Source organism: Blastopirellula marina, from assembly GCF_002967765.1.
Taxonomy (GTDB): Bacteria; Planctomycetota; Planctomycetia; order Pirellulales; family Pirellulaceae; genus Bremerella; species Bremerella marina_A.
Map to the genome: position 1 here is coordinate 57,672 of NZ_PUHY01000013.1, position 115,343 is coordinate 173,014.

92 protein-coding genes and 1 tRNA gene (2 of these 93 cut by a window edge) are annotated in these 115,343 nt (G+C 53.5%); 44 read left to right on the forward strand and 49 right to left on the reverse strand.

The genetic code is table 11. From position 1 onward, the window contains the following. From C5Y83_RS22270 to C5Y83_RS22285, 4 genes are all read right to left on the reverse strand, one after another. A protein-coding gene (locus tag C5Y83_RS22270; protein WP_158262463.1) for a PmoA family protein crosses the window boundary here: on the reverse strand, window positions 1–806 show its 5' portion. Its footprint begins 133 nt before the window's first position; the window shows 806 of its 939 coding nt (coding positions 1–806); it begins with the start codon at window positions 804–806; its stop codon lies beyond the left edge, outside the window. Between the two features lie 117 nt (window positions 807–923). Then, window positions 924–1,688, reverse strand: coding sequence for a hypothetical protein (locus C5Y83_RS22275; RefSeq protein WP_146117876.1), 765 nt, complete (start codon window positions 1,686–1,688; stop codon window positions 924–926). 92 nt (window positions 1,689–1,780) lie between these two features. Beyond that, entirely contained in the window at window positions 1,781–2,803 is a 1,023-nt protein-coding gene (locus C5Y83_RS22280) for an endonuclease V (RefSeq protein ID WP_105332010.1), read from the reverse strand. 19 nt (window positions 2,804–2,822) lie between these two features. Further along, window positions 2,823–3,242 (reverse strand): VanZ family protein, encoded by a 420-nt coding sequence (locus C5Y83_RS22285; protein ID WP_105332011.1) that lies wholly within the window; start codon window positions 3,240–3,242, stop codon window positions 2,823–2,825. 217 nt (window positions 3,243–3,459) lie between these two features. Here C5Y83_RS22285 and C5Y83_RS22290 point away from each other — a divergent pair, with 217 nt between their 5' ends. From C5Y83_RS22290 to C5Y83_RS22300, 3 genes are all read left to right on the forward strand, one after another. Next, window positions 3,460–4,416: an NAD-dependent epimerase/dehydratase family protein gene (locus tag C5Y83_RS22290; RefSeq protein WP_105332012.1), complete on the forward strand. Its 957-nt coding sequence runs from the start codon at window positions 3,460–3,462 to the stop codon at window positions 4,414–4,416. 79 nt (window positions 4,417–4,495) lie between these two features. After that, window positions 4,496–5,140, forward strand: coding sequence for a DUF1080 domain-containing protein (locus C5Y83_RS22295; RefSeq protein WP_105332013.1), 645 nt, complete (start codon window positions 4,496–4,498; stop codon window positions 5,138–5,140). 62 nt (window positions 5,141–5,202) lie between these two features. Beyond that, entirely contained in the window at window positions 5,203–6,066 is an 864-nt protein-coding gene (locus C5Y83_RS22300) for an SMI1/KNR4 family protein (RefSeq protein WP_146117877.1), read from the forward strand. Between the two features lie 39 nt (window positions 6,067–6,105). On the opposite strand, the gene C5Y83_RS22305 is transcribed toward C5Y83_RS22300, so the two are convergent. Beyond that, window positions 6,106–7,641 (reverse strand): YifB family Mg chelatase-like AAA ATPase, encoded by a 1,536-nt coding sequence (locus C5Y83_RS22305; RefSeq protein WP_105332015.1) that lies wholly within the window; start codon window positions 7,639–7,641, stop codon window positions 6,106–6,108. Window positions 7,642–7,890: 249 nt separating this feature from the next. Here C5Y83_RS22305 and C5Y83_RS22310 point away from each other — a divergent pair, with 249 nt between their 5' ends. Then, the gene (locus C5Y83_RS22310) at window positions 7,891–9,372 is read left to right on the forward strand and encodes a hypothetical protein (RefSeq protein WP_105332016.1); all 1,482 of its coding nucleotides are present in this window, start codon (window positions 7,891–7,893) and stop codon (window positions 9,370–9,372) included. On the opposite strand, the gene C5Y83_RS22315 is transcribed toward C5Y83_RS22310, so the two are convergent. Continuing rightward, window positions 9,358–10,668 carry a DUF1501 domain-containing protein gene (locus C5Y83_RS22315; RefSeq protein WP_233207323.1) on the reverse strand — a complete coding sequence of 437 codons (1,311 nt, stop codon included), beginning with the start codon at window positions 10,666–10,668 and terminating at the stop codon, window positions 9,358–9,360. The genes C5Y83_RS22310 and C5Y83_RS22315 overlap by 15 nt on opposite strands. Before the next feature lie 16 nt (window positions 10,669–10,684). After that, entirely contained in the window at window positions 10,685–12,319 is a 1,635-nt protein-coding gene (locus C5Y83_RS22320) for a DUF1553 domain-containing protein (RefSeq protein ID WP_105332017.1), read from the reverse strand. A 211-nt stretch (window positions 12,320–12,530) separates the two neighbouring features. On the opposite strand from C5Y83_RS22320, the gene C5Y83_RS22325 reads away from it, so the two are divergent. From C5Y83_RS22325 to C5Y83_RS22335, 3 genes are all read left to right on the forward strand, one after another. Then, entirely contained in the window at window positions 12,531–13,766 is a 1,236-nt protein-coding gene (locus C5Y83_RS22325; protein ID WP_105332018.1) for a DUF4013 domain-containing protein, read from the forward strand. 147 nt (window positions 13,767–13,913) lie between these two features. Continuing rightward, complete coding sequence (locus tag C5Y83_RS22330) at window positions 13,914–15,236, forward strand: S41 family peptidase (RefSeq protein ID WP_105332019.1); 1,323 nt, start codon at window positions 13,914–13,916, stop codon at window positions 15,234–15,236. 225 nt (window positions 15,237–15,461) lie between these two features. Then, the gene (locus C5Y83_RS22335; protein ID WP_105332020.1) at window positions 15,462–15,644 is read left to right on the forward strand and encodes a hypothetical protein; all 183 of its coding nucleotides are present in this window, start codon (window positions 15,462–15,464) and stop codon (window positions 15,642–15,644) included. Window positions 15,645–15,698: 54 nt separating this feature from the next. Here C5Y83_RS22335 and C5Y83_RS22340 read toward each other — a convergent pair whose 3' ends face one another. Beyond that, the gene (locus C5Y83_RS22340) at window positions 15,699–16,640 is read right to left on the reverse strand and encodes a histone deacetylase (RefSeq protein WP_105332021.1); all 942 of its coding nucleotides are present in this window, start codon (window positions 16,638–16,640) and stop codon (window positions 15,699–15,701) included. A 227-nt stretch (window positions 16,641–16,867) separates the two neighbouring features. Between C5Y83_RS22340 and C5Y83_RS22345 the strand changes: the two genes are divergently transcribed. From C5Y83_RS22345 to C5Y83_RS22385, 9 genes are all read left to right on the forward strand, one after another. Beyond that, window positions 16,868–18,787 carry a hypothetical protein gene (locus C5Y83_RS22345; protein ID WP_105332022.1) on the forward strand — a complete coding sequence of 640 codons (1,920 nt, stop codon included), beginning with the start codon at window positions 16,868–16,870 and terminating at the stop codon, window positions 18,785–18,787. Window positions 18,788–18,853: 66 nt separating this feature from the next. Further along, window positions 18,854–21,109 (forward strand): HEAT repeat domain-containing protein, encoded by a 2,256-nt coding sequence (locus tag C5Y83_RS22350; RefSeq protein WP_105332023.1) that lies wholly within the window; start codon window positions 18,854–18,856, stop codon window positions 21,107–21,109. Window positions 21,110–21,218: 109 nt separating this feature from the next. Beyond that, complete coding sequence (locus C5Y83_RS22355; protein WP_233207324.1) at window positions 21,219–23,429, forward strand: 3-hydroxyacyl-CoA dehydrogenase NAD-binding domain-containing protein; 2,211 nt, start codon at window positions 21,219–21,221, stop codon at window positions 23,427–23,429. 74 nt (window positions 23,430–23,503) lie between these two features. Continuing rightward, the gene (gene fadA, locus C5Y83_RS22360; RefSeq protein ID WP_105332024.1) at window positions 23,504–24,664 is read left to right on the forward strand and encodes an acetyl-CoA C-acyltransferase FadA; all 1,161 of its coding nucleotides are present in this window, start codon (window positions 23,504–23,506) and stop codon (window positions 24,662–24,664) included. A 17-nt stretch (window positions 24,665–24,681) separates the two neighbouring features. Continuing rightward, on the forward strand, window positions 24,682–26,385 hold the full coding sequence (locus tag C5Y83_RS22365; RefSeq protein WP_105332025.1) for an AMP-dependent synthetase/ligase: 1,704 nt from the start codon (window positions 24,682–24,684) through the stop codon (window positions 26,383–26,385). 154 nt (window positions 26,386–26,539) lie between these two features. After that, window positions 26,540–28,474 (forward strand): acyl-CoA dehydrogenase family protein, encoded by a 1,935-nt coding sequence (locus C5Y83_RS22370; protein WP_105332026.1) that lies wholly within the window; start codon window positions 26,540–26,542, stop codon window positions 28,472–28,474. Between the two features lie 35 nt (window positions 28,475–28,509). Next, entirely contained in the window at window positions 28,510–29,196 is a 687-nt protein-coding gene (gene ispD / locus C5Y83_RS22375; RefSeq protein WP_105332027.1) for a 2-C-methyl-D-erythritol 4-phosphate cytidylyltransferase, read from the forward strand. A gap of 105 nt (window positions 29,197–29,301) precedes the next feature. Continuing rightward, the gene (gene tyrS / locus C5Y83_RS22380) at window positions 29,302–30,594 is read left to right on the forward strand and encodes a tyrosine--tRNA ligase (RefSeq protein ID WP_105332028.1); all 1,293 of its coding nucleotides are present in this window, start codon (window positions 29,302–29,304) and stop codon (window positions 30,592–30,594) included. 115 nt (window positions 30,595–30,709) lie between these two features. Next, window positions 30,710–31,468, forward strand: coding sequence for a hypothetical protein (locus C5Y83_RS22385; RefSeq protein ID WP_146117878.1), 759 nt, complete (start codon window positions 30,710–30,712; stop codon window positions 31,466–31,468). On the opposite strand, the gene C5Y83_RS22390 is transcribed toward C5Y83_RS22385, so the two are convergent. The 3 genes from C5Y83_RS22390 to C5Y83_RS22400 form a co-directional block, all read right to left on the reverse strand. Further along, window positions 31,417–31,788: a DNA polymerase ligase N-terminal domain-containing protein gene (locus C5Y83_RS22390; RefSeq protein WP_105332030.1), complete on the reverse strand. Its 372-nt coding sequence runs from the start codon at window positions 31,786–31,788 to the stop codon at window positions 31,417–31,419. The two genes, C5Y83_RS22385 and C5Y83_RS22390, sit on opposite strands and share 52 nt — an antisense overlap. A 4-nt stretch (window positions 31,789–31,792) precedes the next feature. Next, window positions 31,793–34,324 (reverse strand): DUF11 domain-containing protein, encoded by a 2,532-nt coding sequence (locus C5Y83_RS22395; RefSeq protein ID WP_105332031.1) that lies wholly within the window; start codon window positions 34,322–34,324, stop codon window positions 31,793–31,795. 200 nt (window positions 34,325–34,524) lie between these two features. Continuing rightward, on the reverse strand, window positions 34,525–35,346 hold the full coding sequence (locus C5Y83_RS22400) for a hypothetical protein (RefSeq protein ID WP_146117879.1): 822 nt from the start codon (window positions 35,344–35,346) through the stop codon (window positions 34,525–34,527). Between the two features lie 420 nt (window positions 35,347–35,766). On the opposite strand from C5Y83_RS22400, the gene C5Y83_RS22405 reads away from it, so the two are divergent. Together C5Y83_RS22405 and C5Y83_RS22410 are read left to right on the forward strand one after the other, a co-directional pair. Beyond that, window positions 35,767–37,656, forward strand: a complete 1,890-nt coding sequence (locus C5Y83_RS22405) for a hypothetical protein (protein WP_105332033.1) — start codon at window positions 35,767–35,769, stop codon at window positions 37,654–37,656. Between the two features lie 151 nt (window positions 37,657–37,807). Then, window positions 37,808–38,284, forward strand: a complete 477-nt coding sequence (locus C5Y83_RS22410) for a hypothetical protein (RefSeq protein ID WP_105332034.1) — start codon at window positions 37,808–37,810, stop codon at window positions 38,282–38,284. A 37-nt stretch (window positions 38,285–38,321) separates the two neighbouring features. Here C5Y83_RS22410 and C5Y83_RS22415 read toward each other — a convergent pair whose 3' ends face one another. After that, window positions 38,322–38,861, reverse strand: coding sequence for a hypothetical protein (locus C5Y83_RS22415; RefSeq protein ID WP_105332035.1), 540 nt, complete (start codon window positions 38,859–38,861; stop codon window positions 38,322–38,324). 18 nt (window positions 38,862–38,879) lie between these two features. Beyond that, complete coding sequence (locus tag C5Y83_RS22420; RefSeq protein ID WP_105332036.1) at window positions 38,880–40,214, reverse strand: dihydroorotase; 1,335 nt, start codon at window positions 40,212–40,214, stop codon at window positions 38,880–38,882. Window positions 40,215–40,687: 473 nt separating this feature from the next. Here C5Y83_RS22420 and ccsA point away from each other — a divergent pair, with 473 nt between their 5' ends. Then, window positions 40,688–41,587, forward strand: coding sequence for a cytochrome c biogenesis protein CcsA (gene ccsA, locus C5Y83_RS22425; RefSeq protein ID WP_105332037.1), 900 nt, complete (start codon window positions 40,688–40,690; stop codon window positions 41,585–41,587). Beyond that, the gene (gene hemA / locus C5Y83_RS22430) at window positions 41,584–42,858 is read left to right on the forward strand and encodes a glutamyl-tRNA reductase (RefSeq protein WP_105332038.1); all 1,275 of its coding nucleotides are present in this window, start codon (window positions 41,584–41,586) and stop codon (window positions 42,856–42,858) included. Before ccsA ends, hemA begins: the two co-directional genes overlap by 4 nt. Before the next feature lie 53 nt (window positions 42,859–42,911). On the opposite strand, the gene C5Y83_RS22435 is transcribed toward hemA, so the two are convergent. From C5Y83_RS22435 to C5Y83_RS22450, 4 genes are all read right to left on the reverse strand, one after another. Next, the gene (locus C5Y83_RS22435; RefSeq protein ID WP_105332039.1) at window positions 42,912–43,985 is read right to left on the reverse strand and encodes a DUF932 domain-containing protein; all 1,074 of its coding nucleotides are present in this window, start codon (window positions 43,983–43,985) and stop codon (window positions 42,912–42,914) included. A gap of 79 nt (window positions 43,986–44,064) precedes the next feature. After that, window positions 44,065–45,279, reverse strand: a complete 1,215-nt coding sequence (locus C5Y83_RS22440; RefSeq protein ID WP_233207325.1) for a DEAD/DEAH box helicase — start codon at window positions 45,277–45,279, stop codon at window positions 44,065–44,067. A gap of 197 nt (window positions 45,280–45,476) precedes the next feature. After that, entirely contained in the window at window positions 45,477–45,899 is a 423-nt protein-coding gene (locus tag C5Y83_RS22445; protein WP_233207326.1) for a YraN family protein, read from the reverse strand. Then, window positions 45,896–47,494, reverse strand: a complete 1,599-nt coding sequence (locus C5Y83_RS22450) for an amidase (protein WP_105332040.1) — start codon at window positions 47,492–47,494, stop codon at window positions 45,896–45,898. Before C5Y83_RS22450 ends, C5Y83_RS22445 begins: the two co-directional genes overlap by 4 nt. A 90-nt stretch (window positions 47,495–47,584) precedes the next feature. On the opposite strand from C5Y83_RS22450, the gene C5Y83_RS22455 reads away from it, so the two are divergent. Continuing rightward, window positions 47,585–48,178, forward strand: coding sequence for a DUF6940 family protein (locus C5Y83_RS22455; protein ID WP_105332041.1), 594 nt, complete (start codon window positions 47,585–47,587; stop codon window positions 48,176–48,178). A 12-nt stretch (window positions 48,179–48,190) separates the two neighbouring features. Here the strand turns inward: C5Y83_RS22455 and C5Y83_RS22460 are convergent, their stop codons facing one another. The 5 genes from C5Y83_RS22460 to ehuB are packed head-to-tail and all read right to left on the reverse strand — an operon-like array spanning window position 48,191 to window position 51,849. Continuing rightward, a complete protein-coding gene (locus C5Y83_RS22460) occupies window positions 48,191–48,817 on the reverse strand; it encodes a MarC family protein (protein WP_105332042.1) in 627 nt (208 codons plus the stop codon). Between the two features lie 17 nt (window positions 48,818–48,834). Continuing rightward, window positions 48,835–49,614: an ectoine/hydroxyectoine ABC transporter ATP-binding protein EhuA gene (gene ehuA, locus C5Y83_RS22465; RefSeq protein ID WP_105332043.1), complete on the reverse strand. Its 780-nt coding sequence runs from the start codon at window positions 49,612–49,614 to the stop codon at window positions 48,835–48,837. Next, window positions 49,611–50,270 carry an ectoine/hydroxyectoine ABC transporter permease subunit EhuD gene (gene ehuD / locus C5Y83_RS22470; protein WP_105332044.1) on the reverse strand — a complete coding sequence of 220 codons (660 nt, stop codon included), beginning with the start codon at window positions 50,268–50,270 and terminating at the stop codon, window positions 49,611–49,613. The genes ehuA and ehuD overlap by 4 nt, the downstream gene beginning before the upstream one ends. A 2-nt stretch (window positions 50,271–50,272) precedes the next feature. Next, on the reverse strand, window positions 50,273–50,947 hold the full coding sequence (ehuC, locus tag C5Y83_RS22475) for an ectoine/hydroxyectoine ABC transporter permease subunit EhuC (RefSeq protein WP_233207327.1): 675 nt from the start codon (window positions 50,945–50,947) through the stop codon (window positions 50,273–50,275). Then, on the reverse strand, window positions 50,944–51,849 hold the full coding sequence (gene ehuB, locus C5Y83_RS22480) for an ectoine/hydroxyectoine ABC transporter substrate-binding protein EhuB (protein WP_105332045.1): 906 nt from the start codon (window positions 51,847–51,849) through the stop codon (window positions 50,944–50,946). Before ehuB ends, ehuC begins: the two co-directional genes overlap by 4 nt. Window positions 51,850–52,092: 243 nt before the next feature. Between ehuB and ectA the strand changes: the two genes are divergently transcribed. From ectA to thpD, 4 genes are all read left to right on the forward strand, one after another. Next, window positions 52,093–52,581: a diaminobutyrate acetyltransferase gene (gene ectA / locus C5Y83_RS22485; RefSeq protein WP_105332046.1), complete on the forward strand. Its 489-nt coding sequence runs from the start codon at window positions 52,093–52,095 to the stop codon at window positions 52,579–52,581. A 2-nt stretch (window positions 52,582–52,583) separates the two neighbouring features. Beyond that, window positions 52,584–53,861, forward strand: coding sequence for a diaminobutyrate--2-oxoglutarate transaminase (gene ectB / locus C5Y83_RS22490; protein WP_105332047.1), 1,278 nt, complete (start codon window positions 52,584–52,586; stop codon window positions 53,859–53,861). 170 nt (window positions 53,862–54,031) lie between these two features. Further along, window positions 54,032–54,415 (forward strand): ectoine synthase, encoded by a 384-nt coding sequence (locus C5Y83_RS22495; RefSeq protein WP_105332048.1) that lies wholly within the window; start codon window positions 54,032–54,034, stop codon window positions 54,413–54,415. A gap of 166 nt (window positions 54,416–54,581) precedes the next feature. Beyond that, window positions 54,582–55,463, forward strand: a complete 882-nt coding sequence (gene thpD, locus C5Y83_RS22500; RefSeq protein ID WP_105332049.1) for an ectoine hydroxylase — start codon at window positions 54,582–54,584, stop codon at window positions 55,461–55,463. On the opposite strand, the gene C5Y83_RS22505 is transcribed toward thpD, so the two are convergent. Beyond that, window positions 55,464–55,973, reverse strand: coding sequence for a MarR family winged helix-turn-helix transcriptional regulator (locus tag C5Y83_RS22505; protein WP_105332050.1), 510 nt, complete (start codon window positions 55,971–55,973; stop codon window positions 55,464–55,466). Window positions 55,974–56,249: 276 nt separating this feature from the next. Between C5Y83_RS22505 and C5Y83_RS22510 the strand changes: the two genes are divergently transcribed. The 3 genes from C5Y83_RS22510 (at window position 56,250) to C5Y83_RS22520 (ending at window position 61,524) form a co-directional block, all read left to right on the forward strand. Next, the gene (locus tag C5Y83_RS22510; RefSeq protein ID WP_105332051.1) at window positions 56,250–56,837 is read left to right on the forward strand and encodes a TetR/AcrR family transcriptional regulator; all 588 of its coding nucleotides are present in this window, start codon (window positions 56,250–56,252) and stop codon (window positions 56,835–56,837) included. A gap of 73 nt (window positions 56,838–56,910) precedes the next feature. Beyond that, window positions 56,911–58,080 carry an efflux RND transporter periplasmic adaptor subunit gene (locus C5Y83_RS22515; protein ID WP_105332052.1) on the forward strand — a complete coding sequence of 390 codons (1,170 nt, stop codon included), beginning with the start codon at window positions 56,911–56,913 and terminating at the stop codon, window positions 58,078–58,080. Window positions 58,081–58,149: 69 nt separating this feature from the next. Further along, window positions 58,150–61,524: an efflux RND transporter permease subunit gene (locus C5Y83_RS22520; RefSeq protein WP_105332053.1), complete on the forward strand. Its 3,375-nt coding sequence runs from the start codon at window positions 58,150–58,152 to the stop codon at window positions 61,522–61,524. A 77-nt stretch (window positions 61,525–61,601) separates the two neighbouring features. On the opposite strand, the gene C5Y83_RS22525 is transcribed toward C5Y83_RS22520, so the two are convergent. Genes C5Y83_RS22525 through C5Y83_RS22535 form a run of 3 tightly spaced genes read right to left on the reverse strand, consistent with a single transcriptional unit; the run spans window position 61,602 to window position 63,941 of the window. Then, window positions 61,602–62,177, reverse strand: a complete 576-nt coding sequence (locus C5Y83_RS22525) for a DJ-1/PfpI family protein (protein ID WP_105332054.1) — start codon at window positions 62,175–62,177, stop codon at window positions 61,602–61,604. Window positions 62,178–62,223: 46 nt separating this feature from the next. Next, on the reverse strand, window positions 62,224–62,421 hold the full coding sequence (locus C5Y83_RS22530; protein ID WP_233207328.1) for a CPXCG motif-containing cysteine-rich protein: 198 nt from the start codon (window positions 62,419–62,421) through the stop codon (window positions 62,224–62,226). Between the two features lie 26 nt (window positions 62,422–62,447). Further along, a complete protein-coding gene (locus C5Y83_RS22535) occupies window positions 62,448–63,941 on the reverse strand; it encodes a TIGR04222 domain-containing membrane protein (RefSeq protein WP_105332055.1) in 1,494 nt (497 codons plus the stop codon). A 209-nt stretch (window positions 63,942–64,150) separates the two neighbouring features. Here C5Y83_RS22535 and C5Y83_RS22540 point away from each other — a divergent pair, with 209 nt between their 5' ends. After that, window positions 64,151–65,587, forward strand: a complete 1,437-nt coding sequence (locus C5Y83_RS22540; protein ID WP_158262464.1) for an alkaline phosphatase D family protein — start codon at window positions 64,151–64,153, stop codon at window positions 65,585–65,587. A 47-nt stretch (window positions 65,588–65,634) separates the two neighbouring features. After that, complete coding sequence (locus C5Y83_RS22545; RefSeq protein WP_105332057.1) at window positions 65,635–65,988, forward strand: VOC family protein; 354 nt, start codon at window positions 65,635–65,637, stop codon at window positions 65,986–65,988. A gap of 8 nt (window positions 65,989–65,996) precedes the next feature. On the opposite strand, the gene C5Y83_RS22550 is transcribed toward C5Y83_RS22545, so the two are convergent. Continuing rightward, window positions 65,997–66,608, reverse strand: a complete 612-nt coding sequence (locus C5Y83_RS22550; RefSeq protein ID WP_233207329.1) for a thioredoxin family protein — start codon at window positions 66,606–66,608, stop codon at window positions 65,997–65,999. A 259-nt stretch (window positions 66,609–66,867) separates the two neighbouring features. Here C5Y83_RS22550 and C5Y83_RS22555 point away from each other — a divergent pair, with 259 nt between their 5' ends. From C5Y83_RS22555 to C5Y83_RS22565, 3 genes are read left to right on the forward strand one after another with little or no spacing between them, the layout of a single operon-like run. Further along, window positions 66,868–68,052 (forward strand): sensor histidine kinase, encoded by a 1,185-nt coding sequence (locus C5Y83_RS22555; protein WP_105332058.1) that lies wholly within the window; start codon window positions 66,868–66,870, stop codon window positions 68,050–68,052. After that, window positions 68,049–68,480: a response regulator gene (locus C5Y83_RS22560; RefSeq protein WP_105332059.1), complete on the forward strand. Its 432-nt coding sequence runs from the start codon at window positions 68,049–68,051 to the stop codon at window positions 68,478–68,480. The genes C5Y83_RS22555 and C5Y83_RS22560 overlap by 4 nt, the downstream gene beginning before the upstream one ends. Before the next feature lie 14 nt (window positions 68,481–68,494). Then, window positions 68,495–69,532 (forward strand): response regulator, encoded by a 1,038-nt coding sequence (locus tag C5Y83_RS22565; RefSeq protein ID WP_105332060.1) that lies wholly within the window; start codon window positions 68,495–68,497, stop codon window positions 69,530–69,532. A 23-nt stretch (window positions 69,533–69,555) separates the two neighbouring features. On the opposite strand, the gene C5Y83_RS22570 is transcribed toward C5Y83_RS22565, so the two are convergent. From C5Y83_RS22570 to dxr, 6 genes are all read right to left on the reverse strand, one after another. Beyond that, window positions 69,556–70,257: a class I SAM-dependent methyltransferase gene (locus C5Y83_RS22570; RefSeq protein ID WP_105332061.1), complete on the reverse strand. Its 702-nt coding sequence runs from the start codon at window positions 70,255–70,257 to the stop codon at window positions 69,556–69,558. A gap of 34 nt (window positions 70,258–70,291) precedes the next feature. After that, on the reverse strand, window positions 70,292–71,185 hold the full coding sequence (locus tag C5Y83_RS22575; protein WP_105332062.1) for an LpxI family protein: 894 nt from the start codon (window positions 71,183–71,185) through the stop codon (window positions 70,292–70,294). A gap of 12 nt (window positions 71,186–71,197) precedes the next feature. After that, window positions 71,198–72,265 (reverse strand): UDP-3-O-(3-hydroxymyristoyl)glucosamine N-acyltransferase, encoded by a 1,068-nt coding sequence (gene lpxD, locus C5Y83_RS22580; RefSeq protein ID WP_105332063.1) that lies wholly within the window; start codon window positions 72,263–72,265, stop codon window positions 71,198–71,200. 93 nt (window positions 72,266–72,358) lie between these two features. Then, the gene (locus tag C5Y83_RS22585; protein WP_158262465.1) at window positions 72,359–73,060 is read right to left on the reverse strand and encodes an HAD-IA family hydrolase; all 702 of its coding nucleotides are present in this window, start codon (window positions 73,058–73,060) and stop codon (window positions 72,359–72,361) included. A 40-nt stretch (window positions 73,061–73,100) separates the two neighbouring features. After that, a complete protein-coding gene (locus tag C5Y83_RS22590) occupies window positions 73,101–75,176 on the reverse strand; it encodes a site-2 protease family protein (RefSeq protein WP_146117881.1) in 2,076 nt (691 codons plus the stop codon). Beyond that, on the reverse strand, window positions 75,161–76,378 hold the full coding sequence (dxr, locus tag C5Y83_RS22595; protein ID WP_105332066.1) for a 1-deoxy-D-xylulose-5-phosphate reductoisomerase: 1,218 nt from the start codon (window positions 76,376–76,378) through the stop codon (window positions 75,161–75,163). The genes C5Y83_RS22590 and dxr overlap by 16 nt, the downstream gene beginning before the upstream one ends. A gap of 225 nt (window positions 76,379–76,603) precedes the next feature. On the opposite strand from dxr, the gene cmk reads away from it, so the two are divergent. The 3 genes from cmk (at window position 76,604) to C5Y83_RS22610 (ending at window position 80,033) form a co-directional block, all read left to right on the forward strand. Further along, window positions 76,604–77,257, forward strand: coding sequence for a (d)CMP kinase (cmk, locus tag C5Y83_RS22600; protein ID WP_105332067.1), 654 nt, complete (start codon window positions 76,604–76,606; stop codon window positions 77,255–77,257). Then, window positions 77,250–77,951 (forward strand): lysophospholipid acyltransferase family protein, encoded by a 702-nt coding sequence (locus C5Y83_RS22605; RefSeq protein ID WP_105332068.1) that lies wholly within the window; start codon window positions 77,250–77,252, stop codon window positions 77,949–77,951. Before cmk ends, C5Y83_RS22605 begins: the two co-directional genes overlap by 8 nt. 276 nt (window positions 77,952–78,227) lie before the next feature. Next, a complete protein-coding gene (locus tag C5Y83_RS22610) occupies window positions 78,228–80,033 on the forward strand; it encodes a 30S ribosomal protein S1 (protein ID WP_105332069.1) in 1,806 nt (601 codons plus the stop codon). An 87-nt stretch (window positions 80,034–80,120) separates the two neighbouring features. Here C5Y83_RS22610 and C5Y83_RS22615 read toward each other — a convergent pair whose 3' ends face one another. The 4 genes from C5Y83_RS22615 to C5Y83_RS22630 form a co-directional block, all read right to left on the reverse strand. Next, entirely contained in the window at window positions 80,121–80,846 is a 726-nt protein-coding gene (locus tag C5Y83_RS22615) for a hypothetical protein (protein WP_146117882.1), read from the reverse strand. A 122-nt stretch (window positions 80,847–80,968) separates the two neighbouring features. Next, on the reverse strand, window positions 80,969–81,421 hold the full coding sequence (locus C5Y83_RS22620) for a hypothetical protein (RefSeq protein ID WP_146117883.1): 453 nt from the start codon (window positions 81,419–81,421) through the stop codon (window positions 80,969–80,971). A gap of 75 nt (window positions 81,422–81,496) precedes the next feature. Beyond that, the gene (locus tag C5Y83_RS22625) at window positions 81,497–81,775 is read right to left on the reverse strand and encodes a hypothetical protein (RefSeq protein WP_105332072.1); all 279 of its coding nucleotides are present in this window, start codon (window positions 81,773–81,775) and stop codon (window positions 81,497–81,499) included. Between the two features lie 36 nt (window positions 81,776–81,811). Beyond that, window positions 81,812–83,764 carry a vWA domain-containing protein gene (locus C5Y83_RS22630; protein ID WP_114304702.1) on the reverse strand — a complete coding sequence of 651 codons (1,953 nt, stop codon included), beginning with the start codon at window positions 83,762–83,764 and terminating at the stop codon, window positions 81,812–81,814. 331 nt (window positions 83,765–84,095) lie between these two features. Between C5Y83_RS22630 and C5Y83_RS22635 the strand changes: the two genes are divergently transcribed. Together C5Y83_RS22635 and C5Y83_RS22640 are read left to right on the forward strand one after the other, a co-directional pair. Then, on the forward strand, window positions 84,096–85,103 hold the full coding sequence (locus C5Y83_RS22635; protein ID WP_105332074.1) for an SMP-30/gluconolactonase/LRE family protein: 1,008 nt from the start codon (window positions 84,096–84,098) through the stop codon (window positions 85,101–85,103). 119 nt (window positions 85,104–85,222) lie between these two features. Beyond that, window positions 85,223–86,107 (forward strand): RAD55 family ATPase, encoded by an 885-nt coding sequence (locus C5Y83_RS22640; protein ID WP_105332075.1) that lies wholly within the window; start codon window positions 85,223–85,225, stop codon window positions 86,105–86,107. An 11-nt stretch (window positions 86,108–86,118) separates the two neighbouring features. Here C5Y83_RS22640 and C5Y83_RS22645 read toward each other — a convergent pair whose 3' ends face one another. Together C5Y83_RS22645 and C5Y83_RS22650 are read right to left on the reverse strand one after the other, a co-directional pair. After that, a complete protein-coding gene (locus tag C5Y83_RS22645) occupies window positions 86,119–86,616 on the reverse strand; it encodes a hypothetical protein (protein WP_105332076.1) in 498 nt (165 codons plus the stop codon). Next, the gene (locus C5Y83_RS22650; protein ID WP_105332077.1) at window positions 86,616–86,954 is read right to left on the reverse strand and encodes a tetratricopeptide repeat protein; all 339 of its coding nucleotides are present in this window, start codon (window positions 86,952–86,954) and stop codon (window positions 86,616–86,618) included. Before C5Y83_RS22650 ends, C5Y83_RS22645 begins: the two co-directional genes overlap by 1 nt. 303 nt (window positions 86,955–87,257) lie before the next feature. Here C5Y83_RS22650 and lpxA point away from each other — a divergent pair, with 303 nt between their 5' ends. Then, window positions 87,258–88,127 (forward strand): acyl-ACP--UDP-N-acetylglucosamine O-acyltransferase, encoded by an 870-nt coding sequence (gene lpxA, locus C5Y83_RS22655; RefSeq protein WP_158262466.1) that lies wholly within the window; start codon window positions 87,258–87,260, stop codon window positions 88,125–88,127. A 171-nt stretch (window positions 88,128–88,298) separates the two neighbouring features. Here lpxA and C5Y83_RS22660 read toward each other — a convergent pair whose 3' ends face one another. The 3 genes from C5Y83_RS22660 to C5Y83_RS22670 all read right to left on the reverse strand — a co-directional run bounded on the left by C5Y83_RS22660 (window position 88,299) and on the right by C5Y83_RS22670 (window position 91,623). Then, the gene (locus tag C5Y83_RS22660; protein ID WP_105332079.1) at window positions 88,299–88,703 is read right to left on the reverse strand and encodes a carboxypeptidase-like regulatory domain-containing protein; all 405 of its coding nucleotides are present in this window, start codon (window positions 88,701–88,703) and stop codon (window positions 88,299–88,301) included. 114 nt (window positions 88,704–88,817) lie between these two features. Then, the gene (locus C5Y83_RS22665; RefSeq protein ID WP_105332080.1) at window positions 88,818–89,744 is read right to left on the reverse strand and encodes a DUF1559 domain-containing protein; all 927 of its coding nucleotides are present in this window, start codon (window positions 89,742–89,744) and stop codon (window positions 88,818–88,820) included. A 301-nt stretch (window positions 89,745–90,045) separates the two neighbouring features. Continuing rightward, window positions 90,046–91,623, reverse strand: coding sequence for a hypothetical protein (locus C5Y83_RS22670; protein ID WP_105332081.1), 1,578 nt, complete (start codon window positions 91,621–91,623; stop codon window positions 90,046–90,048). 376 nt (window positions 91,624–91,999) lie between these two features. Here C5Y83_RS22670 and C5Y83_RS22675 point away from each other — a divergent pair, with 376 nt between their 5' ends. Both C5Y83_RS22675 and C5Y83_RS22680 read left to right on the forward strand, forming a co-directional pair. After that, window positions 92,000–92,440 (forward strand): BLUF domain-containing protein, encoded by a 441-nt coding sequence (locus tag C5Y83_RS22675; RefSeq protein ID WP_158262467.1) that lies wholly within the window; start codon window positions 92,000–92,002, stop codon window positions 92,438–92,440. Window positions 92,441–92,581: 141 nt separating this feature from the next. Further along, window positions 92,582–92,666 (forward strand) — tRNA-Leu (locus C5Y83_RS22680). Window positions 92,667–92,877: 211 nt separating this feature from the next. Here C5Y83_RS22680 and C5Y83_RS22685 read toward each other — a convergent pair. Then, window positions 92,878–95,364 (reverse strand): c-type cytochrome, encoded by a 2,487-nt coding sequence (locus C5Y83_RS22685; RefSeq protein ID WP_158262468.1) that lies wholly within the window; start codon window positions 95,362–95,364, stop codon window positions 92,878–92,880. A gap of 200 nt (window positions 95,365–95,564) precedes the next feature. After that, complete coding sequence (locus C5Y83_RS22690) at window positions 95,565–96,857, reverse strand: PQQ-binding-like beta-propeller repeat protein (protein ID WP_105332084.1); 1,293 nt, start codon at window positions 96,855–96,857, stop codon at window positions 95,565–95,567. Window positions 96,858–97,142: 285 nt separating this feature from the next. Here C5Y83_RS22690 and C5Y83_RS22695 point away from each other — a divergent pair, with 285 nt between their 5' ends. Continuing rightward, the gene (locus tag C5Y83_RS22695) at window positions 97,143–97,961 is read left to right on the forward strand and encodes a DUF4339 domain-containing protein (protein WP_158262469.1); all 819 of its coding nucleotides are present in this window, start codon (window positions 97,143–97,145) and stop codon (window positions 97,959–97,961) included. Window positions 97,962–98,285: 324 nt separating this feature from the next. Further along, the gene (locus tag C5Y83_RS22700) at window positions 98,286–101,849 is read left to right on the forward strand and encodes a PVC-type heme-binding CxxCH protein (protein ID WP_105332086.1); all 3,564 of its coding nucleotides are present in this window, start codon (window positions 98,286–98,288) and stop codon (window positions 101,847–101,849) included. Between the two features lie 19 nt (window positions 101,850–101,868). On the opposite strand, the gene C5Y83_RS22705 is transcribed toward C5Y83_RS22700, so the two are convergent. The 5 genes from C5Y83_RS22705 to mfd all read right to left on the reverse strand — a co-directional run bounded on the left by C5Y83_RS22705 (window position 101,869) and on the right by mfd (window position 115,037). After that, window positions 101,869–107,085 (reverse strand): SdrD B-like domain-containing protein, encoded by a 5,217-nt coding sequence (locus C5Y83_RS22705; RefSeq protein WP_105332087.1) that lies wholly within the window; start codon window positions 107,083–107,085, stop codon window positions 101,869–101,871. A 51-nt stretch (window positions 107,086–107,136) separates the two neighbouring features. After that, window positions 107,137–108,165 carry a WD40 repeat domain-containing protein gene (locus C5Y83_RS22710; RefSeq protein WP_105332088.1) on the reverse strand — a complete coding sequence of 343 codons (1,029 nt, stop codon included), beginning with the start codon at window positions 108,163–108,165 and terminating at the stop codon, window positions 107,137–107,139. Window positions 108,166–108,428: 263 nt separating this feature from the next. Then, complete coding sequence (locus tag C5Y83_RS22715) at window positions 108,429–109,715, reverse strand: citrate synthase (RefSeq protein WP_105332089.1); 1,287 nt, start codon at window positions 109,713–109,715, stop codon at window positions 108,429–108,431. 346 nt (window positions 109,716–110,061) lie between these two features. Further along, window positions 110,062–111,720 carry a peptidyl-prolyl cis-trans isomerase gene (locus C5Y83_RS22720; RefSeq protein ID WP_105332090.1) on the reverse strand — a complete coding sequence of 553 codons (1,659 nt, stop codon included), beginning with the start codon at window positions 111,718–111,720 and terminating at the stop codon, window positions 110,062–110,064. 74 nt (window positions 111,721–111,794) lie between these two features. After that, complete coding sequence (mfd, locus tag C5Y83_RS22725; RefSeq protein ID WP_105332091.1) at window positions 111,795–115,037, reverse strand: transcription-repair coupling factor; 3,243 nt, start codon at window positions 115,035–115,037, stop codon at window positions 111,795–111,797. 98 nt (window positions 115,038–115,135) lie between these two features. Between mfd and C5Y83_RS22730 the strand changes: the two genes are divergently transcribed. After that, window positions 115,136–115,343, forward strand: the 5' portion of a protein-coding gene (locus C5Y83_RS22730; RefSeq protein ID WP_105332092.1) for a hypothetical protein. It continues 464 nt past the right edge of the window; 208 of the gene's 672 nt are visible here — the first part of the coding sequence; its start codon is at window positions 115,136–115,138; the stop codon falls past the right edge of the window.

The following is a 115,343-nucleotide window of genomic DNA, read 5'->3' on the forward strand; positions in this document are numbered from 1 at the left end:
TTGTCCTTGCCCACGAAATCATGCACACCGAACGGATTCGCGGCGAAGAGACCGTACGTACGAACGTGCCAGTAGGTTGGGTAACCGTAGCTCGATGGGTGATTCAAGATGGCAACGCCGACCGTCTTATCCTTCACGGGGCCGTAGTAGTCGACCCAGGCCGAGGCTTTGCCCCACGCGTCCTTGTTTTTAACGCCCTTGTCGTTGACGATCGTTCCCCCCATCTTGGCATCGACCTTCATCGTTCCCGCAAGACGCATTCCGAAAGTCCCTTCTTTGGTGTCGCCGAAGGTAACTGGTTCATCCCCTGCCATGACGGTGACATCGTAGTCGATGTATTGGCGACCTTCGTCCTGACCGAATGTCAGCGAGCGACGATCACGACAGACAACGTTCCCTTCAGGATCTTCCCAGCGATTGACCGCCACGATCTGAGCAGTTTCACCGTCGGTGACCTTCTCAAATTTCTCGTGGATGATCTTGCCACCCTCTTTCTCGCTCTCCAGCCAGAAGTCGGTTCCGTTGACTTTGCCGTGCGTGAACCAAACCGAGCGATGGTGAATATGATCGTTCTTCTCGTGGTCGCCCAGCGATTCGATTGGATAGCGTCGAGTTAACGGAAGCCCGTCTGGCCCCAGCAGTGGGTACAGAATTGGCTTGGTCCCGCTCTTGGTCAAATAACGGGTGAGCAGCTTCCCGTCGAAATGAACCGTTAGGCCATCGTCATCCTCGACGATTTCGTACGTCTGAGCGACGCACGTGGATGCGAAAGCCGTTACAAGCAAAAGGGTTAACGTCCGGATCATGCGAGGCATATCCTTGATTACAGGTGGGATGCTAAAAGAGTGGAACAACGAGGTGTGTTCCATCCTACCTGAGGAAAATGCTCAAATCCAGCAAGCTATATTGCGGCAGACAATCGTTTATTTCTGGGCAAACGCCGGCGTAACGAACTCCTCGAAGGAAACCGACTTCGACTTCTTTAGGTCGTTCTCGATTGATTTCACCAGTTGGCTGGCTTTCGGGTCAGGCTTCCATTGAAACTCATGGGTCGTGCGAGCAGAAACGTTCTTCGCCGGATTAGCATTGCGAACCGTCTTACGGATTTCGCGTGGGACGGCCCCCTTCGATCGCATTTCGTTGTTGAGATCGATTCGCGCTTGCGGCAAACCACCGATCCCGGTCACGAAGTTTAGTTGAGCCGACCAATCACAGAAACGCGCATACACATCGGCCAACGTTTGCTGATCAATTACATCCAATTCGGCCGTGTAGGTGATCGGGCCCCCTTGCATGGTCAGCACCTTCATCTTGGCATCGTAGTCAGTGTTGAATTTCGGGTCTCGTAAGAAATTCCACACCGGATCGTCCGGGAAATCCCCCTTGGTCTTGAAGAAGGCTGAATACTGCAAGACATCCTGCGTCCGCATGGTCACTTTCACTTGTCGCTGCGGATCGAGCAGCGTGACCAATCCCGCTTGATAGTCGATCACCGTGACTTGGCGAGGTGCCGTCGTGACGACGTCGTAAACTTTCTCTCCCTGAAAAACTGTTTCCAAAGTAATCGCGGGATTCGGATTGTTTCCATCGAACACACGTGTGGTTACTTGAAAATCAGTCGCGTGACACAACGAGGTTAACGATACCGAAGTAGCCAGGATGGCGGTGGCGAGAAAGGAAATTTTCACGGTTCGATCAGCTCGACGATTGAGGTTCAAGGAGAAAGGAACATCGGTCGTCGGGAACCATACCCCAGTGGCCGCTTGCAAGTCCAGACGAATCAAAGCGTGCTAGCAATTCGCCGGCTTTCGCGGTCAGCATGGTAGATCGGCTCAGGACTGCGATGCCCGGCGAAGCAGCGATCGACAATACTTTGCATCGCCTCCTCAAGCACACCAAACCCTACCGAAACGTAAAGCGGATTCTTGGTCTTGGCATGAGGAAGAATTGTATATCCCAGCACGTTATCTGCGTCGTTCTTGCTCGCTACGATCGGCTCCCACTGTCCTACGTTAAGGTGCTCGCAAAGGATGGTGCCGCAAAGCTGGTTCTTTGCAATTCCGATCGTGGGTATGCCGACAAGGGCCCCCAGCATCGTAGCAATTCCCATTCGCCGTGGATGAAGTTTCCCGTTGCCATCGACAAGTAAGACATCAGGCAATTGGTCATTGGCCTGCATTTGGACGAGCAATTCGAGATAGACCGGAAGCTCTCGAAACGCGAGGTAGCCTGAAATATACGGAAAATTGACAGGCATCGTCTGAACAAAATGCTGCTTTAGTTGCTTACCATCCGATCCGAAGCAACTGCATACAGCGACGGCAGTATCTTCCTTGTAAGAAACATCAAGTCCGCCAATTGATTGCAGTCGATCGAGCTGAAATCTCTTTTCGTCGGGCAAAGGAAAGTCTTTCTGCCACGATTTAAGCGAAACTAACGGCTTTATTCCAGCTGGCAATTGCCAGCGAAAACGATTGAGATCAACTCGGCCATTTTGGACCAACGTTCCTTCACCAAGGAGAAGCTGAGCCTTTTCCGTGACGTTTCCATTATGGAAGAGCCCGACTTCACCGGTCGAGCGAACCACACGATGGGAAAAATCGGCCAGCGGTCCCTCTGGCTGCAAGAGATAGGTTGCTACCCAGCGGCTAGCAACAGTGTCCCCCAGTTCTTTGGCGAGATCGCCATAGGTAACCACCTGACCAGACGGAATACTGCGTACGAGTCGGGCCAGATCGGCCGGTAGGTCAGGAATCCGCTGACGAAGCGAATCGGCAACCGTGCGTAAGTCCGGAATTGCCATCCCTGCGATTCCTGCGTGTTTAAGATGGCTCGCTCGGTAGCAGCCAGTGCTCAACGCTCAGACGACGAGCCCAGGTAAGTACACCAATTCCGAGAGTCGCTCCGAAAGCATCTGCCAAGAGATCGGCAGGATCACACGATCGCCCCGCGACCAAGGTTTGCGTTAACTCGTCGAAGGCTCCCCAAGCGATCAGCGCTAACCAAACCGCAGCCACTAAGGAAAGGGACCAGCGAAACTTCAAACTGCCAAATACTAGCAAGGCCGACATCGCCAGTACGCCGTAAATGGTGATATGTACGAACTTATCGAAGTGAGGAATCAACTGGTTGCTTTGCGACATGATCCGATGCGGAATCGGCCAATGCGTCCCCAAAAACGCAAGCAGAGATAGCCCAATGAGCAGGCCCAGGGAAAGTTTTGGCGAGATTCGTGGGAGCATATTCGGTTCCGAAAATGGTCGTACGGCAGATTGACGGCCAAATGTTCCGAGTGATTCCAGGCCGGGCTCGTGAAATATTGCTTCCAGACTAATCCATGTCGAGAATCCTCACAAGCGAGGTGTATCTTGCAGCAAAATCGGGATGCTAGTATCGTTTGTAACGATTATTCCGACCCCGTAAAACCGCGATTTACGACGCGAAGGCAAGTGTTTTCCTATGGCCATCCTGATCACCGGCGGCGCCGGATTCATTGGCAGTCACCTGACGCAAATCCTGCTTGAGCAATCGACCGAGCAGTTAGTCAGCCTCGACAACTTCAACGACTACTACGATCCGGCCCTCAAGCGGGAGAACGTCAAGCCTGTCGCAAACGAATCTCGTGTGACCTTGATCGAAGGAGACTTCTGCGATGGCGAAGCGATGAAGCGTCTGTTCGACGAGCACGCGATTGATCAAGTCGTTCACCTCGGAGCTTACGCAGGCGTTCGAATCAGCGTTCAAGAGCCTCACAAATACCAGCATGCTAATGTCGGCGGAACGCTAAGCCTCTTGGAAGCGGCCCGGCATCATCCGGTCAAACGCTTCTTGTTAGCTTCGTCATCCACTGTGTACGGCAAGGGAGCCGGCATCCCCTTCGATGAGGATGCTCCACTGGGTATTCCCGCCAGCCCGTACGGTGCAACGAAACGAGCCGCGGAATTGCTTTGTTTGACGTACCATCAATTGCACGGGGTTCCCACAGCCTGCCTTCGTCCATTCAGTGTTTATGGACCACGGCTACGTCCCGACCTAGCGCTCACCATCTTTGCGAAGGCCGTTCACGAAGGAACACCGATACCTCTGTTCGGCGACGGAAGCATCCGTCGTGACTTCACGCATGTTAGTGATATCTGCCAAGGCTTCATTTCCGCGTTAACAGCTGAGGGTGTCGTCGGCCAAGAGATTAACATCGGTCATAGCGATCCGATCGAAATGCGTCGGCTGATTGAACTACTCGAGAAATCGTTCGACAAGAAGGCCGTTATCAACTATCTCCCAGAACGCCCAGAGGACCTGCCGGTCACTTACGCAAAACTTAACAAAGCCGAGAAACTGCTTGGCTACTCCCCAAAAGTCCTGATCGAGGATGGCATACAGGAGTACGTCGACTGGTTCCGCACCTGGCACGGCTAATGGATTTGGCGCTTTCGGCTTGGTAGGCTCTTAAGTAGAAGAGTTCGCCACCATCAAAATCCGAGAGTGATCCACAGCCATGCGAAATTGCGTCTCCTTAACCGGTTTGTTTCTGGTCGGTTTTCTGCTCCTTCCCTCGCTGGCGGATGAAGCGAAGGAACAAGCCAAGGCAAAGTCGCTGTTCAACGGCAAGTCGCTCGAGCACTTCGAGGTCCCGCAGTTCGGCGGCGACGGTGAGGTCGTTGTCAAGGATGGCGTGATCTCGATGGGACAAGGGGTGATGCTGACCGGCATCACCTACAAGAAGGACGACCTGCCAAAAACAAACTATGAACTGACTTGGGAAGCCAAACGCACCATGGGGATCGACTTCTTCGCCGCCGCTACGTTTCCGGTCGGTGATAGTTACTGCAGCTTCATTCCCGGTGGCTGGGGAGGTGCGGTCGTCGGCCTGAGCAACATCGATGGAGAGGACGCCTCCTCAAACGAAACCACCAAGTATCTCGCTTTCAAAGATGATCAGTGGTACCAGTTCAAACTCCGCGTAACCCCGAAGAAAATAGAAGCCTGGATCGATGGCAAGCAACTCGTCGATGCCAACATCGAAGGCAAAAAGATCTCAACTCGAAACGAAGTCGATCTATCACATCCTTTGGGATTCGCAGCCTGGCAAAGTGCGGCGGAGATTCGCAAGATTGAACTGCGAGAACTTAAAGCCAAATAAGGCTATTGCGACAAGCCGTTAGACGGCTAGTTTACATCTCCTTCTCAGCTTGATGGTATTCTATGGCAGAGAGAAAACGTCCCAAGTGGCCATCCACTAAGTTCTTGAGACGCCGCAAAACAGAGAACGACGATCAACAGCCGTATCTCGGTTTTGGTTGGGAATTAGATTACTTCGAGTTCTTACAGAAACGGGATGGTGGCATTCCCCAACTAGACGCGTTCCCCATCCATTACGAAGGACGGAAGCGTGCGGCGCGAGTCCGAAGTTTTTATGGTCGACAAGCTCTCTGCAACTCCGTGGTCGTCCATTGGGATTCTCTTCCTCGTGGATGCTTACCCATTGGCGACGTTGAGATCGATGGTGACGACTTTGATAGTCCAACACTCTTAACGTTTCGTTGGGGAGAACACTTCAACAAAATTTTCTTTTGGGATAACCCACACGATATCGGTCCACTGGATCCGGAAGATCCATCGCGTCTGATTCGTGTCGCCAACTCGCTTCCGAACTTCCTTCGATCTCTTAAGAATTATGACGAGTTGTACTACCGTACGTTCATTGAACTGAACACGACGCCGCTAGAATTACCCACGATTATGGAAGCATTGCGAGATTGCGGAGTCGAAGAGTTTTCCGACGCCGACTACACAAAAGGAAAAAATTGCACGACCTGGTCCGCGACATGGCAAGAGTACTACGCACAGATTTCTGTGGGACATAGTGTAAAGAAACTGGGAGACGTCGCCGTTGTCAGTTCAGTCGCCAAAGCCTCTCGATGTTTTCTCGCAATCGATGCTTGCCATTGGGACCAAGCCTCCGCACTGCGCGCCGTAAAGAAAGCACTCAAAAACGTACCAGCGTTCAAAGGAGCGAAAAAAGCCGGGCAGACCGCAGCCCAGCGTGAGCCTTATTGGCGGGATTAATGGTCCAGTAAAATGTACATTCCGCTCACACGTTCTCGCCTATCCGACCAAACTCCTGTCTAGCATCCGGTAGTTAATCGCCTCGCACACATGATCAGCCGAGATCATCGTAGCTGCTTCCAGGTCAGCGATCGTTCGGGCCAGTCGCAAGATCTTGTCGTATGCCCGGGCCGAGAGGCCGAAATTGGCGATGCTTTGCTTCATTAGTGTCGCGGCGTCCTCTTCCACATGACAAAACTTGCGGACTTCGCGGCTACTCATCTGGGCGTTATAGCGAGTGTTGCTGCTAACAAAGCGGCGGGTTTGAATCTTGCGGGCCTCGATCACGGTTGCTCTTAACTTTTCGCTGCTCGTTCCGTCGGTCGTGCTGGCCAACTCTTGATAAGGGACCGCGGGGACTTCGATCTGGATATCAATCCGATCGAGCAGTGGTCCTGAGATTTTACCGACGTACTTCTCGACCTGGGGCGTCGTGCAACGACAGTCGCGACGCGGGTCATTCCGAAATCCGCACGGACAAGGATTCATCGCCGCGACCAGCATAAAATCAGCCGGAAATGTTACGCTTCGCAAGGCGCGTGAGATAGTCACCGTGCGATCCTCAAGCGGCTGTCGCATCAGCTCCAGCGTGCGTCGATTAAACTCTGGCAGTTCGTCCAAGAAAAGAACGCCGTTGTGACTCAGCGAAATCTCTCCGGGTGCCGGATTGCTCCCGCCACCCACAAGCCCCGCCTCTGAAATCGTATGGTGCGGCGAACGAAAGGGACGCGTCGCCAACAACGGCTGATCGGTCGCGAGCCGACCAGTCGCACTGTAAATGCGCGTCGTCTCCACCGATTCGCTCGGTGTCAGGCCTGGAAGAATCGTCCTTACTCGCTTGGCGAGCATGGTCTTTCCTGACCCAGGCGGACCTACGAACAGAAGATTATGCATTCCCGCTGCGGCGATCGTGGTGGCTCGTTTGGCCAGTTCCTGGCCACGTACGTCTGCGAAATCGACATCGTAGATCGAGTGCTCTTCAAGCAACGTTTGAATCTGGGGTGGGACAGGCTCGATATCGAGTTGCCCGGCCAAAAAGCCAACGGCTTCGGTCAAGCTGGCGACCGGGATCACTTCGATCCCTTCGACCACGGCCGCTTCTCGGGCATTCTCGGCAGGGACGATGATGCCGGCGAGTCCTTGTTTCTCGGCAGACATCGCCATGGAAAGCACACCACGAATTGGGCGTGTGATTCCTTCCAGGGCTAGCTCACCCACAATCGCATACTGACTGAGCAGCTCACTTTGCAGTTGCCCGCTACCGGCAAGTATTCCTAGCGTAATCGGCAAATCGAACGACGCAGCGTTCTTAGGAAGCTCGGCCGGGGCCAAGTTGATGACCACGCGATCTCGTGGACAGAAAAAGCCGGAGTTCACCATCGCGCGTTCGATGCGATGAATACTTTCTTTTACAGCAGCTTCCGGTAGACCGACCAAAACGGTCTTAGGAAGTGCGGTAGGCGAAACATCAACTTCTACGTCGACGGGGATCGCATCGATGCCGGCCATCGAAAAGGTGCGCAGTTGTGCCAGCATGGTTGCCTCAATCTTAGGGTGTCAACTCACAGTCATCAGTGGCCCCCATTGTGAGTCAAGCAAAACCCCACTTTCAAGTCTTCGTAAAGTTTTTTGAAAGATCATCCCCCTAGAAGAAGGCGGTTTTCCGCGCTGATTGGACGATGTATTACCTACCATCGAACGGTTTCTCGCAAATTGCACTGCGTTTTCTGTCAGTGTGGTACCGTTGAACTGCGCGGCAAACTTAACCCCACACAAGTTCCGCTGATGGCCAACCTTGCTAAGTCATTTCTTGAGAAGACCAATGCGTCTGCGTCGAGCAGACAATGCACCCTTCCGCCGCTGCGCTACACCTTGTTAGCTGTCGTCGTGCTCGCTCAAGCCGCGACCATCGTCCTCACTTGGCCACTTTGGCAGGTGCGTCAGTTCCCAGCACACATGCCGGCTATTGAACTATCTCAAATCCCATTTGGTGGATGGTTACTGGCTACATTGGCCTTGATGCTGGCGGTGCCGCGTTGGGGATTGGTGTTGCATATCACGACGCTTTTGATTTCTTTCGTCTTCGATCAGTATCGCACTCAGCCGCAGTTTATTGCCTTGGCGGTGCTCATGTTTGCGTTGATCGAGGAGAACGGAATCGTGTTGGTGCGTTGGTTTCTGGCGTCGCTGTGGCTATGGGCAGGGTTGCACAAGTTGCTTTCTCCTGACTGGTTCACACACGCTGCATGGGATTTGGTGGGAGGAATTGCCTCCGATCAAGCCAGCTACTTTCAGTCATTTGCCTGGGGCATCGGTCTCGGTGAAACGACGATTGGTTTGCTGGCGATCTTTCGACCACGCTGGGCGGCTATTCCCGCTTGCTCGATGCATTTCGGTATCGCGATCTTCTTGTCACCTTGGTTCTACGATCACAACATGAGCGTGATCCCCTGGAACGTAACAACCGGAATTGTCGGCTGCTGGGTAATGTGGAACGCGCCGAGCGTTCGCCCACAATTCAATTCGGAGTGGGCGTTCGCAAGTTTGCTATTGATCTATCCAGCCGGCTTCTATGTGGGTTGGGTCGACCATGGCGTCGCGAGTGTGCTTTACTCCAATCACTTACCCGAAGGGCTGATTACCACGACAGATGGAACAGAAAACGTGCAGGGCTGGGGAGCTCTTAACGTGCCATTTCCCAACGAACGACGTTTATTGCGGATCTACTTCGAGCAGTCCGCGCCCCCCGGTGCGAAGCTACATATCGACGACCAACGTTCGATGCTCTCCGATTTATACTTCGTAAAACGATCGAATCATCAGGTCGAACAAATTTCACGGCAAGAATTCCACAACGCGTCCATTGGTGAAGTCGCAGGAATCGAACATGATCGCCGGCGTAACTGCTTCCTTCTCAATCGAGCAGGCGTCCGGATGTTGAAGCGCGACAAGGCTGGCCCCATCTATGCTGTGGAAATGAATCCTCGCCAATTTCGACCAGAACTATTGGAACTCCTCGAAGGCCTTCCCAATATCGAACAACTGAACCTGGCTGGCTGTCGTGTCACAAACGAGGACTTGAAGCGCTTACCGACGCTACACAAACTTCAAGGGATCGGCTTGGCTGAAACGTTCGTCAACGATCGAGCGATCCAAGAGCTCAAGCGACAACCGGAGCTGAGATTCATCGACTACGAAGGAACAAGAATGACAACCGAGGCAATCCTTCAGTTTGAGAGCCAGCGAGCGAACTTAGACGTCAGCTAACACCTCTGCGATAGGCTTTCCTTCGCAGATCGCCATAGGACGCCCGATAGGCGTTTGGTAGTAATTATGGAAGTTGATCCCTAGCGCCGTGTGAATGGTGGCATGGATATCTTCGACTCGCACGGCCCCTTTCGTCTCTGGGGTAATCTTCGTTCCTTCGGGATCGGTCTCGCCGAAAACGGTTCCTCGTCGAATTCCACCGCCGGCCAGCACTACGCTGAACCCATGTGGCCAATGATCGCGGCCAGCAGCAGGATTGATGTTGGGCGTCCGGCCGAACTCGCCCCCACAAAGGACAATCGTATCGTCGAATTGATCGCGTTCTTTCAATCGTTTGATGGTCGCGGCAAGTCCAGCGTCGAGCGTTGCGGCTCGGGCCGATTGCAATTCGTGATTGTTCGCATGCGTGTCCCACCCGCCTAGCGTGACCTGAACGCAACGGACGCCAGTTTCGATCAGTTGTGTTGCACATAGGCAACCGCGTCCAAAGGGCGAATCGCCGAAGGACTCCTTCTCGGATCTCGAAACATCGTTGATGTTGAAGGCAGCGATCTGATCAGATGTCATCATGGTGGTCGCGCGATTGACCATTTCTTGATGAAGTGTCTTGTTCGTTTCCAAATCGCTCCGGCGTCCTTTGGCAAAGGAACTCTCTAAGACATTCAGATCGCTCATCCGCGCATCGAAGCGAACCTCCGAGACTCGCTTGGGAAGATCTGGGAGCGGCCCGGATGGATCGTACATTTTGAAGGCATCGTACTTGTTCCCTAGGAACCCGCCGCGGGCCGAGAAAGCCTCGGGAAAAATGGAAACGTGACGTGGAATCTCAACACCTTTCGCGGAAAGCTCGTGGCAAAGCACCGCTCCGATCACGGGATGAATCAGTGTTGGATCGGGGCGGTAGCCTGTCTGCATGTTGTAAGTCGCTCGTTCGTGGTCCCCTTCTTTGCTCGTCACGCAGCGCAGGAGTGAGACTTGATCCATTACCTCGGCGGAAAGAGGCATTGAGTTGGCAATCTTCAAACCTTTTACCGAAGTGTCGATCGCTTTTGCATCACCGCCAATCTTCTTCCCTGGATGCGGATCCCAAGTTTCGAGTTGGCTGGGGCCTCCTTGCATCCACAGAACAATCACCGACTTTGGCCGCCTTTTCTCTTGCTGTGACGCAGCAGCAAGCACTTGCGACAGCGGCGTTAACCAGGCTAGACCGGCACCTGCCCCTAAGAGCGTTCGTCGACTGAAGTGGCTTCGAGTTCCACAACCCTCCGGACCGAGCATGTGCGAGAAGTGATTCATAGCGGGACAGTTCCTGTTAGTGGTTCCAGGCAAATTCGGTGCAGTTCATCAAAGCCCAGAAAATGTCTTCGAAGTCTTGGGTGCGCCGCGTGCGAAGTTCTTCATTCTTGAGCTTCGCTTGAAAGTGCTCACTTTCCTGCTCCGTCGGTCGTCGGGTCAAGACGCAGAGAAATGCGGTTTCGATTCCTGAAGCATCGTCGGGGGCAAGCTGAGAAATCTTGGTCGCCGAATTTCGAATGAAATTCTCCTTGGTTCGCTCGTTCACCAAGTTTCCATTCATCATCAATAATCGTTGTGGGATCGTTCCAGCATCGAGACTGAATTCATCTTCGCCAGCATCTCCATAGCGTTTCAGAAAATCATTCGTTTCGCCGAAAGTGATCAATCGCGTCAGAACGTGACTTTCCGCATTGAGTGTATGGAGCGACGAAGCTTGGTTGATACTGCCAATCACCTGCTCGGGTCGCAGTCGACTTACCGGGTACGAGGCCCAGAGCTTTTCGTGCTGAGCCGTGATCTCATGATCGGCGCGACTGTCGAGCTGGAAAACTTCGGTTGAAGCGATCAAACGAATCAAACGCTTCAAATCGAAATCATGATCGATAAAGTCGTTCACTAGTGGTTCCATTCCGGCAGGCAGAGTTCCTTTCTCGAAACTTCCTTCCAGGGGAATGTCATCGACCGGCTCGACCAGAGGACGTCCCGTTACAATGGCCCAAACTCGATTGACAATCGCTCGAGCGAACGGCTTATTCTCAGGATGGGTCACCCAGTTCGCGAGCCGCTGACGAAGCGTGCCACCACTTTCTTCCAGTAAGTCTCGGTTGAAGGGAACTTGAGCTGGAACGGTAACCTCTTCGTCCGCATACAGGTACTTGAAGTCGTAAGGACGTCCCTTCTTGTCGGTGATCCCGACGAAGGAGTTTTGTGCTTCGCGAAAGAAGGAAGCCAATTCGTGGAAATCGCTTTGCTTTAGATCGCCTCCCAGGTTGTCATCGTGACATTGCACGCAGTCGATCCGGGTCGCCAGGAAAGCTCGGGTTAGTCTCCCCGCCAAGCGTGCCACATCGGGTTCTTTCGTGCCGTCTTGGTCGACCGTTGCGGTGACGAAGTTGACCGCCGGGTGATCGGTCCAAAGCCCTGTTTCCGAGATCAAGTCACGCGTCAACATGTCGTACGGACGATTGGCCATGAGTTGATCACTCAGCCATGTGACAAACCGGCGCTTACGAAAAATCAGAAACGGACCGTTCTCAGTTCCTACATAAGCGCGCGACAAGCGTTCGGCCATGTAATCACCGTAGCGGCGATCGTTCAGCAAGTAATCGACCCACCACTGTAAACGATCGACATCGGGTCGCTGCTCGAGCAGGCGAATCTCTTCGAGCGAGGGTATCGTACCAACTATTCCCAGCGAGAGACGCCGCGCAATGACTAGATCGTCCGCCTGGGAAGCAGGTTGCAAGTCGTGCTCATCCCACGTCTGCTGGAACTGTCGATCGACCGCCTGGCGGGCCAAATCGAAATCATTGGTCCGAGCCACCACCGGCTGCTCAAGAGCTTGTACCCTGGGCGGCATCAATAACCAATTGGCCAGTGAAGCCAACGTTATGGTTGCCAGCGTTATGAACGCAATGTTTTTCAACCACATGGTTTGAGACTCGCGAAGAGCTTCCGATTTAAGAGACTAGAACTCCGGGCAACATTCATTGTTACTTGAATTCTTCGGGGGATGTTTCCCCATTGCAGAGAAAACTTGGCGATTTCTTGCTTTTCTTAAAACCAACGTTGGCGGGTTCCGAGTAGAAAGGGAGAAAGCGAGCGAAGCATCCTCTTCTACTCTACTAAGGTATTCCGATTTCATGTCCGCGGTGAACTCATCTTGGCAAGCAAAAGAACTGGTTCTCACCAAACCAAGCTTTTCCCCAAGTGGGCTTAATTCGGGCGACACCGGCCTAGTAGCTAGCGAGTCCGCCTCCCCGCCACGGAGCGGCTTGATCGTGCGTGTCGCCGCAGGTCTTGTGAACGCTTGGGAGTGGTGTTTCGGTGCGATCTCGATGATCGTAATCCTTGCCTTTTTGGCGACGGTACCTATTCTAAATTTAATGAGCCTGGGTTATCTGCTGGAAGTCGGGGGGCGAATCGCCCGGACGGGCAAATTCTCTCAAGGCTTCATTGGGATTCGCAAAGCAGCCCGAATTGGAAGTATCGTGGCCGGGGCATGGTTGATGTTCCTGCCGTTGCGCTTGCTTTCCGACGCTTGGCAGAGTGCCTGGTTGATTGACCCAACTAGCCAGCAAACGCGGGTCCTGTGGTTCGTCACGATGATCGCAACCGGAATGGTTGGATTGCACGTGGCGTGGGCCTGTTATCGCGGCGGCCGACTTCGTCATTTTATCTGGCCCGCCCCGATTCGTTTTTTTAAGACCATCTTTCACGGCGGCATGTATCGCCATGCCCGTGAGGGTACTTTGTCCTTTATCAAGGAACTCCATCTATGGCATTATTTCTCGCTGGGTGTTCGCGGATTCTTCGGCACCTTAGCTTGGCTTTTGGCACCAGTCGTGTGGATGATCGGAGCACGTCAAATTTCCGAACCAGGGATTGCGTTTGTGGTCAGCCTGCCCGGTATGGTGATGTTCGCCTTTGTCCTGTTGTACTTACCGTTCCTTCAAGCTCACTTCGCCGACGAAAATCGATTTAAAGCGTTATTTGAGTTAGGGACGGTCAGACGATTGTTCCGCCAGGCTCCACTTGCTTGGTGGTCGGCACTTCTGATTACGCTGCTGTTCGCCTTGCCGCTTTACCTTCTCAAGGTCGAGATGATCGATCGCGAGATCGCCTGGCTCCCTAGCTTGCTCTTCGTGGTCTTTATCTTTCCTGCCCGCCTGTTAGCGGGATGGGCATTGGCTCGGGCCAAGAAGCGAGAACAGCCCGCCCACTTCCTTCTGCGATGGTTGAGCCGGTTCGCCGCGATCCCGGTTGTGTTTTCGTACATCTTCTTCATGTATTTGTTCCTGTACATCTCTTGGCGTGGAGCAGATAGCCTGCTGGAACAACACGCGTTCCTTGTTCCGGTTCCCTTCCTGGGCGCCTAAAGGTTTCCGATTCGCCATGCTGTCGATGCAAGATCGCGTGATGCGCTGTTTTGCCGTCTACGGTTCGCCACTAGGACCGCCTGCTTGGAACAGTTAACATTGAGAGTACCCCCTTGTCTTCTGGTTCCTCAATGGACACGCATAGTTATGCCGCGTGGAAATCTGATCGCGATTTGTTTGACGTTTGTGATTGCGCTAATTTGCTATCAATCGACGGCGTATTCTCGCTATGCGTTGATGTTCCAACAGGGGATGCAGACGATTTCCGACTTTTATGTTCGACCGGTTGGAGAAGAGGAACTGTTCGATGCGGCGATGGAAGGACTCACTTCGCCCCTTGATCAAAACTCGGTCTATATTCCGCCGGCGCATTACTCCGACTTCCGCCGCGAGTTAGGGCAAGAATTCGGTGGAATTGGCGTCCAGGTTGATTTTAACGAAGACAAACGGCAGATGGTGATCATCACACCCCTTGCAGGTGCCCCAGCATATAAAGCTGGAATTCAAGCGGGCGATATCGTACTGGCAATCGATGGGGTCGATCTGAACGGAGAAGACTTCGACACTTCCTTAGAACGCTTACACGGGGAACGTGGCACCCCGGTAACGCTGACCGTGAAGCATATTGGCGAGGAAGAGCCGGTCGATATCACTGTCACCCGCGCCAACATTATGGTCGAGTCGGTGATGGGGGACACACACGGCAAAGATGGCAAATGGAACTTCTTCCTCATCAATCATCCCAAGATTGGCTACATTCGTGTCGATTCCTTTGGCGATCGCACGGCGGAAGACTTCAAAGCAGCTCTGGAAGAGATCCCCAAAGACGCCGAGGGGCTGATCATTGATGTTCGCGGTAATGCGGGCGGTTACTTGAACGCAGCGATCCAGATGGTCGACATGTTCATCGAATCTGGTGATATCGTTACAACCCGCAGTCGCGATAATCAAATCCGAGAAGTTTATCGCGCGAATAGCAGCCACACGATTGTGCCTCAGGACTTACCGGTGGTGGTCATGGTAAATCGCTTTAGCGCTAGTGCGAGCGAGATTTTCGCGGCCGCCCTCCAAGATCACGATCGAGCAACCGTAATTGGTGAACGATCATTCGGAAAGGGAACCGTTCAAAGCATCTTTCCATTCCCTTTGGATGCCGATAGCCGTGCTCTGAAGATCACCACGGCCACGTATTGGCGTCCCAACGGTACCAACATTCATCGCTTCCCCGATGCCAAAGAGGAAGACGACTGGGGCGTCCGCCCGGATGAAGGTTGGGAATTGGACCTCGACGACGAAACGTTGAAAAAAGTCATCCGCGCGCGGCGTCTACACGACATCGATCGCACCAACTTCGCCGATCCTTCCCTGGCGGAAGGTCGTGAAATCTCGGATGACGAACAATCCCTCCTCGACTTTGAAGATCCGCAGATGCAGATGGCGGTCGAAGTGATTGAGAAAGCCGAGAAGTAGCCGTTTCGTAGGTTTTGCAAAGTGCTTTTGCAAATTCTACGATCGACCTGTACGGTGATTCCGGCAAGGAAATTGGGGCAAACCTTACCATTTTTCGTCCATCTTCGAAAACACTGACCTGGGCGAACTTGAACAAATCTGGAGCAGTTCTCCGACAATTGGCACTTCGGTTGCTAATTACAACGGCGAATCTCTCTCCTCCCCGGTTTGTTGAAAGATGCACCTATGGTTTGCAACGTTAACCACTTCTCGTGGCCGTCCACCAAGACTCCGACGCTGGTCGAAATCGAGTCTTTTTCGCGACCACTTCCTGTTCAGCCTCACCCCGACACCCCCTATGTCGTCGTGCTGTTGAAGATGTTAAGCGATACCGATAAGACGTCGGATGAAGATAACATTCGCCGATAATGAAGCGGCGAAGATTGATCCGGCTGAAATCTTGGCTTCAGCCGGATTCTGGGGCTAATCCGAGGACTTGAGCTCGCGCAAGTGAGCTTCTATGCACTCGGCCAATCGTGTGGGGTTATAGCCACCTTCCAGCAAACTCACGATTCGTCCATCGCACCAAGTGTCGGCGATTTCGTTGACCGTTTGGGTCATGGCTCCGAAATCGTCGGTCTCCAGCCCGAGATCCCCCACGGGATCCTCTTTGTGCGCGTCGAAGCCTGCGCTAATCAGTACCAATTCTGGTCGAACCTTGTCGGCAAAATCTTGTAATCGATGGGCGAATGTATTGAGGATCGTCTTGCGATCGGTTCCGTACTTGATTGGCAAATTCACGGTGTAACCGCGACCAGGCCCCTCACCTTGGGCATCACGATCGCCACTATCCGGATAAAAGGGATAGCGATGCATCGACAGAAACCCAACGTTTTCGCTTCGCCAAAAGATATCTTGGGTGCCGTTTCCATGATGCACGTCCCAATCAACGACCAAGACTCGCGCCAATTCCAGCTGTTCGATGGCCACCGCAGCAGCAACCGCGACGTTGTTGAATAGACAAAACCCCATAGCCTGATCACGAGTGGCATGATGACCTGGCGGGCGAGACAAACTGAACGCCCGCGTTGCCTGTCCCTGAATTACCCGCCGAGTCGCATCCACAGCGGCCCCAGCGGCCAATAATGCTGCTTTGAAGGAATCTGCGGAAGTAAATGTGTCCTCATCGATCTGCCCCCCACCATGGGAGGTCAGGTCACGAATATACCGAACCAGCCCAGGATCGTGGACGAGTTCCAACAGATCCTCGGTTGCGGGAGAGTACTCCGGATGCGACCACTCATCCCAGACGCCTTCACGATGAAGATGCTCTAAAGCACTCGTCAGCCGAATGGGGGCCTCGGGATGATGTGGGCCCGTAAGATGCTTCAAACAGCGGTCGTTGTAGTGAATGAGGTTCGACATGCGGCACGGCAGTCCTTCTTGGGGGCATGCACCAATTCGTTGACACAGCTTCGCAAGAGCAACTATTCTTAACCTTAGCGATCTTAGACGGTATGATTACATTACTCGTCGCTTGAGGGGAATTTCTCCCTTAGAATACATCCGGATTACGATCTCATCTCGTCCCACTGGCCCACTGTTCGTTCGGACACGCCTGGGCAAGTCTCAATGCATAGGAATTTTGTGGCATGAAATGGCTTACTTGCTGTACCCTCGCTTTGGCGATGATCGCCGTGGGAACTCAAGTCGCTCGGGCGCAAGACTACCGAGAGATTCCAGTTACGGCCACTGATATTGATCCGGATGCGACCGATCTGCAAGGCAAGCTGCGTTACCAGCAAGCTCGCGCCAACGTGATCGAGTACCTTCGCTCCAAGCCAATGGACGAACAGGGTCGACAGCTGATCCGCAAGTTCTTCCGAGACGCCTACCTGAAAAGCTGGACCAAGCGATCTAACTGGCAGCACGCCGGTGCGAATCGCCAAGAGTTTCTGCGACTTTACTACGGTTCGCTCAACTCGCAGCGTGATGCTCGCCAAATGCTCAATGAGATCATGCTGGAGTACATGCAAGAGTACATCAAGCCAGCTTATCATCCCGTGCTCCGCTACAACGCAGCGCTGCTGATCGGCGACCTGCGTTCGCAAGAAATGGATTCCATCAACCAATCGCCAGAAGTTCCGTTTCCTGACTCGTTGGCGGTCTTGCTAAGCATGATCGAAGACGAAAAGCAAAGCGATGCCGTGAAGGTCGCGGCTTGGGTTGGATTGCTCGAACAGTCGGAGCTGTACGGAGTGAATCTTGGCAGCATCCCTGCCGACGCTAAAACCAAGATTTTGACGTTGGTTATCAACACTCTGAAACAGAAAGATGTTCCGGAAGGGCATAGCGAAGACGCCCATGTCTGGATTCGTAAGCGGGCGATCGACATCGCGTCGGTGATTGGCAATGCCGGTCGAGACGGTTCGCTCGCGGCGGCTTTGGACACGATCATTCTCGATACCGATCTTCCGATCGATATGCGTTGTTCCGCCATCGCAGCGAAGGGAAATCTGGCATTCGACCAAGCAACGGCCAGCAACATGGACGTTGTTCGTCAATCGACCGATATCGGCAAGATTGCGTTGGAAGCAGTCGCTGCGGACGTCACGTGGTTCGATGAATCACTGAAGCAATACCAGAAGCAAATGTTCGGACCTGGTGGCGGTGGTTACGGGGGCGGCTATGGCGGCGAGTACGGCGCAGGTGGCGGCTACCCCGGCGGCTACGGCGGTGAAGCTGGTGGCAGTGGCTATATGCCAACGCCAACTTCTTCTTCCTCGTCCCGCTCGAGTTCCAGCCGCAGCCGTCGTGGCCGAAGTAGTCGTCGTGGCAGTTCGGGTGGCTACGACATGTATGAAGACGCCGGCATGGAAATGGACATGGCCCCAGAGATCATTCGTGACCCGGTTTTGGTCCGTTTGGAAAATAACTATCGTCGCCGCGTGAAGACTCACCTCGATTTCGCAAAGCAGGGCCTCGCCGGTCAGCTAACCCAAGTCCCAGACGATCCAGGCGCGATCAAGCAGGGCCTGATTCAGTACGCTAAGAACGCGGAAGATCGTCAGGCAATCGCGAACTTGACTAAGTCGATGATCGCTATGCTCAACGCGGTTGACGACAAGGAATCGGAAGAAAAGGATCTGCTCAAGGCATCCAAGACTAAACTGGAAGCCATGACCACAGCCGCTCAGAAGCTTGCCGCAAAGGCCGCCGTGGAAATCGAAGTTCCTGATGCAATCAACGAAACTCCAGACGACGAGCCAGGTGCAATGCCCGTAGGCCCAATGCGTCGTGGAGCGGTTCCAGCCGACATGCCAGGTGGCGGTGGTCCTCCGGCCGACGCCCCAGGCGGAATGCCTGCTGACAATCCTGGCGGTGCTCCGCCAGCGGATCAACCAGGTGGCACACCAATCGATGGCCCGGGAGCGACTCCCCCAGCCGCCAGGCCGCCAGCCGCAGGACCAGCTGCTGGCCAAGGAGGACCGATGCCAATGCCTATGCCACAACCAGGTGGCGCCGGTGGAGCACCTCCGATGACGGATGGTCCTATTCCTGATTCTCCGTAGGCTCGTAGCTTTCCTTCAGCCGGAATGATCTTGTCTTAGCGGTCGCTGCCAGCTAAAAGCGACCGCATGTTGACTCATGATGCCCGCGTCCAATCTGCAACTGCGCTGCTAGCATGCCTCATCCTGCTCGTTGCAGGGACTGCAGGCTGCCGTACGGTCGTTGATGCGCCTCGGGAGCTCGCCGAGCTAACTAACACGGAATCATCGGATAGACAATCGCAAGCCGAGCCTGTATCCGTTGAGCGAGCTCCGGCAACTCAGCACGATATCAAATCGGCTGAAGAAGCCCTTTCTTCGACGGTCGTCCAGCACGAGCAGGACGCGATTCGCCCCAAACGAGTTGACTCGCGTGGCTGGTTTCTCGATAGCAGTGTGCCGCTATATCTGGCCTATCATCTAGGCAAGCCGCGTTGGCATCACCGAGCACTAGAGAACCTTCTTGACCAGCCCGTTTCCACCAACGATATCCTTGCCGCCGGTGCCCAATCGGAAGATTTAGAAATCAGGGCAACCGCACTGATTGGTCTGGCAAGGACCGGTGAAGTTGGCCAAGACGGTGAAATAGCACAGCTCATCCGCAACCCAAAGCTGAACGCCACCACGAAAGGCGCGTTGCTCGAAGCTATTGCCAATGTAGAGCTGGTCAATGAACTTTTCGAAGAGCGTGACAATCTGATCGAAAAGACCTCCGCGAAGGACAAGTTCTCCGAACGACAATTACGAGAACAGTTCTGGTTCGAGCTCGCTTCGACTGTTCCCAGTGTGCGTAGCGACGAACGTTTCACCAAGAATTTCCTCGATCACCCTCCGGAGACCCAGCAAACGATTCTCGACTTAATGCTCAGCGATACGACCTGCGGCGTTCCTGATAGTATCACAAACCGTTTCAACCACCTGACACCTGTTGTGATGCGACGAATTGATCTGTGGCATGGCTATTTGCGGACGGTAGCCCCGATTGATGTCTTGGCCGAATCCGTTCGCTCTGCTGACTTCACAACGCGGGAGAGCGCGACCATCGGGCTCGGCCGAGAGGGTTCTCGTTCTGCGGAAGCTTTACTTCTAAATATCTCTGAAAACGATGCCACACTCACGCAAGTCGCAGCGGTGATTGCCTGGGGATTGATGCCTCGTCATGAAGAATGGCCCCGCCTGGTTGAATCCAAATCGTGGCGTGTTCGCTTAGCAGCGGCCCAGTGGATTCCACTCACCTCCCGCAACTTGGCATCGGTCAAGAAGCTGGAAAAAGATTCCAGTCACCTTGTACGCCGGGCAATCCTGGACCGTACATCCACTCCTGCAGAACAACCTAGCGAGCGTAAACCGGCCGAACAGCCACATTTACCCAAACAAGAAAAGGTCGTACTGACATCGGACGAGGTCGTCGCCCTGCTCGACCAGATCGATCAGGCTGAACACGCTGCCGAACCGGCGGATCGTACTCAAGCTCGCCAACAATTGTTGCTTTCTCCGGCGAAAGTACTGGCCGCTGTCGATCAGGTTGCCAAACCACTTTCCAGCTACGAAAACAATTTCCTCTTCGACGTCCTCTTGCCTCAATGCGATCCATCTTTTCAGCGACTGCAGGAAGCAACGACCGGCAGTTCGCACATGACCATGATCGCACTTCGCGAGCTTCAACGCCGGAGCGAACAAGCTCCCCTGCCAGAGCTAGTAATCTGGCGTTTGGGCCAACATTGCGAAAGGTTCACCCCGCTCGACTGGCAATCGTTGATGGCGACGATCGAAAACGATAGTCGCCCCGCCACAGAGCCCCTTGTTCGGAGAGCCCTGGGACATGGAGATCCGATGGTTCGCGCTCGGGCTTGCGACCATGTCCGCCAGTTCCCACTGCCCGACGTTATCTCGCCGTTGGAAGACAGCCTGGAACATGAATCGACGGATGTTCGTGCTGCAGCGACAAAGGCCCTTGCTAAAATCGACGGCCCCAATCATCGCGAGACTTTCGTCAAACTTTTGCTCGATCGTGAGGTCGATGTTCAGTTGGCCGCCGCCAAAGCACTCGACGCGATCGACGACCAACGTGGCATTCAACACATCTATCGCATGACCTATGCATCTTCGCGTGATACGCGTTTAAAGGGAACGCATGCAATCACGGCGAGGGAAAACACCTCTGATATTCCAGAACTGATGCGTCTGCTGGACGATGAGACTTCCATCCGCTTGGCCGCAATTGAAGGTTTGTGCACAATTGTCCCGTTAGAAAGCAATCCTCCTCCCAAAAACGACGCCATGCCGGTGGATGCCCAATGTGCCGCGTGGAAAAACTGGTTCGACCGTCAGTCGCCGCAGCGGTAAACCCGATTCCGCTTGGTTCTGCCCTGCCCTCTCAACCTAGAATGGGGCAGCGCGTTATAATTCTTTTGGCAGGGAGCACCCCACATGTTACGCTCCCCAAACGAGTTACGTGGCACAAGCGATTATCCTTGAATCTGCCGCCCCGGACGAAATGGACGGAGACATGGCCCCGACCCCAAGCATCAAGCTCAGCTTCCCTGAAAAGGACATCGCCCAATTAACGTTCGATCTGCCGGACAAGGGCGCGAACATTCTCAGCCACCCAGTGATGGAGGAGCTTGCGAACCATCTCGACACGCTTTCCCAGCGAGACGACATTGTCGGCGTGATCCTCGATTCCGCGAAGCCCACGATCTTCATCGCAGGCGCTGATATCAATGAATTCGCCGCATCGATGGAAGTCGATACTAAGCGAACTTACGAAATGTCGCGTTGGGGCCAGAAACTTTTCGGCCGTTTGCACGAAAACAATTGGATCACCGTCGCCGCGATCAACGGCACCTGTGTCGGAGGTGGAACGGAGCTCGCCCTGGGCTGCGATCGGCGGATCGTCACGACGAACGAAAAGACTGAAGTTGGCCTACCTGAGGTGAAACTTGGAATCTATCCCGGATGGGGTGGTACGGTTCGCCTCTCGCGTCTGGTCGGTCTGGGCAATGCAGTCAAGATGATTACTTCCGGCGAAAGTGTCTCCCCGGAGAAAGCGCTCGAACTCGGTTTTGCCGACGATCTCGTCTCGCCGGACGCACTGTTGCCCGCGGCGATCAACCTCATTCGCGAGGAACAGGAAACGAAACAGTACCTTGCCGATCGGGAACAATGTTTGAAGCCAATCACGATCAGCGATACCGAACTCGGCTTTCTCGGAGCGACCGCTTCGGCATACATCCAACAGCAAACCAAGGGACAATATCCTGCTCCACTGGCAGCCCTCGAGACGCTTCTGGGTGGCGCGATGGTCGATGCCCAGCAGGCGTTGGAAATCGAAGCCCAGGGAATGGCCAATCTATTTGGCACGCCCGTCAACGCCGCACTGATCAACGTCTTTTTGCTGACCGATCGCAACAAGAAAGATAGCGGCGTTGAAGGGGACGGACCCAAACCACGCAAGCTTCAATCGGCCAGTGTGATCGGGGCAGGCATCATGGGCAGTGGGATTGCCGCGGCCAACTTAAAGCGAGGTCTTTCGGTTAAGCTGAATGACGCGAACCCTGAAGCTCTCGAACGTGGTTCAAAAGCGGTCTTGGACGAAGTCTCTTACGACAAGACAACCCGCAGCAAGAATGTCGAACGGGCGATTGAGTTCGCAGGGCATCTGCGAACCACCACCAACGGTGATGAACTTCTCGATACCGATATCATCATTGAAGCGGTCGTCGAGAATCTCGAACTTAAGCGGAAGATTTTCTCCTCCCTAGAAGAGAAGCTGCCAGAAGACACCATCCTGGCCAGCAACACGTCGACGCTGCCAATCACTAAATTGGCGGAAAATCTGAAACATCCCGAACGCTTCGTCGGTATTCACTTCTTCAATCCCGTGCGAATGATGAAGCTGGTCGAAGTGATTCGCGGCGAGAAAACCTCCGACGAAACAGCCGCAACGGCGGTTGCTTATGCCAAGGGGCTCGGCAAGTTCCCGATCGTGGTAAACGATGGACCTGGCTTCTTGGTCAACCGCTTGCTCTTTCCCTACATGAATGAAGCGACCCAACTGCTGCAAGATGGGGTCGACATGAAGCGAATCGATCGGATCGCCAAGAAGTTTGGCATGCCGATGGGGCCGATCGCGCTGTACGACATGGTTGGCATCGACACCTCGTTTTATGCCGGTCGAACGATGTACGACGCGTTCCCCTCCCGGACGCTTGTTTCCCCGATTTTGCCAGCTTTGATCAAACGAGAAATGCTCGGCAAAAAGAAGGGCGTCGGCTTCTTCAATTACCAAAACAAAAAAGGCAAACCTGAAGTCAACGCCGATACGGTCGAGTTGATTCAAAAGTATGTCGATGTCCCAGATCGCGAAATCACCGACGCGGAAATTGAGCATCGCTTGATCTTACCAATGCTGCTCGAAGCAACGCGGGCACTGACGGAGGGCGTGGTGCGTGATCCGCGCGATGTCGACCTTGGCTTGATCTTTGGCATCGGCTTCCCACCGTTCAAAGGTGGGCTGCTCTTCTGGGCGGACACGATTGGTGCGAAGGCATTGGTCGAATGGCTCAAGCCGTTGGAAGAACTGGGGCAACGGTTCGTTCCGACGGAGATGCTATTGGAAATGGCCAAACAGGACAGCAAGTTTTACGATCTCACTTCGGCCTAGTTTTCTTCGCGGCGATCTCCCTGCGAGATCAAGTGTGAAAACGAAGTCGAAGCCTCCATAGAGAAGGACTCACCATGAATCAGGCGGTAATCATTGACTGTGTGCGAACGCCCATCGGTCGAGCCCATCCTGAACGCGGCTACTACCGAGACGTGCGAAGCGACGACTTGGCGGTTCACTGCGTCGAAGCTTTGCTCAAGCGGACGGGAATCGATCCGGCCGAGATCGAAGACGTGCTGTTCGGCAATACGCAGCAAACGCTCGAGCAAGGTTTGAACGTGGCACGCATTATCGGTCTCACCTCGGGTGTTGCGGCCACAGCTGGCGGGACGACCATCAACCGGCTATGCGGAAGCAGCCTCCAAGCGGTCAACCAAGCCGCGCACAGCATCATCGCCGGGGGCGAAGATATTCAGATTGTCGGTGGCCTCGAGCACATGACCCACGTGCCGATGGATCATGCCCTTAATATCAACCCGAAGCTGTACCACCACACTTCGGAAGCCGCCCTTCACATGGGTATCACCGCGGAATTCCTCGCCCAAACGCAAGGAATTTCTAGGGAAGACCAAGACAAGTTCGCCCTGGCCAGTCATCAGAAGGCGAGCGCCGCATTCGACTCCGGGAAGTTCCAAAACGAAGTCGTTCCTACGCATGGCCGCGATGAAGATGGCGCGCGAAAGCTCCTTACTCGTGATCAGTGCGTTCGTGAGGATACCAGCCTCGAAGCACTCTCCGCGTTGAAGCCCGTGTTTATGCCAGATGGGGGAACGGTCACCGCAGGCAACGCTTCCCCCATCAACGATGGTGCCTGTGCCATGCTGATCATGTCGGAAGCTTCTGCTAAGCGGCTTGGCCTAAAACCTATGGCCAAAGTGGTCGCCACGGCTGTGGCTGGCGTTGATCCTTCGGTCATGGGAACAGGTCCGATCCCGGCAACCAAGAAAGCCCTCAAACGTGCGGGAATGACGATCGATCAGATGGATCTCGTCGAGCTCAATGAAGCATTCGCTTCCCAATCGTTAGCGTGCATTCGTGGGCTCGGCCTCGACGAAGAAAAGGTCAATGTCCACGGTGGTGCCATCGCGATCGGACACCCGCTGGGTTGCTCAGGGGCACGGATCAGCACGACCCTTTTGCACGCAATGAAGGACCGAAACGCCAAATTTGGCCTTGCTACGATGTGTATTGGTGTCGGACAAGGTATCGCTACGATTTTCGAGCGGATCGACTAAAAGCTCGGAGCTCTCGGATGGAAACGGGACAACGCCCCGACCTGCATGACTCAATTGCGGGTCTATTTGTCGAACGAGTCGAAGCGAGCCTCGGCGAGGTCGCACTCTGGACGCGGCCCTCTACGGAGGACGCCCACTTTCAAGCGACTACCTGGGAAGAATTGCTGCGAGAAGTCTGGCATTCGGTCGTTGTACTCGAGCAAGTCGGTGTAAGACCAACAAATCGCGTTGCTCACTATGCTGAGAATTCCCAAAATTGGATCGTCGTCGACTTGGCTCTCCACTTACTCGGTGCCTGGCATGTACCGATCGGGCTACATGGTTCGCAGGAGTTGCAAGACGCGATCCATAACCATTGCCAGCCAGACTTCTCGATCTATGCAGAAGAACATCAACATAATTCTCAGCGTTGGATGATTCACTCGGGCGATACTAGCCAAGAGGCCCCCGGTCTGGCATTGGACGATCTCATTGCTCAGATTCCGGCAGCGTCAACTAACGACATGTTGGCAAACTTGCGTCAACGATGGCAGCAACTTGATCCTGATTCCGTCTGCTCACTCGTCTACACTTCGGGTACGACGGGCGGACCGAAGGGTGTGATGATCACGCATCGGAACTTGGCGTCCAATGCGATGGCCTTAGTTAAAACATATGAGGAAAAGCCTGCCGATCGTCGTCTTTCGTTTCTACCGTTCAGTCATTTGTTCGCCAGAACCTGCGATGTGTATACCTGGATCGCGCGCGGATCACAGCTGGCTCTCGCTGCTTCCCGCGAGACAATCCTAGCCGATTGCCAAGCGATCCAACCGACACTGATCAACGGTGTCCCGTACTTCTACCAAAAGGTGGTCGAAGGATTACAGCGAAATGGAAAGCTGCAATCGCCTGGCTCGCTTAAGTCAGCGCTCGGCGGCGCAATCCGCATGTGCACCAGTGGCGGTGCTCCTCTTCCCCAATTCGTGATCGAAGCGTTCGAGCGACAGCGAATTCTCCTTTGTGAAGGGTATGGCTTAACGGAAACCTCACCTGTCATCACTGTTTCGACCGAGGAAGCCAATCGCCCAGGCAGCGTGGGCAAGCCACTCCCCGGTGTCGAAATTCGTACCACCCAAGCCGGCGAGATTGAAACGCGTGGACCGCATGTGATGGCGGGCTATTATCAGGATGACGAAGCCACGCGGCAAATCATGGACGATGGTTGGCTACGTACCGGCGATCTGGGCCTGATCGATCATGATGGATTCCTGTGGATCACAGGACGCAAGAAGGAGATTCTCGTTCTCTCAACCGGACGCAATGTAAGCCCAGGCGCGCTCGAGGTCGCGATTAGCAGCCACCCCCTGGTCGCCCAGGTTGTGGTTTGCGGCGAAGGGCGAAAATGCCTGTCTGCTTTGATGGTTCCTGATCCCGATGAACTTCGTCGCCGAATCCAAGAGTCCAAACTGTGGGTATTTTCCAAGCAGCAAGCCCTGAGACACCCGACCGTGCGGCAATGGTTTCGTGAAGCACTCGAGTGTCAATTAGCCAATCGAGCCGACTACGAACAAGTCGGGCCGTTTACGATTCTCGGGCAAAGTTTCACGCCCGATAGCGGCGAAATGACGGCCAAACTGAGCCTTCGCCGCGACGCGATACTGAAAAATTACCACGACACAATCGAGCAAATGTACCGTGGCAAGGAAGTGTCGTCGTCGTGGTGGCGATCTCTGATGCCGTAAACTTAATTAGCGAATTAAGTTATCGCAAAATGCCACTTTCCACATAGGGGCCGAAGTGGAATAGTAAGGTAGAATTCAGTTGCCTGGAAGCATCGCTAATGGGGGCATGTATCTCATTAAGCAACCTTTTCACCCCCTGGCAGGAGCAGCAACGATGAGAAGTGACACATCAGATCAGATTCCCTCGGAAAACAAGCCCGAGGAGCAAAAGGAAACGTCCTTCGCTGAAACCGCGCTAACACTCGGCGGTAAAAGTGCCGATGAAGCACGCCGCACCGGGGCGATCGACACGGCTGACGATCAAGTCGAAAAGTTGTTTCAGCCGCAATATCAGACAGCCAACAGCCCGGCGCATCGCGCGGTCTGGGATCGTGGTATCCCGGTCGAATTGTTCGAGTCGGCTCCCCAGAGTACACCGCCCGAAATTCGTCAGGTGATGGACGATAGCCTCGAAGTCGTTCGTGGATTCAAAAAAGATAAAGCAGTCACCGACGACAAGGGGAAGATTCGTGACGAAGTCTTAAACTCCCTGGGAGAAACCGGCTATTGGGGGCTGCTTGTCGACAAAAAGTATGGTGGCAGCGGCACGCCGTTTCGGTCGTTCGCTCCATTCCTCACCGAAATGGCGATGGTTGACCCGACCCTAGCCGGTCTTGCTTCCGTCCACGGCTGTATCGGTGCGGTCGACCCTGTGAGCACGTTCGGCAACGACGAGCAAAAAGAACGTTACCTACCGAAGCTCGCCAGTGGCGAACGACTCTCGGCATTTGCCTTAACCGAGCCATGTGCTGGCTCCGACCTCACGGCGTTACGGACCACAGCGAAGCTTGATGGCGACCACTACGTCCTCAATGGGGAAAAGTTGTTCATCACCAACGTTGTGCCCGGTAGGACGATCGGTGTGGTCTGCTTGATCGACGAGGTGCCTGCGGTTCTCGTCGTCGATTTGCCTCCGGAGGAAAACGAAAACTTCCAGCTTCGTAAATACGGAATCTGGGCCCTAAAGCATACCTATAACCAGGGCATCATCTTTAACAACCTCCGTGTGCCGAAAGAAAACCTTTTAAATCCTGGCAAGGGAACCGGGCTCACAATTGCCTATCACGGTTTGAACTTGGGCCGAATCAGCCTTTGCGCCAACGCAGCCGGAACGATGCGGTTGATGATGGCGAGTATGATTCCTTGGGTTCACTTCCGTGAAACGTACGGCGAACCAATCTCGAAGCGAGAACTGGTGCAACGTCGCCTGGGCAAACTTGCCGGAATGATTGTGGCGTCCGATGCGCTCGTGGCATGGTGCTCGACCTTAATCGATGCTGGATATCGCGGCGAAATGGAGTGTATTATCGCGAAGATCTTTGGCAGTGAATCACAGAAGACTGCTGCGATCGAGTTGTTCATGAAGACGCACGGCGGCCGTTCGTTCCTGCATGGGCACATGTTTGGCGACAACGTGCACGAGTACCTCGCCCCTTGCATCTACGAAGGCGAAGGAGAAATGCTCGGCATGGCGTTCTTCAAATCGCTGGTGAAGAAGCACGGCACACAGTTCTTCGAACCAATCGGCAAAGCCCTGCACGCTGCTGGGATCAAAAAACCGAATCCTCTGAATCCAGCTCATGCCTGGGCTCTCAAGGGAGCCTTGGCACCATACGCTGGCTGGATGATGAAGGAGTACATGGGTGGCAAGCCAAGTCCCAAGCTGCCGCAAATGCCGGACGACTTGAAAGCGCATGCCCAGTGGGCGGCCGATCAGTTGCAGGACATGCCATTGAAGATCTCCGGCACGATGCGAAAGCACCAGTTGAAGTTGGCCGATCGGCAATGCCGCATGTCGTATCTCTCGCAAAATGTGCAGGACATGATGACAATCCTCTGCACCGCGTTGTATGCAGCCAAGCAAGACAACGAAACGATTCGGGCCGCAGCCGATATTGCTTGTCGTGATCTGAAACGAGGCATTTTGTTAACGCGGCCAAGCGACCGCTACTTCCGACGCGTCACCGAGGTGGGCGGCATGGTCGCCGCAGGAAACTTCCCAGGCGTCGGCGTGCCTCCCGACGAAATCATGATGCGGTATGATAAGTAACCGATAGTTACTTATTCACCTGAAAGGCCGCGTCGTTGATCCAATTTAGCGTCATCCTGCCAGCCGCCGGACGCAGCACGCGTTTCGGCGGCGGAGAACTGAAGAAAGTTTTCGTAGAACTGCTCGGTCAGCCTGTCTGGCTACATAGTGCGAGACGATTTGCGGCCCGACCTGATGTTAAAGAAGTCGTCGTCGTGATCTCTGCTGACGACGAGGCATACTTTCGCGAACAGTTTGGTGACGTCTGCCATGATGACGGGATTCGCTTTGTCCTTGGCGGCGAGACACGCACCGATTCGATCGCGAATGGAATCGACGCGCTCCAGCAGCCTGGTGACTTCATCGCGATTCATGATGCGGCTCGACCAGGAATCGACGATGCAATGATCGACGATGTCTTTAATGCCGCAGCAGCGAGTGGAGCCGCGATTTTGGCCTTGCCTGTCCCGGGCACTCTGAAGCGAAGTACCGAGGATGGAACCATTCAGGCAACGGTCCCGCGCGATGGGATTTGGGAAGCTCAAACCCCCCAGGTGTTTCGCCGCTCCGTCATTCTCGACGCTTACAAGAAATTCCGAAATGAGCCTGCCACGGATGACGCCAGCTTGGTGGAACGGTTGGGACATCCCATTCATTTGGTGAGGGGCTCGCTTCGAAATCTGAAGATCACGACGAAAGAGGACCTGGAAATCGCCGAGCGTCTGCTTTCTGCAGGGAGTTGAACTCCAGCGTCTGCTTTCGTGTCGTCCCGTAGTGACCTGGGGCGTTTTGCCTTAAAATGCCCGTTTCTCAAGACAAAAACCTTTATTGGCGGCAATCTTCGGCTGATGAAAGATATCTACGCAGAACTGTCCTGGCGCGGTCTGATCAACCAAACCACTGGCGACGATAAGTTCGCCTCCTGGCTAAATGAACAGCCGCGAACCGTTTATGCCGGGTTCGATCCGACGGCCGAAAGTCTGCATGTCGGTCATATGTTGCCGTTGATGCTGCTACGTCGCTTTCAAGCGGCTGGGCACAAACCGATCGCACTGGTTGGTGGTGCCACCGGTATGATCGGCGACCCAAGCGGCAAGAGCGCCGAACGAAATCTGCTTTCGGTCGAACAACTTAGAGCCAACGTCGACGCCATCAAAATTCAGATGGGGAACTTTCTGGACTTCGATGAAGCTGGCAGTGGCGCCGTATTGGTCAACAATTTTGACTGGATGCAAAGCTTCAGCTACCTCGACTTCCTGCGAGACATCGGCAAGAACTTTCCGGTCAACGTAATGATGGCCAAGGACTCGGTCAAAGGTCGGCTGGAGCGAGACGACGCTGGCCTGAGCTACACCGAATTCAGCTATATGCTGCTTCAGGCGTACGACTTTGTGCACTTGTTCGACAAGCATGGCTGCCAGCTGCAAATCGGTGGTAGCGATCAGTGGGGCAACATCACGGCCGGGATCGATCTAGGCCGAAGGATGCGTTCCGCCCAATTGCAGGGCATGACCTGTCCGCTGCTGACCAAGAGCGACGGTACCAAAATGGGTAAAACCGAATCAGGTGCTGTCTGGTTATCAGCCGACCGGACCAGCCCCTACGCGTTCTACCAATATTGGATCAACGTGGCTGACGAAGACGCGGGAAAGTGCCTACGTTTCTTAACGGAATTGGAGCGGGAAGAGATCGAATCGCTCGACAAATCCCGGGAAGAAGAACCGCACAAACGGCAAAGCCAAAAGCGACTGGCCGAGTCACTGACTGAGCTGGTTCACGGAGCCGAAGGCCTCAACAGCGCCGAACGCGCCACGCAGATTTTCTTTGGTGGCGAGATCGATAACCTGAACGATAGTCAGTTGTTAGAGATCTTCGCAGATGTCCCTAGCCAGGAACTGGGACGTGATCGACTAACGGGTGACACAGGATTGAATGTCATTGATGCGTTGGTCGAAGCGGGCCTCTGTAAGAGCAAGGGAGAAGCCCGTCGTGTAATCTCACAAGGCGGTGCCTACGTCAACAATCGCCGCGTCGACGATACCGATACGTCGCTCGGCACCGATCATCTTGCCAGCGAGACCGTCATGGTTCTGCGAAGTGGTAAGAAGAAATATGCCTTGCTACGGTTTACCGGTAAGTAGCGGAATCGTGCTAGCGAGCCCTGATTCAAATTGACGCCTGGCGGGCAAACTCCTACGATTCCCCCAGGCGTATTAGTTTTGGGGCGAGGCGGGTTCCCTCACGGTTAGGTCTGCGGTGGCGCGAAAAAAGACGTTCATAGCGGTGTTTTGTCTGGCGGTCGCCCTGATTGCGGTGGTGACCGGAGCGGTCTACAACGCCACGCAACAGGCTCCCCAGTTCTATACCGAGGCCCTCGAATTCGAACCGGTGGACGCCAGCGAAACGGGCGAGATCCTGGAAGAACAGGTCTTTGCCTTCTCAAACCAGGTGAAGAAGCCACGACGCTGGTCGCTTCATCTGACCGATCGTCAAATTAACGGCTGGCTGGCTTCCGATCTCAAAGAAAAGTTCCCTGGCATTCTTCCTGAAACGATCGAAGAACCTCGTGTCGCTGTGCAGGGCAAAACGCTGCTGGTCGGCTGCAAGTACAAAGGCCAATCGCTGAATTCGATCTTGGCTGTTTCGCTCGACTGTTTTCTGGTCGAGGGACAACCGAATGTAGTCGGCATCCAACTGCATAACGTTACGGCAGGATCGCTCCCGATTCCGATCGGCAAGCTGATCGACGAAATCAACACGTACGCCGATAAGGCAGATCTTCCTCTTCGCTGGCAACAACGTGACGGCGATCCGGTTGCCTTAATAACCATTCCTAGCGAAGGACCAGAAATCGAAGGCGAAATCCGCATCGATGCTTTGGAACTTAAGGATGGCGAGATTCTTCTTTCGGGCGAAACATTGAAGACCGAAGAGGAGAAACAGAAGGAAGCCATGAAGGCATCTCAATCGGAAGTCGCCGAATCGGAGCTGGCACCTGCCGTCGAGTCTCCTTGAATCTCAAGCCTCAGCAGACCAAGAAGTTGCTTACCTGAAAGCTCGATTTCTATCTGGTTTGCGGTTCTTCGCTTCCACACAAACGTTCCTGATTCGACTTGCATGACTTCCCCGCGGTTATTCGACACCGGGCCTTCGTAGTCGAGATAGGCACGGCGATGATCGAAATCGGGGATTGCTTCGACCGTGGCTTTCAAGTCAGGCAACTGCCACAAGGTAAAAGTCTTCAGAACATCCCCCTCTTCCAACATCAGATCGTAATGATCTGGCTTGGTGGCCTGAAGGGGAGTTCGGTGATGCAGGATAACGAAGCGAAGCATACCGTTAGTATACGGTTGTGTCGGCTTCGCCTGATACACCTTGTGGCAAACGCTTGGTTTGCACGTCTGCCCTAATGACCTTTCTGCCTGCAGTCGACATCTGCACTTCAAGATTGAAGCGAATGACCTCGCCTGGCTTCACGTACTGGATCGGTTGGACCTGTACCGTAAGTCGATCGGCCGACAACCGTGGTTGCTGCGTGATCGGTCCAGTGAGGTTGGTCAGGTTCATACCTTCCGAAAGATGCAGAGTGACCTGCAGATTCTCGTCGTCGACATTTCGATTGTTCTTAATCGCCAATACGTATTTAACAGTACTTCCCGTACGAACCCCATCACTTAGATCGGTCAGGGAGACTTCAAGATCACCAGTAACCTGAGCATTTCCTTGGCCGCCAGGGCTACCTTGTCCACTTGGAGTGCCCTGTCCGACTGTTGGCGGTGGCTCGGGTGCTGGCGTCATCGGAGCGACGATCTCCAAACACTTCTCAGCCTCACGTGTGATTCCTTCATCACAGGTTGCTCGGACGATATTACATGCTCGCGGAACAGGACGACTGGCGGAACATTGGACCTCTAAGATCGCTTCCTGGTTAGGAAGAATCCGTGGGAAGGACCAGATCACTCGATTTTGTTCGTCGATCGCCGGATCGGTACGACCCAAGATTTGGAACTCGGGATCAATCGATTCCTCGACACGCACATTGGTTAGCGGAGATGGACCGTTATTATAGAGCCTCGCTCGGAACAGAACCGTTTGTCCAACGACTTCACGTTCCACCGAACGCAGTTCCAGCGTAAACGTCGGCTCCGGTGGGGGTGGCGAAACGGTCACCCACGCGGTCTTCGACTTCCCTGCGACACCTTGAGCGGAAACGGTCAGTGTGTGATGGAAGCGACCCGGAACTTGCGTCTGCAGTTCTAGCTGAATCGTACGTTCCTGACCAATCGCCAGACTTCCGAGCTGATCGTTTATGATGCGACCATTCTCTGCCATTGGATGGCTCAAACCATTATCAAACACATCTTCAAGTCGCAAGCCGACTAACGGTTGATCGCCCGTATTGCGGACGGTGATGTTGTAAACAACCGGCTCTCCCACGATGACCGTTTCGGGACCTTCCATGAAGAGTTGAATCGCATCGACGTTAATCTGCGTCTCGACACAATCCTCGCTTCGCAGTCCCGCTGCGGCGGTGGCAACCGCACAGTTGCGAATCACGCCCGATTGCTGCACACGCGTCGTAATCGAAATCTGGCGGAAACCACGAGCTTCGAGATCACCGATGGTCCAAACAAGTTGATTACCAATTTGCTGTGCTGCCGGGACGCTGCTTTCATATTGCAATCCGGCCGGCAAGGCGCAACTCACTTCCGTATTGCGAGCAGCAACGTCGCCGCCATTTTGGACGTTGATATTATAAACCGCTTGGGCGCCGTACTCGGCGACCTGGGGACCGGTCATATCGACGGCCAACTGCGGAGCACTCCAAGTGACGGTAGTCACTCCAGAACCCAACGTCAGGTTTTCGGCGTTGCTTTGTGGATCGAGGTTGGGCTGTATGATCGTTACACGAATCTGGGCAGTGCCCGCTTGTTGGGTCAGTGGAACCAATTCGACGGTCGCGAAACCGTTGGAATCGGTTCGCGTTTTAATGCCCGCTCCTTGTTCGGCCGGTTGACCGTTGACCAGGAACGCCGATGCAGGGCCGTCCAAGATTTCGTACTGCACTTCCCAGTCCGAGACCGGCTGCCGGTTGGTTTGCCGCAAGACGGTGGTCGAAAGTACCGCTTTGTCACCGGCGGGAACAACTGTTGAGTTGGGGAACTGCCACTGGGCATCAACCCAATAAATGGTCGCCGTCTGCTGGCGAGCTGGCCAATTTTCGAACGTCGGTGCCAATGCAGTGACGCGACTCACGCCGGGCGAAGCCGAACTGACCGACATCCAGGTTTGTCCGCGCAGCACGCGCACGTCGTCGCCGGGAAGTTCGGTGCCACGGTCGATGGTTTTATCGCACAATAATGTGCTGCTAGTCGCAAAGTCGGGACCTTGGACGCCGTAATCTCGGTTCGACACGAGATCGAAGTAGTTATAGTCTTTGCCAACCTCGGTGATGTAACCAACGCTCTCTCGCGAGAGAATCCAATTCACCGGTCGCCCTGCTTCATGCAAATGACGTTTACGATTCAAACCGGCAACAAGAACGACTTCCGTTCCGACCGGAGCAACCACGCGTGACGGAGAAAGCTGTAATGCCTGAGGATCCGCTACATCCTTCGGAGGTTCCGGTAGCGGCGTCAGCGGCGTGACACCAGGTGCCGGACAAGGTGAGAGCGGCGGAGGCTGTTGGAATGCTGGCTGTTGATTGAAACAACCGAGATTGCATTCCACTGGCTCGGCATCGCGGGCAAAGATATGTCGTCCCGTTGGATCAATTCGGGGCACACGCAACGGAGCGCAGCCTGATCCAACGAACGCAATCCATAGCGTCGAAAGGAGCAATAATCGCTTCGTGCTTGATGACCACCGCATGGCTGATTCCGTACCTCGGGCGTAGTTTCCATGTCATAGCTTGCCCAGACTGACAAGCCATGCAAAGTTAGCACGCGGTTAGGCAACATGCGGCATTTTTTCAACGTGCGGTGTTGAAAAAAAACAACGCGACCCGTGCGCTTAGATAAATCACACGGGTCGCGTTGATAAATCAGATTGTAGGGGCAATGCCCCAGCGTCTAGCGGTTACGAGCGAAGATACCCGTGGCATACCACACGCCGTTTCGACCACGCTTCATGTCGTAGCCGTAGTAGACGTTGTTAGAACTGACGGCCGACCAGTGCCCTGACGAATGTCGCCAACTGCGGACACATTCGATCGCGGCGTCTTCCAAACGTTGGCCTGGCCAGCTCTCAGCACAGACTTCGGTTGGCAATAGATTGCCAGGCAACTGGGCTTTGATTTGGTGGAACCGTGATTCCCACTGATGATGCCCTTGCAGTTGCATGCTGGCCTGGTTGCGACTGTGACGAAACGTCTCGAGTGCTAGCAGGCGACGGAAGATCCCCTTCGTGCTCGCAGGCTTTTCAGGGTGCATCCGCACCGCGTAGATCAGCGTTCGTTGCGTCAGCGAACCAGGAGGCAATGTCAGAATGACTTGCATCTGGTCAACGGTGCGTCCTTGCGAACCTCGCAGATTGAATTGGCTGACAACTTGCCCGTATTCGGAAGGATCATTGTTGGTGTAATCGACGATCGCGATACCCGCACTACCGTACATGTATCCAAATGCAGCGTGATTCAAGATTCGTGTCGGCTTCTCCTTGATCGTCACATTGGCATCGACCGAGAGCTTGGCCAAGGTGTAATTGCTTAGCAACGATTGGATGCTTCGGTTTGTCAGCACCTCGTCTTCGAAACGAGAAGCAACTTGCGAATCATCGTAGAAGTAGATCACCAACATCTTCTTGTCGGCGGTCGCGGCTTTCACGGCACTCGAGTAGTTATCGTGCCATGTGAGCTCCGAGGTTTCTGCTTTTGCGACGCTTGTCCAACTCATGAGCAATATGAGATTGGCTAACAAGCAAAGTTTGCGAAAGGAGATGATCATGGGGGCTATGAACGCTTCAAGGAATGGAAGGGGTAGGTAACGTTTCCGGCATTTATGCAGGAGAAACGGAATTTACCGGTCAAAACAATTACGTAAGCCTAAAACTGGCGGTTGTAGCAGTCAATCTACTAATAGTGGACGGATGGCAGATCTCCCTCATTTTCCTGCGATCTTTGCCGCACGACGCAGATAGGCAACCTGCGAAGTATAGAGAAGGGGAAATATCTTGGATATTGTCAGGGATTTGGGCGACTTTCCTACGAATGATGGCAATGAAAGCTTCACGAGATCGCCTAATCGGTATATCTTGTGTGCTGCCCAATCCCTCACAGACCGTAAATTGCCCCTCCACCACGGATGAGGAACATCATGAATCGGAATCTACGGCGTACGGCGGCGCACTCTTTTCTCGCATCTCTTTCGGGATTACTGATCCTAACTGGGTTCGTTTCGGCTCAAACCCCTAGCCCAGCGGAAGACTTGTCACCAATCGTGGAGGACGCCAAGTCGAACTTCCAACCGGTGACCGACGCGGAAGTCGCCTCGGCCAAACAAAAGCTTGAAGCGAAGCTCTCGCAACTTCAAAGTCTGCTTTCCAATGGAACAGACGAGAACAAGCAAGCCTGGGAGCAGTATCTGCGTTGGGATGACCTTCAAACGCAACTTGCTGCCAATCAGCCTGACCTGCGAACCTTAGAAGAAATCTACTTGAAGTATCGAGGTTCGTATGCGGGACTTGACAAAAGGCAGCTAGTCGAGGCTCGACGCGCCTTGCGGCACTACATCAATTTGGCCTACTTCCTCCAAGTCGATCAGTACAAGCAGCAGTTCGATATTCAGCTGAAAACCCTGGCAGATGCGATCAAACGTTACTCCGATTCTTCGGCTGACGCCGACAGCAAAACCATTGGGGCGATTCTCGGATGGCTCGAACAAGGCAATCAAGTTCCGAAATTGGTTTCTTCCATTCGTAAAGAATTTAATCACCCGAATCTTTATGCCTCGGTTTCCCGCGAATTCCTCGCTGCAGGTATCAGCCGCAAAGTGGATCAGGTCAATCCCGTTCACGAAATCATCCTGGGCACGAATGTCACCGGCACCGCCCATTTGGTCGGAGATGTCGATGTCAATCTCCTACCCAGCAAAGACAGCGCGCTGATTGAACTGCAATTAAAAGGGGATGTCACGTCGAACAACGTCGGTGTTAATGGACCGGCAACGATCTATTCGACAGGCTTTAGCCAGATTGTCGCCAGCAAGGTGCTTGAGTTCACGAAGGATGGTTTGCTGGGCAAGCCAACTTCGGCCGATGCGACAACTTCGACGACGTTCAACGCGATCTGCGCGAAGATGAAATTGATCCAAAAGATCGCCACTAAACGTGCTTATCAACAAAAAGGTCAAGCAGAAGCAATCGCTTCAGATCGTACCGAATTTCGAATCGAACAGCGATTCGACGACGAGTCAAAAGATCTGATTGCCGACGCAAATACCCGTTTGACGGAGAAACTGTTCCGCCCTCTCAAGGGTCGTGACGAGTTCCCTGACACGCTCAATATTTCTTCGACCCAAGATGAAGTGAATGTCGAAGTGCTACATGCCAGCCAGTCGCAACTAGCTGCCCCCGGCACCGCTCCTGAATCGAGTGATGACGGAGCCGATGTAACGCTCAAGGTTCACGAGTCGATCGTTAACAACTACGGCGAAACATTCCTGGCCGGCGTTGTCCTCACCGACGAAAAATTGGTCGACCTATTGAAGCAACGCAACGCCGAGATCCCTGAAGAATTAGAGATCACTCCAGATTCCGATCCTTGGTCGATCACGTTCGACTACAAGAGCCCGATCCAGGTGATCTTCGACAACGACACCGTCAAAATCGGCATTCGCGGTCGTCAGTTCACGCGTGGGAATACGGAGGTGAATCGTACCATCTCGATCAGCGCGGACTACAAGATCGAAAAGGGAGAAGCAGGTACACTTCTCACCCGTACCGGTGAAGTGGTCGTCGATTTCCCCACACAAGAACGTCTTGGTCCATTAGACCTGACAGCAAAAACCTTCCTCCGCAAGAAGTTTGAAGCGGTCTTCAAGCAAGAGATCGTCGGCGAAGGGATCAAGATGGAAGGGGAATGGGAAAAGGCTGGTATCCTGCGAATCTCTTCTCTATCCGTTACACCTGGTTGGTTTGTGGGAAGCTGGAAACTGGAAGCTCCAGCCGAAGCCGCTGCGACCGAGGTGACTTCTGTGGTAGAATAAGCCACGTCGCAAGTTTTCAGTGTCCAGTCCGAAATGCCGCTTCGTCATGGTCTTGGCGAAGTAGGCAAGATGTCGCTGAATGGCCGAGTTCTAATTCACTTTGCTGAAAACGAAACACGGATCACTTCACACTGCTCCGGAGGAGCCGTCCATGTCTCGCTGGGTTGAGATTCAGTTCGATTGCATTCCACTGCGTTCCATTGATCGAATGGATATTCCGATGGACGCCTCGCCCAAGTTTCAGCAGCATTGCTTGCGGGTGAAAGCCGCCATGGAAAAGCACGGCTCGCACAACACCTACTATCTGCATAACGCGACATGCACGTATCACCTGCTCAATGATCCCGTCGACGGCATGATCCAGTTCCGATTTCATGGCACGGTGATGACCGACGAATCGGACATGAGCACTCGCGGTAGCGATCTGGAAGTCGAACTCGTTAAAGAGACTTGCACCTGGCTTTCCGAACCGATCGTGCACTGGTTTCAGGAAACAGTTCAGCGCAGCGTGGCCGTCGAGTTCGATCACTACATCCAAGCTGGCGACCTTAAGAAAACCGAAGAACGGATCGCGAAGATCAAAGCCGAGAGCGAATCAGGGGACGGGTTTATGGGAATGTACCTGTAGGTCGTCGAGTAATCGCGAATCGTATCCCCAGAAAGTGTCAAAGCTCGCTCCACCAATGGGGAATCTGCTCAAGCGAATCGCTAACTTCCTGGTCCTCCCAGAGGCCGCCTAAGACCTCGCGAATCAGAACGATAACTCGCTGTTCCGTAAGACTCTCCCACGCTGAGACCGCTTCACTTAGTCGTCGTTCAAGCCAACGGTACTCATCGCAATCGTTAACGTTTTGAACGATCTTTTGACCTACGCCTACTCGGACGGCGTAGACTTCGTATCGATCGCTCAGAAGCTGACAAGGAGCGTCGCTTGGGTTCGCCACGATCGCCGACTGGAAGATATCCCCTGCCGACCATAGGTCGACGTGCTGCGATCGATACAGAATTGGCGGAATGAACGCGTTGGTCAGCAGGCAACCCACAAAGGTGTCGATTGCCGCTCGGGTCTTGGCGGGCCATTGTTCGGACGACCATTCATTGGGATCATCCGTTAAACGCTGTGCGGAGAAGTTCTTTGCCTTTTCCCATATCGCGTCGGCAAACGAACCGCCAATCGCGATGATGGTGACCTTCTGGCTTGTCATAAGCCTGCTTCCGAGGAACTAGTCCTCGACACCTTCCCAATAGCCGCCACGACTGTGGTCGAACATCGCTTCGACCCCCATGCGGGACTCATCGAACTTGCCGTCACGGTAAACTTCCTTACCGCAAACCCACGTTCGCACCGGCCAACCAGTGACTTCGCGGCCCTCGAAAGGGGTCCAACGGCACTTGGTTTCCATGTTAGGACTACGGATCACCTGGGTTTTGTTCATGTCGATCAGGACCAAGTCGGCATCATAACCAACCTCGATGCGTCCCTTTTCCATGATGTCCCAGACGAGCGCTGGCCCTTCGCACATCCAGTGAACGACGTCTTCAATGGTGCACTTGTCCTTAGCGACCAAATCTAGCATCAACGGCAGTGCCGTATCGACCCCAGGCACACCGCTCGGCGTGTCGGGGTAGCGTCCACACTTCTCTTCGTATTCGTGCGGAGCGTGATCTGTTGCAACGATTTGGATCTTATCGTCCAAAAGTGCCTGCAGCAGAGCTTCGTTGTCTTCAGCCGTCTTCAGCGAAGGATTCATCTGAGCCAGTGTACCCAGATTCATGTAGCTGTCGGTGTTGAGGAACAAGTGATGTGGCGTCACTTCCGCGGTGATCACATCGGCATGGTCTTCAAACACTTCGACGGACGCGCCAGCGCTGACGTGGCAAATGTGCAGGCGATGCTTGTATTCGCGGGCCAAAGCACACGCGCGCTTCACAGCGGCAACTTCTGCTTCGACATTGCGAATCTTGGAATGATCGACCACATTCTTGGTGCCGGCCAGTTCCTGCTTCATCTTGTCGATGATCGATTCGTCTTCCGCATGGACGGCGATCGGCAGTTTGGTTTCGGCGAAAATGGCTTCCAGCAAACCAGGGTCAGTCAGCGCCATATCGCCGGTGCTGCTACCCATATAAATCTTAATGCCAGGTGTCCGAGTGGCTTTCTTAAGCTCTTCCATGTTGTTGAGCGTCGCGCCCATGAAGAACCCATAGTTGACGATGCTCTTGTTGGCAGCGAGCGTCAATTTTTCTTCCAGCAACTTCTGGGAAACCGTGGCTGGATTCGTGTTGGGCATCTCCAGAAAGGTAGTGATTCCCCCCTTCGCACAAGCACGACTCCCCGAGCGAAGATCCTCTTTATTGGTCAAACCAGGATCTCGCATATGGACGTGGGCATCGATCACACCTGGGATCAGCGTCATGCCGTAAGCGTAGACCGTTTCGTCCACTTTTACCGATTCGGCCGGATCGATCTCGGCAATCTGCGCACCATCGATCAGCACAGAGGTCTTTTGAGGGCCGTCCGGCAAAATCACCGTAGCGTTCTTAATTAGCGTTTTCATTCAATATCCTGCGGTCGAAAACGAGGGACCCACGCGAAAGTAGGGGGTGGCCGACTCGATAGAAGCCGTCGGCGAGGTACGTGGGGCGCTAGATTGTGTTCGATACGGCCTAGCCGGGCGCATAGCAGATGCCCGAATCCAGAACGTAAACGACTACTATAAGAAGTTTCGCCCCCCTATGAAAGCGGCCTGGATAGTCGTTAAACGCAGAGTCTGAAGTGAAAATGGGCGATTTTAATCATTCGTTCCGTGCGATCCACCGCTCTCGTCGCCAATTCTGCTGAAAGCCGCGAGCAAGGGGAGTTACCCTATACTTGCCTTCGCAACTAAAATAAAGAGTTCACTTTACCCACCTTATTCAGGCAGGCCGTCCCTATCCCTGGTAGATGCTATCAAGCGAGCGGCACGCCTGACCGATTCACCTATCGAGGAACGAATTCCCTTCGCCAACCGAAGGTCCGATAAGAACGGTCATGCTGTCTGGTATTACGCTGCTCATAATCGCCGCCAGTTACATCATCACGCTGGGGCTCGAAATCGCAAGAATTTTTGTCCGAGCTCGCTCGCGCGCTATCTTCTCGCTGGGATTTGCCGTTCTAGGGCTCGTGACCCACACGCTGTACCTAGTTGGTGAACAACGCGGGCTAATTGAATCTGGCCCGATTTCTTCCTGGCATCAATGGTGCCTCATGGCGGCCTGGGTACTCGTGTCGCTATATGTTATTGCCGCGTTCGCTCAGCCTGGCACCTCTCTGGGCTTATTCCTGCTGCCGCTCGTCCTCTTGCTTGTTGGGGTGGCTTACTTGATGGATCAGGTCGCGCCGTTTGCGGCAGCGACTTCGTCGGAAACGTGGGGCGTGATTCATGGAACCGCTCTCTTGGCCGGAACAGTCGTAGTGATGCTTGGTTTCGTGACTGGGGTGATGTACCTGATCCAGTCGTATCGCCTCAAGCACAAGATGCTTTCCAACGAAGGATTCAAGCTGCCCAGCCTCGAATGGCTTGAGATCACCAACCGTCGTGCGCTGATCGTTTCGACCTGTTTACTCGCGGGTGGCTTGTTCGCGGGTATCTTGCTGAAGATTAACCACAACAGCTTCCCATGGACCGATCCCGTAATTTGGAGTTCCGCGATTCTCTTTCTGTGGTTGGTCGCGACGATGATCTTCGAGTTGGCTTACCGGCCAGCCCGACGCGGTCAGAAGGTCGCCTACCTAACGATGGCCAACTTCGTGTTCCTAGCATTCGTATTGGGCTTAGTGCTGTTCGGTCCATCGCAACATGCTCGTAATGGTTCGCCCGGTAAGCAAGCAAATCCAGTCACAGAGAGTTCGCCCGCTGACGTTCCTGCCGAAAGGAGCGACGCACAATGAAGCTCCACATGATTGGCTGTAGCCATCACAACGCGAACGTCGAAGTGCGCGAGCGTCTGGCTTTCACACCGGAACAGGCACGTCGCGCGATGCTTCTGCTGCGGGAAAACTTTCCCGACATGGAATCCGTCATCCTGTCGACTTGCAATCGAACCGAGCTGTACACTGCCTCGGTCGATGCCACGACCTTTCCTTCGCATCACGATATTGTCGACTTCCTCGCTCAGTTCCACCAACTGGAATCGGAAGCGATTTTTGACAACGTCCTGGAACGTACTGGCGAAGACGTCGTCCGGCATCTGTTCACCGTCGCGGCAAGTCTCGACAGCATGGTGGTCGGCGAAGCACAGATTCTTTCGCAGGTGAAACAAGCTTACGAGATGGCGACCGATGCCGACTGCGCTGGCACGCTCACCCACAGTATTTTTCAGGCCGCCATCCATGTGGCAAAACGAGTCCATAACGAAACCAACATCCATCAAAAGCGGGTCAGCATCCCCAGCGTGGCTGTCGGAGAGTTCGCTTCCAGTATTTTCGATCGCTTTGATGACAAGAAGGTACTGATCATTGGCGCTGGAGAAATGGGTGAGGAAACCCTCAACTATCTCCGCGATCTAGGGGTGCACGATTTCAGCGTGGTCAATCGCAACCTCGAACGGGCGGAGAAGCTGGCCGTTAAATTCGATGCGAAAGCGTACCCCTGGACCGAGCTAATTCCGCAGTTAGTACGCGCCGACGTAGTAATCAGCACGACCGGAGCATCAGAGCCGATCATCACCTACGACCAGTTCCAGGAAGTGGAATCAAAGCGATTCCAGAAGACGCTCTTCATCCTTGATCTGGCCATTCCCCGGGACTTCGATCCCAAGATCGGCAGCTGCGTGGGTGTTTATCTCTTCTCAATCGACGACCTCCAGAAAGCATGCGAGAAGAATCGCAAAGCCCGCGAACTGGAATGGCCCAAGGCAGAGAAGATCGTCGAGAAGGAAACCATGCGTTTCATGACCGACTTGCATCATCGTGCCACAGGCCCGACGATCAAGCGGTTGAAACAAGCTGCCGACGAGTTGAAGCAAGATGAACTTCGTCGGCTGCTGAACAAATTATCCGATCTCGATCCAAAGCTTCAAAACGAGATCGAACGCTCTTTTGATCGGCTGGTGAATAAGATTTTGCATCCACCGCTCGAATCGCTTCGTGATGACATGGAAAGCGCTGCCCCAGGCGGCTTGCTCGATGCGTTGAAAAGGCTGTTTCGTCTCTATGACTAGCGGTCTTGCCCCCGCTCACCGGAGGACGCTGGCGAGAGGGGACAAGATGCGAGCTAGTTCATCATCGCAACCGAAGAATCGTCTTTCGAGACAAAGAAGTCGGCGAATTCCGGGGCTTCTACGGCCGTTCCTTCCATATCGTATTCGTCGGAGATCAGGCTCCCGATGTAAGCTTGCAAAGTACGCGACGACGCCTCGTCGGCATGGTGGGTGGCGATTTCACTGGCGAAGTTCACCAGGTCGTAAACGCGGCACTTGGCAGGCAACACACGCAGTCGCTTCTCACTTAAGGCATTCAGATTGGTAAGACCGTACAGTTGATTCATCTGGCCCGTCAGCCGATGAAAGTCGGTCAGCACAGTTGGGCGATTGAACCCCTTAGATCGATCCGACTTGAATAATAGCTTGTAAAGCTTGTTGCATTCATTGAGCGAGGCCCAAGATGTTTGCGAACTGGCGAATCGTTGACGAAGCCCGGCATACCCTTCCCCATTGTCATAGCTTTCAAGAGCTCGCGAAATGCAGTGGCCGATGTCTTTGCCAAGGCTGATATCGCTGCGGAAAGCTCGGCTGTAGCCGATCGCTCCGTTGCTGCACAGCATTCGTAAGAATGAAAGGTAGATCTTCGGCTGACTGAAGCCATCAATCGGTGTTTCCATCACAAATCGATGCTTGAACTTGTCGCCACCGATTTCAAAATCACAGTCACCGCTGCGTGGTCGATGGGTGCTGGTGATGACTCCTTCGGTGTACTTGATATCCTTGCCGCCGTAATGTTCCAACAATCCCTGCACTTCTTCGTGCGTGATTACCGGTCGCTTCGGATTGCTGACCGACAACAATCGCGATCCCCTTGCGCCACCTCGCTCGAGGCAGAAGCGAACGGTATCGTTCGGCGCTTTCTCAGAGATCCGCTGAAAAACCTCGCTGTGGTCAAAGTAACGAAACACACTTTCAGAAAAACCAAAACGCATGAACATCGATTTCCAGAAACGACGCGTGGGTCGCATCGTTTCGCCATTGAGCGTTATCCCCGTGACCGTAACGCGACCGGACTTCTCGTCACGTTCGGCCTCGACACGAAAGTCACTGACGCGGGCATAACCGTATTCAAAATTCCATCGCATGATTCGAGCTCCAGGATTCGGTGGCAAACAATTCAGGCATCAAAGAAATGGGGGGAGAATGTTCGGCTGCATCATTCGACTAAAAGCGATTCCTCCTTTGTTCCCACATCGGGCGGGTGTCCTTTAGTGCCGCGACTAGCTTCGGTAGTCGGACTTGGGTGCCGGCGATCAGGCGTCTCGATCGCTGACTAATTTCTTCAATCTTTCGATTCATCTTCAGGCTATTCCACTGATCGCCTGCCCAGACGTACTGCTCGACCGCAGCGGCCGTTTTCAAAATGGGATGGGGCGTCGATTGACACTGCACCACCTGTTTAAACGGAATGTCCGCATGTCGCCGAAAGACGCGGCCGCACATCTGTATGGTGCAGGCCTTACTGGAAGGTCGGCAGAACACCGTCTTCAGATCGGGACAATCGAATCCCTCGGTAAGGATGTTCATGTTGATCAGCACTTGGATCTTTCCAGCAAGGAAATCGGCCAACTGTCGATCACGGTCACTCTTGGCGGTGACAATTTCGCTGCGAATACCTCGCAAGGCGAGCTGCTCCTGGCATTCAACACATTGATCGTGGCGATGGAAGAAGACGATTGCCTTCCCCCATCGCTCGGTATCCATCGCGTACGTTTCCGCGACGGCACCCGGGGTATATTCTGGAATCGTGTAGTGGTGGTACTGGCTGAGGTAACCATCTTGAATCAGCTGATGAATGCCTGCGTCACGGATCACATGATCAAAACAGAGCTTCACACGATCACCTCGAAACGGGGTCGCCGTTAACCCGAGGATGTATTGTGGGCGAATGTTGCAATGCAGATTTGCCATGCTCATCGCGGCATCGTGCTGTGCTTCGTCGACGATCAACATGTCGACCTTCGGAGGATCCTTGTCGAACATCGAGATCAACTCGAGCTTCACATCGAAGCCGCGGGCGATGTTTTCTTCTTGGGCTTGCTTGAGCAGATTTCGTCGCATAGCAACCCAGCCGACGGACAGTCCATAATGCTTCTGCATCCACTGGGCAATCGCCAGCCCCATGACCGTCTTGCCACTACCTGTGGGGCTTTCGATCAAGACCGAAGCACTCGACCCGGCAAGTTCATCGAACGGATCGGCGTGATGATTCAGTAACGCCTTGACTGCTTTGGTGGCGATACGTTGCTGATAAGGACGAGGCTGGGCATCGACACCCTCGAACAAGTCATCCAGCAAGTTCAGCTCAGCGAAAGCGGTATTCGACTCGGTTGCTTCTTCCATCCAGTCACACATTTGCAGGCCAGTTCCCAACGCCATGATCGACTACTCCCTATCTCGGCAAAGTGATTATTCGTGTCGTGTGCAGCCCGGCGGAAGACATTCCTAACCGCGACACACGTACTATCGATCAAGCCAATGACACGTTGGGTCACACGAATCTGGCAGGCGGAAAAGATTTTAAGAAACCGACCAGCAAGAGACGTAAGCCACTTCATAGACAGCAGTTGCGCCGTTCACGAAAACATCTGAAATTGCCCGGTCGGTTCAAAGGCATTTTCAAAATGGCGGACTTCCGGCGTCTTCGCCCCCTTGGGCCAGACTATTGAAATCACGTCGAATCGAGCCTGGCAGCTGCCAAGCAAATCGTGCTTCCGCATGTACCCGAGAGCTGCCCTGGTCAGCCGCTCTTGCTTGTCCCGATCGACCGCTTCGTCTGGGGCACCTTTTTCGTCGGCGGTGCGGGTCTTCACTTCCACGAATACGATAGTTCGCTCTTGGACGGCGATGATGTCGATTTCGCCAAGGCGTGATCGGTCTTGCCACGCGATAATGGTGTACGCCTTCTTCTTAAGATAGCGACAAGCGAAAGCCTCGCCTCGTTCCCCCAGGGACTTTGGTTTTCGCCAAGCACGGAGCCAGTCGCGCAGCCATTTCACGATGCGGCCTGTGCAATAGAAGGAAGCTGAGAAATGTCGGGATAGCCTGACAGCGTTCGGTAATGCTGTTCGAGTGCTTCCATTACGGCCAATACCTGGTCCTCGCGCCAAAACCTGCCAGCAACTTGAACACCAACCGGCAGTCCCACACTTCCGATTTCCATCTGTCGTGCTAATGCATAGGACGCGTCCGACTTGATCTCGCGATCGGTTTCTTCGTCCTTGCGGACACGCGTCGCTGGCACGGTGCCACAGGGGACACCAAGCAAATTCATCACCACGCTGTAACTTGAAGCGGGCAACATGTCGACCGCGCAGTTGGGTTTCAAGGCAGGCGTAGCGTGTGTGGGACAAAGAACGATATCAATGTTGGCTTTGTCCCAATCCTCGAACACTTGTCGAACTTGGCCAATTGCCTCCCAGGTAACATCCCACAAAGAACCAGCCGAACGCGGGCCGGACGCTTTGAAGATGGCGGCCATTTTATGTTTCCCCAGCGACGATAGAGCCATCTTGGCAATCAAAGGCCGCAGCCAACGAGGCAGCGCCGCCAAGCGAACTAGGCGTCCTACCTCGGGCTCAAGCTTGCTTCCCTTTAAGAGTCGGCGAAAGTCCACGCCGCCGTCGGCACTGGCGATGGCAAAGTACGATTTCAGCATCGCCAAAGTTGGTGGAGGATCGAGCTCGACGATGGTGGCTCCGCGAGCCTTAAGCCCTTCCGCACCTTCGACCATTGCCCGACGAACCGCAGGACAAGGCGGAAAGAAACCATCATCCGCGTAAACGCCGACTCGTAGCTTACCGATATCGACGGGCGTGGAGTCATCAAAACCGAGAGGCGGATCGTCGGCCCTGTCCCAGCTTTTCGAGCAGGAGTTGCGAGCAAGTACTTTCATGGCCAAACGCAAATCGGCAACTTGCCTGGCCATCGGTCCTGGCTGAAATTCGAGCCACGACATACCCCGCAAGTTGGCCGCCGTGCCGCCACGCGTCAGCCGCCGGGAAGTCGGCTTGAGCCCTGCGACTCCACAGAAATGCGCAGGCAACCGAATGCTTCCCCCTAAGTCGCTTCCCAAGCCAAGTGCCGTTCCCCCAGCCGCCAGAATCGCCGCTTCGCCGCCGCTACTTCCGCCAACACAGCGCGACAGGTTCCAAGGGTTTTGCGTCGTTCCGTACTTTGGATTGCGTGTTTCATGGATAATCATCAGCTGCGGAACATTGCTGATCCCGAGAATCACCCCCCCAGCGGCGCGCAAGCGAGCCGCAAGCGGTCCGTCGGCCGTGGCCACGTTGGGCGGCGTGGTCATCCCGAGGGTCATCTTTCCGCCGACGACATGGAAGCATTCTTTGATCGAAAGGGGCACACCCCGTAACAGTCCTCCCTCAGCGAAGTGAGGATCGTCGTCCAGACGCTTTGCCGATGCGATTGCTTCATCGAAGAATGACTGAACGATCGCGTTTATCGGCGGATTGACCGACTCGATCCGCTCGATGTGTGCGGCAATGACCTCGCTGGCCGAGACTTCGCGGCTTGCGATCAAATGGGCCAGTTGAGCGGCACCATGTTGCCAGAGCTTAGGAGATGTGCGTTGCATCGCCCGATTCTACCGAGAACGTGCGGCGTTGTCGCCAACTCCTTAGAATAAGGTTCGATCCCAACCATCCCTTGCGAGGTATCTGCTCCGATGGAGATTCTGACGACCCCCATTCCTGATCACCGGGCAGTCGAACTGCGGATTGTCGAGCAAGATGTTCCGTTCAGTTTTCAAGAAGTTGCCCAACGATGGCAGGAAGATGCCAAATTCTGCGAACAGTTCAACCAAGCCCTGTCAGACGCGCCGTTTGAATCGTATCGCTGGGAGTTGCCCGGTCTAACGCGCGAAAACTGGCAGGCACCTTTCATTAGTGTCGTCCAAGAAAGCCTGGAACTGCGTCGCCGCGCGAATCCGAGTTCGTTCGCCGAGCACTTTCCGAAAGCGGTGGATGAAGTGGTTGTGTTCGCGAACTTCGGTGGGAGTGCTCAGCTAATTGTGCCGACTCCGGTCTCCGTTCCGGAAGCGTACCCTCACTTAGCGGCGTTTACACGAGGCGCTCCACACTCACAAAGATTGCACCTATGGCGAGCCGTTGGCACCGCTTTCGTGGATCGCATCAGCACGAAAGCGGTTTGGTTAAGTACAGCCGGAGCAGGTGTCCCTTGGCTACACGTACGGCTCGACGACCGTCCGAAGTATTATTCGTACGCGCCGTATCGAAACGTGCTGTCGCCTCAGAACTGATCGTCGAACCAGCTAGGAACCGAACCCGTTTTCCATGCACTTCCCGACCCCGCTAAGGATCATGTCAACCGCTATGGTGCCGGTCAGCAGGGCCATGATTCGCCCGATCGTGTCGAGGTAACGCTCCATGATCGGTTCGTAACGCTTGCGAATTAGGTCGTGAATCCATTTCAAGAAGATGAGCGAAGCAACACAAACGACGACCGAGAAACCGATCGCACCCGCGGCTTCCGGAATGCTAACTCGCGATCCCGTAACGATCGCGGCACTAATCGTCCCTGGACCCAGCATGAAAGGCAACGCCGTCCCTTCAGCACCATGCGGGGCATCTCCTCGCAGACCGCGCAGGGCTGTACTGCCAACCATCACCAGGCGGATCGAGACCAACAAGAAGACGATTCCGCCAAAGATTAAAAACGATTCGTAGCGTACCTTAAAGGCATACGTGAACAGCCGGTCACCGGCGATTGCGAAGCCTAAGTAGACGGCCGCGCTCATCAGTCCGGCGCGCGTCATCGTTTTGGCGAACGCCTGTTGATCTAACCCTTGGATCAAGTCCAACAGATAGATGCAAAGTAAAAATGGATTTAAAAGAACTAACAGCAAAATGGTCGAGTCGACCAGATCCTGACTCAGCATTGGGGCGGGTGGCCTTTCTAGGCTTCTAAAACAGTCTTCAAAAATTCCTGGGTGCGTTGTTCTTGGGGAGAACTGAAGATCTGGCTGGGGGGGCCTTCTTCCAAAATGACGCCACCATCAAAGAACAATACTCGATCGGCGATCTCTCGCGCAAAATTCATTTCGTGTGTGACCAGCAGCATCGTCATATCGGACTCCGCTGCCAGCTTTCGTAAAACACTCAGCACCTCGTGAACCAATTCCGGATCAAGTGCTGAGGTGACTTCGTCAAACAGCATCACCTCAGGCTGCATCGCCATCGCCCGGGCAATCGCGACGCGTTGCTTCTGACCGCCGGAAAGTTGGGCTGGATAAGCATCGGCTTTTCCGTCCATGCCGACCATGGCCAGCAATTCCATCGCCCGCTGCTCGGCTTCCTTAGCCGCCACGCTGTTCACGAGCGTTGGCGCGAGCGTTAAGTTCTGGCGGACCGATAGGTGGGGAAATAGAAAGAAGTGCTGGAACACCATGCCAAGCTTTGCCCGCATCTGGTGCAAATGGGCTTCGCTCGCACGTTTCTCGCTTCCATTGGAAGGCATCGTCCAGACCGATTCTCCTTCCAAAAGTACCTCGCCACCATTCGGCTCTTCGAGCGTCATCAAGATGCGCAGCAGTGTCGACTTGCCTGAGCCACTCGGGCCAATAATCGCGATCTTCTCGCCGGCATGAATATCGACGTTCAGTCCACGCAGCACCTGATTCTCGCCGTAGGTCTTTTGCAGGTTGCGAATTTGAAGTTGCGGTTGGGTATCATTCATGAAGTCATCGCCGCGGTGCGTTTGCGAACCCATTCGACCGAGAGGCCAGCTATGAGGCTCAGGAGAATAAACAGTACGCCAACAATCGTCAGCGGTTCCAGATAACGATAATGAGCGTTGCCGAAAACTTGAGCCTCACGCAAAACTTCCATGACCGTAATCACCGAGAGAAGTGGGGCTTCTTTCAACATTGCGATCAAGTAGTTGCCAAGATTCGGAAGCACAGGCGGAATTGCCTGGGGCAGAATCACGTAGCGATAGGTTTGGAACGCATTCAAATTCAGTGCTTTCGCCGCATTCCATTGCCCTTTCGCAATGCCGTCCAGTCCCGCTCGGTAGACCTCGGCGGTGTAGCAACTGTAATGCACTCCCAAGACCAAGATCCCGGTCACCAGCGGCGAGAGAGAACGTCCGACGACGTCGGTCATCACGTAGTAGACGAAAAACAGCTGTACCAGAAGGGGCGTGCTGCGAATGAATTCGACAAACGCCCACGCTGTCCAACTGATGAACGGCACTTTCGACCGGCGCATGACCGCCCACAGCAATCCCAAAATCAAAGCTAAAGTCATTCCGCCGGCAACTGCCTCGATGGTGACGACCAAGCCCTTGAGGATATCGGGCATGACCTCCCAAACAATATCCCAATTCCACATCGCTACTGCCCTCCTCCATAATCTCGCCCATGCGACAGGCGACGCTCCAACAAACGGAACCCGAGCGTGATGAGGCTCGACAGCAGGAAGTAGATCACCAGCAGCAGCCCGAAGATTTCCAACGAGCGATGTGTGTCTGCCCGCAAATACATTCCTTGCATCGTCAGGTCGGTTACGGTAATCGTCGACACGAGGGCGGTTCCCTTCAGTAGTTCAATCATAAGATTGCCGAACGGAGGAACCATGCTGAGCACTGCCTGCGGGAAGATGACGTATCGCATCGTTTGCCAACGGCTGAGATTCAACGCCGCTGCCGCTTGATACTGCCCCTTGGAAACCGACTCGATACTCGTGCGAACAACCTCCGCCCCATAAGCTCCGACGTTTGCCCCCAGTACGAAGATCCCGGTTGTGATCGCATCAAGACCGAAGCCGGTCAGTTCCGGCATCACGAAATAAAACCAGTAAAGCAAGATCAACGCACTGGCACCGCGGAACACCGTGATGTAGGCAGCGCTGAACCAGCGGAGGATGGGATCGGTCGACTTGCTCCATAGGCCGAAGACCACTGCCATCACAATCGCCACGGCGGAACCGCCCAGAGCGATAATGACAGTGATATGCAGCCCCTTCAACAAGAATGGGAGCAAATCAAAAGGTGGGGGAAGGTCGCTCACGGTGCTTCTATCAATTCCTTGGCGGTTACGTTACCAGGCAGGGTCGACTCATCAAATTGAAATTTTTTCACCAGTTCTAAGTGCTCTGGCGTACCGATGAATTTGGCCAGCTCTTCGTTAAAACGTTCTCGCAGTGCTTCGTCTTGTTGCCTGAAACCAAATGCTCCGAAGCCTCGCGTCTCTTTCCCATCGATGACTGGGTCGCGAAAATCATTGACTTGCTCGATCGCATCGCTGTCTTGTTTTTCGAGCAGATCCTTCACGGTGAGAAAGGTCGCGGCCACCGCATCAATCTGATCTCCCTTCAGGCCCTGCAATGCACTCGCATAGTCGGCAAACACAGCGATTTGGCTCTCATCAACTCCCAAATCTTGCGCGTATTTCAATTCAATACTGCCCCCCATGACACCAATCCTGGCGTCCGGATTGTCGCGTACATCTTCATAACTATGCAGGTCGAGCGGATTGCCGGCCAGCACAATGAAAGACTCGCCGATGGCGTATGTGGGATTGGAAAAAGCAATTTCTTTACCGCGTTCAGGCGTGATATACATACCCGCTGCGATAATATCGAATCGCTTCGCTTTCAAACCGGGAATTAAGGAGCCGAAGTCAGCAACCACAGGCTCAATGTGGTCAACGCCGATCTTTTTTAAGATGTATCGCGCGATCTCAGGAGCTTCTCCGGTAACTAAATCTTTCTTGGTATCGAGGTACCCATATGGTTTCTCGTTGGCGAAGCCGATGCGGACTTTTCCGGTCCGCTGAATTCTCGCTAACGTGCTTTCAGCGTTAGCGTTGGAACGATTCGCCTGCCATAGGATCGCGCCAATGGCTGCCAGGAATATTAGCAACACTAATACTCCAGCTAACGAAACCTGCGATCTTTTTTCATCGAACATTGGCTAAAAATAACCGTAATACATTACAGCAACGAAAGTTGCGATTATCCGAAGATCCAGGTGAAAACCCGTGATCGCACGTTGATCATCTGAATCAAATGTGCTAGATTTTAGAGCCAATTAGTTGCAGCAGCAACCATTGCTGCAGTAATTTTCGCGACTCCCCGCTGGGGAACCTTTTGCGAGTCTTGTTGACTCCAAAAGTGCGAAGCAGAGGAACTCCAGAGGAGGAATCAGGCCCGGATGAACTTCCGGAAACCACGCGTCGAAGATGGCGCGAAGCTGCGTGAACTGGTCGCCAACAGCCAAGAGATGGACGATAACTCGTGCTACCTCTACTTGCTGCTCTGTCAAGATTTCGCCGACACCTGCGTGGTGGCAGAACTTGATGGCGCCATCGTTGGGTTTGTGACTGGCTACGTCCCACCACAAAGACCCTCGTCGCTGTTTGTTTGGCAGGTTGTTGTTGCTCCTGAAGCACGACGACAAGGTTTAGCCAAACGCATGCTGGATGCCCTGATTAGACAGTTCCCTGGCGAGAAGCTGGAATTTGTCGAGGCCACAATTACGCCTGACAACGTGCCTTCTCGCAGTCTCTTTAATGCCCTGGCACGTTCCTTGCACACGGAAATCAACTACACCCCGTATTTCCGTGCAGATCATTTTGGAAACTTTGCCCATGACCCGGAAGAACTTTGCCGGGTCGGCCCGATAGGCCCCGAACGAGAATAATCATGAATATTGTTGACCGAATGGAATCCAACGTACGCAGCTATTGCCGGTCGTTCCCGACGACTTTTAAGACGGCAAAAGATCACCTGATGATCGATGAGAGCGGCAAAGCCTACATCGACTTCTTCGCCGGTGCAGGCTCGCTGAATTACGGACACAATAACGAAACCCTGAAGAACGCGCTGCTGGAGTACATCTCCGGCGATGGGATTACACACGCGCTCGACATGACCACCGTCGCCAAGAAGCGACTCCTGCAATCGATGCAGGATGTCCTCTTTGCACCACGGGGCATGGACTACAAAGTGCTATTCCCTGGTCCCACAGGAACCAACTCGGTTGAAACGGCGCTAAAGCTGGCCCGTAAGGTGACTGGTCGTCGTAACGTGATCTCCTTTACCAACGGATTTCATGGAATGACACTCGGTTCGCTGGCAATTACTGGTAATTCCGGTAAGCGAGCTGGTGCTGGTGTTTCATTGCACGACACAACCCACATGCCGTTCTGCGATTACTTCGACGCCGAGACCGATACGATCTCGATGATCGAAAACTACCTGGAAGACAACAGTAGCGGCATTGACAAGCCGGCTGCTTTCATTCTGGAAACCGTCCAGGCCGAAGGCGGCGTGAACGTCGCGTCGAAGACATGGTTGCGTCGCATCGCTGAGCTCGCTAAAGCTTCCGGCGCACTGCTGATTCTGGATGACATTCAGGTCGGCTGTGGTCGAACCGGTCCGTTCTTTAGCTTCGAGTTCGCTGACATCGAACCCGATATCATCTGCCTGTCGAAGTCGTTCTCCGGATATGGGCTTCCCTTAGCAGTCACGTTGGTGAAACCTGAGTTTGACGCGTTCAAACCGGGCGAACATAACGGAACGTTCCGTGGCCACAATCCGTCCTTCGTGACCGCTTCGACCGCATTGGAAGCCTACTGGCGAGATGATCGTCTGTCGAAGGAAGTGCACGAAAAAGCACGCATTATCAAGGATGCGTTCCTCGAAATGGCCGACCGTTACGACGGAAGTGTCCGTGGTCGTGGGATGATCCAGGGAATCGAGTTCCCAGATCACACGCTGGCCAACAAAATTTCACGTACCGCATTTGGCCGTGGCTTGATTGTGGAAACGGCGGGTCCAAATGACGAAGTCTTGAAGGTCTTGCCACCGCTGACCATCGAGTACGATGCCTTGAAGGAAGGCTTGCGGATTATCACCGAAGCTATCCACGAGAATCTACGCTCTGACGTCAGCACGAAGACGACGGTCGGCGCGAAGTAATCGCCGTTGCATAAGATAATAGCCCGACAACGCCGCTGAATTGCGACGTTCCGGACGAGAACAACCGGGGGCCTCTGCTTAGGTAGGGTGCCCCCGTTTTTTTTGATTCAAACAATTTCAAATTGGTATAGTTCGCGGATATTTCCGCGTCACAGAAGGAGAGTGAAAGAATGTTAGTTCGCAGCTTAGAGGATATTCTGGGTACCGAGCGCGATGTCGAAGGGGGCAACTGGAATAGTCGCCGCCTTCTTCTAGCTGGCGACAAGATGGGGTTTTCGCTGCACGACACGATCCTACGAGCCGGCACGACCACACCGATTCATTACCAGAACCACCTAGAAGCGGTCTACTGCATCGAAGGGCACGCTACGGTTGAACTCGTTCCAAGTGGCGAGAAATTTGAGATTAAGCCAGGCACCGTGTATGCACTCGATTTGAATGACAAGCATCTGCTGACCGCCCACGTTGATACCCGCATGGTCTGTGTTTTCAACCCAGCGGTCGTTGGAAACGAAGTCCACGACGAGAATGGCGTTTACCCAGCTGCCAAGTAAATAGCTCGACGCATCATGCCACGCTCTGCGACGGCCCCATCGTCGCAGAGCATGCGTCGTGAATCGTGACGGTCCCTCACAGGATCGCGACCTCCCAAACCGAATGAAACCGGACAGGGACCGTCGTCCCCACGAATCACGAACCCAACATCCCCGATGAAGGATCATGCCAGCAGACAATGCGCTTTTAGCCGACCCCTATAGCTCTCGTATTGGTACCCAGTGGGAAATCGCCCCTCGCCGAGACCCCGTGCTCTGGGATCCGGAAGCTCAAGGCCCACTCAATCCGAATCAACTCGAAACGTTTGAATCGTGGGGATACTTTCCATTCCCAAAACTAATCAGCTCGGATCGCGCCAAATCACTCCTCGCGGAAGCAACCCATCTGCAAGAATCGCTCCCGCCTGATCTTGATCATGTCATCTCGGAACCGAGCAGCCGAGAAATTCGCTCGATTTTTCGCGTTCATCAAGACAATGAGGCATTCGCGGACGTCTGCCGCGACGACAGCATCGTCAGTATCGCGCGTCAAATTCTCGGTAGCGAGGTCTATCTTCATCAGTCGCGAATCAACTTCAAGCCAGGCTTCCAAGGCAAAGAGTTTTTCTGGCACTCCGACTTCGAGACTTGGCATGTCGAGGACGGCATGCCGCGGATGCGTGCGGTAAGTATTTCGATCAGCCTCACAGCTAACACCGCCTACAACGGTCCTTTGATGCTGGTGCGGGGTTCGCATCAATCGTACGTTCGCTGTGTCGGAGAAACGCCCGACGAGCACTTCCGTAGTTCACTGAAGAAGCAAGAATTCGGTGTCCCTAATCGTGAAGCACTCAGCCTATTAGCTGAACAAGGAGAGATCGTCGCTCCGACAGGCGCACCTGGGTCGGCCGTGATGTTCGACTGCAACACCATGCACGCGTCGGCCAGCAACCTCAGCCCTTACCCACGTACCAATTTGTTTCTGGTATTCAACAGCGTAGAGAACGAACTTCGAACGCCATTTGGCGGAACACCTCCACGCCCAAGGTTCTTAAGTTATCGACCGTGATTAAGAGAGCTTGCGATCTTCGCGGGACTCGAATTCCGCGGAGATCACCGGCTCGGCGTCCAGGTCGGCGGCCTCCATCAATTCGACGACCTGCTCTAGAGAGGCCAAAAGATTCCACTGCTCCTCTTGAGCGAGCGAAGTCACTCGATCGACGAATTGCTCTTGAAGGGGAGTGGGAATCCCATCTAATCGCTGCTTGCCGGTTTCCGTTAAATGAATGAGCACGCGGCGACGATCTGGGCTATTACGGATACGTTCAATTAATTGAGCACGCTCCATGCGTTCGAGAATGCGGGACACGGTCGGCGCGGCTAAGCCAACTCGACTCGAAACCTGCGCGGCGGTGACTTCATCCTTCTCTTGCGAAAGATCACGAATTGCCCGCAAACAAAGAAGCTGCGGTAACGTGAGCCCAGAATGGCGTGAGAGAGACCGCGAATAGTGCGACGTTTTCAAAATGATGCGGCGAATCGCCCGCAACATTCGCTCGACAAGGTCCTGCTTTTCCATCGAGTTAAGGGGGCAACTTCCGGGGACACACTCATTAAAAACGTCAATCTCCAATCTAGCCCTGTTTGGTAAAAGTGTCGATACCGCAAGCGGGTGCCAGTAGCGGCCTTCCGCGCTTCGTTCGCATCTGGCGGGAGTTTCTCCCTGATTCTTCCGCGTTGGAGAACCGGAGACCGGCTTGATCACGCCGGCTACACGAAATTAAGCCTTGACCCCACTAGACGACTGGTCTAATATTGCCATCCACACTCATTTAGTTAGGCAGCAAACTCTCACGTGACCCACGAAACGAAAAGCCAGATCATCGAGGCGGGCCGAAAGGCCATGATCGCCAAGAGCTATAACGGAGTCGGCCTGAACGAGATCCTGAACGATGCGGGGGTGCCGAAAGGCTCCTTCTACCACTTCTTCAAATCGAAAGAAGAACTGGGAGTCGCGGTGATCGAGAATTCTTTTGTGGAAAATACCCAAAAACTTCGAGAGGCCTTACAGAGCTCCGAAAAGAGTCCGCTGACACGCCTGGAAGATTACTTCGTGCGGGCACGCGACGAAATCAATTCACGCGAACTACGGCAAGAATGCCTTATTTGTAAGCTAGCTTTGGAGCTATCTTCCCTCAGTGAGCCTCTCAGACGGGCCGTTCACGAAGGTTGGCAAGTATGGCGATCAATCATTGCAGATTGCCTACGAGACGCCCAGAACGAGGGGGAAATCGACCCTGGGCACGACGCCGAAAGTTTGGCATCTTTTATCATATACTCCTTTGAGGGGGCGATGATTAGGGTGCAAGTGAATAATAATATTCTACCAGTGAACCATTTCCTGCATTATGTCTTCCATGTATTACTGAAGGCAAAAGCATGAATCCCGTAGACACGTCCTGGCATCCCAGGCAGAGACGACCGGTCTACTACACGACGAGAAGGGGAACATTCGTATGAAAAAGATGTCGCGAATAATGATGTTGGCCTTGGCCGCAATAGCCTTGATGTCCTCTTCCGCAATCGCCCAGATGCCACCGACAGCCGTACGTGCCGTTGCAGTTAAACAGCAAGAGGTCGAGCCACATCATCGTTTCACGGGCAGCTTGAAAGCGGTCGCACGCGGTAGCGTTGCTGCCCTGGAAGATGGTCGCGTGCTTGAAGTGACCGTCCGTGAAGGGGCCACGGTCAAAGAAGGGGACGTGATTGCTCGAATCGATTCCCGGCGACTGGCCGCCCAGAAAGGCGAGTTGGAAGCCGCGTACGGTACGGCGGAAGCTCTGATCGCCCAGCGGGAGGCCGAACTACGCCAAGCCAATCTTGATATGGAACGATCAACATCGTTGATTCGTAACAATGCGATCTCTCAGCAGCAATTCGAGCGTGCTGAAACCGAACTCACGATCGCCAAGGCTAAATTGGAAACGGATCGCCGTCGCTTGGACGAGATTCGCCGTCAGCTAGAGTTAATCAACGTGCGACTGGACGATACCGAAGTTCACGCACCGTATGATGGCCAAGTGATCTCGCGTCATACCGAACCGGGCGAATGGATCCGAGCGGGCGAACCGTTTGTCACCTTGGTATCGACCGGTAAGATCGAAGCCTGGCTCGAGATTCCCGAGCGGTATGCTGGTACGGTCAGCCAGTATGCCCAAAGCGTTCCCGTCAACATTATCGGAACCGATCGTAAGTTCGTCTCAACTTCAGCCAAGCGTATTCATGACGTCCATGCACGGACACGTACCTTTCAATACGTACTTACGCTGAATGCCGAAGACGCGGTGCTAACACCTGGGATGTCGGTCGTTGCCTGGCTTCCAACCGGTCCATCGGAGAAGAGCCTGACGGTTCCGAAAGACGCTGTCATCCGTTCTGCGGGGATCTCCTACGTCTACAAAGCCGTCGCCGGGGAAGAAGGCACGAAGACGGCAGTTCGTACTCCCGTAAAGGTTAAGTTCGAAACCAGCGACTTGGTAGTGATCGATTCGCCCCAGTTGGCTGACGGCGATTTGGTCGTGGTTGAAGGCAACGAACGCTTGATGCCCGGCATGGCGATCGCGGTCACGGTCGAGCCAGACCAAACCTCTCAAACCGCAGCCAACATGGCAGCCAAGACTCGTTAGTGACGTTCCCTGATTAAGAACGGAAACGAACGAAACTTTGCGATCAAAAACTTCCTATAGGACTTCTTCATGAACTTCATCCAACTTGCCGTTCGCCAACCGATTACGGTCGCGGTTGGAGTGATCCTGAGCATCATGGCCGGCGTGCTGGCCTTTACCAAGATGCCAATCCGTATGACACCTGAAGTTCAGTCGGTCGTCATCTCGGTGATGACTTACTGGGAGAATGCTTCGGCCCAGGAAATTGAATCGGACGTGATCGAGGAACAAGAGCAGCGGCTCGGCGATCTATCGGGGCTGGTCTCGATGACCAGTATCTCGCAAGCCGGTTCTGGTCAGATTCGTCTGGAATTCATGACCGGCACGAATATCGACGATGCGATGGCTGAGGTCGATCAGAAGCTGTCAGAAGTCTCGGGCTACCCAGCGGAAGTCGATCAGCCTCAAGTGGAAGACTTCGATCCCGAGTCGGTCGACTATATCTCGTGGATTGGTTTGGCATCTACCGATCCCGAGTTCGATGCCACCACGCTTTACGACTTCATGGAACGCCGACTTCGCCCACGCTTCGAGCGAATTCCAGGCGTTTCCCAAGTTGGGATTCGTGGTGCCCGTGAAAAGGAAGTGCAGATCCAGGTCGATCCGGTTGCCCTCTCGCAACGAGGGATTACCTACCAGGAATTGGTCAACGCACTGCAGTACAACAACGGTAACTTCTCTGGCGGTAAGTTGCCGGAAGGTAAAAGTGATATTCGCGTTCGCAGCGTGGGCCGTTTCCGTGATGCCCAATGGGTTGAGAGCCTGGTGATTCGTCGAGAAGCGACCGGGCCAATTTACTTACGTGACGTTGCCACGGTGGAAGAAGCCCACAAGGAAATGACCGAATGGGTGCGAGCCCGCGGCCAGACAATGCCGTTCTTTAGTTTCATGCTGGAAAGTGGCGGTAACCTGCTCGAGACCATGGACGGCATCAAAAAGGAACTGGCCGAACTGAACAAGCCCGGTGGTGTGCTCGAACAGGAAGCACGACGCTTAGGCATCAACGGGACCTTAGAGCTCGTTCAAACGTACGATGCCACGACCTATGTGGTCGACGCGATCGCCCTGGTCGAGAGCAATATCATCATGGGTGGTATTCTGGCCGTGTTGACGCTGCTATTGTTCTTGCGCTCGCTCCGTACGATTGGGATTATCGCGATTGCGATTCCCATTTCAACGGTCGTGGCCGTCGTGATCATGGTGGCGATGGGCCGCTCGATGAATATTATCTCACTAGCCGGCATGGCGTTCGCCGTCGGCATGGTGGTGGATAATGCGATCGTGGTGATCGAGAACATTTTCCGCCATATCGAAATGGGCAAGTCCGCGACTCGCGCAGCCGTGGAAGGGACTCAAGAAGTCTCTGGCGCGGTGCTCGCTTCGACGCTAACAACGCTGGTGGTGTTCTTTCCAATCCTGCTCATTGAAGAACAAGCTGGGCAACTCTTCCGTGACATTGCCTTAGCAATCATGGCAGCCGTTGGTGTGAGTTACGTCGTTTCGACCACAGTCATTCCCTCGGCGGCTGGTCAGTGGTTGAAAGCGAAAAACATCCAAGAGCATACCCACGAAGAGGAAGCGGCCCCGGAAACGACTAAGAAGAAAACGGTATTCAGCCGAATTTGGAGCTTCGTGGCCAGCCTGACCAATGTACCTGCCATGGTCGGCAACACGGTCTACGCATTGATTGGCAACTGGACTACCCGCTTAGCGGTAATCGGCGGGTTTGGCGTTGTCACCGTAGTAGGTATCTTACTCCTGGTTCCGCCGCTGGACTATTTGCCGCTCGGCAACCGGAATATCGTGATTGGCATTTTAATGCCTCCGCCCGGTTACAACGTCGAACAGCTTACCGAGATCGGCGAACGCATGGAGTCGAAGATCAAGCCAGCCTGGGAAGCGGCCGGCGACAAGTTCGGTGCCGAAGCGGTCGTGCGTGGCGAAGAATGGGACGGGGAAGACCATCGTGTTCCCGTTCCGGTTCTCGGTAGCGACCAAACCGTTCTCCCGCCGCCACTGGACCACTACTTCCTGGTTGCCTGGGATGGTCGCGTGCTTCAAGTCGGTATCTCGAAGGACAAGAAGCGAGTGGCCGATACGCCGTCGCTCTTCAGCCATGCCGCCGGAGGTGATCAAGCACCTGGCGTTATCAACTTTGCCTTCCAGATGCCTCTTTTCCGCACCGGTGGAACAACCGGATCCGCGATTAAGATCGATCTTGTAGGTGACGACCTTGATCGCGTGAGTGGTGCTGCTGGGGCCTTGTTCGGAACGCTGATGGAAAAGTACGGCCCGATGGCAGTTACGCCTGAGCCAGTGAACTTCGCTCTGCCGACTCGTGAAATCCGAATCACTCCAAATGACGAACGTTTGCAAGACGTCAACATGACCAGGCGGGACATCGGTCTGGCCGTGGCAGCAAATGGGGATGGTATTTTGCTGCCACGTGCCTTCGATGTCGGTGGTGAGCTGAAAGACTTGAAGATCGTCAATGTCGAAGCGTTGCAGTCCGATCCGACGTACGCAATGCTCAACTCGCCGATCGCAACACCAGGTGGCTCGGTGGTCGACTTAGAGCATTTGTCGCACATTGAAAACGTCGAAGCGGCCGACCAGATCAAACACGTCGACCGACAGCGGGCCGTGACCCTTCAGTTCACGCCACCACCAGGATTGCCACTGCAACAAGCAATTGACGACGTTAACGCAATCGTGGCTGGCCTCCGTGAAGGAGGGGCGATTACACCCGATGTTGAAATGCGTTTGGCAGGTTCAGCGGGGCAATTGTCGCAGATTCGCGAAGCTCTGATGGGCGACGGTTCGTTTGTCGGCACGCTGGGAAGCTCGCTTTTTCTAGCTCTGGCCATTGTGTACTTGTTGATGGTGGTATTGTTCCAAAGCTGGACCTATCCGCTGGTGATCATGGTGAGCGTGCCGTTGGCCTTGCTTGGCGGATTCGCGGGACTCGCTTTAGTGCATCAATGGAGCGTCGTCGACCGGTATATGCCCGTTCAAAACATGGACGTGCTTACGATCCTTGGTTTCGTAATCCTGGCCGGGGTGGTGGTGAATAACGCAATTCTCATCGTCTACCAAACGATCAACTTCCTCCAAGGCCGGAGCGAAGAAGGGGAGGATGTGAGCGACCTGACGCCGCGCGAAGCAATCGCCAAAAGTGTCGAAAGCCGCGTTCGCCCGATTTTAATGAGCACGCTTACTTCGGTTGGTGGTATGCTGCCGCTGGTTTTGATGCCAGGCTCCGGCAGTGAACTTTACCGGGGCCTGGGGGCCGTGGTGGTGGGCGGTCTGATCGTTTCGACCGTCTTCACAATGTTCCTAGTGCCGGTGCTACTGAGCGTGCTGTTCGATATCTGGAAGCCAACTCAGGTCGAAATGGACGTGTAGCTTCTCGCCAAACTTGCCGAATACCTCCAAGCCAAGGCTACCCGCGAACTAAGTGGGTAGCCTTTTTTATTCGCCGACTAGGCTGTCGCCTTCTTCGTGTACTCTTCCAATAACTTGATCCACGGGCCGACGAAATGGCCGTTATCATGGAAGGTCCTGCCACTGATGAGGTTGTCGTCGATGACACAGGGCTCGTTGACAAACGTTCCACCGCAAACTTCGAGATCGAACTTGCACTTCGGCACGGTTGCCATCCGACGGCCCTTCACGCAATCGGCGTAGGCAGGGATTTCTACACCGTGACAAACACTGGCGATTGGCTTATTCGCCGCAAAGAACGCTTTGGTAGCGGCAACCAGATCTTTGTCGTAACGGATATATTCGGGGGCGCGACCACCACTAAAAAAGATCCCGATGTAGTCGTCAGGATTGATCTCGCTGAAAGCGATGTCCGCTTGAATGGTGTAACCTTCCCATTCCTTGGTGATCGTCCAGCCCGGCTTCACCTCGTGCAGCACCATTTGGTAAAGCCGCTTTTCTGGGGCGGCAACAACCGGAGTAAAGCCAGCTTCGACAAGACGGTAATAAGGATACATCGTATCGAGGGTTTCGGCAGCATCCCCGACGATAATCAAGACTTTTCCCTCAGGCATCTGAGTCCTTTCCAAGGCAGGATGGGGGTGGCAGGCGAGATCTATCTTAGTCGTAGTCTTGCTCCGGCTCGGCCCATGCTCGGGCCTGACCATCGTCGTCGATCTCGACATGAATCACATGAGGCCGGCAACAAACCGGGCAGTCTTCAACAAACTCCTGCACGCTTCCTTGAGAAGGATCGAGCGGGATGACAATGTCTTCCCCGCATGCATTGCAGATGTAAGTTATCTCTGTTTCCATCATAGCGAACTCCTTTTTAACAGCGTCCGTTAGTCTCCGCCACATCCTCCACAACCTGACCCGCACCCACTGCCGCAGCTGCTCCCACATCCAGAACCACAGCTACTGCTGCAGCCTGCTCCACCACAGCCAGCGTACCCACTGTTGTTTAAGTAAGTGGACCGCCGCACTTCCTGGTCGAGATATCCCAATTGTCCCATTGCGATGGCTGATAGGCCAAAGATTCCTGCTGCCAAAAAGATATCTTCGCCTGAAAACCCGTCGCTCCCGCGTACCGCGGAACCGAGATGGGAGTGCTCGGATCGTAGATTCCTGAGAACGCTTTCACCCGCCGAGGTACGGAAGCCACGTCGGAACAGCCAGATGGCGGCAACCACCGCCACGGCAACCATCAGGATCAACAGAAACACAGGTTTGTTTCGTGATAACCCGACGAATATCTTGACGGTACCGAGTGCCGCAACGCCTGCCATCATCAGCGATGGTACCCACCGCCGGATGAAAGATTCGCATGGGTTGGATTCGATCAATCCCATTTCCTGCAGGATGGCCCCTTCTTCGATCGCCAACGGAATAACCTTCGCGACGAGCTTACCAAGTTCTCCTGGCTTGGAATCAGGGACGGAACGATAAATCTGCTTCTCGACCTCGCTGGCATCGACCGGTAACGGATTGGCTGTTTCCAATTGATATTTCTTCCCACTTATCCAGCCACCCTCGATCTCCTTCAACTGCAGTGTTTTCTCCTCGATCATCTTCGCAATCGCAGCTAAAACAAGACCCTTTGGCCCCTGGGCAAGGTAGACCTTCTGCGCTGGCGTTTTTACTTCTACGGGAAGGGGAGGATCCTGACACGGGTACAAGAAGCGAATCGAGACGGCCATGACAAGCGACAAGCCACCGATCAACGCAAAGAATTTCAGGAACGTGGGCCCATCAAAATCAAAAGGCTGGAACGGCATTGGGGCATCCGCAGCGCAGCCCCCAAACATCGCCACCGGGATAATCAAGAGCAACGCGAAGGTGAGCCACTTCAGCGGATTGCGAGGAATCAGGAAGTAGGTATTTGTATCGACCCAGCGGCTATCAGCGGCGGATTCCATTTGTTCGCCCACCGGCGGCCAAATGTCCGCTGGGGGTGCCTGCTGGAAAAAATGCTCGTAGCTTTCCAACGTTCGACCGTACCACGAGTCGAACTTTTCCGTCTCCTCGTTACCACCCTTCGTCGGGCAGTGATGTAATGGACGCGGCAAGACTTCCCCACATAGCTGAGTCCAATACGACTTGGTGTAAGTGAGATGTAGGTGCCATGCCTGATCGATGGCTTCCGAGGGAGAGACCGCGTGTCCCGAAACCATCGACAGAAATAGAAAGCGACGATACTCCTCGATGACGCGCTTGGCATATCCAAGACGCCAACCATTTTCACGAGCGAGACGGGCCGCGAACGTTAAGGTTGCCCCTGGTTCATCAAACTTAAAATCGACGAGCTTTTTCCACAACACTTGAGCTTCAGCGTCCATGTGAAACGGTTCTCCGTCGAGTCAGGTTATTTCTACTGTTTTGTCGGATCAGCCATCGAGATGTTGTTCGTCCAAGTCACTCCCTTTATTCTAAAGAAAAGCTTACCTTCCACGCGACTGGGAACACACCACCCAACCTAATGCTCCGATTGGCGGGAATATTCACCCTAATTCCCCACATCTGGACTCTTCTTCGGGAATCGAAATCGATGAAAACTTCGCGCCGTTACTTTCTCAAGGGAACCGTCGCTACGGCTGCCATCGCCAGTACGGTCCCATGTGTTTCCGCCCAGCCGAACAGTGCCCCGATCTACCAAGCGACGGGTCTTCGAATTGGTGAAGTCACTCCAACGACGGCAATTGTCTGGACACGGCTAACAAAGAACACCGCCCGTAATAATGACGGGGTTGTTTTCAAGAAGCGAGGCAAGTCGGAAGAAGCACTAAACACACCGGTCGAATCGATCGAAGGCGCCTGCCCGGGACAGCCCGGTAAAGTGCGGCTGGTCTATTGGCCAGCGGAAGAAAAGCAGAACGCGATTACCACATCTTGGATGAACGTTAATGAAGAGGGCGATTACATCCATCAATTCCCATTGGAGGGATTGAATCCACAAACTACCTATCACCTCCGCAGTGAAACTTTGATCGAGGGGCAACCGCCTCATGGGGCACTAATAGGCAAGTTTCGAACCGCGCCCGAAGCAGATGTGGTCGCCCCGGTTAAGTTCTGCGTGATGACCTGCCAGGGATATCCCGATCGTGACCATCCCGATGGCCATCCGATTTATCCTTCGATGCAGGACAAAGATCCCGATTTTATCTCGTTGACAGGGGACTTGATCTACTACGACAACGACGCCCCCAGCGCGATGACTTCTGATTTGGCTCGTTTGCACTGGCAGCGCATGTTTAGTCTGCCACGGCTCGTGGAAGCACTGCGAAACACATCTACCTATTGGCTCAAGGACGACCACGACACGCTTGATGATGACTCGTGGCCTGGACAAACGTACGGAGAATTTACCTTCGAAGAGGGGCAGAAAATCTATCGCCAGCAAGCTCCACTGGGTAGCCAATCGTACCGGACTTTTCGCTGGGGTAAGGATCTCCAGATTTGGTTAACGGATGGACGCGATTTCCGCACACCCAACAAAATGAAAGATGGACCAGAAAAAACAATCTGGGGTGCCGAACAAAAGGCTTGGTTCAAACGTACCGTTGCCGCCAGCGATGCTTCGTGGAAAGTCTTAATTAGTCCCACTCCGATCGTCGGTCCAGATCGTAAAAACAAAAACGACAATCATTCCAACGCGACCTACAGCCACGAAGGGAATGAGATTCGACAATGGCTACAAGCGAACGTGCCAGACAACTTCTTTGTGGTCTGCGGTGATCGACATTGGCAATATTATTCGATCCACCCTGAAACAGGTGTCAAAGAATTTAGTGTCGGAGCTGCCAGCAACTCGCATGCAGGCGGTACACCAGGACGTGATCCGAAGTATCATCGGTTCCACAAGGTACAAGGTGGTTTCCTGAACGTACGGGTCGACGGAAACAAGGATCGTTCGTGGATCGTGTTTCAACTGTGCGATGTCGACGGTGAGGTGGCATTCGAGCAGACTTTCGAGGCCGATCGCTAATTAATTGCCAATCATTTGATTCGACTGCTTGAATAGAACGTTGACGCATGGAACTCTTCGCCGTTGAAATTAGAACCGCCCAGTGGGAGACCATGCTGCGATGGTATACGTCGGCTTTACGAATGGATTCTCGACTACGCAGTGAAGAAGATGGCTACGCCCTGCTTACGGGCGAAGGATGGCGATTGTCGTTGCTGCAGTTGCAGGATGACCAGCCTCGAGATCGATCGGCCATTAGCCTGGCAATAGAAGTGGAAGACTTGGAGATGGTTCGTCGGCATGTTGCAGCCTACCTAACCGAGCCGGAAGCCCCGATTCAAAAGAGTGACGAGGGCTTCATTCAGTGGACTATTGCTGATCCGGACGGAAATCGGATCAAGCTTTTCCAATTCGAACGTTAGAGCGGTGCTTAACGTCGGCGACTTCGCTTGTATCGAATATTGCAACCGATCGCGACGGTTTCCTGAACTTCGGGCTGCTTTCCAGCGAGCACGGCTTCAACCGCTTTGTTCACATAGTTGATCGTTGCCTTCTCGGCGTCGGTATCGTCATCAAGTGCTCCCATGTAAACGACGTGTCGCTCTTGGTCCAAAACGAAGAACTCAGGCGTCCGGGTGGCGCCCCACGCTTTGCCAAGTTCCTGCTTTTCGTCTTTTAGATAGGGGAACGTAAACTTCGCGGCTTTTGCTTTCTCTGCCATAGCCTCCAGCGAATCTTCGTCGATCAAATTGGAGTTCACCGCGACCAGGCCAACGCGATCGTCGTCGTGCCACTTCTTAGCGAGGTCTTTCAGTCGAACCTCGTAATCAATCGCATAGGGACAAGTGTTGCAGGTGAACGCGACGATCACCACCTTCTTCCCTTCAAGCTGTTTCCAACTATGTGATTCTCCGTCAACTCCGGGCAAGTCATTCCATGGTATGAGAACTTCCCCCACATTAACGACAGGATTGTACTCGCCCGCTGCAAGTGGGGTAATCAGAGCAAGCAGAACCCAAATAATCGGGACGATGAACTTCATATTTTTTCGTCCTTCGCGTGAAGACTACGGTTTTGGGAAAAATCTGTCGATTTACCAAAGTAGGTAACAAATAGTGCTTGTGGAGTTGTTTTTGAAAATCAAATCAGCCACCATAACACTGCAACTTAGTTGAATAAGCGACAAAACCCGGGGCAGGTAGCGTCTATTCTAGTTCAACGCTTCGTCGAACATTCGTGCGCGCTGTCCCTTAATAGTATGACTTTCGCCAGTCATAGGGAGGGCGAAACGCTTGATTCTGATGCTAACAGGTTTTCTGAGTCGGGTTTGGCTTTTCTTTGCCAACCTCTTCGCTACCGATGGGTTTCCAGCACGTTGGTATTGCGGTTCGGTATGGACTGAGGAGCCAGAAGTTGGCTGGCTGCATATCATTTCCGATCTCGCGATCTTTGGGGCCTATCTAGCGATTCCGATTACGCTCGTTTTCTTTTTAATGCGACGTCGCGATTTCCCCTTCCCGAAGTTGGTCGTCCTGTTTGCCCTGTTTATCGTTTCATGCGGGTTTGTTCATCTGACCGAAGCGATCATTTTCTGGGAGCCGGTCTACCGTTTCTCCGGCTTCATGAAATTAATCACCGCGATTGTCTCTCTCGGAACCGTGTTCGCGATGATCCCCGTGATTCCACGCGTGCTGAACCTACCTGACCTGGAGAAGTTGAACGCCCAGATGGAGGTTGAAATCGCGGAACGCAAAAAGGCCGAGCGTGAACTTCTCCGACACATGAAACAGCTGGAAAAGTCGAATCAAGAACTCGACGAATTCGCCTACATCGCCTCGCACGACCTACGCTCGCCGCTACAAGCCGTGAAGAACCTCGCCAGTTGGATCCGCGATGACAACGAAGGACAACTAAATGAAGAATCGGTTCGCTATATTGAATTGATGCAACAGCGCATCAAACGGATGGAGACTCTGCTGGACGACCTTCTACAATACTCGCGAGTGGGACGAAAGAACCAAGAGCCTGAAGAAGTCGACACCAATCATCTGCTGAAATCGATCACCGACAGCCTGCAACGGCCCGCTTCCATGAAGATTGAAATTGGTCCAGGGATGCCGGTCTTTCATACAATTAAGGTGCCGCTTGATCTCACACTGCGGAACCTGATTCAAAATGCGATCAAACACCATGATCGAGAGGATGGTTACATCCGCGTTACCTGCCAAAACGTGGGAACGTACTATGAGTTTGCCGTACAGGACGACGGCCCCGGAATATCGCCCGAATTTCACGAGCGGATTTTCAAGATGTTCGAGACACTTCGTCCTCGCGACGATGTCGAAGGCAGCGGGATGGGCCTGTCGATCGTGAAGAAGACAGTCGAAGCAATCGACGGAAAGGTAAGCCTCGAATCGGAAATAGGCCAGGGAACAACGTTTCGGATTCTATGGCCGAAGATTTTGGCGAAGGAAGGACAGGAATGATTCTCCAAACAATTAAAATCTTGCTCGTTGAGGACGATGACATCGACGCTGAAGCTGTCCGACGCGGATTTGCCAAAGCTCATCTCGATTGCACAATTCATCGGGCGCGCAATGGTATTCAAGCTTTGGAACTTTTGGAGCGTTCCGATAGTCCGTTTCGACGCGGTGAGTTCATCATTCTGCTGGACTTAAAAATGCCAGGCATGAATGGCCTCGAGTTTTTGCGAAACCTCCGTCGGCATGATGAACTGAAGCAAAGTATCGTTTTCGTTCTAACGACATCGAATGACGATCAAGATCGCGGCGAAGCGTATGCCGAAGGAATTTCTGGCTACGTTACTAAATCGCATGCCGGTGTTGAATTCCGTGACTTGATTGGAATGCTGGATCACTACGCCCAGATTGTCGAATTCCCGAAGTGTGGTTGAGAAAGTCCTCTTAAATGAGCGAAGTATCCGCATCTCCGAAGATTCTGTTGGTGGAAGACGATTCCGTATTTCGTTTGCTCGTCAAGCGATTGCTGGGGCGTGATTTTGCTATCTCGGAAGCCGATTGCCTGCAAGCGGCACGTGGCCAACTGGCATCTCAGTCGTATTCCTGCGCGTTGCTCGACTATCGCCTGCCCGACGGAAACGGACTACAGATTCTGCCGGAATTGGTTCTCTTGGATCTGCCTGTGGTGATGATGACTGCGATGGGGCACGAGAGCTTAGCCGTCGAGGCAATAAAGCTAGGTTGCCAAGATTACCTAGTAAAGGACGACCTGAACCGAGATACCCTCGTCCATAGCCTTTCCAGTGCGATGCAAGATGCACCATCGCAGCGACAGGCGATTCGCCAGCGCATTGTCTTTCCGCAAATTGTTCAGGCCGCAACCACTCAGTGTCGTGAAACAACCGCCGCCCTGCGGGAACTCATCGAAAAAGCCAAAGTGCTACCCAGCCATGATCTGCCGCACCTCGATCGGTTGGGAAATCTGATGGATGGAGTGCTCGCGTACACGAAGATTACGTCCGTCGACTGGTCGCCAGAGCCGGTCTCGGTAACAAGCGCCGTTGAACCGGCCGTCCAAGAGTTGATCGCAGCTGGCCTCGCCATCCAGACGAATCTCACCTCGAAGCCTCTACCACCCGTTCAATCTGATCCAGAAGCAGTGCGAACCATCGTTCGCAACTTACTCGATTTCGCTGTGCAGTATGTTCGGCCAGAGCAGAATCCATCGATCACCCTGCAAACGATGGCCGTCAATCTGGAAGCCTGTGTACAAATTGAGTTGCTCAATCCGATGGAAAGCAACCTCGTACAAACGCTTCACTGTCTGCCAGAGCAGATCGATCCAGAGCTGGAAGTCAGCCGACTCTTGATTGAAAAACTGCGGGGTCGGCTATGGATTGAAGATGCAAAAGATCGTTGCCGAATTGGGTTCGCACTGCCTTACCAGAGTGGATTTGATTCTACGTCAACGCAAGATCGTCTCTAGACGGAGTTTGCCGTAGTGCCGGCTTACTCCTCGTCCTTGGTTTTCTCAAAGAACATCATGTGCTGCCAAGGTAATCCGTCAAACTCTTTGGCAAGCTGAAAACCATTCAGCTTGTACTCGCGTAGAATCTGTTTCTTACTCATCTTATGCAGCGTCTTGATCGGGACCTTGGGATCTTCCATACGGAACTCCAGCATCACGATCATTCCATCTGGCTTGAGCGACTTCCGCATGCCAGCCAACATCTCCTCAGGATGGGAGAACTCGTGGTAGACGTCGACACACATGATAAGGTCGACTTTGCCTTCCGGCAGTTTGGGGTCGTCGATATCGCCGAGAACCAACTCGATGTTCTCAATCCCCTGCTCTTCCGCTCGCGCCTTGAGCAGTCGCAGCATCTCCGATTGAATGTCGACCGCTAAGATCTTGCCCTCATTACCGACCATTTTCGCCAATTGCAGGCTATAGAATCCGTTTCCGCAGCCCATATCGCAAATGGTCATCCCTGGCTTCACGCCTAGGTTCTCGAGCATCTTCTGGCAATCTTCTTCCCGTTGGCGACTTTCGCGGATCAGCCAAGGAGCACCGCGGTAATGCATCGTCTGGGCAATCTCGCGTCCCTTGTAGAAAGGAAGACCATTGCGAACGACCACCCCTTCCTGCGCCATCGAAACGATTGGCAGAAGGTTAACCAGTAATAAAGCGAGAATCGAAGTGCGGAGCATGAGAACCTGGCAGGGCGGCCAGGAGGATGATTTCCTAGGCCGCTTCCGAAGAAGGAGCGAATTCGGCGAGACGTTCCTCGTTAATCGCGAGGATCGTCAATCGATGTGTCTTAGCAAATTCTAACACGGCGGGCTCGTCCAGGAGAATTGTTTTTTCCGCTTCTAAAACCAGCGTGCTTGCCCCTGCTTCGACCATGGTCTCTAACGTTCCCACGCCAATGGTGGGCACGTCGAACCGCATGTCCTGCTGTGGCTTGGCAACTTTTACCACGGTAAAATCGCCCGCCTTACACAGCTGGCCCGCACGACGAATACAAGCGTCGGTCCCTTCAATGGCTTCCAAGGCTAGGACAGCTTGGTTCTTTACAGCTACGCTCTGCCCAATATCAAGCCGCCCGAGTTCTTTGGCCATTTCCCAACCGAACTCGATATCACGCAACTGTTTTCCACGTGGCTCGGAGCCAGCGATCATGCCAAATTTCACAAGCAACTCCGGCGCAAAATCGGTTGCAGGTAAGAAGGTAATTCCTTGGTTGGCGAATCCGTTGACGATCGCCATCAACAACGTGTCATCTTTTCGATCACCACTTCCCCAAATCATTTGCGGGGCGAACGTGCGTAGACAGAACCAATCGGGGCAATGCTTCCACATCGCACCACGATCAAAGAGTCGAACCTTGTGAATCTTGCCCGCCATAGTCGCTTGCGTGGCACCGTGCCGTTGGAAGTGACGTTTCACTTTGCCAAGCTGCCCAAGTCCAACCCAAGTTGTACTATCGCAAATCTTTTCCAGTATTGGGTCGGCATGATCCTTCACGGCCGCGCAGACCACTCGCCGACCGGTACTTTTGATTGCTTCGGCGACAATGATTGGAAGATTTCCCCAGCCAGCTAACAGGGCGACCGGGCTTGCATCAGAATGATCCATCGCTGCGAAACTCTAGGAGGCTTTGCGAATCACGGGTGTGCTGGCCGCTTCGGCTTCCTTTTCCAATTGCTCGATACGCTTGGCTAACGACTTGATCGTCTTCCGCATGTCGGGCAGCCGTTTGATCGCCATGTGTTCGGCCATGATCTCTTTGATCGGTCCGGCCGGAATACCCAGCGATTGCTGACCTTCGGGGATGTCGGTACCCACCCCAGCTTTGGCACCAAGCGCCGCCCCGGTACCGATATGCACATGATCACGAACTCCGACCTGCCCTGCCATTACAACGTAGTCACCAGTCGAAACACTACCGGCGATGCCGACTTGCGAGCAGATGAGGTTGTGCTTGCCGAGCCGACAGTTGTGGCCGATCATGACCATATTGTCGATCTTCGTGCCTTCGCCGATTAGTGTCGTCCCGTACGTACCACGATCGATCGTGGTGCCTGCTCCGACTTCGACATCGGCTTCGAGCACGACATTACCCAATTGAGCCGAGAGAATATGTTTTCCGGTCGACGAATCGTAACCAAAGCCGTAGGCCCCCAGTACGGCCGAGGCGTGGATGATACAGCGATCCCCCACTTCGGTGCGGTCGTACAGGACCACACCTGGGAAGATGGTGACGTTTTCGCCAATTTGGCAGCCTGCTTGAATATGGACGCCACTATGGACAACGGTATTTTTTCCGATGACAACACCATCGCTGATCACCGTCCCAGCTCCGATCGTCGCGGTAGGATCGACAACGGCGGCCAGGGAAACAATCGCCGACCGATGAATTCCAGTATTTTGCTTCTGTTCCCAAGGCTGAAAGAAGCGGACGACCTTGCCAAACGCTTCATGCACGTTAGCGACGATAATTCCATCGATCGTCAATTTGTCCGAAGCCTGAGAAACTAAGACCGCCGAAGCGGTACAGTTCTCCATGAGAAGCTGGACTTGATCCGGCTTATCCATCAGCGTGATTTCGCCGGCCACCGCGTCGCGGATGATATTCGCCCCGGTGATGACCTGATCGGGGTCGCCGAAAACCGTTCCATCGACGAGTTCGGCGAGTTGTGCCAGCGTGGTTCCCATGGAGGAATCCTTTCCAAAGTGGGATGTTTCGATACGGATCGCCCTAATGTAACCGGCACCCCCTTGGGCGACCAACATCAATTAGTGGGCAATTTAGTTGGGAAACAGCCGATCCACGGCATCTTCTAATGTGTTGTGTCCATTAGACTTACCCACACCATCGGGCCCGCCGTCGCGATCAAGATAGACGGTCTGCCAGCCAAACTTTTGCGGAGCTTTGACGTCATTTTCCCAGTCATCACCGATCAGCAGAATTTGATTCGGCGAGAGCCCAAGACGTCGCGTCACCTCTGCATAGAACTGCTTGGCCGGCTTTACCCACCCCACTTCGGACGAGACGAAAAGCTCGAGCGGGTAATCGCTGAAATAGAACTCGGCAATGCGACGGAGTCGCTGATCGAAATTGGAAGCCAGCCCTAACCGAAATCCACGTTCAACGAGAAAGTCGAGTGTTGGAAGCACGTCATCAAATAGTCGCCAGTTTTCAGGGTGGGCAAAGTGATCCCATAGCGACTCAAAAACCAAGCACTTCTGCTGAGGGGTTGGGGAGAGAACGTAATCGACAATTGCTTGCCAACGCAGACGTTCGCTGACCTCATCCGTTTTAAGGGGATCTGCTAGATTACGGCTCTGCTGAAACGCATGTACACTGAAGCGTTTGATGGCCGCGTGAAACCGAGACCGTATCGACGCTTGGTCGAGTTCAATCCCATGCAAGCGGCCAACCTCTTGATAGGTGGCCGCTACCGAAGGGAACGGCTGAATCACCGTTCCGACCGCATCCAGAAGCACCACCTTTGGATGCGACGTTTGTTGTCCATCTTCACTCAGAGGACTATCCCCAGGGGAAGAAGCGATGAATATCGAGCCCGATGACGGTCACCATCAGAGTCAGCACCATCGCCAGTCCGACATAGGTGAGTCGTAGCATCCACTTCTCATTGATCGGTTTGCCACGAATTCCTTCGTAGAGTAGGAACATCATGTGGCCACCATCGAGAACGGGGATCGGCAGGAAATTCACCACGGCCAGATTCGCACTGATCAACGTGAGGAAGGTCAGTAAACGAGCCAAGCCACGCGACGATTCCGCCGTTGCGACATACAAAATGGTCCCTGGACCACCCAATCCGCTGATCTGCATTTCGCCGGTGGCAATCTTTCGCAGCACCATGACGACTTGCGTCATACCCTCACCAACTTCCCGTAAGCCAAGGCCCAAGGAATCACCCAGGCTGTCGGCATATTGGATCTCCTGAAGCGGCTCGAATCGTAGGTAACGCGTTTGAAGCATTTCCGTTTCCGAAGGAGTTGCCGTCACAGCCAAGTTGACCGACTCGTCCGCATTCTTACCTTGCTTCTGCACAGTCAGAATCAACGAAGTATTTCTGTGGGCGATTTGCAGAGTCATCTGTACGGCCTGCCAAGCGATGCCGTCGGACTTGATCTTGAAGTCCTTCGCGCCGATCTTCATCGAGTCGTTGTACTCTTTGCTCGCTTCACTGTTGGCTTGAAAACCGACGACTAGGATCTCGTCGCCGGGTTTGATTCCTTCCTTATCAGCCGAACTGTCCGGGATGACTTCCGCCACCTTAGTTCCTAGGTTATAGGTTACCCCAAGCGTCTGAAGTCCCATTTGATACCCTGGCAGATAATCCGTAGCGAAACCTTCCGGTACGGCTGTCTCAACGGAGAAAGTCTTTTCTTCCTCGCCACGCATCACGACCACGTCGACCGTTTGGCCAGCCCATTTGGTCTCGCGACTTGGCAACGTGAATCCGTCACCGACGGGTTCGCCGTTAATCGAAAGCAACTTATCGCCCACTTCAATGCCTGCCTTGGCGGCTGGAGCATCTTTGCGGATGGCGATGATGGGCGACATCTCCATTACCAAGCCAGTCTGCCGATAAGGGATGGTCGGCAAATCGATCTCTACCGACTCTGTCTTTTCGCTATCTGCTTCTGATTCGACCTTACGATCGAATTTCATCTTTAGCGTTTCGTAAGGGTGATTCGCCAGATACTTCTCGTAATCGAGAAAGCTTTCGATCGGCGTGTCGTTGATTGCGGTCAGCCTGTCGCCGGCATGCATTTCGTCGGCAATCGTTTGCCCGTACAAATCCTTCATCAACTCAGGCGCGACCATCATTTTCAAGGTGTTCATTGCCGCCACGCCGATGGTGGGTGGGAATGAATCTTTGAAGGTTGAACGAGGCTGGATCATCACAACCTCTTGCGATCCATCGGGACGGCGAATCACGAATGGCATCGGTTTTTCCGTGCCGTTAAACGCGATCTGTAGCGTCATGTCTTTGCGGAATCGCAGATGCTTGCGATCTTTGCCCTCAGCATTCAAACCAACGATCTCGTCGCCGGGACGTAGGCCAGCTTCCCATGCGGGAGAACCGGGCTGCACCCAACTGATTTGGGCTGGGGTGTAAGAAACACCCAGGTTGTAGGCAATCGCAGCGAAGATCACCCCAAAGATCAGATTGAAGACTACGCCAGCGGAAATGATCGCCATCCGCTGCGGAACACTCTTCGCAGTGTAGCTGCGTGGATTCACTACGGATTGTTTGTTGCCATCGGCATCGACCGTTTCGATCATCGTGCTGGCCGACTCTTCCTCGGAGTTCCCCGGGTTGTCGTCTTGGCCGAGCATCTTCACGTATCCGCCCAAAGGGATCGTACCGATACCATATTCCGTTTCGCCCCACTGCTTTTTCCAGAGAGCTGAAATCGTCCACGGACCGATCGTGATCGGGACGTCGAAACCGACATAAAACTTATCACAACGCACGCCACAAGCTTTGGCCACCAAAAAGTGTCCCAGTTCGTGAACAAAGATCACGACGCCAAGTCCCATGACGCCGAGCAATATAGCCCAAGCGCTCCCTAGGTATTGGAGCACGCTTGATCCTTCGCTTGCCGCAAACAACAAGTGATCCACTTGTCTGACTCCTCTCGGGCCCAAGCATCAAGCTCGAGCAACCGGTTTAAATCGGGGGATAGTTCAAACGGGTGTTCGTCAAGAATCGCTCGACATACCCGGTAAATGTCAACGAATCGAATTTTACCTTCTAAAAACCGCTGCACGGCCACTTCGTTGGCGGCATTTAAAACGGCTCCGGTCGTCCCACCACGTTGCACCACCTCTTTACCCAGTTTAAGGGCGGGAAACCTTCCGTAATCTGGTGGCTCAAACTCCAGGGAAAAGGCCTTAGTCATGTCCAGGGCCTTTGCCGGACACTCAGTCCGCTGGGGGTAGGTCATCGCGAGCTGGATCGGCATTCGCATATCTGGCGGGCTCATTTGAGCCACCACCGACCCATCGGCGAATTCAACCAACGAATGGACGATCGATTGCGGATGGACGACTACCTCGATCTGCTCCGCGGAGAGATCAAAAAGCCACTTTGTCTCGATGATCTCGAGAGCTTTGTTCATCATCGTGGCGGAGTCGACAGTAATCTTCGGCCCCATCTTCCAGGTGGGATGATCAAGTGCCTGTTCCGCCGTAACTTTCAGAAGTTCTTCTTTCGACAGCTTGCGGAAGGGACCACCGGACGCTGTGAGGATTACACGCTTCACATCGACGGCCCTGCCAGCCTTCAGGGCCTGGAAGATCGCACTGTGCTCGCTATCGACCGGAAGAATCTCTGCCCCAGTCTCCGCGGCCAGCTTTGTGGCTAAATGCCCAGCGACAACTAGAGTTTCCTTGTTTGCCAAAGCAACACGTTTTCCGGCCTGAATCGCAGAAAACGTCCCTTCTAATCCGGCTCTCCCGACGATCGCTGAGACGACGATGTCGGCATCTGGATGAGAGGAAACCTCCTGAAGTCCTTTTGTTCCTTGGAGTAACGTCGTTTCCGCAGGAAGTTGCGACCAATCGAACTTGGCGGCAGCATCTTCGTCGCTGGCGACGACAAACCGAGGACGGTACTCAATCGCCGCTTTTAACAGTTCTTCCAACCGCCCGTGCGCAGATAACGCAAATGGAGCGAAAGCTCCACTACTTTCCCGGATCACATCGAGTGTGCTTCGTCCGATGCTGCCAGTGGCACCTAATACGACGACACGTTGGCTGGATGTTGAGGAGGACGCGCTTGGCATGGACCGGTTCTAAACGAGGATGGCGACTTAAGTACCGATTGTTCCAGAATTTGCCGTCTGGGGAAAGATTACTGTCCAAATGCGTTGAGCTAGGAACTTTAGGAAAGATACGCGCGAGTTTGGCGGCCCGTCGAAGCCGAGAACGCTTCTTGATATAACCGAACGTATGAAAACCGCTCATCACGTCGCATGGTGGATAACTCCTAGCAAGATAACGTTTGTTGCATGATTGTCACAATCGACGGTCCGGCTGGGGCCGGTAAGAGCAGTATCTCACGTCGCCTTGCAGACTCGCTCGGCTTTTCCTTCCTCGACACAGGGGCCATGTATCGCGTGATCGCTCTACAAGGCCTTCGCGCGAAAGTCGACTGGGCGGATGAGCAGCAACTGGTGAAATTGGCGCGTTCCGCTAAGATCCGTCTTGCCGACTCGATGGTCGAATTAGACGGAGAAGACGTTTCGCAGGAGATACGCACTCAGCGTGTCACCGAGGTCACTCGATATGCGGCGAACAACGTCGGGGTTCGCGAAGAGTTGGTACGTATGCAGCGAGAATTCGCTTCAGGCCAAGACATTGTCACCGAAGGTCGCGACCAAGGAACGCTTGTGTTCCCGAATGCCCAGTGCAAGATCTTTCTGACCGCATCCCCAGAAGAACGAGCTCGACGACGCGTCCATGACCTCGCGTCGCGTGGTGAATCGGTCCCCTTTGAAGACGTACTTCAGCAACAAACGAAACGCGATCATGAAGATAGCCAACGCGAGGTTGGCCCTTTACTAAAAGCAGAAGATGCCATTGAAGTGCTGACCGACGGCATGTCGGAAGCAGAGGTTCTGGAGAAACTGATCGAGATCGTCGGACGGTGCCAGAATGCGTAAAGAGAAAAAGGCGTACACGCGATCATGGCCACAGCGGCTGTTTTATGTTTTTTTGCGTGTCACCGCTCGCTTGGTGGCTGTTTCCCTCTACCGAATCCGAGTCTTTGGTCGCGAGAATTGGCCCGCCGAAGGAGGCGCACTTGTCTGCGCGAATCATCAAGGATTCTTCGACCCAGTGCTGGTGGGGCTTTGCTGTGAACGCCAGTTAAGCTTTCTGGCAAAAAAATCGCTCTTCAAATTCCCATTGAAGGGATTGATTGAAACCCTGAACGCCATTCCTGTGAATCGAGCCGGCACTGGGCTGGACGGACTGAAGGAAACACTAAAGCGTCTTCGAGGGGGAGACATGGTGCTAATCTTCCCAGAAGGAACACGCAGCGAGAACGGGGACATCGGCAACCTCAAACCAGGCTTCATTGCCGTTGCTCGGAAGGGGAAAGCCCCCATCGTTCCGGTCGTTTTCGACGGCTCGTTTCAAGCTTGGCCGAAATGGCAGCTACTTCCTTCGATTGGTGTCGTACATGTGCTGATTGGAACACCAATCACAGCTGATGAGATGCAATCGCTTTCAGACGAGCAACTCCTCGCGAAGCTCCAAGATCAGATGCATGCGATGTTCGATGAAGTGCGATACTCACGAGCCCGCTCGATCAACCCGCGGCTTCACACCGCAGACAAGACGCAATTTGCCTAACCTGACCTCAGGAATCGAATAATTCCCTATTCCTGCCGCTTCTACCCCACTATCTGTGGTTGAACCGAATTAGGGGATTTGATACTTTTACGGGTTCTCACTGAACCGACCGTCATGAAGGGTATAGTGGTTTACCCTGCGCAGGTTCGATAGTCCTAGCAATTTTGCACTCGACTAGCCGTTTTCGCACAGCGTTTTTCAACCGCAGAAGACTGTTTCCAACACCCGGTCTATCTTGCGAGCGAGGTCGAGCCCCCTGGTTCTAAATCTAAAAGCATGGTCAACCGTAATCTCATTCGCAATCTCGAAGATGACGACACCCTCTTAGCGCAAATCGACGAACTGGCAGCCGGTACCGATGAAGACTGGCTTGCAGGCAAGTTCGAGATGGATGAATCCATCGAAATCAACAAAATCGTCGAGGGACGAATTCTTCGCATGGACGATGAATTCGTGCTCATCGACATCGGCGGCAAGAGCGAAGGCAGCGTTCCCCGTGACGAATGGGATGAGGATGAAGATCCGCCGGAAGTCGGTCAAACCGTCCGCGTGCTTGTGGAAGACGTCGAAGACGAATTCGGCCGCACCGACGATCCGCATGGCATGGTCGCCCTATCGAAGCGTAAAGCTCGTAAGATTGACGACTGGGAACGGACGATGGAATCCATCGCCGAAGGTCAGGTCGTCAAGGGCGAAGTCACCCGCAAGATCAAGGGTGGTTTGCTGGTCGACATCGGCGTCAATGTGTTCCTGCCAGCCAGCCAGGTCGACATCCGCCGTCCACACGATATCGCCGACTACATCGGTCGCGAAGTCGAGTGCGAAGTGCTTAAGATCGATGCCGAGCGTCGCAACATTGTTGTTAGCCGCCGCTCGCTGATCGAACGTAAGCGTAAGTCTGATCGCGAAACGCTGCTCAAGGAACTTCAGGTCGGTCAGGTCCGCAAGGGCGTGGTCAAGAACATCGCCGATTTCGGTGCGTTCGTCGACCTGGGTGGTATCGACGGCCTGTTGCACATCACCGACATGAGCTGGGGCCGCATCGGTCACCCGACGGAGATGGTCAACATCGACGACGAGATCGAAGTTCAAATCCTGAACATCGACCACGAACGCGAAAAGATTGCTTTGGGTCTGAAGCAACTGACCCCAAGCCCATGGGATGGCGTCGAAGAGAAGTACCCAGTTGGCTCGAAGGTCAAGGGTTCGGTCGTCAACGTCATGAGCTACGGTGCCTTCGTCAAGCTGGAAGAAGGTATCGAAGGTCTGGTCCACATTTCCGAAATGTCGTGGACCAAGCGCATCAGCCATCCAAGTGAAATCGTCAATATCAACGACGAGATCGAAGTGGTTATCCTGGGCATCAACAAGGAGAAGCAAGAGATCTCCTTGGGTATGAAGCAAACCCAGGCCAACCCTTGGGAAAACATCAAGGATCGCTACCCAGTCGAATCGGTTGTCAACGGTCGCGTTCGCAACCTCACCAACTATGGTGCGTTCGTCGAGTTGGAAGAAGGCATCGATGGCCTGCTCCACGTTTCCGACATGTCGTGGACTCGTAAGATCGGTCACCCGAGCGAAATGCTCGAAAAGGGCCAGGAAGTTCAGTGCAAGGTGCTCAGCATCGACGAGGAACGTCGTCGTATTGCGTTGGGCCTGAAGCAGCTGGAATCGGATCCATGGGCGACCACCATTCCAGAAAAGTACCAGCCCAACCAGCTGGTCAAAGGCAAAGTCACCAAGATCACCAACTTCGGTGTGTTTGTTGGCCTGGAAGACGGTCTGGAAGGCCTGCTGCACATCAGCGAACTTTCGGACGACAAGGTCGAGAACCCCGAGAACGTCGTCAAGGTTGGCGAAGAGATCGAAGTCAAGATCTTGCGTGTCGACACCGACGATCGCAAGATCGGCCTGTCACGTAAGCGGGTTCAATGGGCCGAAGACGAAGCACCAGAAGCAGGTGGTGGCGAAGGCCGTGCCAGCTCTGGTCCTCCGACCGAGCTCAAAGGTGGCTTGGGCAGCAGCGGACCGATGTTCTCTATGCCCAGCGAAGAAGAAAACGAAGAAGAAGGCGACAGCTAATTTGCCCCTAGCAATACCTTCAAAAACCAAAAAAGCCCCGAGCTACTGCTCGGGGCTTTTTTCATTGACGTAATGGTTGGCCAGGATCTACTTGGCCGCTTGTTCGGCCTTGGCTTGTTTGCGTTTCAGATGACGAAGATAAGTCGGGGAGGAGGTCGCATCGATCGTCGGCGAATTGGAGTCTGGCCTCTTAGCGACAACAGGAGTCGTAATTGGGGTAATCCAGACCATCACCCCAAGCCCTTCTTCCGGTGGAGGCACCTTGCGGTTTCGGTTTCGCTGATCATCGATTGGCACCGAGCGATCGACCCGATAGTGCTTCAAAATGACGGTCTGGTCTCTTTCATATTCTCGGGTCTGAGATGGGAAGGTTCCCACTCCGCGATACGCATATTCATCACCAATGCTTTCGACGCCTGGCATCGGTTCGATGTATTCAAGATCGCTTCGAGCACCATTTTCGTAGTCGGCAATAAGTCGCAGTTGCCAAGTTCCATCACTTGCGCGCCTATTCCCCACATTCACTGTGTAGACGCGCCCACCGAACAGCTCCCCCGTGCTCAGGATGTCATCCTCGGGAAGACCGGTGCGTGGGACCGCAACAAAATTTGCTTTCACCGCATATCTTCCGGGAGGCAAATAAACTTTCCATTGCCAAGACTGCGGGATGAAGGTCTCTTCGCCGAAGACCGTGATCTTTAACTCGTCTTCGATCTGAAGCCCCTGCTCCTTACGAAACCGTTGCTGCAGATCGTATAGTCGCCAAGTAGTGAGCCAGTGAGACCCCGCCAGAACGGCGATGACTAATAACATCAACATCGTCCCTAGCGAGAATCGCAATCGAGATGGGCGCGACCTAGCTCCATCTGATTTCGCATCGAAAGAATGACCTTGGCTGTTCATTCATGCCATCCTAATCGATGGAATTTCTCATTTCACTTAGGTTGCTCCCGCTTTCTGGCACGCTGAATCCAAATCATCATTCCATCCTCTGGCTGCTTAGCTTCGACTGAGTTCCCCTTCTCGTCGTAATCGATAATCCGCTGTTCGAAGAGAATGAGCGGATTTTCAGGCGAGTAACTGAACTGCTCTTCGAAGAATATGCCGGTGATTTTTGGGTAGAACATTCGCTCGCCGGAAGAATCACGATGCCTGAACAACTCACCTCGGGGCGCTGCAGGCAATGAAACGCAATCGTACTCCATCCACCACACCTGTTCCGCGGAAAGTGGCAACGACGAACTTCGGCGATAGGCAAAGCCGGACTCATGCATTACCGCGCCTACGAGACTCAATTCCCAATGCCCGTCACTCATGGGCTGCAAGCGAATGGTCACCAGATACTCTTCGCCCGCTGGCAAGCGAACACGATTCCCTGAGTCCGGCAAGGTGCCATCTAGTGGAAGATCTCCTACCTGGCAAACAAGCTCGTATTCGTCCCAGTCATCGGGAAACGCAATCCGCTATTCCCACTCGCCTTCGAAATGGGTCTCCTGAAATAGGACGCTAATCTTTGAAGGGTCGTCAGGCGCAAGCAAGTGATACTTCTCACGCAGTTGTCTCAATTGCTTCCGCGCATCATCCAAAGTTAGTGACGTTTGCCAGAGCGAAATCGCAAGCCCAACAACCGCTGCGTTGAGCATCAGCGAGAGAACAGAGAAACGGAAACGAATCGGCGACCGCCTGCCGGCATTAGCAACAAGTTCTGCTTGGCAATCGTTTCCATTTGGTGACTCATTCATGGACGGCAGTCTATATCAACGCCGTCGAGTTCGTCACTACAATTTTGGAATGGGAACTTTCATATCCCCTTTACGGTTCCGTACGTCGAAGTAATGAGGAACAATCGCGGAACCAAAGCCACGCTTGATTTCCCATGCGGCACGTGTTGCCCAGGGCGTTCCCTTGTAGTCTTCAGCAACTTTCGCCAGAAGCTCCTTGGCTCTCTCCGCATCGGGTGCTGTCTTATCGCCTGCGACAAGCTGTTTGCGTGTCCTGAGTTCCCATCCGCGGAATTCGAGATACTCGGCCCGCTTCGGATCTGGGAGAACGGGATTCTTTAGAAAGAGTTCGGAGCTGACTCCGTACTCGTAGGCCCGACAGCGATACGCATAGAGCTGCCCCAAAATCAAATCAAAGTTGGCCTGCCAGCGGAGCGACGGCGAGTCGTTGCGGAACTTGATGTTCTTCTCCATCGTAGCGATCGCCGCATCCAGGTATTGGCCGTATGGGATGATCTGCGATTGCTCTTGGCGAATTTGTTTCGCGGTTTCTTGCGGTTCTTTACTATACCAACGTCGAATCGTCAGGACATCTTTCCGGTCTTCCTGGAACGGATTCAAATCGTAAACAACCTTGGTGACCAGCGCTTTGAGCGGATCTCCTTTGATCTCAGCAATTTGCTCTTCACGGGGGCGGAGATCAGGACGGTAGAGATTCATCGTCCGCGGTTCATACTGGCGATCAGTCACAAAATGAATCTTGTCTTCCTGCCCTGGCAGCATGAAAAACCGTCCGCCAGACTCTTTCGCCATACGGACCTGCTCGTAAGGACCGAAACCGCTGGTCATCGCATCCCAGCGATGTCCATAACCATCGGTCTGCAGCTGTTCAACATAAGCTGTTTCTGGACCGCGGTCGATTTTCAGAAGATGCATTTCTCCATCGTATGGGTGACGCCATTCATAGTGGGCGTATGGATAACCAAACATGGCTTCCCGCCCGAGAATGAACAGACGACAGTCCATCTTCTTGGCAGCAGCGATCGTGGCTTCGAGCTGACTTTGGTTATTGGCCGTATTTCCACTCTCGTCAGTGACCAAGATGAGCGCGACCTTGCGATCCGCCGTCTGAGCATATTTGTAGTGCCTTGACATGGCTTCCATGATCGCTGAGCAGCTCATTTCCTCGCCTGATTTATCGACTTGAATCGCATCGATCGCGGCTTGAATATCTTTCAGATTTGAAGTTGGGGCATCGGTCAGTAGATGAAAACCTTGACCGTAGCTGGCGACCGCTGTGGTCAACATGTCGCCCTGGCCTTCCGTCGTCAGGCCCAGCTCGGTGTAAACGCGACCAATCCGCTCGCGAATACGTTTCTGATCGTCGACCATGCTTTCGGACTGATCGAATACCCAGATCGCGAGCACCTTGTTCTTTGACAACATCCAGACCAACTCTTGGGTGATCTGATCCATCGCCTCTTGGTAATCCGAAACAACTTCCTGGGCTGAGCCTAGCGTCGTCCCTGATGGAATTTCGCGAATGAGTGAATCGGTGTCTTTCGAGATCATCGCCACGGCATCAAACTCGACTTTGAAATGCTCAGTCGGTTCAATCGCTTCCTGCTCAAGCACCGGCGTCGATACCGAAGCTTCAACAGCTCCACCCATCCCCAGTTCGGCCGAAGGCATGCTGGCCGTCGCCATCTCGGTCGAGACGATCTCCATGTCATCCAACTCAATCTCGAATGTCTCCAAGTCCTCCGTCATATCGGGCTCAATCACCGTCAACAGTTGGCGATCTTTGTTCATCTCGGTGAAAGTGAAGATGGCCAATGCCAACAATAAGGCGAAATGAAACAGAAACGACGTTAAGAAAGCCGTCGAGTTATAGGCCGCCCGCGCAGCCGAACGTAGCAAACCACGCGGCGGTTCGGACGTTTCAATCGCTGGCACTTGCTGAGAGGGCATTGACTGTTGAGTAGAAATCGGGGCTGTGGAATCCGACATGAAGCCAACCTGTTAGGCGATAAGAATACGAAGCCACCAAGCGAATCAGATAAGAGCAAAATGCATTCCAACCACCCTATTGTAGTACTAATCGCCAGAAATCAAAGGATTTCGATGAGAAGCCAATTCGACTTGTCAGACCAGATGACACAACTGACGAGTCAGTTGACACTTCAAATCGCAACGAAATAGGCAGCGGAGGTTTGCAACGCTGTTATTCCAGCCCGCTGACCTTAATTGCTTCCTAGTTCTGGGCAAGTTACCATAGGAAACCTGTTCTCCTCGCCTACCTTCCCCGAAGATCTCTTTCCCTAAGTACCGGAGTGCCCCCATGCGACGTTCCCTTTGCGCGGCTGGTCTGTTAGCGCTGATTGCTTTTACCAATGCATCCGTTGCGGAAGACGCCACGAAGACGATTGGTGAGATCGAGCGAATTGACCCTGCGTTTGATGCACTCGTCCCAGAAGACGCAAAGATCGAAGTCCTCGCGGATGGTTTCGAGTGGTCCGAAGGACCGGTTTGGGTGGAGTCAAAGGGGTGCCTCCTATTTAGCGACATCCCCAACAATCGCATCGTGAAGTGGAAGCCAGGTAAAGGGACAGATGTTTTCATGCAGCCTTCTGGTTACACAGGGGCCCACAAGTTCGATGGCAAGGAACCTGGTACGAACGGGTTAGCGGTATCGCCTGAGGGGCATCTAACAATGTGCTGCCACGGTGATCGCAACATTACGCAGATCGTCGATGGAGAACGACGTGTTCTGGTCTCGCATTACGAAGGCAAACGATTTAACAGCCCAAATGACTTGGTTTACGATACCGAAGGTAATCTGTACTTCACCGATCCACCCTATGGCTTGCCAGGCGGATTGAATGGCCCTGAAGCGGAACTCGATTTCTGTGGCGTCTACCGTTTCTCGAAGGACGGCAAGCTCACGCTATTAACTAAGGAATGCCCACGTCCCAATGGCATCGCCCTTTCGCCTGATCAGAAGACACTCTACGTCGCTGACTCGCAGGAATGTCACTGGAAAGCTTTTCCTTTGAAGGAAGACGGTACCTTTGGCGACAGCAAGATGTTTTACGACGCAGGTCAGTGGCGGGGCAAACGTCCTGGTGGCAGCGACGGCTTGAAGGTCGACACCCAAGGTAACGTTTGGGCGACCGGGCCAGGCGGTGTGCTGGTGTTTAATCCAGAAGGCAAACTGCTTGGTCGCATCAGTACCGGGGAACGCACCGCAAACTGCGCGTTCGGACCGGACGGTACGCTCTACATGACAGCCGACATGTACCTGTGCCGAGTGAAGACCAACGCCAAAGGATTGATCGGCTCCAAGTAGCAGACTGGTTCTTACCGGTGAATTGACTTGGGCGGGCATGCCTGGGCGAAACGAAAACCGACTGGTAGTCTATACAGTTTGCATTCCAGACTTTCGGTTCGATCAGCGGCCCACTCATCATGCCTGCCAAACGCCAAACTACCGGTATCCCGAAACTTGACGAACACCTGGGTGGCGGTCTCATCCCTGGGACGCTCACCTTGGTTATCGGGGCGACCGGAATCGGTAAGACTCAACTCGGCGTACAATTCAATCAAACTGGGCAAGATGCCGAAGGACGCAAAGGCATCTTTTTCGACATGAGTACTCGTGGTGATTCCCAAAGTCACATCGAGTACGCCGAACGAATGTTCAGTTGGACGCCGGTCGTTGCCGATGCCAGCAAGCAGCCCGACTTAGAAAACTTCTTCGACTCTGATCTCATTCATGGCGAGATGCTGCATGTGTTCGACTACCAGGGCAAGCGGGTCTCGCGTCGCGAAATGGACTGGGACGAACTGGGGCACTGGCAAAAACAGATCAACGAGAAACTTGCCACAACAATTGGCTTCTTGTATGGCAACTTCACTCGTGGTTGTCGCCGCGTGGTGATCGATGGTATGGAACCCGTTGATGTACCAGCAGAATCGATCCAAATCGAACTATTCGAATACGTCTATCATCAAGTCCTACGTAAAGATCCCCTATGGGTCGCCCGCGATTTGTTTCGCCAGTCGTTCCGTAAGAACAGTGAAGCCGCCGAGCAACATAACTACGCGAGCGAAGAGATCGGCTGCATGATGCTGCAAACCTCGAAAGAGGCCATGCTCGAGCATCTTATTTCGCGGAATTTAGACGAAGGAGATCTCATCTCCGGGGCGAACACCGTGATCTACATGGGCAAGATCCTCGATGGCACCAAGATCCGTCGAGCCATGTACATCAGCAAACACCGAGGCAGCGCCGCGACGGACGAGATTATCCCTTACCATATCGATGACGCTGGCATTCAAATCGACGACTAAGCTAAACGGTCTTATCCCACAGTGTCAATCGCGTCGACATCAACAGGACTTGGGGAATCTCTTAGCCTTTTCAGCACTCCGCTTCGCCACATCGACCTGACATCCGAGGAAGCAATTCGCGGAAAAGTTCGTTTAAGAACTCCGCCAACGTCATTAACAACCGGATCGAAATAGCCGCCTTGTCGTTGCGAGTCCGTGGTCAAAACCCATTCTCGACAATTCATGCCGATCGAGAGAGTCGCTTTACCGAAATCCCCACTCAGATGAAACTGAGCTGTTGGTTTTGACAAACACCGCTTGATACAAAAACTCCAAGACGTTACGTCCATCAGAAGCTTCGCGAGAAGTTGGACGTCGCTATCGCTCACAGTCTGGTAGAGGGTGATTTCACGATAGGCACCTGGTGCAGATTCAGGATCAACCAGCGCGACTTCCGCGCTGGTGATCTCCTGTAACGTCTCCAGCGATCGAACACTCAGAATGTCTGAGATCGATTCGCGCATCGGCATTACATGCCGCCTTGGGTCATGGCCGCGTGATGCTTGGCTTGCTCGGCCTTCTCGATGTACATCGGATCGCGGGTCGCTTCAAATGCCTTTTGGTAGGTCACACTCAAGGCCACGAAATTGAACGATTCGTTCGGCTCGAGCTGGCAGGCCGTTTCCGCGTGTTGGCAGGCTTCGGCAAACTGGCCCAGGTTTCCATAGGTTGCCGCTAACGCCATGTGGGAAAGCACGTGATCAGGCTTTTGAGCTAGAACGGCCTGGAATTTCTCGACCGCCTCGGCGTATTTCCCGTCGTCTCGCAGCTTTTCGCCTTCGTTATATAGGGCAGACGTTTCAGACATGGGCTCACAATCGCTCTAATGAAGTGCAGGTTGGTTTCAGGGAACGTCCTTTGATTATAGAGCAACCTGCCCAATTTGACACGGGCATGCAGTAATCGCATCGCTGGCATTGGCAGCGCTAGCAAGGCAAGATCGAAGGAACTCGTGCGCAAATTATAGGTTTCGATCGATCGGGCTGGACAGTTTTTACCGATAAGCGTATCTAAGACGGTAACGCGCAAGTCGAGAGAGCCAGGATGGCTACTTGATTGTGCGAAATCGCCCAACGATTTTCATATTCGACCTTCAGCAAAAGGATTTGCTGTGACTCAGATCCACCCTTCCGCAATCGTTCACCCTACCGCGGAAATTGGCCAGGACGTCACAATCGGACCGTTCTGTGTGGTCGAAGAGAATGTCACAATTGGGGATCTGTGCGAACTGAATTCGTTCGTCACGATAAAAAAAGGGACAATTCTCGGCGCTGAAAACAAAGTGCACGAACATGCCGTCATCGGCGGTCCTCCACAACATCTGCGTGCGGGGATGGAACTGGGTGAAGTTATTCTTGGTACGGGTAACGTGATCCGAGAGTTCGTGACGATTCACCGTGGACTAGCCCCTGGCAAGAACACCGTCATCGGCAACAACAATTTGCTGATGGTACAATCACATGTCGGTCACGACACGATCATCGGCAACAACACCATTATCACGAACAACGTCATGCTCGGCGGACACGTGGTAATTGAAGATCGTGCGTACGTCAGTGGGGCGGTCGCGGTCCACCAGTTTTGCCGCGTCGGGCGAAATGCGATGGTGGGAGGCCAGGCTCACGTTGTTCAGGACGTCGCCCCTTACGTAACCATCGACGGTTGCAGCAGCTTGGTTGTTGGTTTGAACCTAATTGGCTTGAAACGAAACGGCTTCACTCCCGAACAAGTTGGTGAGTTGAAACGAGCCTACCGTATCATCTTTCGGTCGAATCTCACCAATCGAGAAGCTTTGGAACGCGTCCGTCGCGAATTCCCGCAAAGCCCTGCCCTGCACTTCGCCGACTTCCTGGCGGAGAGCGAACGCGGCTTTATCCAGGCACGTACCCGCGGACGTGGTGTCGACGTCAGCCGGCCGCAACTGCGAGTGCTTTCCGAAGGCAAAGACGCTCCCGCCGATGCCAACCGCCGAGCAGGCTAATCAAGTCACTCACCTGCGGGCCATTTCGCAACAAATGCCACCTGGCATTCGAACAAGAAAACTCCCACTGACGAACGCGTCGATGGGAGTTGTTTTTTGGACAGGCTATTACGCGCGAGAAGGTCGACCGCTAGCAGTCGGCCAACCAACAAGTCGAGGCGGGCATAGCTGCTATCGTCCGCGCTGGACCTCGAAGTCGAGCGTGTTCGGCCCTTCCTTCACTTCCGCTTCTAGCGGCGTGCTCGTCTGCTGACCAAAGCGAGCATGAATCGCTGATCTCTGGCCATACTCGCTATCTCCAATGACGGTCACTTTGTACTTTCCTGTCGGGGCGCCGTCTGTTTCGCCAAACGTCCCCAGTGTGTAGGTCCCATCCTGTTGAATATAGCCGATAGAACTTGAGTTTTCGGCAACGTCCGCGAAAACGATGGTACCTCCGGCGACCGGTGAGCCATCCTCGAAGGTCACCGTGCCGGTTACTGGCTCGGTTGCTCCTCCTGAACCATTACAACCGGCGGCGGTTATTAAGATCGTAGCAAGGGACATCAGGACGAATGTAATACTGGGTGCATGCATGGGTGTTGCCTCAGTGGGGATAATTTCTCTGCTTAGGGTTTGAATTAAGAAACCTGTGATCGCAGCCGCATGTGCCAGGCGACCACAAGCTTACTTGATCGTCGGTCAGACTTGTTACTGATCGTAATTGTTGACGCGACCATCACGGCGGTCAGCCATTAAGAGCGTGAACTCTGGATTGACGTTATTAGGAACGTTTCGCACGCTACCATCCCCCATCAGGAACTGGCAGATACCTGGGTGGAAACTGCCGAGGCTCTTCCTGTATTCACCTTGGGTGATATTGGGACCACGCATCAGCGGAAACTTCGAGTTTCGAATGATCATCCAGGTCTTCCAATCGTTGATGTGCCAGTAGTAGAGGGTACCGTCGCCTACGTTCGCGTGTTGATTGATCGAGTTTGTAGGAACGTACTTTTCTGCCAGGATCGAAGTATTCGACAGCCCGTCGGTGATGCTCGCGAAGTTGGTTTGTGATTTCCAATTGGTCAGTAGGCCTGAGCTATCGATGTTCGCATTTCGTGCCAGAATAAGGGCACTGTAATGCAAAGCGGGGGTCGCATTGTCGGCATCCAGTCGATCACACTCATTCGTACTCTCGCGGTTGCCAGTGATCGCATAATCAGTTGCTGCACCGAGCACAGAAATCTGCGTTCCACTTCGACGACTCGGGCAAAGGACCATCGGAACGGCTGCCGCTTCCGAGTTGATGAACGTGTAGTTTGTGCCGTCGGTCATCCGCCGCTTCAGATCGATTTGTTCGACCGTATTACCCATTTCCAAGTAGGGCATGATCAACGGGTAGAAACTGGCGTATTCGTTCGCCAGAGCCGCTGGAGGCAAGTTGCCAAAGGTGTCGTGGAAGTTGTGAAATGCCAGACCAAGCTGCTTAAGATTGTTGCTGCACTGCATCCTTCGAGCAGCCTCGCGGGCTTGCTGGACGGCAGGCAGTAAGAGCGCGATCAAAACACCGATAATTGCAATCACGACCAGAAGTTCGACAAGCGTGAAGCCGGGGCGACGAGAATTTCGTTTGTTCATTTCCATTCCATTAAAAAGCGGAAAAGCAACTTTTTTATTATTGCACGAATAATTTATGTGCAAATTACATGACTGGGATTGGGATTATATTCTGGAAGTAAGAAGAGACAACACGAGATCCCTCGCCAGCGACGGTTTTTGCGGAGAACACGTCACTAACAGCTGCAATAAGGGCACCCTATAAGCCTTTGCCTTCGAGCTTTGCTCGGTGCAAGGATGATATAGGGAGGGCTCTTAAGAGAAGCCTCACTTCGATTTAGAGCTCAGCGACTTCAAGTCATTCGCCATGGAAGACCCAAGACTATGGCGAGTTTACTGATTCCAAACGCTCGTCAGAGAGATCTAAGCGATACATGATCGTGTTGTAGTCATATCGCGGTGTGGCAACTTTTGTTGCCGAGAACTGCTTCGTGTAAGTGCCGTCGAAATAGATCAACTTCCCGTCGGCCTGATCGAAGAAGTCGTGATGCACTGGATTATAAAAGGTGTACTTGTCGTGGGTGACGATCTTTTTCGCCTTCTCCCAGCGTCCAGGAAGCGATTTTGAGGTCAAAAGGTACACCTCACCCAGATTCGACGGTTCGCCATAGATTTCGTTGGCGATCATCACCCAACGCTTCAGGAAATCGTTCCAACGGACCGATCCGCGGTGCAGCACGATTTTTCTTCCCTGATCGATGTCGAGCGTTTGAATCCATCCTTCATCCGGCTGAATGTGCCCCGAAAGCTCGAGCTGACGCTGCTGCTCAGCCCCGACCAGAGCAGTATCCTTCCGCCAGGCATAATCGAGCTTGCCTTCCGAAGTGCGTGTGAGTCGAGGGTTCTTGTGATCGAAGTCAGCCCCTTCCTCCAGACAGGTCCAAGCTTCGTATTGGGTATGGTCGAAAATCGCATCCCACTTGGCAGGTACACGCAGCATAGGATAAGGCGTGGCAAAGTAAATGTATTCCTGATCGCCATCCATATGGTGAAACGTCTGGCCACGCGGATAGAGCTTAGCGTCTCTTGGGAATTCATTAACTTGCTCGAACCGTTGCTTTTCGCCGTCAAACACAGCGATCCCGGCGTGATGCTCGGCCCCCAGACCTTTACGCACGGAATAATGGGTGACGGCTTTCACCTCACCCTGATTATCTGGCAAGGTGAAAAGACCGTGCATCCAGACGACGGTCCCTGGAACATCATTATCAAACATGGGACGACTGAAGCCGGTGTCATCAACGAGGTACGTTTGATCGATACCAACCGCCGGATCCATTCCGCCGTGCTCTGGCAGTTTGGACCACGCCCCTGAAGTCGCAAAGTTCCCCAACGGATACGAGACGCGGGCTGTATCACCCCATGTCCATAGTATGCGATCTCCCAGCACGACCGCCTGCGTCGAGTCTTGCCCCATCACCTGAGCGTTCAGATTGGGATATTTCCATGGCGTTGGCAGTCCTAAACGCGTCGTATGATGAAACTGGCCTTGTCCCGTAATTCGATAGAAGCGTTCCGCAACGTTAACACGCTTGATCTTCAGTTGGGCCGTTTCGCCAGGACGTACCACCAGAGCTCGGCCGCGCATGCCGAAACCATCTGCTGGAAACTCGTAACCGTGTCCCTGGATTGAAAAGAATACGTTCAGACCATTCAAGCCCGGCTCGTCAACAGCGACCCAGCCAGCATTGTCGGTGATTAGGCAAATCTCGTTCGTCGTTCGAAGCTCGATCAGAGAAACGCCTCGGCCCGTTTCCTCATCAACGACCTGGATTCCAAACGGTTTTGGTGGTTCTGTTTTCTCGGTGGGGAACCCCTGGGCTGTAACGACAGGTGGGACTGTCAAAGCCACTAGAATGCCCAGCATGACCATCGTCACGGATATATTCACTGAACGCATAAGACCGGTTTCTCCAGCGATACCAAACGAGGGGTTCAATCCAGGAAGTTTAGAAAGTTGGCAGAAGTGTGAGACAAATTTGGAATCTTCTACGAATACTAGTTTACCCACAGGATCATTGCGGAATACAATCACTGCGTGGTTACCTTGGGAACGAGGATCACACGAGACCGCCAGGTTGACAGTTTCTCAATCGCTACGCTGTCACATCCACGCATCTTTTCCCCTAGATACGAATTCCGGAATATCCCAAGTCAGGCCGCCATACGGGGACGGTCGTCTGTCTTGCATTCCGCCAGGAACGTCCTGATGATGGCACCAGGGGAACCTATCGACAACGACGATCGTTGTTCGAGACGATGAAAGGGATTCTCGCGTGTTTGCGCTCGCGTATGCAAGTTACAGTACCATCGATACCCCGAACCTCGATCTAGAGGGTATCGCAACGCACGCAGCTGCCAAGAATGCCTCTTTAGGTATCAGCGGCTATCTGTGCTATGACCATGGTGTCTTTTTCCAATACATGGAAGGAGAGCAAAAGGCCGTTCTCGACTTGATGGACGTCATCGAAAAGGATGTCCGCCACGATGTTATCAATAAAGTAATGCTCGGAGAGCAAGAACATCGTGTATTCCCCGATTGGAACATGCGACACCTGAACCGAAGCGATCTGCGCCGTGTCGACCTAGAGAACGTATTGGAACACTCACTGTTTCATATGGACCCCAAGCTATACGGTCATGAGAATATTGTTGCTCTGATCCGAGCTTTGGTCGCCAACATCGCGGCCCGCCAGGCACAATTGAAAGTGGTTTGAATTTCCCTTAATTCTGGCAGGGTATCGATTGGAACGGTTTTTCAGCCGAAATTGTTAGGTCGAGACCTATTTTGTCTCCTGGGGTCCTTGAAAAAACGGGGTTCGGGAGGCATAAATAGTTCTTTCCCACTTACCACAAATGCCGAAGTGGCGGAATTGGCAGACGCGCTAGGTTCAGGTCCTAGTGGGGGTTAACCCCGTGGAGGTTCAAGTCCTCTCTTCGGCACTTAGCCATATCAAAGACTCGCGTTTCAAATCGCGAGTCTTTTTTTGTTTCTTGGCACAAGCACTCTTTCTGACGGATCATTTTCGCGGATAAATCCCAAGCTTCTGACATGCTGGAATCGACCGCTCTCTTTCGTGAGTAAGCCAATCAGCAAAAAAAAGCCACGATCCCAGTTGGAACCGTGGCTTTCACTTTTTCGTGAATCGCCCGTTTATTTGGCGAACATCTCGTTTTCGCGATCACCTCGGGAAAGCAGGTAGGCCATTAGGTCTTTCACCTCGTCCTCAGTGAAGTTATCGAGTAAGCCTTCCGGCATCATCGATTGATCTGAAGGTAAGATCTCTTCGAGATGATTTCGGTTGACGTTCGTGATCGCATTTGGATCGAGCATATTCGTGTTGATCGCGATGTTGTCACCGTTCAAGTTGACAATCCGCCCGACGACCACTTTTCCATCGTCGGTCAATGCTTTGATCGCCTGGTACTGATCGCTGACCTGCTTGCTCGGCAGGATCACCGATTCCAAAATATCCCGGGGACTAAAGCGTCCCGACAGGGCCGTCAGATCTGGTCCAATCGCACCACCTTGGCCTGAGAAGCGATGGCAGGCGAAGCAACTTGCTTCCGCGAATAGTTGTTGTCCTTTGTCATAATTGCGTTCTTTCAAGCTGCCCGGTTCGACAATTCCTGCCAAATCGTCGACGGTCCACTTCTTGACCAAAGTTCGCGGCTTGCTACTAAAGGTCGGCGTATTCGATTGCGGCTTGAATTCGAGAATGGATGCGAGCTGCTGCTTTCGCTTATCCGACAGGTTTTCGACTGCTTCCTTTTTGATGTCCTGAACGAATAAATCGAAGCTGGCACCGCCGCGGTAAGTAGCGGCTTTATGGAACCATTTGAAGTACCGTTCCTGTAACTCGGGTGTCCAACCCGCTTTCAACAATCGGAGGCTCTTGGCCAATTCGATTTGCTCTTCCTGGGCTGGAGCGGCTTCGAGTAAAGCAACCAACTTCGGAGCGGCGGTTGGCGACTCCAGTCGAACCATCAGTTCCGCCAACATGCGATTTTCTTCGGTCGACTCTGCCGGCAGGAATGGTTCCAGTTTGGCGAGATAGCGATCGCGGACTTCAGCGTCGTCACCCATTCGGATCAGAACAAGTTCGTAGGCCCGCAGAATGCCCAGCTTTTGTTGTTTTGTGGCTGCGTCGTAGTCGAGTGCATCGAGCTTGTCGAGCAGCTTGCCTCGTAACGAATCGTCGCCAACCCGAGCCAAGGCAATTACAGTTTCAATTACCGAGTAGGTATCGTCCAGTTCGAGAGCTTTGTCCTGCCACTGCGCCGGATCATGATGTTCCAATCCAATCCGAGCCGCCTGACGGAGGAAACGATCGTCACTGCCAAGATTCTCAAGTGCGAGATCAAGCCCATCCGCATCCTTAGAAACGTGCAACTTCTCCAATTTACGTCGCAACTTCATGGCATCGGTCAGGCCGCTTGAGGTTGCTTCGCTCTTTCCCTTGTCGCCAACATACGTAACTCGATAAAGCCCCGATTGGGTCTTACGACCACCGACGGCAAAGTACAGTGCTTTATCATTCGGATTGACGACAATGTCCGTCAGAGGAAGTGGTGTCCCGGTGATGAATTCTTCCGGCGTTCCCTTATAGGTTGCTCCACTGGGTTCTAGATGAATCGCGTATAGCTTGCCGTAGCTCCAATCACAAGCATAGAGAGCGTCTTGATACTTCTGTGGAAAATCAGCACCGTAGCCAAATGTGACGCCAGTTGGCGAACCCGGGCCGATATCAACCAAAGCAGGGGAACTGTCTTCGTAGTATTCTGGCCACTTACCAGAACCGTTTCGCCATCCAAACTCAGCACCGCTGACAACATGACAAATGCGGGTCGGGCGATACCACGGCGTATTCAAGTCCCATTCCATGTCAGCATCGTACGTGAACAGTTCCCCTTCACGGTTGAACGCGGCGTCGTATTCATTGCGGAAGCCGCTTGCCAACATTTCCCAATGCTTCCCTTCCGGATCAATCTTGCAGATGTAACCGCCCGGAGCCATTTTTTCACGCATGAAGCCGCGACCGTAAATTCGTGGTAGGACAAGATCTTCATCCCAAACTTGCGGTACACGTGACGAATCGAGCTTGGTCAAGTCGGTTTGATTACCGCAGACAATGACCAGATTCTCACCATCGGGATGAACCATGATCGCGTGTGGGCCATGCTCACCACCACCATTCAGCTTTCGAAGTTCCGTGACTTTGTCGAGCTTGCCGTCTCCGTTGCTATCGGTAACGCGATGTAAGCCGCTCGGAAAATCACGACTATTCACCACCACATAAAGGCTGTCGAAAGCCCAAATCAAACCTTGAGCGCCACCAATCTGAACGTCGATCGGTGTGACAACCACTTCCCCCTTTTCCCCTGGTGCGGGAACAACAACCGAGTACAGCTTGCCGTACTGGTCGCAAACAATCAGGTTATTATCAGGACCGACGCACATGCTAACCCACGATCCCTGTTGATCCTTGGGAACCGAGTACATCAGTTCGACTTGGAAGCCGTCGGCCACTTTGAAATGCGAAGGATCGGTCGCTCCTGGTTCCTTGGTAAAGCCAACACTCGGGAGGCTGCTGGCGATCGACAACAGGCCTAGCAGGCACCAAGTTAAATGTCTTGTCATTTGGCGAGACTCGCTGGGTGGGATGAAGAACATTAGAAAATGCGAAAGAAATCGTCTGTCGGAAGACTTCCCAATCTAATCGTAGCCGTAACGGATGTACACCTCCCACAAGAAAACGGAGGCAAGTTGCACGTGCGTCATACGAAAAAAGGCCGCCAATGGAATTTTGGCGGCCTTAATGCAACTTCCCGATTGTATTTTTACGGCGTCAGGTCGTAACACATCAGCTTATCTTGCTCGCGCAGATAGAGCTTTCCATCAAGGACGACAGGATGCGACCAGCTTTCTCGCTCCTGATATTCGGGTTTGAAAGTCCCCTTCAAGACGTACTCTTTTGGATTCGCTTCAATAAGGGCCAATGTCCCGTCTTGGTAACGGAAGATCAAGTTTCCATCCGCATAAGTAACCGCAGCCGAACCTTTCCCCTCAGGGCGAATATCACCACCCCATTGGATTTCTCCAGATTTCATTTCGACACATGTCGGGAAGCCTTTGTTGTGTTTTGTCCCCGCGTAGATATAGTCGCCGACCTTGATCATTCCACCATGATGGTTTTGGAAGATGTTGGCGTTAAGGAAGTAGACTTCTTCGGCGTTGATGTCTCCACCGTCGTTAGTCAGGTGCAACAAGGCTGCTCCTGTTCCGTAGCCTGTCGATGTGAAAACGTAATCACCATCGATGATCGGATCAGGAATATTGGCGGTGTTGTTGGCGACGTGGTTATAAGACCAAAGCAACTTGCCGTTTTCTGCATCGACTCCGACAACACCCCGACCGATTAACTTGACGTATTGCTTCTTCCCGGCGGCGTTGCAAACTAGAGTCGAAGAATAACCAGCTTCGTCTTTCCCTTTTTCACCTAGGTCCGACTCGCCTAAAGGAGTTACCCAGATTTCTTCGCCAGTCTTTTTATTGAGACAAACCAACAATGCCTCTTTGGAGCCTGCACCGCAAATCAAGCGTTCTCCGTCAACGAGTGGCGACTCAGCGAATCCCCAATGAGGCTTCGAAGCACCATACTCTTCGGTTAGGTTCTTCTTCCAATAAACCTTACCCGACTCACGATCCAATCGACCGATTGTGCCATCCGACATTTCAGCGTACAGGTCTTCACCGTCAATCGTCGGCGTACAGCGAGATCCGGTGTACCCATGCTCTGGCACACTAGAGGTCAAGTTTTGTTTCCAAGCGACCTGCTGCTGGCTGAGATCAAAGCAGACCACTGCTTGTCCATCATCAAAATTGCCGGTTGTGTACAATTTGTCTCCTACAATCGAGACACTTGCGTACCCCTGCCCGAGACCTTCTCCCATCCACAAGAGCTTCGGCTTCTTCTCTTCCCAACTGGCCAGGAGTCCTGTTTCGGAGGACTTTCCATCGCGATTAGGGCCACGCCACTGCGGCCAGTCTTTGCTTGATTCAGCAGCATGCGTGGGCACCGCAAAACCAACACATAACAAGGAAAATGCCAGAAGGCTTGTACGTACGATCATGCTTTGATCCGGAATAAGTTCGCAGGGCAAAAACGACAATAATGGCAGGACGGTCGCCGGACGACTAAAATGAACGTATCAAATCTGCCGAGGTAGCGATCCATCGAAAGTGTAAACTCGCGAAAATTCGCTTGCAACTGATGGCCAGATTCACTACCCCTTAAATCACACTGGATTTGATATCGGTAATTGATGCTCCCATGTAGGTTGGTGGCACCACTTACCTCAGAGTGACTCCTCCTCAATCCCCTTGTTATTGTCGTTGTTGGAATGGAATGGACTGGGATGCCGCTGTCCTCTTCTAGTTCGACCCAATCCGAACTGCGCTGGTATTACGCAGTTGATGATGCCCATGTTGGTCCTGTTTCGGCGACTAAGTTCTGGCAACTTGCCGACGATGGCGTGATTAAAGCTGACACGCTTGTCTGGTGTACAGGATACACCGATTGGGTCCCAGCTCAGACCGTCGATGGTCTTTTTCGGGGTAAGAAGAATCGAGGAAGTGATCCAGGATTCGTGTCGAGTGCGCCTCAACATGTCGGCCCAACTCCGATGAAGCCCCCTCCACCGGAAGAGCCTGCCGACGTCGATACAACTTTGCTGCTACAAATCGCCAAGTCAGGCATCATGCTCGGTCTGGTGTGCATTATCTTTACCCGCGGCTGCGATCGCATCGATAAGGCACGCATCGAGGGAATCATCGGCGAACGAGCAATATCCGAGCAAGAGTTCAACGAACGTGAGAAGTCCCAACTCCTTCCATTGCAACAACGCTTGGACGAACTTCAGGCGATCGATTATGTCTCGGCTGAAGAAAAGAAGCAGCTCCAGGAAGCGATAGAAACCTTACGCACCGAGAAGTTGGTGTTAGCCAACGAACGCAAAAAACTCGAGGCGGAAACTTGGGGGCCATTGCGTGCAAAGGAAGCTCGCGTTGGCGCAGAATACCAATCGATGCAAATGTTCCGCAGGATCGCGGGACTCATCGGCACGACACTAACTCTAATCGGCCTTGGCATTGCGCTGTTTTACACTCCTTCCGATCAGCAACTCGGAATCTGGATCGTTTTAGGCGTCGTGATCGCCGCTGCCTATTTGAGTTAGCAGCCTGTTGATTTTCTGCTTCGTTAGCGAGTCATTGAGATTGAGGCGATTGCGGCGTTGTGAATTCCTCGACATATCTAGTGGATATGCCTGCGGACTCACGCCTTGCCCTCGCCCCAATCTCAATTGCGTAGCCGATCTGAGAAATTCGACAGGCTGCGAATCCACGCACTTAGGAAGAGCACGCCGCAAACCAAATTAGCTTGCGCGAATTAATACTCGCCTCACTTTTTTGGTTGGCGAACGCCTTTTCCTCTTCTAAATTAGGCTAACATCCCTTCCATTGCTTCTTCGCCCTCCTCCTCCCTGGAAAGCAATTCCATCATGCCGCTCCGCTTGCTCTTGAGGTTTTCGTTCTCCGTAGTTGTCGCTGCATTGTTTTTGCCCTCCTTGTGTCTATCCGCCGAGAAAGAAGACGGCTTTGTACCGCGTCGCCAGCAAGGCATCCCTGGGCCACCTCTTTCGCCGCAGCAGGCCATTCAAAAGATGGAAGTCCCAGAAGGTTTTTCCGTTGAGCTCGTCGCCGCAGAACCGGATCTTTTGAATCCTGTGGCGATGACTTTCGATGAGAAGGGAAGGATCTGGGTAACCGAAAGCTTCGAGTATCCACGTCACGAACCAGGCCCCGGCCGAGATAGAATCAAAGTCTTAGAAGATACCGACCAGGATGGGGCGATCGACAAAGTGACTATCTTCGCGGAAGGCCTCAATATTCCATCTGGAATTGCGGTCGGCCATGGTGGTGTGTGGGTAGCCAATGCCCCGGATATTTTATTCCTGCAAGACACCGACGGTGATCTCAAAGCTGACAAGCAAGAGGTCATCGTGACTGGTTTCGGCCGAACCGACACGCATGAGCTTCCCAATTCGCTAACCTGGGGGCCGGATGGTTACTTGTATGGTCTTAACGGTGTTTTTAATTACAGCCATGTCAAACATCGTGATAAGGATTACGTCTTCACCTGTGCTCTTTTTCGCATCGATCCGCGCACGCGCGATTTCGAATTGTTCTGCGAGGGAACAAGCAATCCTTGGGGTGTCGCATTCGATCCCAACGGTCAGGCATTCATCAGTGCCTGCGTGATCGATCACTTGTGGCATTTAACCGAAAGTGGTTATTACCATCGCCAGGGTGGCCCCTATCCGCCGCACACCTGGAAGATTGAATCGATCGTCAAGCACAAACACCAAATGGCGGCGTACTGCGGCATCGAATACTTCGACAGTGACGCCTACCCCGAAGAGTATCGTGACTGTTTGTACATGGGAAACATTCATGGCGGTTGCATCAATGTCGATGTTCTCCAGCGTGACGGCAGCACCTACTTTGCAAAGCCGCGTCCCGATTTTCTAACAGCAAACGACGTTTGGCACATGCCAGTTGATCAGAAAACCGGGCCTGATGGGTGCCTCTATGTGCTCGATTGGTACGACCGATATCACTGTTATCAAGACGCCATGGCGCGGCCTGGGGACGTCGATCGTTTAAAGGGACGACTTTACCGGGTGCGTTATGAAGAGACGCCTCGCGCCAACACTTTCGATTTGGCACAGGAATCGGATGAACAACTGATCGCCCGATTACACTCCGGCAATCGCTTCTATCGCGAGATGGCTCAGCGAGTCCTCGCCGAACGAGCTAGTGACGCCGCGATCCAACCACTCGAAGCCTTAGTAATGGATACGTCTGCTCCGTTCAAAACAAGAATGCACGCGTTGTGGTCATTGATTGGCGCCCGTCAATTGAGCGACGAGTTTTCCATTCAGTTACTCAGCGACGAAGAACCGCAACTTCGGCGTTGGGCAATACGTTATCAGGGGATCCGCGCCTCCAATAACCCGGATGTCGCCCTTTTAATCCAGAAACTCACAAGTGATGCCCACCCGGATGTGCGACTGGAAGTTGCGATCTTGGCTCCTCAAGTCGATTACCTTCCGACGATCGCCACCTTGCTGGAAGTACTTCGAAGTTCACCGAACGACAAGTTGATTCCGCATATCGTCTGGCAGAACTTGCATCCGCAACTGGAAAAACAGACGCCTGATTACCTCGCGTTAATGACTCAAGCACCTTACGAAAGTGACGCGACAACCTTGTCTCTATTACCACGCGCAACCGATCGCATCTTAGCCACGCCCGGTGTATCTGTGGAACACGTTGCGACGCTCGTTAAGCTCTTGGCATCTGATCCAGGCCAGAAAGAACAACTCGCGATCTGCCTCCAACGAATTACCCAGCAAGCTCAATCTCGCGAACTCACCGGGGAACGTCTGGCCCAATTGAAAACGGAATTGGCCGAATCACTCTCGATGATTCTCAAGCAAGGAAATGAACATCCCGGATATTACGATGCCGCAAATCTTGCGTTGGCATGGAACGATCCACAAGCAATGGAGATTGTGCCCCAGGTATTCGCATCATCGCAGATGCCGCCCGCGAGACGAATTGCGGCCCTTGACTCGCTGCTGACAACCGGTCATTCACAAGCCAATCAGCTTGTGCGTCAATACTTTGAAGATCGCCGGAACGATCAGGCAATGATTGGTCAAGTGATTCAGACGCTTGGGAAAACCGATTCGGATGTCGTGCCTAAATTACTGCTTCCGCGGCTCGACTCGCTTTCATCACAGAACCGACCTAAAGCGATTGAAGTGCTGTTACAGCGACCATCTTGGGCGATCCTTCTACTAACGCAGATTGAAACTGGCAAGCTCGATAAAGAGACGCTGAGCATTAATCAACTTCAACGCCTGGTCACCACCTCGAGCGAAGATGTTGGGCGAAAAGTAAATGACATCTATGGAAGTATTCGAAGTGGACGAGACCCTTCGCGGACGCTGATCGTCGCGCAAATGCGTCGTCTGGTCTCATCGCGGCAAGGCGATCCCCATCGAGGGATTGAGGTTTACAACAAGCTCTGTGGTCAGTGCCACAAGCTACACGGTAAAGGGCAAGAGGTAGGGCCTGACATTACTGTAAATGGCCGTGGAAATCTGGAGCAGCTCCTCTCGAACGTTTTCGATCCGAGCTTAGTCATTGGCAAGGATTACCAGGCCGTCAACGTGCTAACCGTGGATGGACGTGTATTGTCAGGCCTATTGGTCGAGGATAGCGATTCCCGAGTTGTACTAAAAATGCAGGGAGGCAAACAGGAAACGATTGCTCGTGATGATGTCGACGTCATGAAGACTTCCGACACCTCACTCATGCCGGAAGGTATAGAGAAGCAACTTAAGTCTGAGGAGATCGTCGATCTATTCGCCTACCTAACGCTAACCCAACCACCAGAAGATCCAACCGCAGAACTCATCTCAGGGGCAAGCCCCATCGATCCCGCTCAAATCGTCCTCCCTCAACAGACTGAGAACCTGTTAGCCAACGCCCAGGTCAGCACGAACGTGGATAGCTTTGAAGCGGGAAAACGAGGTCAGCCGCGTGATTTGATCTATCTTCCACAAGCAAAGAAATTTCTCGCCAACTCGCAGTGGCACGAGATCGGTGTCGGAGGTGGTTCTGAGTTAGGGGTTCTAAACGAGTCAAAAGCAGTCACCTTGAGCGCAACTTGGAAGGAACCAGTCTCGGTGAATTTCATCACCCTTTCCGGAAGCTATCCCAATCAACCACAGCCCGATACAGCTTGGCGAATCGAAGCGAAAATCGATGGTGTTTGGCAAACGCTTGAACGCGGTGTCGGCGGATGGTACGACAGTGGGCGGTATGTATGGGGCTGGCCAGGTGCGGTGAGTATTCCTATGGAAGGATTTCGAGTTCGCATTTTTAGCCCCAACGAAAAAACCCCTGTTCGCAGCATTCATTTTCGCGGCGAAGAGGGGTTCTCATGGTTTGTCGGCAATCTACCGCCCGAGGTGAACGTCATCCGGCAGTAGGCTGATTGTAATGAGCAAATTAACTCGCCTTGCGATTGGAAACGGTGACAGCGCCTTCCTTGTTCGCGTGGAAAACGCCAGGATCGTCCGATCCATCGCCGTCCCAGTCACCGACCGTTGGGACGTCGTCCCATTCACCAAGCTGGAACACTTTGTCCGTGGGCTCTTCGACACCGTTTCCGTTGTCGTCGACGACCCAGTGACCATCACGGTAAATCCCTAGTTCGTCGATACCGTCTCCATTCCAGTCGCCAACTACCGGAATATCGCCTGCCTGACCGAAGTCGAATGCGGCATCCACGGCCGGATCCCAGCGACCGTCACCATTGCTATCGATATGCCAGGTGCCGTTACGGAAGACGGCGATCGTACTGATTCCATCACCATTGAAGTCTCCGGCTAGGGCATAGTCGCCGCCTACTCCAAAGTGGAAAGTATGGTCGATTAAGTCCTGACGGAACTTGCCATGCTGAGCCACTTTCAAAATACGCGTTCCGAGTGGAGCATGCTCCACCTTGGGTGGAATGTTTTTTGGTTTCTCGATCGAGACGATCCGGTTTGCCGCATCTGGCAAACCTGGTTCTTCCTTGACCGCGCGAGGATCGTTCGGCCACGCTTTGCCGAAGATGCCAATATCGTCTTTACCGTCACCATCCCAATCGCCCACCACAGGTTGATCGCCGTCATGGCCGAGCTTGGCGTACATATCTTCGTCATCCCACTGGCCGTTACCGTTGAGGTCAATGAACCAATGACCGTCAATGAAGACCCCGAGTTCGCTCACGCCGTCACCATTAAAATCACCGGCGACCGGAATGGCTTTCTTCGAACCAAATAGTCGACTGAGCAATTCGGCTTCTTCGCCATCTTCCCCTTCAGTAAGCAGCGTCCAGCGTGCCTCGCTGAGGTTGTCGGCATTCCATGGGTTGAACTCGCCACTGGCCGACGTTAGCCAGTAAGGTGCGTCGGACGTAGCGACTGGCTCCTTACCGCGTGGATCCCCAGCATCAACAATACTTAGGTGCCAAGTAAATCCATTGGCCCCGCCGCCATACGGCAGGACTTCCGTAGGCAACACAAGTAGCGGTGCCGGAGCAATTAGTTCAGGCGAAGGTGGCGGAGTGATCACTGGAGGTGGTGTTACAGGCGGAATTCCCGGCGGAATTTCCGGTGGCGGGATGAAAGGAATCACCCGAACTTCGCTGAAGTTGTTTTCCAGCGATTCGGTTCCCCCCACAACAAAGATTCTAATGATCGCGTCGTTGCCTGGATTGACCGACAGCGAGGAGATTTCGGCAGATGATGTGCCTGGATTTACCGCCAAGCCACCCGTGGTACCTACCGTATCGATGCTATCTTCGTATCCATCCGGCTGAATCTGGTAAACGGCGTAGAATCCCGTTCGCAAACCGACGAACTTGTAGAATCCGTTGGCATCCGTGGTTACACGGATCGGACCGTTACCATAGATTCCCTGCAAGACCGAATCGCTCCCGCCCATGATCGGCTGGCCCGAGAAACCATCGCGAAGCTCGAGAATCACATTCGCTAGCGGCGTATCGTCATCCGTTCGCAGACCATCGCGAATCGAGGAGATGTCGTCAGGCAATTGTCCGCTGGCACTCGAGATCACATCACCATCTTGGAAGACGTAACCCGAAAGTGCGGCAGGCGGGATCTCGCAGAAATTGTGCTCGTCGAGATGTTGTCCAGAATGGGTGACAATGTTCGCGATACGATCGGTTTCGCTGGCATCAGCAAGGCCATTATGATCGATCTGTCCACCTTGAAAGTAACCCTCTGGCTGTGTTTCGATGACGGTGTAGGTGCCTGGTGGCAACCCAGTGAACGAGTAATGCCCGTTCTCGTCGGTCGTGGTCGTGGCGATGACGTTTCCGGCTTCGTCCAGGAGCGTGATCGTTACACCGACGATCGGATCTTCGTCTGGATCGAAGATGCAGTCTTGGTTTGGATCGACGTGAACAAAACCACCAATCGATGTCGGCAGAACTTCGCCGAAGTTGTATTCGACACCAGATTGGCCGAATTTCAAGTCAATCGAATGAATCACGTCACCAGGATTAGTGGCCGCTCCGATCGTTGCGCCATTGATCGTACCGGCGGTGTCTAAACCGTCGAGATACCCAGTTGGCTGTGTTTCAACGATTCGGTACTCACCTTTTGTCAGGCCGGTAAAGTGGTAATAACCATTGGAATCGGTGACGAGCGTGTTGACTAAGTTGCCATTCTTGTCGAACAACTGCACGGTTGTACCGGCAATTGCTTCTTCACCTGCATCGCGGATGCCGTCGTTGTTACGATCGTGGTAAACGTAACCAGACAGATCGGCCGGTTCGCTTTCGCAGAAATCGTAGTCTTCACCATGCTGACCCGCCATCAATGAAATCGATTCGATACGATCGTTCCCATTGAAGTTGCCAACTTGGATTCCATTGATGGTTCCGATGCTATCGCCACCATCGATCAAACCTGGCGGGGTAATCTCAACAATGGTGTAGGTACCCGGCAACAGTTCGCCGAAGAAATAATCCCCATTGGAATCCGTTACCGTCGACTTCAACAAGTTCCCATCGGCATCGAACAGTTGAATCGTCGCGCCGACAACCGGTCGCTTCGAAGCCGATTCATGATCGCAGTTGCCATCTTCATCGGTCAGATGCACACTGCCTGAGATCGACGCATACAGGTATTCGCCGAAGTTATAATTGATGCCGTGTTCGTCACTGCCAATCGCAATGTTGTTGATCGCATCGCCGGGATTCACGGCCACACCACGAATCGAGCCGTTAATCGTACCGGCCGAATCGATGCCGTCTTGGTAATCAATAGGATGCGTTTCTAAGACGCGATAGTTGCCAGGCGCTAAGTCGTTGAACTCGTAGAACCCAACATCATCCGTTAAAGTCACGAACGTCTCGTTGGTGTCCGTATTGATCAGCGTCACGGTAACACCGGCGATCCCTTCATCGCCGCTATCTTTCGTGCCGTTGATGTTTTGGTCGTGATAGACGTAGCCGCTGATCGAACCAAGCTTAATCTCGCCAAAGTTATACTCGATGCCTTCATCACCCCAGCGGACGTCGATCGTGTTAATTTCGTCGCCTGGATTCACCGCTGCTCCGACCGTGGTGCCGAAAATCGTACCAGCAGTGTCCAACCCATCGATGTATTCAAACGGCTGCAGTTCGACGATCTGGTACTGACCTTTGGACAAGCCAGTGAACTCATAGAAGCCGTTCGCGTCGGTGATGGCGAGTCCGGCTTGAATGCCGTTCGCGTCGAAAAGTTGAAGCAGTGTTCCTTCGATGCCTTCTTCACCAGCTTCACGAATCCCATTGTTGTTACGATCGTGGTACACGTAGCCTGAGAGGCTGGCCGGAAGGTGTTCGCAGAAATCGTAGTGCACACCGGAATCACCCGAAAGTAACTCGATATCGGAAATCCGATCGTTGCCATCAAGCTGACCAACCGTAATTCCGTCGATCGTTCCGACATGATCACCGCCGTCGATCAAACCAGGTGGAGTGATCTCTTCAATGGTGTACGTGCCCGGGAGCAAATTGCCGAAGAAGTACTCACCATTGGCGTCGGTGGTCGTTGTGGCAAGAAGTGTTCCATTTTCATCATACAGATTGATGACGGCCCCTTCGACCGGCGTCGTTTCAATCCCTTCCCCAAAGCAATTGCCATCAGGATCGGTCAGATGAACATGTCCACGAATCTCGGCAGGCCGTAGCTCTCCGAAGTTATAGTTCACCCCGGAGTCGCCACCTTTGAGCGCGATCGCCGAGATGCGATCACCCGGGTTGTGCGCCAAGCCTTGGGTGCTGCCACCGATTGTGCCTGCGGTGTCCTTACCATCTTGGTAAGTCGGCGGCTGAACGACTTCCAACACCTCGTACACGCCGGGCGGCATGTTCGTCACTTTGTAGTAACCGTTGGCATCGGTCGTAACGGTGAACGACTGAGGATTCCCCAGAACGTCGACACCTTGTACTCGAATCTGAACGCCAGCAATTCCTTCTTCGCCCGCTTCCTTGACACCATCGTTGTCACGATCGTGATAAACGTAGCCATCGATCATGGCCGGTGTCGCTTCGGCGAAGTCGTAGTCGACCGCTGCGGTGCCACCCAAGGGAATGCTGATTTCTGTCAACACATCGGGATCACCGCTTACCGTCGAGCCGGTAGCAGTACCTTCCACGGTTCCAGGCACAGCGCCGACGCTAAAGTAGCCGGTCGGCTGTGTTTCCCGAACTTGATACGTACCTGGCTGAAGTCCGAGATTCTCGCCAAAGACGTAGTTGCCATTCGCATCCGTGGTAACAGTGTTCCCTGTATCGACGAAAACGCCGTTCTCTTTCTTCCACAGCGAAAGCGTTACGCCCGCGATTCCCTGCTCACCGGCATCTTGGGTTAGGCTGAGATTCGGATCGTGATAGACAGTTCCACTGATGCTAATCGGCAGTGGATCTTGAATGATGCTACCAAAGGCACCGTCGGTACGGTCACGGTGACCAGTTGAATTATCAGCAGGAAGATCGAGCCCCGAAGCGATCAAGCGAGCATCGTATTGATCGTAAAACTTCGTACGGACCGTCGCATCCTCGTAGTGCGCAGCCGAGAATTCACCAGTTAGGATCGTTCCTTGGAATTCAGCACCAGAGGCAATCGGGTCGATCAGAATCTCATCTGGGTGAGATGGATCATAAATGATCACTTCATCCACATCGATCGAGAAACGAAGTTCTTCACCAGCATCGAAGCCCTCGAATTCCAGGATCAGCGTGCTTCCACCGTCTGTGACAATCGCTTTGACGGAATCAATTCCATCGGCGGAAATCACCTTAAACGGAAATGAAGCGTCTGCCCCGAGCCCACCTGGCGAGATATCGAAGATCATGTCCCCGGCGCTCAACCCTGGCAAATTGCCAAAGTTTTCGATTTGATCGCCATCAAAGGTAAGACGAGTAAGCTGCGTACCGGCCGCTCCGCCGTCAAAGGTCACGATGAAGGTATCGCCGTGGTCGTCACCACCGGCACCGTCTTCTTCGTGATAGATCGCACCTAGCTGTATCGCATCGGCGGCCATGACTCGGCGTGCTTCCAGCATCTCGAGTCCGCTAGTGCGAAGCGAACGATGGAGGGCTGCGTTTTTACCGCCACCAAAGAAGTTACGAAAACGACGCAATGCGTCTCGATAATGGAAACCCATCAGGCGACTCCTCTGCCTTACTTTCGCATCCGTGCGAAAATGGTGACCGAACTAATTCGAGAAACGGCTGACCGGAACCGTTAACACGGGGGGGGGACTATGGGGACCGCCAAGATCCCAAACGCGGAGTGTCGTATCGAATCCGCTTGAGATCATCGTTTGCCCTTGGGCGGTCAATGCTGCGACAGTGCCATCGTGGCCTGTCAGGTGATCAACTTCGCTTAGTGTTTCCAGGTCCCACATTCGAACCTGGTTATCGCTTCCACCGGTCGCGATCGTGGCTGGACGAATCAACGCCACGGAAAAGACTTTCGCGTCACCGGTCGAAACCGCTTCGATTTGCTGACCAGTGCTGGTAACAAAGGTCTTCAACTGACGATCGTCGCCTCCACTGACGATCTTCGCTCCATCGTGGGAGAAGACTATCGCGTGAATCCGATCGCTATGTGCTGGAATATCTCGGACGAACGTGCCGGTTTCAGCGTTCCAGATACGAATGACACCGGTACGTCCGGCGGCGGCAACAAGTTTACCGTCGGGCGAAAACCTAACCGTGCGAATGTCGTTACCGTGAGCTTCCAGTGTATGTATGCTCTTACCGTTGGTTGCATCGTGAATGGCGATTGATTTGTCGAAACCAGCCACGGCCAGACGAGTACCGTCGTGATTGAAGTCGAGAGCATTCACAACTGACGGAAATTCGCCGCCAGCGCGCAACTGAATGTTCTCTTGCACATCCCACAACAACAGGCGGTGGTCTTTCCCGGCGGTTGCCAGGGTGTGACCATCAGGGGAAAACTTCAAGGCGCAGACCCAATCTTCGTGGTCACGCAAAGTGAAAATCAAGCGGCCAGTCGAGACCTCCATGATCCGCACATAGTGATCGTCCCCAGCGACGGCCATCAACTTGCCCGCCGGGTGAATCTCAACGTCGGAGACAACCGGAGGATGCAGGCGATCAACACCTGGCTTTAGCTGAACGGTGTGCGACAACTTGACGAGGGGCATTTGAGCGAAAGTGACCGATGGCACGATCAATGTAGCGACTGCGGCTGTAGCGCCGAGAATGTGCTTGAACATCGTGAAGTTGCGTCTCCCTCGCTGAACCGAATCCCCAAACTTTCCGTAGTTTGAGGGCGTACGAAGGTATTTATCGACTGAACTTCACCAACTTCCGTAAGAGAACACCGAAAGTTCGCGGATTTAGGTAAACTTTTCCGGATGCGCGGCCGCTACCGCTGCTGGTATTGGCAAGAAAAGAGCGATATTGCTCAAGTCAAAGCGGCATGCGCGGACGCAATAGCTGGTCCGCGCGAAGAAAGTAACGATAGCTGCAAGTTCTGCTATCGTTTTTCGATCGGAACGAATTCGCGTTTGGTTTCGCCTGTATAGATCTGACGCGGACGACAAATTCGCTTGGTCTTCGATCCGTGCATTTCTTTCCAGTGGGCAATCCAACCAGGCAGACGCCCCATGGCAAACAGCACGGTAAACATCTGAACAGGAATCCCAATCGCTCGATAGATCACGCCAGAGTAGAAGTCGACGTTGGGATACAGCTTACGCTCTACGAAGTATTCGTCGTTGAGAGCCGCGTATTCCAGCTTTTGTGCTACGTCGAACAACGGATCTTTGATATCAAGCTTATCCAGCAGTCGATCGCAAGCCTTTTTAATAATCGTGGCCCGCGGATCGAAATTCTTGTAGACGCGGTGACCGAAGCCCATCAGACGGACTTTGCTCTTCTTGTCCTTGGCCAATTCGACGTATTTGTCGACATCACCGCCATTCTGGATGATTTCTTCCAGCATGTTCACAACCGCTTCATTCGCACCACCATGAAGTGGTCCCCAGAGGGCACTGATGCCCGCTGAAATCGAGGCGAACAAGTTGGCATCGGCCGAACCAACCATACGAACGGTCGACGTACTGCAGTTTTGTTCGTGGTCGGCATGGACAATCAGCAGGAGGTTCAGCGCGTCGACGAAATCAGGATCGACGTGGAACGGTTCGCTCGGCACAGCGAACATCATCTGCAGGAAGTTCTCGCAATATGACAAATCATTTTGCGGGTAAATGAATGGTTGGCCAAACGACTTCTTGTAGCTATACGCGGCAATTGTGGGCAGTTTCGCCAGCAACCGATGAATCGAGACTTCGACCTGTTCGGGATCGTGAGGGTCGAGCGAATCTTGATAAAACGTCGACAAAGCACTCACAACACTGGACAAAATGGCCATCGGGTGGGCGTCGCGAGGGAAGCCATCGTAAAACGACCGCATGTCCTCGTGCAGCATCGTATGACGGCGAATCGAGTTGCGGAAATTCGTGATTTGTTCTTCCGTGGGGAGTTCCCCGTAGATCAGCAGGAACATCACTTCCACGAAATCGCAATTGGCCGCGAGATCTTCGATCGGGTAGCCACGGTATCGCAAGATACCTGCTTCACCATCTAGATAGGTGATCGCACTGGTGGTCGACCCTGTGTTGACGTAACCTTCGTCTAGGGTGATGTAGTTGGTCGTGGCCCGCAACTTCGAGATATCGACTGCCTTTTCTTGCTCGGTACCTTCAACGACCGGCAGTTCGATTTCATTTCCTTCGATGATAAGCTTGGCATTCTCGGACATGCAGACTTCCTCACAGGGGCGTGCGCAATTAATCCCGGACGGCGGTACCGGGCAGCATTTCCGCGGAGATGGACGCATCGGCAGAAGGTCGATGCTGCGAGTAGTCGGCGCGGAAGTAAACTTGAATGTTATCTTTTGACCGCTACTTTACTCGATTGTAGAGGCCAACAAAATAGGCGGTACATCGGAATCGTGCCGCATAAGCATCGCTAATCTTGGCGATACCACCGAAAATCGGCATGCTCGCTAAATTCTTCGCGTTTACGCCCCATGAGAAAACAAGAATCTTGGGGGGAAGAATGGCAAATTTTAAAGATTAGGCTGTCTATACCGGAGGTAATACCAGCTACCTGGGTGGTGCGTCCTGCTTTTCATTGTCGAAGATGGTCCAAACTTGAGCCTTGGACTTCACCTCTTTGATGTAAGCTTCCATCGCTTTCTGCTTACGCTCTTTCTTGATTTGCTCTTTGATCTCTACCTGGGCCTTGGTGAAGGGGACCATTCCTTCTTCTTCTCGCTCTGTAACACGAACAATATGAAACCCTTCTTCCGATTCGATAATTGGGCTCAGTTCGCCGACTGGAAGGCTGAAAATTGCTTGGTCAATGGCTTCGTTCTTCAAGCTTCCCTTGCTGGTCCAGTCATACTGGCCACCTTTTGAGGCGCGAATCCCTTGCGACTCTCGCTTCGCGACAGCATCAAGCGGGGCACCTCGCAAGACTCGATTTCCCATGGCAGCCACCGCTTCCCAGGCAGCCTGGCGATTTGGAAACTCGGTGAATTTGACCATCAACTGTTCCCATTTAGCCCGAGCGGCTTTTTGATAGTCGGCGGAATGCTCGTCATAGAAGTCGAGCATCTGTTGATGCGTGACTTCCTCGTCACTCTTAACATGGCGTTGGATCTGCTGATAAGCGACCACCTGCTCGACAAAACGTTGTTTCTTTTTTTCCAGTGAGCTTCCGATCTTTCGCAGTTCGATATCGAGTTCAGCGCGCGTTTGCACGCCCGCTTCTTTCAAATCAGCTTCCAACTGGTGTTCGTAATAGTTCTTGGCCAGCATCTCCGACATCTCTCCCCTTCGATCCGCAGGAACATTCCGCAAGAATTCGAGGTAGACGATTTTGACATCGATCATGCCTGGCAGCATTTGCTTCAAAGCTTGCTCTTTGAACTGCTCAATGTCTTCTTCGCGAACCGAGCCGCGTTGCTCTTCTGGTATGGAAGCAATCCGCTGTTGGATCATTTGATTGACTGGCCCGAGGACGTCCCCCGCAAGAATCGGATCGCCATTAACGATTGCTACGATTCGAGCTGGCTTGAATAAATCGTTGTCTTCGGCAGCTGGTTGCTGCGAAAGGTTGGCAACGTACGGAGTCGCTGTTGGAGCAGCAGCGTAGTTGGTAGGTGCGGCGTAGGCACTTGGATAATCTGTGGGCAAATTGGGACCAACGGGGGCCGCATTCGGTACCATCGCCTGGGTCGACATAGCTGGATAATTGGAATACTGCCCCGTCGACGGATAGCTGCCTGCGTTCGGATAGTTAGCGGTAGCCGGATAGGAGCTTGCCTGGGGATAGCTGCTATTTTGCGGCGTGTAGGTCGGCGCCGGACCGACATTCGGCGAGTAGTTGCTAGGAGCGGGCGTCCCGTACGCAGGTGCGGTATCGGAGATGACCGCAGTCGTGCCGGTATTGTTTTGCATCGAACCAGTCGGCGGATAGCTGATTGGGGATGATACCGGTTGTCGCGTTGGAGCGGCAGCCATCTGATATTGAGGCTGTCCACCGCCACGTCGCTCGGCGAAAGGATCTTGCGGAGTCGCTTCGGCAGCTGCTTCTTGCTTCCACGGATTCCAACTCGACGGCCAACCAAATTGCGCATTGGCAGCCGGAGGCGAGACAAAGTATACCCCGACAACGAACCCGGCCAATAAGAATCGAACCCGGAATGACTTGCTCGTCAATTGCGTTGCTGAGATCACGGTGTTTGAAGTCCCATCCATAAGCAGATCGATCAGGTTGCGGCTTCTTGCCACATTCCGCGCGAGAAAATTGCGGGCGGAGTATAGAAACGCACCTAGCTTGGTTGCAACATCATTCCGGCAAAATCGAGCAACTTCGATCCATCCATGCTGGCATCAGGCAGCGGAATGTATGCTTTTGACTCGTCAACGATCCGCACCTTCTTGCCACGCAACCGTGCTAGCTGCTCGATTCTCGATTTATTGGTATACACGAACACCAAGAAGGTTTGATCGACTTCTTCTTCAATATAGATTGCCGAAACCTGCCAGAATGCGGCATCCAGCTTCAAGTTCACCAAACGCAGTAATTCGTCGACGACCGGTGGTGGCGTACCAAACCGGTCACGAAGTTCTTCTCGGATCTGGATCAGGTCGTCGTCCGAGGCAATTCGGGTCATCCTGCGATACAGGTCAATCTTCTGCCGCATATCTCCGATGTAGTCGTCCGGCAGATAGGCCTCGACTGGCAGATCGATATCAACGTCGATTGTCAATTTTGGAGGCAACTTCTGAAGTCGCCGAACGGCACTCTCCAACAATTGGCAGTACAACTCGTATCCTACTGTGGCGATATGGCCACTCTGTTGCGTACCAAGAATATTCCCCGCACCTCGGATTTCGAGATCACGCATCGAAATCGCAAAGCCTGCCCCCATGTGGCTGAACTCTTCAATCGCATGCAATCGCTTGCTAGCGATCGGCGTTAGATGCTTGGCCGGTTCCAGCAACATATAGCAGTAGCCACGATGATGCGATCGGCCAACGCGTCCACGCAACTGATGCAGGTCCGCCAAGCCGTAGCGATCAGCCTCGTCGACGAAGATCGTATTCGCATTGGGAATATCGAGCCCGCTTTCGATGATCGTCGTGGCGAGCAAGAGATCAAACTTCCCGTCAATGAAGTCGACCATCACTTGCTCAAGTGCTCCCTCTGCCATCTGACCGTGCCCAATACCGATCTTAGCTTCCGGCACGATGCGTTGCAGCTTGGCGGCAACGACTTGAATGTCTTGCACGCGATTGTGCACGAAGTAGATCTGCCCGCCCCGATTTAGTTCACGGAGTACCGCATGCCGAATGAGTTCGTCGCTCCAACGAGAAACCTTCGTCTCGACGGCGATTCGATCCTTGGGGGCCGTTTCGAGATTACTGATGTCACGGACACCAACTAAAGACATATGAAGGGTTCGCGGAATCGGAGTCGCCGTCATGGTCAAAACGTCGACTGTGGTACGCAACTGTTTTAAGCGTTCCTTAACTTCCACGCCAAAACGCTGCTCTTCATCGATGATCACCACGCCCAGATTTTGAAAAACGACATCCTTGGAAGCCAAGCGATGTGTTCCAATGACGACATCAACCGTGCCGTTCTTCAAACCTTCGACGACTTCACGTTGTTCCTTAGCGGTTCCAAATCGGCTCAATCGTGCGATCGAAAAGGGAAACTCGGCCATCCTTTCCCGAAAGGTCTTGTAGTGCTGCTCTGCCAAGATGGTTGTGGGCACAAGTACGGCAACCTGATATCCGTTGTCGACCGCCTTGAACGCGGCTCGCATCGAAACTTCCGTCTTACCGAAACCGACATCCCCACAGAGAAGTCGATCCATGGGACGCGGCTGCAGCATGTCTTGCTTGATCGCAGCGATCGCCTGAAGTTGGTCGTCGGTCTCCTGGTAAGGAAATGACGCATCAAATTCATATTGCCAACGCGTATCTTCCGCGAAAGCGATACCTGGCCGACTGCGTCTCTCTGCTTGCACGTGCAGAAGATCCGCCGCAAGATCTTTGACCGCCTTTTCGACGTTCTCTTTCTGCTTCTTCCAAACAACCCCACCAATTCGAGCCAACGGTGGGCGAGTCTTGCTTCCGCCAACGTATTTCTGCACCAAGTCGATTTTCGAGGCAGGCACGAAGATTTTCGTCTCACCATGAAATTCGAGAACCAGATGCTCCTCAGCATTGCCTTGCTTCTCAATCAATCGCAGACCGCGATAGCGGCCAATCCCGTGACCGAGATGGACAACCAGATCCCCTTTCTTCAGGTCAAGGAAGCTGTCGATCACCTTCCCAAGACGCCGCGTCTTCGTACGATGGATCGCTCCACGATGGAAGATTTCATCGCCACTGATTAATACAAGTCGCCCTTCGCGAAAGCGAAATCCTTGATGCAGGCCACCCAATACATAATGGAGGCGACCTGACTTGGCGACCTCGGTGGCATCTAAAATCTCGTGCAGCCGTTCAAATTCTGCCTCCATCCGGCAGACGATGACCACGTCGAGACTCTGACTCGCAACATCGAGTTCGCCCCGCACACGATCGATGTCACCACTAAATTGCTCGACCGATTCGAAATTCAGATTTGCCGTAACGTTGAACGTTCCGCTTGAGATCCCCGCGACCGATACTTTGCGGAAGTCGTTAAGCCGGGCAATCGTTTCGGCGAATTCGAACGCATCGCGAACGTCATCCACACGTTTCAAATAGTCATCTGCCGTCTGCTTCATCTGATCCGGTTCGATCAGCATGAAGACCGTATCCTCAGGCAAATAACTGATGAAGCTTCCCTGGTAATCGCGTGAGTGTCGGAGTGCGGTGATGTCGACTTGCTGAAGTGTTTCGACGCTGCGCTGCGTTTCGACATCGATCTCGCGGATCGATTCGATCTCATCACCGAACAGTTCGACACGGACTGGTCCGTTCCAATCAGGCGCGAAGACATCGAGGATTCCTCCTCGCAGCGAAAATTCGCCCGGTAACTCAACCGCGCTCGTCGAATGGTATTTGTGAGCCAACAACCACTTGGCTAGTTCGTCTGCCTCGAATCGCTGCCCCACTTCCAATCGGCGACTATTCGCCAAAATGTTCTCTTTGTCCGGAACAGGCTGAATCAGGCTTTCAATCGAGGTAATCAGAATTGGTGGACATTCGCCGTACACCAAGTGCTTCAAAATACGTAATCTCGCTGCATAGATCTCGTCATGCAGACGGCGTTCTTCCGGAGACGATTCCCAGGCCGGAAAGGAACTTATCTCGCTGTCAGAGAACAGCGGAATCGCATCAGCGAGTTTCTCAATCTCTGTCAGGTGTGGAGCGACCAGGACAATATGCGAACCAACTTCCGCTTGAATTGCCGAAGCGACGAGCGCGCAGGCCGATCCCCAGACTCCTTCCAGCGTTGCGTCCTTGCCCTGATTTAAGGCTTCAAGGACATGCTGAAACGACTCGTTCTGCTCAAAACATTGCGGCAGGCTTTTGAGCATCGCCGCCGCTTGCTGGGATGTCGCGAGGCTCATTATGGATTGGTGTGAATTCTAGGTCGGATGATAGAATCGGGCCAAGATGACATAAGGCAGATTTTACGTTCTTTTGGTTTTCAAGGAGGAGTTAGCGGATGAGGATTCAACTCGCGCTGGGCTTGATTGTATTTGGTTTTCTCTGCTCAAACCTAGCGGCTGAGGACATTCCAGGCTGGGGCGTCTTAGTCGACCCGGTCGGCAATTGTCCTGTCGAATTCACCAAAACGGGCATCGCCATTCAAGTCCCCGCAGGCATTCATGACATGAACCCCTATTTACGTCAGACGAATGCTCCCCGAATCT

Coding starts and splice junctions, on each gene's coding strand:
- C5Y83_RS22280 (WP_105332010.1), bottom strand. CDS start 2,803: ATGGCAATTCCGGACTTACGCACGGTTGCCGATTCGCTTCGTCAGCGG.
- C5Y83_RS22285 (WP_105332011.1), bottom strand. CDS start 3,242: ATGCTCCCACGAATCTCGCCAAAACTTTCCCTGGGCCTGCTCATTGGG.
- C5Y83_RS22290 (WP_105332012.1), top strand. CDS start 3,460: ATGGCCATCCTGATCACCGGCGGCGCCGGATTCATTGGCAGTCACCTG.
- C5Y83_RS22295 (WP_105332013.1), top strand. CDS start 4,496: ATGCGAAATTGCGTCTCCTTAACCGGTTTGTTTCTGGTCGGTTTTCTG.
- C5Y83_RS22300 (WP_146117877.1), top strand. CDS start 5,203: ATGGCAGAGAGAAAACGTCCCAAGTGGCCATCCACTAAGTTCTTGAGA.
- C5Y83_RS22305 (WP_105332015.1), bottom strand. CDS start 7,641: ATGCTGGCACAACTGCGCACCTTTTCGATGGCCGGCATCGATGCGATC.
- C5Y83_RS22310 (WP_105332016.1), top strand. CDS start 7,891: ATGGCCAACCTTGCTAAGTCATTTCTTGAGAAGACCAATGCGTCTGCG.
- C5Y83_RS22315 (WP_233207323.1), bottom strand. CDS start 10,668: ATGAATCACTTCTCGCACATGCTCGGTCCGGAGGGTTGTGGAACTCGA.
- C5Y83_RS22320 (WP_105332017.1), bottom strand. CDS start 12,319: ATGTGGTTGAAAAACATTGCGTTCATAACGCTGGCAACCATAACGTTG.
- C5Y83_RS22325 (WP_105332018.1), top strand. CDS start 12,531: ATGTCCGCGGTGAACTCATCTTGGCAAGCAAAAGAACTGGTTCTCACC.
- C5Y83_RS22330 (WP_105332019.1), top strand. CDS start 13,914: ATGCCGCGTGGAAATCTGATCGCGATTTGTTTGACGTTTGTGATTGCG.
- C5Y83_RS22335 (WP_105332020.1), top strand. CDS start 15,462: ATGGTTTGCAACGTTAACCACTTCTCGTGGCCGTCCACCAAGACTCCG.
- C5Y83_RS22340 (WP_105332021.1), bottom strand. CDS start 16,640: ATGTCGAACCTCATTCACTACAACGACCGCTGTTTGAAGCATCTTACG.
- C5Y83_RS22345 (WP_105332022.1), top strand. CDS start 16,868: ATGAAATGGCTTACTTGCTGTACCCTCGCTTTGGCGATGATCGCCGTG.
- C5Y83_RS22350 (WP_105332023.1), top strand. CDS start 18,854: ATGTTGACTCATGATGCCCGCGTCCAATCTGCAACTGCGCTGCTAGCA.
- fadA (WP_105332024.1), top strand. CDS start 23,504: ATGAATCAGGCGGTAATCATTGACTGTGTGCGAACGCCCATCGGTCGA.
- C5Y83_RS22365 (WP_105332025.1), top strand. CDS start 24,682: ATGGAAACGGGACAACGCCCCGACCTGCATGACTCAATTGCGGGTCTA.
- C5Y83_RS22370 (WP_105332026.1), top strand. CDS start 26,540: ATGAGAAGTGACACATCAGATCAGATTCCCTCGGAAAACAAGCCCGAG.
- tyrS (WP_105332028.1), top strand. CDS start 29,302: ATGAAAGATATCTACGCAGAACTGTCCTGGCGCGGTCTGATCAACCAA.
- C5Y83_RS22390 (WP_105332030.1), bottom strand. CDS start 31,788: ATGCTTCGCTTCGTTATCCTGCATCACCGAACTCCCCTTCAGGCCACC.
- C5Y83_RS22395 (WP_105332031.1), bottom strand. CDS start 34,324: ATGCGGTGGTCATCAAGCACGAAGCGATTATTGCTCCTTTCGACGCTA.
- C5Y83_RS22400 (WP_146117879.1), bottom strand. CDS start 35,346: ATGAGTTGGACAAGCGTCGCAAAAGCAGAAACCTCGGAGCTCACATGG.
- C5Y83_RS22405 (WP_105332033.1), top strand. CDS start 35,767: ATGAATCGGAATCTACGGCGTACGGCGGCGCACTCTTTTCTCGCATCT.
- C5Y83_RS22410 (WP_105332034.1), top strand. CDS start 37,808: ATGTCTCGCTGGGTTGAGATTCAGTTCGATTGCATTCCACTGCGTTCC.
- C5Y83_RS22415 (WP_105332035.1), bottom strand. CDS start 38,861: ATGACAAGCCAGAAGGTCACCATCATCGCGATTGGCGGTTCGTTTGCC.
- C5Y83_RS22420 (WP_105332036.1), bottom strand. CDS start 40,214: ATGAAAACGCTAATTAAGAACGCTACGGTGATTTTGCCGGACGGCCCT.
- ccsA (WP_105332037.1), top strand. CDS start 40,688: ATGCTGTCTGGTATTACGCTGCTCATAATCGCCGCCAGTTACATCATC.
- hemA (WP_105332038.1), top strand. CDS start 41,584: ATGAAGCTCCACATGATTGGCTGTAGCCATCACAACGCGAACGTCGAA.
- C5Y83_RS22435 (WP_105332039.1), bottom strand. CDS start 43,985: ATGCGATGGAATTTTGAATACGGTTATGCCCGCGTCAGTGACTTTCGT.
- C5Y83_RS22440 (WP_233207325.1), bottom strand. CDS start 45,279: ATGGCGTTGGGAACTGGCCTGCAAATGTGTGACTGGATGGAAGAAGCA.
- C5Y83_RS22450 (WP_105332040.1), bottom strand. CDS start 47,494: ATGCAACGCACATCTCCTAAGCTCTGGCAACATGGTGCCGCTCAACTG.
- C5Y83_RS22455 (WP_105332041.1), top strand. CDS start 47,585: ATGGAGATTCTGACGACCCCCATTCCTGATCACCGGGCAGTCGAACTG.
- C5Y83_RS22460 (WP_105332042.1), bottom strand. CDS start 48,817: ATGCTGAGTCAGGATCTGGTCGACTCGACCATTTTGCTGTTAGTTCTT.
- ehuA (WP_105332043.1), bottom strand. CDS start 49,614: ATGAATGATACCCAACCGCAACTTCAAATTCGCAACCTGCAAAAGACC.
- ehuD (WP_105332044.1), bottom strand. CDS start 50,270: ATGTGGAATTGGGATATTGTTTGGGAGGTCATGCCCGATATCCTCAAG.
- ehuB (WP_105332045.1), bottom strand. CDS start 51,849: ATGTTCGATGAAAAAAGATCGCAGGTTTCGTTAGCTGGAGTATTAGTG.
- ectA (WP_105332046.1), top strand. CDS start 52,093: ATGAACTTCCGGAAACCACGCGTCGAAGATGGCGCGAAGCTGCGTGAA.
- ectB (WP_105332047.1), top strand. CDS start 52,584: ATGAATATTGTTGACCGAATGGAATCCAACGTACGCAGCTATTGCCGG.
- C5Y83_RS22495 (WP_105332048.1), top strand. CDS start 54,032: ATGTTAGTTCGCAGCTTAGAGGATATTCTGGGTACCGAGCGCGATGTC.
- thpD (WP_105332049.1), top strand. CDS start 54,582: ATGCCAGCAGACAATGCGCTTTTAGCCGACCCCTATAGCTCTCGTATT.
- C5Y83_RS22505 (WP_105332050.1), bottom strand. CDS start 55,973: ATGGAAAAGCAGGACCTTGTCGAGCGAATGTTGCGGGCGATTCGCCGC.
- C5Y83_RS22515 (WP_105332052.1), top strand. CDS start 56,911: ATGAAAAAGATGTCGCGAATAATGATGTTGGCCTTGGCCGCAATAGCC.
- C5Y83_RS22520 (WP_105332053.1), top strand. CDS start 58,150: ATGAACTTCATCCAACTTGCCGTTCGCCAACCGATTACGGTCGCGGTT.
- C5Y83_RS22525 (WP_105332054.1), bottom strand. CDS start 62,177: ATGCCTGAGGGAAAAGTCTTGATTATCGTCGGGGATGCTGCCGAAACC.
- C5Y83_RS22530 (WP_233207328.1), bottom strand. CDS start 62,421: ATGATGGAAACAGAGATAACTTACATCTGCAATGCATGCGGGGAAGAC.
- C5Y83_RS22535 (WP_105332055.1), bottom strand. CDS start 63,941: ATGGACGCTGAAGCTCAAGTGTTGTGGAAAAAGCTCGTCGATTTTAAG.
- C5Y83_RS22540 (WP_158262464.1), top strand. CDS start 64,151: ATGAAAACTTCGCGCCGTTACTTTCTCAAGGGAACCGTCGCTACGGCT.
- C5Y83_RS22545 (WP_105332057.1), top strand. CDS start 65,635: ATGGAACTCTTCGCCGTTGAAATTAGAACCGCCCAGTGGGAGACCATG.
- C5Y83_RS22550 (WP_233207329.1), bottom strand. CDS start 66,608: ATGAAGTTCATCGTCCCGATTATTTGGGTTCTGCTTGCTCTGATTACC.
- C5Y83_RS22555 (WP_105332058.1), top strand. CDS start 66,868: ATGCTAACAGGTTTTCTGAGTCGGGTTTGGCTTTTCTTTGCCAACCTC.
- C5Y83_RS22560 (WP_105332059.1), top strand. CDS start 68,049: ATGATTCTCCAAACAATTAAAATCTTGCTCGTTGAGGACGATGACATC.
- C5Y83_RS22565 (WP_105332060.1), top strand. CDS start 68,495: ATGAGCGAAGTATCCGCATCTCCGAAGATTCTGTTGGTGGAAGACGAT.
- C5Y83_RS22570 (WP_105332061.1), bottom strand. CDS start 70,257: ATGCTCCGCACTTCGATTCTCGCTTTATTACTGGTTAACCTTCTGCCA.
- C5Y83_RS22575 (WP_105332062.1), bottom strand. CDS start 71,185: ATGGATCATTCTGATGCAAGCCCGGTCGCCCTGTTAGCTGGCTGGGGA.
- lpxD (WP_105332063.1), bottom strand. CDS start 72,265: ATGGGAACCACGCTGGCACAACTCGCCGAACTCGTCGATGGAACGGTT.
- dxr (WP_105332066.1), bottom strand. CDS start 76,378: ATGCCAAGCGCGTCCTCCTCAACATCCAGCCAACGTGTCGTCGTATTA.
- cmk (WP_105332067.1), top strand. CDS start 76,604: ATGATTGTCACAATCGACGGTCCGGCTGGGGCCGGTAAGAGCAGTATC.
- C5Y83_RS22605 (WP_105332068.1), top strand. CDS start 77,250: ATGCGTAAAGAGAAAAAGGCGTACACGCGATCATGGCCACAGCGGCTG.
- C5Y83_RS22610 (WP_105332069.1), top strand. CDS start 78,228: ATGGTCAACCGTAATCTCATTCGCAATCTCGAAGATGACGACACCCTC.
- C5Y83_RS22615 (WP_146117882.1), bottom strand. CDS start 80,846: ATGTTATTAGTCATCGCCGTTCTGGCGGGGTCTCACTGGCTCACTACT.
- C5Y83_RS22625 (WP_105332072.1), bottom strand. CDS start 81,775: ATGAATGAGTCACCAAATGGAAACGATTGCCAAGCAGAACTTGTTGCT.
- C5Y83_RS22630 (WP_114304702.1), bottom strand. CDS start 83,764: ATGTCGGATTCCACAGCCCCGATTTCTACTCAACAGTCAATGCCCTCT.
- C5Y83_RS22635 (WP_105332074.1), top strand. CDS start 84,096: ATGCGACGTTCCCTTTGCGCGGCTGGTCTGTTAGCGCTGATTGCTTTT.
- C5Y83_RS22640 (WP_105332075.1), top strand. CDS start 85,223: ATGCCTGCCAAACGCCAAACTACCGGTATCCCGAAACTTGACGAACAC.
- C5Y83_RS22645 (WP_105332076.1), bottom strand. CDS start 86,616: ATGCCGATGCGCGAATCGATCTCAGACATTCTGAGTGTTCGATCGCTG.
- C5Y83_RS22650 (WP_105332077.1), bottom strand. CDS start 86,954: ATGTCTGAAACGTCTGCCCTATATAACGAAGGCGAAAAGCTGCGAGAC.
- C5Y83_RS22660 (WP_105332079.1), bottom strand. CDS start 88,703: ATGCATGCACCCAGTATTACATTCGTCCTGATGTCCCTTGCTACGATC.
- C5Y83_RS22665 (WP_105332080.1), bottom strand. CDS start 89,744: ATGAACAAACGAAATTCTCGTCGCCCCGGCTTCACGCTTGTCGAACTT.
- C5Y83_RS22670 (WP_105332081.1), bottom strand. CDS start 91,623: ATGCGTTCAGTGAATATATCCGTGACGATGGTCATGCTGGGCATTCTA.
- C5Y83_RS22685 (WP_158262468.1), bottom strand. CDS start 95,364: ATGACAAGACATTTAACTTGGTGCCTGCTAGGCCTGTTGTCGATCGCC.
- C5Y83_RS22690 (WP_105332084.1), bottom strand. CDS start 96,857: ATGATCGTACGTACAAGCCTTCTGGCATTTTCCTTGTTATGTGTTGGT.
- C5Y83_RS22695 (WP_158262469.1), top strand. CDS start 97,143: ATGCCGCTGTCCTCTTCTAGTTCGACCCAATCCGAACTGCGCTGGTAT.
- C5Y83_RS22700 (WP_105332086.1), top strand. CDS start 98,286: ATGCCGCTCCGCTTGCTCTTGAGGTTTTCGTTCTCCGTAGTTGTCGCT.
- C5Y83_RS22705 (WP_105332087.1), bottom strand. CDS start 107,085: ATGGGTTTCCATTATCGAGACGCATTGCGTCGTTTTCGTAACTTCTTT.
- C5Y83_RS22710 (WP_105332088.1), bottom strand. CDS start 108,165: ATGTTCAAGCACATTCTCGGCGCTACAGCCGCAGTCGCTACATTGATC.
- C5Y83_RS22715 (WP_105332089.1), bottom strand. CDS start 109,715: ATGTCCGAGAATGCCAAGCTTATCATCGAAGGAAATGAAATCGAACTG.
- C5Y83_RS22720 (WP_105332090.1), bottom strand. CDS start 111,720: ATGGATGGGACTTCAAACACCGTGATCTCAGCAACGCAATTGACGAGC.
- mfd (WP_105332091.1), bottom strand. CDS start 115,037: ATGAGCCTCGCGACATCCCAGCAAGCGGCGGCGATGCTCAAAAGCCTG.